Origin of the sequence: Lentzea sokolovensis (genome assembly GCF_033949975.1) — a bacterium.
Taxonomy (GTDB): Bacteria; Actinomycetota; Actinomycetes; order Mycobacteriales; family Pseudonocardiaceae; genus Lentzea; species Lentzea sokolovensis.
The window spans coordinates 169,524-283,872 of the sequence record NZ_JAXAVU010000017.1; the positions used below are offsets into that span (position 1 = coordinate 169,524).

Annotated in this window: 109 protein-coding genes (2 of these 109 only partly in view); 52 read left to right on the plus strand and 57 right to left on the minus strand. The window is 69.3% G+C overall.

All coding sequences use genetic code 11. From position 1 onward, the window contains the following. The 3 genes in view from SK854_RS43740 to SK854_RS43750 are tightly spaced (each overlapping or abutting the next) and all read right to left on the minus strand, a layout consistent with a single transcriptional unit that may run on beyond the window. Positions 1-109: the start of a carbohydrate ABC transporter permease gene (locus SK854_RS43740; RefSeq protein WP_319981082.1), read on the minus strand. It extends 713 nt beyond the left edge of the window; the window shows 109 of its 822 coding nt (coding positions 1-109); the start codon lies at positions 107-109; the stop codon falls past the left edge of the window. Continuing rightward, the gene (locus SK854_RS43745) at positions 106-972 is read right to left on the minus strand and encodes a carbohydrate ABC transporter permease (RefSeq protein WP_319981083.1); all 867 of its coding nucleotides are present in this window, start codon (positions 970-972) and stop codon (positions 106-108) included. The genes SK854_RS43740 and SK854_RS43745 overlap by 4 nt, the downstream gene beginning before the upstream one ends. After that, the gene (locus SK854_RS43750; RefSeq protein WP_319981084.1) at positions 965-2,344 is read right to left on the minus strand and encodes an extracellular solute-binding protein; all 1,380 of its coding nucleotides are present in this window, start codon (positions 2,342-2,344) and stop codon (positions 965-967) included. The genes SK854_RS43745 and SK854_RS43750 overlap by 8 nt, the downstream gene beginning before the upstream one ends. Positions 2,345-2,440: 96 nt before the next feature. Here SK854_RS43750 and SK854_RS43755 point away from each other — a divergent pair, with 96 nt between their 5' ends. The 5 genes from SK854_RS43755 to bla are packed head-to-tail and all read left to right on the plus strand — an operon-like array spanning position 2,441 to position 12,567. Further along, a complete protein-coding gene (locus SK854_RS43755; protein ID WP_319981085.1) occupies positions 2,441-3,556 on the plus strand; it encodes an alpha/beta hydrolase family protein in 1,116 nt (371 codons plus the stop codon). Positions 3,557-3,577: 21 nt separating this feature from the next. Further along, a complete protein-coding gene (locus SK854_RS43760; protein WP_319981086.1) occupies positions 3,578-7,054 on the plus strand; it encodes a BTAD domain-containing putative transcriptional regulator in 3,477 nt (1,158 codons plus the stop codon). Between the two features lie 10 nt (positions 7,055-7,064). Beyond that, entirely contained in the window at positions 7,065-7,712 is a 648-nt protein-coding gene (locus tag SK854_RS43765) for a GntR family transcriptional regulator (RefSeq protein WP_319981087.1), read from the plus strand. A 30-nt stretch (positions 7,713-7,742) separates the two neighbouring features. After that, positions 7,743-11,666, plus strand: coding sequence for an amino acid adenylation domain-containing protein (locus SK854_RS43770; protein ID WP_319981088.1), 3,924 nt, complete (start codon positions 7,743-7,745; stop codon positions 11,664-11,666). A gap of 4 nt (positions 11,667-11,670) precedes the next feature. Beyond that, positions 11,671-12,567: a class A beta-lactamase gene (gene bla, locus SK854_RS43775; protein ID WP_319981089.1), complete on the plus strand. Its 897-nt coding sequence runs from the start codon at positions 11,671-11,673 to the stop codon at positions 12,565-12,567. Here bla and SK854_RS43780 read toward each other — a convergent pair. Both SK854_RS43780 and SK854_RS43785 read right to left on the minus strand, forming a co-directional pair. After that, positions 12,560-12,961: an ATP-binding protein gene (locus tag SK854_RS43780; RefSeq protein ID WP_319981090.1), complete on the minus strand. Its 402-nt coding sequence runs from the start codon at positions 12,959-12,961 to the stop codon at positions 12,560-12,562. The genes bla and SK854_RS43780 overlap by 8 nt on opposite strands. Positions 12,962-13,043: 82 nt before the next feature. Beyond that, complete coding sequence (locus SK854_RS43785) at positions 13,044-13,439, minus strand: ATP-binding protein (RefSeq protein ID WP_319981091.1); 396 nt, start codon at positions 13,437-13,439, stop codon at positions 13,044-13,046. A 121-nt stretch (positions 13,440-13,560) separates the two neighbouring features. Here SK854_RS43785 and SK854_RS43790 point away from each other — a divergent pair, with 121 nt between their 5' ends. After that, on the plus strand, positions 13,561-14,730 hold the full coding sequence (locus tag SK854_RS43790) for an MFS transporter (RefSeq protein ID WP_319981092.1): 1,170 nt from the start codon (positions 13,561-13,563) through the stop codon (positions 14,728-14,730). 31 nt (positions 14,731-14,761) lie between these two features. Next, positions 14,762-15,313, plus strand: coding sequence for a copper resistance CopC family protein (locus tag SK854_RS43795; protein WP_319981093.1), 552 nt, complete (start codon positions 14,762-14,764; stop codon positions 15,311-15,313). Here SK854_RS43795 and SK854_RS43800 read toward each other — a convergent pair. The 5 genes from SK854_RS43800 to SK854_RS43820 all read right to left on the minus strand — a co-directional run bounded on the left by SK854_RS43800 (position 15,263) and on the right by SK854_RS43820 (position 18,762). Then, positions 15,263-16,450 carry an RNA polymerase sigma factor gene (locus SK854_RS43800; protein WP_319981094.1) on the minus strand — a complete coding sequence of 396 codons (1,188 nt, stop codon included), beginning with the start codon at positions 16,448-16,450 and terminating at the stop codon, positions 15,263-15,265. The genes SK854_RS43795 and SK854_RS43800 overlap by 51 nt on opposite strands. After that, on the minus strand, positions 16,450-16,797 hold the full coding sequence (locus tag SK854_RS43805) for a YciI family protein (RefSeq protein WP_319981095.1): 348 nt from the start codon (positions 16,795-16,797) through the stop codon (positions 16,450-16,452). The genes SK854_RS43800 and SK854_RS43805 overlap by 1 nt, the downstream gene beginning before the upstream one ends. Before the next feature lie 140 nt (positions 16,798-16,937). After that, on the minus strand, positions 16,938-17,228 hold the full coding sequence (locus SK854_RS43810; RefSeq protein WP_319981096.1) for an HPF/RaiA family ribosome-associated protein: 291 nt from the start codon (positions 17,226-17,228) through the stop codon (positions 16,938-16,940). Between the two features lie 260 nt (positions 17,229-17,488). After that, positions 17,489-17,962 (minus strand): redoxin domain-containing protein, encoded by a 474-nt coding sequence (locus SK854_RS43815; RefSeq protein WP_319981097.1) that lies wholly within the window; start codon positions 17,960-17,962, stop codon positions 17,489-17,491. Between the two features lie 8 nt (positions 17,963-17,970). Further along, positions 17,971-18,762, minus strand: a complete 792-nt coding sequence (locus SK854_RS43820) for a cytochrome c biogenesis CcdA family protein (RefSeq protein ID WP_319981098.1) — start codon at positions 18,760-18,762, stop codon at positions 17,971-17,973. Positions 18,763-18,785: 23 nt separating this feature from the next. Between SK854_RS43820 and SK854_RS43825 the strand changes: the two genes are divergently transcribed. Beyond that, the gene (locus SK854_RS43825; RefSeq protein WP_319981099.1) at positions 18,786-19,415 is read left to right on the plus strand and encodes a DedA family protein; all 630 of its coding nucleotides are present in this window, start codon (positions 18,786-18,788) and stop codon (positions 19,413-19,415) included. Here the strand turns inward: SK854_RS43825 and SK854_RS43830 are convergent. Together SK854_RS43830 and SK854_RS43835 are read right to left on the minus strand one after the other, a co-directional pair. Continuing rightward, positions 19,402-20,529: a helix-turn-helix transcriptional regulator gene (locus SK854_RS43830; RefSeq protein WP_319981100.1), complete on the minus strand. Its 1,128-nt coding sequence runs from the start codon at positions 20,527-20,529 to the stop codon at positions 19,402-19,404. The two genes, SK854_RS43825 and SK854_RS43830, sit on opposite strands and share 14 nt — an antisense overlap. Positions 20,530-20,532: 3 nt before the next feature. Beyond that, complete coding sequence (locus SK854_RS43835) at positions 20,533-22,557, minus strand: ATP-binding protein (RefSeq protein WP_319981101.1); 2,025 nt, start codon at positions 22,555-22,557, stop codon at positions 20,533-20,535. Between the two features lie 449 nt (positions 22,558-23,006). Here SK854_RS43835 and SK854_RS43840 point away from each other — a divergent pair, with 449 nt between their 5' ends. Then, positions 23,007-23,525 (plus strand): lytic polysaccharide monooxygenase auxiliary activity family 9 protein, encoded by a 519-nt coding sequence (locus SK854_RS43840; RefSeq protein WP_319981102.1) that lies wholly within the window; start codon positions 23,007-23,009, stop codon positions 23,523-23,525. On the opposite strand, the gene SK854_RS43845 is transcribed toward SK854_RS43840, so the two are convergent. The 5 genes from SK854_RS43845 to SK854_RS43865 are packed head-to-tail and all read right to left on the minus strand — an operon-like array spanning position 23,526 to position 28,082. Then, positions 23,526-23,933 (minus strand): DnaJ family domain-containing protein, encoded by a 408-nt coding sequence (locus tag SK854_RS43845; RefSeq protein ID WP_319981103.1) that lies wholly within the window; start codon positions 23,931-23,933, stop codon positions 23,526-23,528. Next, a complete protein-coding gene (gene pip, locus SK854_RS43850; RefSeq protein WP_319981104.1) occupies positions 23,930-24,847 on the minus strand; it encodes a prolyl aminopeptidase in 918 nt (305 codons plus the stop codon). Before pip ends, SK854_RS43845 begins: the two co-directional genes overlap by 4 nt. Positions 24,848-24,865: 18 nt before the next feature. After that, on the minus strand, positions 24,866-25,873 hold the full coding sequence (locus tag SK854_RS43855; RefSeq protein WP_319981105.1) for a hypothetical protein: 1,008 nt from the start codon (positions 25,871-25,873) through the stop codon (positions 24,866-24,868). A gap of 12 nt (positions 25,874-25,885) precedes the next feature. Continuing rightward, positions 25,886-27,085, minus strand: a complete 1,200-nt coding sequence (locus SK854_RS43860; protein WP_319981106.1) for an MFS transporter — start codon at positions 27,083-27,085, stop codon at positions 25,886-25,888. A gap of 4 nt (positions 27,086-27,089) precedes the next feature. Further along, positions 27,090-28,082, minus strand: a complete 993-nt coding sequence (locus SK854_RS43865) for an ABC transporter substrate-binding protein (protein WP_319981107.1) — start codon at positions 28,080-28,082, stop codon at positions 27,090-27,092. Positions 28,083-28,160: 78 nt separating this feature from the next. On the opposite strand from SK854_RS43865, the gene SK854_RS43870 reads away from it, so the two are divergent. The 8 genes from SK854_RS43870 to SK854_RS43905 all read left to right on the plus strand — a co-directional run bounded on the left by SK854_RS43870 (position 28,161) and on the right by SK854_RS43905 (position 34,315). Then, positions 28,161-28,505, plus strand: a complete 345-nt coding sequence (locus tag SK854_RS43870; RefSeq protein ID WP_319981108.1) for a hypothetical protein — start codon at positions 28,161-28,163, stop codon at positions 28,503-28,505. 55 nt (positions 28,506-28,560) lie between these two features. Next, the gene (locus SK854_RS43875; RefSeq protein WP_319981109.1) at positions 28,561-29,604 is read left to right on the plus strand and encodes a PLP-dependent cysteine synthase family protein; all 1,044 of its coding nucleotides are present in this window, start codon (positions 28,561-28,563) and stop codon (positions 29,602-29,604) included. Further along, a complete protein-coding gene (locus tag SK854_RS43880; protein ID WP_319981110.1) occupies positions 29,601-30,782 on the plus strand; it encodes an MFS transporter in 1,182 nt (393 codons plus the stop codon). The genes SK854_RS43875 and SK854_RS43880 overlap by 4 nt, the downstream gene beginning before the upstream one ends. Positions 30,783-30,813: 31 nt before the next feature. Further along, positions 30,814-31,131 (plus strand): hypothetical protein, encoded by a 318-nt coding sequence (locus tag SK854_RS43885; protein ID WP_319981111.1) that lies wholly within the window; start codon positions 30,814-30,816, stop codon positions 31,129-31,131. Positions 31,132-31,180: 49 nt separating this feature from the next. Continuing rightward, positions 31,181-31,333, plus strand: coding sequence for a hypothetical protein (locus tag SK854_RS43890; RefSeq protein WP_319981112.1), 153 nt, complete (start codon positions 31,181-31,183; stop codon positions 31,331-31,333). Positions 31,334-31,396: 63 nt separating this feature from the next. Then, positions 31,397-32,374 carry a C40 family peptidase gene (locus tag SK854_RS43895; protein WP_319981113.1) on the plus strand — a complete coding sequence of 326 codons (978 nt, stop codon included), beginning with the start codon at positions 31,397-31,399 and terminating at the stop codon, positions 32,372-32,374. A 222-nt stretch (positions 32,375-32,596) separates the two neighbouring features. Continuing rightward, a complete protein-coding gene (locus SK854_RS43900) occupies positions 32,597-33,583 on the plus strand; it encodes a C40 family peptidase (RefSeq protein WP_319981114.1) in 987 nt (328 codons plus the stop codon). A 165-nt stretch (positions 33,584-33,748) separates the two neighbouring features. After that, positions 33,749-34,315 (plus strand): LysM peptidoglycan-binding domain-containing protein, encoded by a 567-nt coding sequence (locus SK854_RS43905; protein ID WP_319981115.1) that lies wholly within the window; start codon positions 33,749-33,751, stop codon positions 34,313-34,315. Between the two features lie 113 nt (positions 34,316-34,428). Here SK854_RS43905 and SK854_RS43910 read toward each other — a convergent pair whose 3' ends face one another. Next, positions 34,429-34,731 (minus strand): iron-sulfur cluster biosynthesis protein, encoded by a 303-nt coding sequence (locus tag SK854_RS43910; protein ID WP_319981116.1) that lies wholly within the window; start codon positions 34,729-34,731, stop codon positions 34,429-34,431. A gap of 652 nt (positions 34,732-35,383) precedes the next feature. Further along, positions 35,384-36,028, minus strand: coding sequence for a hypothetical protein (locus SK854_RS43915; RefSeq protein WP_319981117.1), 645 nt, complete (start codon positions 36,026-36,028; stop codon positions 35,384-35,386). Between the two features lie 179 nt (positions 36,029-36,207). Between SK854_RS43915 and SK854_RS43920 the strand changes: the two genes are divergently transcribed. The 4 genes from SK854_RS43920 to SK854_RS43935 are packed head-to-tail and all read left to right on the plus strand — an operon-like array spanning position 36,208 to position 40,144. Then, positions 36,208-36,909, plus strand: a complete 702-nt coding sequence (locus SK854_RS43920; protein ID WP_319981118.1) for a VIT1/CCC1 transporter family protein — start codon at positions 36,208-36,210, stop codon at positions 36,907-36,909. Positions 36,910-36,934: 25 nt separating this feature from the next. Beyond that, positions 36,935-37,147, plus strand: coding sequence for a hypothetical protein (locus SK854_RS43925; RefSeq protein ID WP_319981119.1), 213 nt, complete (start codon positions 36,935-36,937; stop codon positions 37,145-37,147). A 7-nt stretch (positions 37,148-37,154) separates the two neighbouring features. After that, positions 37,155-37,832 (plus strand): HAD family hydrolase, encoded by a 678-nt coding sequence (locus tag SK854_RS43930; RefSeq protein WP_319981120.1) that lies wholly within the window; start codon positions 37,155-37,157, stop codon positions 37,830-37,832. After that, the gene (locus SK854_RS43935; protein ID WP_319981121.1) at positions 37,829-40,144 is read left to right on the plus strand and encodes a glycoside hydrolase family 65 protein; all 2,316 of its coding nucleotides are present in this window, start codon (positions 37,829-37,831) and stop codon (positions 40,142-40,144) included. The genes SK854_RS43930 and SK854_RS43935 overlap by 4 nt, the downstream gene beginning before the upstream one ends. Here SK854_RS43935 and SK854_RS43940 read toward each other — a convergent pair. The 4 genes from SK854_RS43940 to SK854_RS43955 all read right to left on the minus strand — a co-directional run bounded on the left by SK854_RS43940 (position 40,141) and on the right by SK854_RS43955 (position 42,935). Then, positions 40,141-40,797, minus strand: a complete 657-nt coding sequence (locus SK854_RS43940) for a DEAD/DEAH box helicase family protein (RefSeq protein WP_319981122.1) — start codon at positions 40,795-40,797, stop codon at positions 40,141-40,143. The genes SK854_RS43935 and SK854_RS43940 overlap by 4 nt on opposite strands. A gap of 65 nt (positions 40,798-40,862) precedes the next feature. Next, entirely contained in the window at positions 40,863-41,198 is a 336-nt protein-coding gene (locus SK854_RS43945) for an SgcJ/EcaC family oxidoreductase (RefSeq protein ID WP_319981123.1), read from the minus strand. Position 41,199: 1 nt separating this feature from the next. Further along, entirely contained in the window at positions 41,200-41,901 is a 702-nt protein-coding gene (locus SK854_RS43950) for an SDR family NAD(P)-dependent oxidoreductase (protein WP_319981124.1), read from the minus strand. A gap of 107 nt (positions 41,902-42,008) precedes the next feature. Next, entirely contained in the window at positions 42,009-42,935 is a 927-nt protein-coding gene (locus tag SK854_RS43955) for a LysR family transcriptional regulator (RefSeq protein WP_406601899.1), read from the minus strand. Positions 42,936-43,173: 238 nt separating this feature from the next. On the opposite strand from SK854_RS43955, the gene SK854_RS43960 reads away from it, so the two are divergent. Together SK854_RS43960 and SK854_RS43965 are read left to right on the plus strand one after the other, a co-directional pair. Beyond that, entirely contained in the window at positions 43,174-43,464 is a 291-nt protein-coding gene (locus SK854_RS43960; protein ID WP_319981126.1) for a muconolactone Delta-isomerase family protein, read from the plus strand. Then, the gene (locus SK854_RS43965; RefSeq protein WP_319981127.1) at positions 43,461-44,609 is read left to right on the plus strand and encodes a YbfB/YjiJ family MFS transporter; all 1,149 of its coding nucleotides are present in this window, start codon (positions 43,461-43,463) and stop codon (positions 44,607-44,609) included. Before SK854_RS43960 ends, SK854_RS43965 begins: the two co-directional genes overlap by 4 nt. On the opposite strand, the gene SK854_RS43970 is transcribed toward SK854_RS43965, so the two are convergent. After that, positions 44,527-45,498 carry an alcohol dehydrogenase catalytic domain-containing protein gene (locus tag SK854_RS43970; protein ID WP_319981128.1) on the minus strand — a complete coding sequence of 324 codons (972 nt, stop codon included), beginning with the start codon at positions 45,496-45,498 and terminating at the stop codon, positions 44,527-44,529. The genes SK854_RS43965 and SK854_RS43970 overlap by 83 nt on opposite strands. A gap of 98 nt (positions 45,499-45,596) precedes the next feature. On the opposite strand from SK854_RS43970, the gene SK854_RS43975 reads away from it, so the two are divergent. The 4 genes from SK854_RS43975 (at position 45,597) to SK854_RS43990 (ending at position 49,931) form a co-directional block, all read left to right on the plus strand. Continuing rightward, complete coding sequence (locus SK854_RS43975) at positions 45,597-46,766, plus strand: beta-1,3-glucanase family protein (RefSeq protein WP_319981129.1); 1,170 nt, start codon at positions 45,597-45,599, stop codon at positions 46,764-46,766. Between the two features lie 82 nt (positions 46,767-46,848). Then, positions 46,849-47,520: a response regulator transcription factor gene (locus SK854_RS43980; RefSeq protein ID WP_319981130.1), complete on the plus strand. Its 672-nt coding sequence runs from the start codon at positions 46,849-46,851 to the stop codon at positions 47,518-47,520. Next, complete coding sequence (locus SK854_RS43985; RefSeq protein ID WP_319981131.1) at positions 47,517-48,845, plus strand: HAMP domain-containing sensor histidine kinase; 1,329 nt, start codon at positions 47,517-47,519, stop codon at positions 48,843-48,845. The genes SK854_RS43980 and SK854_RS43985 overlap by 4 nt, the downstream gene beginning before the upstream one ends. Before the next feature lie 45 nt (positions 48,846-48,890). Next, positions 48,891-49,931 (plus strand): NAD-dependent epimerase/dehydratase family protein, encoded by a 1,041-nt coding sequence (locus SK854_RS43990; protein ID WP_319981132.1) that lies wholly within the window; start codon positions 48,891-48,893, stop codon positions 49,929-49,931. On the opposite strand, the gene SK854_RS43995 is transcribed toward SK854_RS43990, so the two are convergent. Then, a complete protein-coding gene (locus SK854_RS43995) occupies positions 49,918-51,096 on the minus strand; it encodes a hypothetical protein (RefSeq protein WP_319981133.1) in 1,179 nt (392 codons plus the stop codon). The two genes, SK854_RS43990 and SK854_RS43995, sit on opposite strands and share 14 nt — an antisense overlap. Positions 51,097-51,218: 122 nt before the next feature. Between SK854_RS43995 and SK854_RS44000 the strand changes: the two genes are divergently transcribed. Genes SK854_RS44000 through SK854_RS44015 form a run of 4 tightly spaced genes read left to right on the plus strand, consistent with a single transcriptional unit; the run spans position 51,219 to position 54,179 of the window. Beyond that, a complete protein-coding gene (locus SK854_RS44000) occupies positions 51,219-51,857 on the plus strand; it encodes a glycosyltransferase family 2 protein (RefSeq protein WP_319981134.1) in 639 nt (212 codons plus the stop codon). Beyond that, positions 51,854-52,525, plus strand: a complete 672-nt coding sequence (locus SK854_RS44005) for a TIGR04282 family arsenosugar biosynthesis glycosyltransferase (protein ID WP_319981135.1) — start codon at positions 51,854-51,856, stop codon at positions 52,523-52,525. Before SK854_RS44000 ends, SK854_RS44005 begins: the two co-directional genes overlap by 4 nt. Further along, positions 52,522-53,121: a class I SAM-dependent methyltransferase gene (locus SK854_RS44010; RefSeq protein ID WP_319981136.1), complete on the plus strand. Its 600-nt coding sequence runs from the start codon at positions 52,522-52,524 to the stop codon at positions 53,119-53,121. Before SK854_RS44005 ends, SK854_RS44010 begins: the two co-directional genes overlap by 4 nt. Beyond that, positions 53,118-54,179: a molybdopterin-dependent oxidoreductase gene (locus SK854_RS44015; RefSeq protein ID WP_319981137.1), complete on the plus strand. Its 1,062-nt coding sequence runs from the start codon at positions 53,118-53,120 to the stop codon at positions 54,177-54,179. Before SK854_RS44010 ends, SK854_RS44015 begins: the two co-directional genes overlap by 4 nt. Here the strand turns inward: SK854_RS44015 and SK854_RS44020 are convergent. From SK854_RS44020 to SK854_RS44030, 3 genes are all read right to left on the minus strand, one after another. Continuing rightward, positions 54,154-54,450, minus strand: coding sequence for a hypothetical protein (locus SK854_RS44020; protein ID WP_319981138.1), 297 nt, complete (start codon positions 54,448-54,450; stop codon positions 54,154-54,156). The genes SK854_RS44015 and SK854_RS44020 overlap by 26 nt on opposite strands. A 73-nt stretch (positions 54,451-54,523) precedes the next feature. Further along, positions 54,524-55,339, minus strand: coding sequence for a hypothetical protein (locus SK854_RS44025; RefSeq protein WP_319981139.1), 816 nt, complete (start codon positions 55,337-55,339; stop codon positions 54,524-54,526). Continuing rightward, positions 55,339-56,199, minus strand: a complete 861-nt coding sequence (locus tag SK854_RS44030) for an ABC transporter ATP-binding protein (protein ID WP_319981140.1) — start codon at positions 56,197-56,199, stop codon at positions 55,339-55,341. Before SK854_RS44030 ends, SK854_RS44025 begins: the two co-directional genes overlap by 1 nt. Positions 56,200-56,298: 99 nt before the next feature. Here SK854_RS44030 and SK854_RS44035 point away from each other — a divergent pair, with 99 nt between their 5' ends. Then, on the plus strand, positions 56,299-57,348 hold the full coding sequence (locus SK854_RS44035; RefSeq protein ID WP_319981141.1) for a sensor histidine kinase: 1,050 nt from the start codon (positions 56,299-56,301) through the stop codon (positions 57,346-57,348). Further along, complete coding sequence (locus SK854_RS44040) at positions 57,345-57,989, plus strand: response regulator transcription factor (RefSeq protein ID WP_319981142.1); 645 nt, start codon at positions 57,345-57,347, stop codon at positions 57,987-57,989. Before SK854_RS44035 ends, SK854_RS44040 begins: the two co-directional genes overlap by 4 nt. Here SK854_RS44040 and SK854_RS44045 read toward each other — a convergent pair. From SK854_RS44045 to SK854_RS44055, 3 genes are read right to left on the minus strand one after another with little or no spacing between them, the layout of a single operon-like run. Next, positions 57,982-59,703 (minus strand): MSCRAMM family protein, encoded by a 1,722-nt coding sequence (locus SK854_RS44045; protein ID WP_319981143.1) that lies wholly within the window; start codon positions 59,701-59,703, stop codon positions 57,982-57,984. The genes SK854_RS44040 and SK854_RS44045 overlap by 8 nt on opposite strands. Positions 59,704-59,763: 60 nt before the next feature. Continuing rightward, entirely contained in the window at positions 59,764-60,384 is a 621-nt protein-coding gene (locus SK854_RS44050) for a DJ-1/PfpI family protein (RefSeq protein ID WP_319981144.1), read from the minus strand. Then, positions 60,384-61,346 (minus strand): GlxA family transcriptional regulator, encoded by a 963-nt coding sequence (locus SK854_RS44055; RefSeq protein ID WP_319981145.1) that lies wholly within the window; start codon positions 61,344-61,346, stop codon positions 60,384-60,386. Before SK854_RS44055 ends, SK854_RS44050 begins: the two co-directional genes overlap by 1 nt. Before the next feature lie 81 nt (positions 61,347-61,427). Between SK854_RS44055 and SK854_RS44060 the strand changes: the two genes are divergently transcribed. Next, positions 61,428-62,432 carry a GDSL-type esterase/lipase family protein gene (locus SK854_RS44060; protein ID WP_319981146.1) on the plus strand — a complete coding sequence of 335 codons (1,005 nt, stop codon included), beginning with the start codon at positions 61,428-61,430 and terminating at the stop codon, positions 62,430-62,432. Here the strand turns inward: SK854_RS44060 and SK854_RS44065 are convergent. The 4 genes from SK854_RS44065 to SK854_RS44080 all read right to left on the minus strand — a co-directional run bounded on the left by SK854_RS44065 (position 62,429) and on the right by SK854_RS44080 (position 66,823). After that, positions 62,429-63,217, minus strand: coding sequence for a carboxylesterase family protein (locus tag SK854_RS44065; protein ID WP_319981147.1), 789 nt, complete (start codon positions 63,215-63,217; stop codon positions 62,429-62,431). The genes SK854_RS44060 and SK854_RS44065 overlap by 4 nt on opposite strands. 56 nt (positions 63,218-63,273) lie before the next feature. After that, positions 63,274-65,559 carry a hypothetical protein gene (locus tag SK854_RS44070; protein WP_319981148.1) on the minus strand — a complete coding sequence of 762 codons (2,286 nt, stop codon included), beginning with the start codon at positions 65,557-65,559 and terminating at the stop codon, positions 63,274-63,276. Between the two features lie 221 nt (positions 65,560-65,780). Beyond that, complete coding sequence (locus SK854_RS44075) at positions 65,781-66,458, minus strand: hypothetical protein (RefSeq protein WP_319981149.1); 678 nt, start codon at positions 66,456-66,458, stop codon at positions 65,781-65,783. Continuing rightward, positions 66,455-66,823: a YchJ family protein gene (locus tag SK854_RS44080; RefSeq protein WP_319981150.1), complete on the minus strand. Its 369-nt coding sequence runs from the start codon at positions 66,821-66,823 to the stop codon at positions 66,455-66,457. The genes SK854_RS44075 and SK854_RS44080 overlap by 4 nt, the downstream gene beginning before the upstream one ends. Before the next feature lie 96 nt (positions 66,824-66,919). Here SK854_RS44080 and SK854_RS44085 point away from each other — a divergent pair, with 96 nt between their 5' ends. Together SK854_RS44085 and SK854_RS44090 are read left to right on the plus strand one after the other, a co-directional pair. After that, positions 66,920-67,471: a DivIVA domain-containing protein gene (locus SK854_RS44085; RefSeq protein WP_319981151.1), complete on the plus strand. Its 552-nt coding sequence runs from the start codon at positions 66,920-66,922 to the stop codon at positions 67,469-67,471. Between the two features lie 226 nt (positions 67,472-67,697). Further along, on the plus strand, positions 67,698-68,447 hold the full coding sequence (locus SK854_RS44090) for an SDR family NAD(P)-dependent oxidoreductase (RefSeq protein ID WP_319981152.1): 750 nt from the start codon (positions 67,698-67,700) through the stop codon (positions 68,445-68,447). 8 nt (positions 68,448-68,455) lie between these two features. Here the strand turns inward: SK854_RS44090 and SK854_RS44095 are convergent, their stop codons facing one another. From SK854_RS44095 to SK854_RS44110, 4 genes are read right to left on the minus strand one after another with little or no spacing between them, the layout of a single operon-like run. Beyond that, positions 68,456-69,445 carry a hypothetical protein gene (locus SK854_RS44095; RefSeq protein WP_319981153.1) on the minus strand — a complete coding sequence of 330 codons (990 nt, stop codon included), beginning with the start codon at positions 69,443-69,445 and terminating at the stop codon, positions 68,456-68,458. Between the two features lie 25 nt (positions 69,446-69,470). After that, a complete protein-coding gene (locus SK854_RS44100; RefSeq protein ID WP_319981154.1) occupies positions 69,471-70,361 on the minus strand; it encodes a decaprenyl-phosphate phosphoribosyltransferase in 891 nt (296 codons plus the stop codon). Beyond that, positions 70,358-70,861: a phosphatase PAP2 family protein gene (locus SK854_RS44105; RefSeq protein WP_319981155.1), complete on the minus strand. Its 504-nt coding sequence runs from the start codon at positions 70,859-70,861 to the stop codon at positions 70,358-70,360. Before SK854_RS44105 ends, SK854_RS44100 begins: the two co-directional genes overlap by 4 nt. After that, a complete protein-coding gene (locus SK854_RS44110; protein ID WP_319981156.1) occupies positions 70,858-73,620 on the minus strand; it encodes an arabinosyltransferase domain-containing protein in 2,763 nt (920 codons plus the stop codon). Before SK854_RS44110 ends, SK854_RS44105 begins: the two co-directional genes overlap by 4 nt. Before the next feature lie 170 nt (positions 73,621-73,790). On the opposite strand from SK854_RS44110, the gene SK854_RS44115 reads away from it, so the two are divergent. Both SK854_RS44115 and SK854_RS44120 read left to right on the plus strand, forming a co-directional pair. Next, positions 73,791-74,948, plus strand: coding sequence for a lipopolysaccharide biosynthesis protein (locus SK854_RS44115; RefSeq protein ID WP_319981157.1), 1,158 nt, complete (start codon positions 73,791-73,793; stop codon positions 74,946-74,948). Further along, the gene (locus tag SK854_RS44120) at positions 74,921-76,021 is read left to right on the plus strand and encodes a glycosyltransferase family 4 protein (RefSeq protein ID WP_319981158.1); all 1,101 of its coding nucleotides are present in this window, start codon (positions 74,921-74,923) and stop codon (positions 76,019-76,021) included. The genes SK854_RS44115 and SK854_RS44120 overlap by 28 nt, the downstream gene beginning before the upstream one ends. A gap of 316 nt (positions 76,022-76,337) precedes the next feature. Here the strand turns inward: SK854_RS44120 and SK854_RS44125 are convergent, their stop codons facing one another. Both SK854_RS44125 and SK854_RS44130 read right to left on the minus strand, forming a co-directional pair. Further along, complete coding sequence (locus tag SK854_RS44125) at positions 76,338-80,114, minus strand: DNA topoisomerase (ATP-hydrolyzing) (RefSeq protein ID WP_319981159.1); 3,777 nt, start codon at positions 80,112-80,114, stop codon at positions 76,338-76,340. A gap of 30 nt (positions 80,115-80,144) precedes the next feature. Beyond that, complete coding sequence (locus tag SK854_RS44130) at positions 80,145-82,196, minus strand: DNA gyrase/topoisomerase IV subunit B (protein ID WP_319981160.1); 2,052 nt, start codon at positions 82,194-82,196, stop codon at positions 80,145-80,147. A 455-nt stretch (positions 82,197-82,651) separates the two neighbouring features. On the opposite strand from SK854_RS44130, the gene SK854_RS44135 reads away from it, so the two are divergent. The 4 genes from SK854_RS44135 to SK854_RS44150 are packed head-to-tail and all read left to right on the plus strand — an operon-like array spanning position 82,652 to position 88,185. After that, entirely contained in the window at positions 82,652-83,824 is a 1,173-nt protein-coding gene (locus tag SK854_RS44135; protein ID WP_319981161.1) for a pyridoxal phosphate-dependent aminotransferase, read from the plus strand. Between the two features lie 46 nt (positions 83,825-83,870). After that, positions 83,871-85,469, plus strand: coding sequence for a DUF4331 domain-containing protein (locus SK854_RS44140; RefSeq protein ID WP_319981162.1), 1,599 nt, complete (start codon positions 83,871-83,873; stop codon positions 85,467-85,469). Then, positions 85,466-86,767, plus strand: coding sequence for a tetratricopeptide repeat protein (locus SK854_RS44145; RefSeq protein WP_319981163.1), 1,302 nt, complete (start codon positions 85,466-85,468; stop codon positions 86,765-86,767). Before SK854_RS44140 ends, SK854_RS44145 begins: the two co-directional genes overlap by 4 nt. Next, positions 86,764-88,185, plus strand: a complete 1,422-nt coding sequence (locus SK854_RS44150; RefSeq protein ID WP_319981164.1) for a nickel/cobalt transporter — start codon at positions 86,764-86,766, stop codon at positions 88,183-88,185. The genes SK854_RS44145 and SK854_RS44150 overlap by 4 nt, the downstream gene beginning before the upstream one ends. Before the next feature lie 66 nt (positions 88,186-88,251). Here the strand turns inward: SK854_RS44150 and SK854_RS44155 are convergent, their stop codons facing one another. Together SK854_RS44155 and SK854_RS44160 are read right to left on the minus strand one after the other, a co-directional pair. Next, the gene (locus SK854_RS44155) at positions 88,252-89,013 is read right to left on the minus strand and encodes an anti-sigma factor family protein (protein WP_319981165.1); all 762 of its coding nucleotides are present in this window, start codon (positions 89,011-89,013) and stop codon (positions 88,252-88,254) included. 205 nt (positions 89,014-89,218) lie between these two features. After that, on the minus strand, positions 89,219-89,968 hold the full coding sequence (locus SK854_RS44160; protein WP_319981166.1) for a TetR/AcrR family transcriptional regulator: 750 nt from the start codon (positions 89,966-89,968) through the stop codon (positions 89,219-89,221). A gap of 127 nt (positions 89,969-90,095) precedes the next feature. On the opposite strand from SK854_RS44160, the gene SK854_RS44165 reads away from it, so the two are divergent. After that, positions 90,096-91,004, plus strand: coding sequence for an ATP-binding cassette domain-containing protein (locus tag SK854_RS44165; RefSeq protein ID WP_406601906.1), 909 nt, complete (start codon positions 90,096-90,098; stop codon positions 91,002-91,004). Beyond that, positions 91,001-91,780: an ABC transporter permease gene (locus SK854_RS44170; RefSeq protein ID WP_319981168.1), complete on the plus strand. Its 780-nt coding sequence runs from the start codon at positions 91,001-91,003 to the stop codon at positions 91,778-91,780. Before SK854_RS44165 ends, SK854_RS44170 begins: the two co-directional genes overlap by 4 nt. Here SK854_RS44170 and SK854_RS44175 read toward each other — a convergent pair. Further along, positions 91,697-92,494 (minus strand): lipopolysaccharide kinase InaA family protein, encoded by a 798-nt coding sequence (locus SK854_RS44175; RefSeq protein WP_319981169.1) that lies wholly within the window; start codon positions 92,492-92,494, stop codon positions 91,697-91,699. The genes SK854_RS44170 and SK854_RS44175 overlap by 84 nt on opposite strands. 102 nt (positions 92,495-92,596) lie before the next feature. On the opposite strand from SK854_RS44175, the gene SK854_RS44180 reads away from it, so the two are divergent. Beyond that, complete coding sequence (locus SK854_RS44180) at positions 92,597-94,111, plus strand: M28 family peptidase (RefSeq protein WP_319981170.1); 1,515 nt, start codon at positions 92,597-92,599, stop codon at positions 94,109-94,111. Here the strand turns inward: SK854_RS44180 and SK854_RS44185 are convergent. Together SK854_RS44185 and SK854_RS44190 are read right to left on the minus strand one after the other, a co-directional pair. Next, positions 94,104-95,510, minus strand: coding sequence for a carboxylesterase/lipase family protein (locus tag SK854_RS44185; RefSeq protein WP_319981171.1), 1,407 nt, complete (start codon positions 95,508-95,510; stop codon positions 94,104-94,106). The genes SK854_RS44180 and SK854_RS44185 overlap by 8 nt on opposite strands. Before the next feature lie 33 nt (positions 95,511-95,543). Further along, the gene (locus SK854_RS44190) at positions 95,544-96,398 is read right to left on the minus strand and encodes a bile acid:sodium symporter family protein (protein WP_319981172.1); all 855 of its coding nucleotides are present in this window, start codon (positions 96,396-96,398) and stop codon (positions 95,544-95,546) included. A 147-nt stretch (positions 96,399-96,545) separates the two neighbouring features. Here SK854_RS44190 and SK854_RS44195 point away from each other — a divergent pair, with 147 nt between their 5' ends. Genes SK854_RS44195 through SK854_RS44205 form a run of 3 tightly spaced genes read left to right on the plus strand, consistent with a single transcriptional unit; the run spans position 96,546 to position 98,898 of the window. Then, entirely contained in the window at positions 96,546-97,310 is a 765-nt protein-coding gene (locus SK854_RS44195) for an NmrA family NAD(P)-binding protein (protein WP_319981173.1), read from the plus strand. 5 nt (positions 97,311-97,315) lie between these two features. Further along, positions 97,316-98,014, plus strand: a complete 699-nt coding sequence (locus SK854_RS44200; RefSeq protein ID WP_319981174.1) for an LLM class flavin-dependent oxidoreductase — start codon at positions 97,316-97,318, stop codon at positions 98,012-98,014. Continuing rightward, positions 97,954-98,898 (plus strand): DUF1152 domain-containing protein, encoded by a 945-nt coding sequence (locus SK854_RS44205; protein WP_319981175.1) that lies wholly within the window; start codon positions 97,954-97,956, stop codon positions 98,896-98,898. The genes SK854_RS44200 and SK854_RS44205 overlap by 61 nt, the downstream gene beginning before the upstream one ends. Here the strand turns inward: SK854_RS44205 and SK854_RS44210 are convergent. The 10 genes from SK854_RS44210 to SK854_RS44255 form a co-directional block, all read right to left on the minus strand. Further along, positions 98,892-99,977 (minus strand): MFS transporter, encoded by a 1,086-nt coding sequence (locus SK854_RS44210; protein WP_406601907.1) that lies wholly within the window; start codon positions 99,975-99,977, stop codon positions 98,892-98,894. The two genes, SK854_RS44205 and SK854_RS44210, sit on opposite strands and share 7 nt — an antisense overlap. Positions 99,978-100,065: 88 nt before the next feature. Continuing rightward, complete coding sequence (locus tag SK854_RS44215; protein WP_406601900.1) at positions 100,066-101,409, minus strand: cellulose binding domain-containing protein; 1,344 nt, start codon at positions 101,407-101,409, stop codon at positions 100,066-100,068. A gap of 209 nt (positions 101,410-101,618) precedes the next feature. Next, complete coding sequence (locus tag SK854_RS44220) at positions 101,619-101,897, minus strand: hypothetical protein (protein ID WP_319981177.1); 279 nt, start codon at positions 101,895-101,897, stop codon at positions 101,619-101,621. Between the two features lie 22 nt (positions 101,898-101,919). Next, positions 101,920-102,228: a hypothetical protein gene (locus SK854_RS44225; protein WP_319981178.1), complete on the minus strand. Its 309-nt coding sequence runs from the start codon at positions 102,226-102,228 to the stop codon at positions 101,920-101,922. Further along, a complete protein-coding gene (locus SK854_RS44230; RefSeq protein WP_319981179.1) occupies positions 102,225-103,478 on the minus strand; it encodes a choice-of-anchor P family protein in 1,254 nt (417 codons plus the stop codon). Before SK854_RS44230 ends, SK854_RS44225 begins: the two co-directional genes overlap by 4 nt. Next, positions 103,475-104,128, minus strand: coding sequence for an ABC transporter ATP-binding protein (locus SK854_RS44235; protein WP_319981180.1), 654 nt, complete (start codon positions 104,126-104,128; stop codon positions 103,475-103,477). Before SK854_RS44235 ends, SK854_RS44230 begins: the two co-directional genes overlap by 4 nt. Further along, the gene (locus SK854_RS44240; protein ID WP_319981181.1) at positions 104,125-104,817 is read right to left on the minus strand and encodes an ABC transporter ATP-binding protein; all 693 of its coding nucleotides are present in this window, start codon (positions 104,815-104,817) and stop codon (positions 104,125-104,127) included. The genes SK854_RS44235 and SK854_RS44240 overlap by 4 nt, the downstream gene beginning before the upstream one ends. Beyond that, positions 104,814-106,631, minus strand: coding sequence for an ABC transporter permease (locus SK854_RS44245; protein ID WP_319981182.1), 1,818 nt, complete (start codon positions 106,629-106,631; stop codon positions 104,814-104,816). The genes SK854_RS44240 and SK854_RS44245 overlap by 4 nt, the downstream gene beginning before the upstream one ends. Positions 106,632-106,680: 49 nt before the next feature. Further along, complete coding sequence (locus SK854_RS44250) at positions 106,681-108,075, minus strand: ABC transporter substrate-binding protein (protein ID WP_319981183.1); 1,395 nt, start codon at positions 108,073-108,075, stop codon at positions 106,681-106,683. Positions 108,076-108,217: 142 nt separating this feature from the next. Next, positions 108,218-108,976 carry an SGNH/GDSL hydrolase family protein gene (locus SK854_RS44255; RefSeq protein ID WP_319981184.1) on the minus strand — a complete coding sequence of 253 codons (759 nt, stop codon included), beginning with the start codon at positions 108,974-108,976 and terminating at the stop codon, positions 108,218-108,220. Positions 108,977-109,113: 137 nt separating this feature from the next. Between SK854_RS44255 and SK854_RS44260 the strand changes: the two genes are divergently transcribed. Together SK854_RS44260 and SK854_RS44265 are read left to right on the plus strand one after the other, a co-directional pair. Further along, on the plus strand, positions 109,114-110,016 hold the full coding sequence (locus tag SK854_RS44260) for a DUF4142 domain-containing protein (protein WP_319981185.1): 903 nt from the start codon (positions 109,114-109,116) through the stop codon (positions 110,014-110,016). 93 nt (positions 110,017-110,109) lie between these two features. Beyond that, positions 110,110-111,579: a DUF1996 domain-containing protein gene (locus SK854_RS44265; RefSeq protein ID WP_319981186.1), complete on the plus strand. Its 1,470-nt coding sequence runs from the start codon at positions 110,110-110,112 to the stop codon at positions 111,577-111,579. 84 nt (positions 111,580-111,663) lie between these two features. On the opposite strand, the gene SK854_RS44270 is transcribed toward SK854_RS44265, so the two are convergent. After that, positions 111,664-111,906, minus strand: coding sequence for a DUF6210 family protein (locus SK854_RS44270; protein ID WP_319981187.1), 243 nt, complete (start codon positions 111,904-111,906; stop codon positions 111,664-111,666). Positions 111,907-112,012: 106 nt separating this feature from the next. On the opposite strand from SK854_RS44270, the gene SK854_RS44275 reads away from it, so the two are divergent. Together SK854_RS44275 and ilvD are read left to right on the plus strand one after the other, a co-directional pair. After that, positions 112,013-113,185 (plus strand): alginate lyase family protein, encoded by a 1,173-nt coding sequence (locus tag SK854_RS44275; protein WP_319981188.1) that lies wholly within the window; start codon positions 112,013-112,015, stop codon positions 113,183-113,185. Positions 113,186-113,204: 19 nt separating this feature from the next. Then, positions 113,205-114,349, plus strand: partial view of a dihydroxy-acid dehydratase gene (gene ilvD, locus SK854_RS44280; protein WP_319981189.1) — the 5' portion only. The gene runs 544 nt beyond the window's last position; 1,145 of the gene's 1,689 nt are visible here — the first part of the coding sequence; the start codon lies at positions 113,205-113,207; the stop codon falls past the right edge of the window.

Below are 114,349 nucleotides of genomic sequence, written 5' to 3' on the forward strand. Positions count from 1 at the left end.
CGTCGAACGGCGCGGACGCCAGCCACAGCATCGGCACCGCGAAGAACGCCAGCACCAGCGTGACCAGCACGTAGAAGCCGATCCGCCGGACGATCCACAGAGGACTCACGCCCGCCTCCGCAACAAGCGCAGGTAGACCAGGGCCACGACCAGATTGCCCACCAGGAGCAGCATCGACATCGCGGACGCGTACCCGAGCCGACCACCCTCCAGCGCCTGCCGGTAGATCAGCACCGGCAGCACCTCGGACTGGTGGTTCGGACCGCCCGCGGTCAGCAGGAACGGCGTGAAGTCGTTGGCCGTCCACAGGCTGATCAGCAGGGTGTTCGTCAGCACGTGCCCGCGGATGTGCGGGAACACCACGTCCCGCACGGTCTGCCAGCCGGACGCGCCCATCAGCCGCGCCGTCTCCAGTTGCGACGGCGGCACCGCGGCCAGCGCGGAGGTGTAGAGCAGCATCGAGAACGCCGTGCCGCGCCAGATGTTGAAGATGATCAGGCTCGTCATCGGGTACTGCACCAGCCACGCCGTCTGCGGCGAGCCGAGCAGCAGGCCCAGCGTGCCGGTGTCGCGGCTGAGCACCGCGAACCACAGGTACGCCACCACCGTGCTCGGCAGGATCCACGAGAGCAGCACCAGCCCCTCGACGGTCCGCCGCAGACCTGGCCGCACCGTCCGCAGCAGCCACGCCAGCCCGAACCCGAGCACGTTCTGCCCGATCACCGCCGACCCGAGCACGAACAACGCCGTGAGCCACAGCGAGTTCGTGAACAACGGGTCCCGCACGGCCTCGACGACGTTGTCCAGCCCGACGACCTGCGGGTTGGCCGCCGCGGGCCCGGTGAGCTGGTAGTTCGTGACGCCGATGTAGAGCGTCCACAACGCGGGGAAGACCAGGAAGACCCCGATCAGCACCAGCGCGGGCGTGACGAACCCCAGGGCGCGCCGGACACCCAGCCCGGAGCTATCCAACGTTGGCCTCTCCGACGGCCTTGACCAGTGCGGCGCGGTAGGCGGTGGCCACCTCGTCCGGACTCTTGCCCGCCACCACGTCCGCCGTCGCCTGCTGCAGCGCCGCCGACACCTTGGGGTAGTCGGCGAGCCCCGGCCGGTACCGGGTGATCGGCAGGACCTTCTCCGCGATGAACGTCAGCATCGGGTCGCCCTTGAGCACCTCGTCGTTGACGTCCTGCCGCTGGGTGAGCTGCGCCGTGCCCGCGAGCGACTCCTTCACGGCCTCCGCGGAGTTGAGGAACTGCATGAACTCCCACGCCTGCCTGGGGTACTGGGTGTTCGGGTTGATCACCCGCACACCGCCGCCCGACATGCTGACGAAGTCCTGCCCGCCCACACCGGCCTTCGCCTGCTTGGCGGGCACCAGCGCCCAGCCGACAGCGGTATCGCGGTCGGCCATCTTCGCCACGCCGTTCTTGGGTTCCACGACCGAACGCCAGAAGTAGTCGCTCTCCAGCAGAATGCCGATCTTGTTCTCGCCGAACAGCTGGAACGACCGATCGCGTCCCTTGGCCTCCTGCTGCAGCACGGGATCGCCGAGCCCATCACCGTAGACCTTCTGGTACAGCCCCAGAACGTCCTTCAGCTGGGCCGAATCCCCCTGCCACTTCCCGTTCTCGTAGATGGGCCTGCCGGCGCCGGCCAACGCGGGCAGCACACCCTGCATGGTCGTGGCCTCGCCCATCGCGCTGCCGGCGTTGAGCTGGATCGGCGTCACACCGGGCAGCGCCTTGAGCTTCGCCCCCGCGTCGAGCACGTCCTGCCACGACTTCGGCTGCCAGTCCGCGGGCAGCCCGGCCTGCGCGAAGAGGTTCTTGTTGAAGAACAGCACGCGCCCGTCCGTGCCCATCGGCACGCCGTACCGCTTGCCGTCGAACTCGCCGAGTCCCTGCACGGCCTTGGGAATCTGGTCCCAGCCGTCCCAGTCGGTGTTGCCGACGACGTCGCCGAGGGGCTTGATCTGCCCTGCCTGCGCGAGCTCGCCGAGCCAGATGCCGTCGATCTCGATGATGTCGCCGCCACCGCCGGTCTTGAGGTCCAGCGCGACCTTGGTCTTGAAGTCCTCGTCGCCCGCGCCGTTCTGCTCGAACTTGATCGTCGCGGTGACGCCCTTGGCCTTCTGCAGCTCGGTGAACTTCGGGATCACCCAGTTCTGGAGCCAGTTCGCCCCGCGCGCGTTCTTCCCGCCGACCGCCGAGTTGGCGACGATCGTCAACGTGATCTCCTTGGCGTCGGCGTTGCGCGCCTGATCACCGCTCTGCGTCTGTCCCAGGCAGCCCGCCAGCAGCCCGCACACCGCCACCAGCCCGAACATCTTTGTTCGCCCCATCGGTCCAACATGGCACCCGATCACGGCGGCCACAAGCTCTCAGCACCCTCTCAGTGCGTGGCTGCGAGGCTGGCGCGCGAAGGGGGTAGATCAACGATGCAGCTACTGATGGCGGCCGTCCTGGCCGCATCGACACTGGTGACGCCGCAGCTCAGCGGCCCGTTCGCGGTGGGCACCTTCGACGCTCACCTCACCGATTCCACCCGCGCGGACCCGTGGCAGCCGACGAAGAACCGAGAGCTGATGGTGACCATCAGCTACCCGGCCAGGCGCACCGGGCAGCAGGCGCCGTGGCTCGGCACGACCCTCGCGACGGCGCTGGACCCGATCATCTCCAGCCCGGCCTACCTGGACATCCCCACCGGAACCGTCGACTGGGCCGGCACCAGGCGCCAGGCACGAGACGCCCGGCCGCTGCCGGGCAGGTGGCCGGTCGTGCTGTTCTCGCCGGGCCTGCAGTCGCCGCGCGAGTTCTACGCCGGTGCCGCGGACGACCTGGCCAGCCGCGGATACGTCGTGGTCACGGTGTCGCACACGCACGAGACGGTGGCCGTGGAGTTCCCCGGCAACCGCATCGAGTGGGGCCTGATGCAGGACGCCGGTCAGGCGACGATGAAGAAGGCCATCGACACACGCGTCGCCGACATGCGGTTCGTGCTGAGCGAGCTTCCCAAGCTGCACAACGGGGCGGACACCAGCAGAGTCGGCATCGCCGGGCATTCCTACGGCGGCTACACCGCGGCCGAGACGATGGCGAACGACCGCAGGTTCGACGCGGGCATCAACATCGACGGCGCCATGGAGCACACCGGCGACGACGGCCCCTACGCACCGGGCAAAGCGGTCATCGAAGGGCTCGACCGGCCGTTCCTGCTGTTCGGCGGGGACCTGGGCGAGCGCGAGCTGAGCCACGTCGACACGAGCCTGACCAGGACGTGGGCCGACTTCTGGCCGAACCAGCGCGGGTGGAAGCGGGACGTGCACCTGGACGACGGCGCGCACCTCGGGTTCAGCGACATGCAGTGGTCGGTGCCGCAGATCGGCGCTGTGCCAACGGAACGCCGCGAGAGTCTCATCGGGACGATCGACTCCGCGGCCGCGCTGAAGGCCCAGCACGACTACGTGGCCGCGTTCTTCGACCTGCACCTCAAGCACCGCGGCACCCGGCTGTTCGAACGGGCACGCCACGAAGGGATCCGTCTGGTGCCGTGATCGGCGGTATGGTCCCGGGCGATGTCTGTCGAGTTCGCCGTTCTCGGTCCCCTGCAGGTCCGCGTGGACGGCAGGGAACACCGGGTCGGCGGGTTCACCCGCCGGGCGACGCTGGGTTTCCTGCTGCTCAACGCGGGCCGGGTGGTGTCGATCAGCGAGCTCACCGAGGCGTTGTGGCCGGACGAGCACCCGCCGACGGCGCGCGGGATTCTCCTCAACGTCGTGTCGGCGCTGCGCAAGGCCGGGCTCGACATCGTCACCCGCAAGCCCGGCTACCTGCTGCGCGTGGAACCGGACCGCGTCGACCTGCACCGGTTCCGCGCCGCCCTCACCAGGGCTTCCGCCGCACCAGGCCCCGAACAGGCGGCGAACGCTCTGCGGGACGCGCTGGCGTTGTGGCGCGGGCCGGTGCTGGCGGACCTGGTGGCGGACGGCGTCACGTGGCCGGCGCTGGTGGAGATCACGCACCTGCGCGACGTGGCGCTGGAGGACAGGTTCGACGCCGAACTGGCGTGCGGGCGCCATCGCGAGGTGATCGCGGAGATCGAGGCGCTGGCGAGCGATCAGCCGTTGCGCGAACGGGTGCAGGGGCAGCTGATGCTCGCGCTCTACCGGTCCGGCAGGCAGGCCGACGCGCTCGCGGTCTTCCGCACGGCACGCGCGCGGTTCGCCGCCGAGCTCGGCATCGATCCAGGGCCCGATCTGGTCCGGCTGGAACAGGCGATCCTCACGCAGGACCCGGCGCTCGCGACGAGCCCCGCGCAGGCGCCGACCATGCTGGAACGCAAGAAGGTCAGCGTGCTCGTCGTCCGGCTGGAGCTGGCGGGCGTGGACGAGGCGGCCGACGAGCTGCTCGAAACCTCGGTCGCGAAGGTGCTCCGGCACGTCGAGGACCTCGGTGGAATCACGGTCTCGACGCTCGGTTCGACGGTCTGCGCGGCCTTCGGCGCCCCTGTCAACCGCGAGGACGACGCCGCACGGGCGGTGCGCGCCGCGTTCGAGATCACCGGTGATCATCCGGCGGCCGCCGCGGTGTCCACCGGGCCCGCGCTCGTCACGTCCGGCGATCACGTCGAGGTCAGCGGCACGGTGCTCGACGCCGGCCTGCGGTTGCTCGCCCAGGCCTCACCAGGCGAGGTCAGAACGTGCCCGGTGACCGACAGGGCGCTCACGCCGGCCGAGGACGACGCGCCGTTCGTGGGGCGCTCGGCCGAGATGGCCACCCTCACCGAGACCTACGAGCAGGTCAGAACCACGAACCGACCGAGGGTGATCACGGTGGCCGGCGAGCCCGGCGCGGGCAAGAGCAGGCTCGTCAGGGAGTTCGCCAGGGGCCGCCGGACGCTCACCGGCCGCACTCCCCCGTTCGCTCGCGACGACGTTTTCGCTCCACTGGCCGAGATCGTGCGAAGTCACGCGGGCATCTTCGACACCGACGACGCCGCCGCGGTCACCGCCAAGATCCAGGCGATCAGCGACGATCCGTGGCTCGTCACGCAACTCTCCGCGCTCGTGGGAGTCAGCCCGCAGGGCAGCGACGTGCTGATGGCGTGGCGCAGGCTGGTCGAACACCTCGCCCAGGAACCGCTGGTGGTGATCGTCGAGGACGTGCACTGGGCCGACGACCTGCTGCTCCGCTTCCTGCACGGACTCGCCGACACCGCGGACGACGTGCCGTTGCTGGTGCTCCTCACCACACGGCAGGAGCCACGGGGTGAGGCGATCACGCTCGGCGCACTGTCCGAAGAGGACACGAAGCAGTTGCTCGAAGCGCTGATGGCCCGCCACGACGTGACCGCCGACCTGCCGGTGCTGCTGCACCGCTCGGCCGGCAACCCGCTCTTCGCCGGCGAGTACGTCCGCATGCTCCGCGACGGCGCACCGGACGCCCTCCCCGAGACGGTGCGGAACGTCATCGGCGCGAGGCTCGACTCGTTGCCGCAGAACGAGAGATCGGTGCTGCAGGACGCGGCGGTCATCGGTCCGACGGTCTGGCCCGGCGCGGTCGCGGTGGTCGCGGAACGCGATGTCGCCGAGGTCGCACGCTGCCTGGAGGTGCTGCGGCAGCGGGATTTCCTGAAGCGCCAGAGCACCAGCAACGTCGTGGGCGAGATCGAGTACGCCTTCAGCCACGTGCTGGTCCGCGACGCCGCCTACGACCGGGTTCCGCGCGGCACCAAGGCGATGAAGCACTACCACGCGGCCGAGTGGGTGCAAGCGCTGCCGCTGGAGCACGTTCCCATGCTGGCGTACCACTTCCAGGAAGCGGTGTGGATCGCGGAGGCCTCCGGAAGGCCGTGCGACATCATGGGCCGCAAGGCGAGGGCGGCCCTCACGGACGCAGGTCGCAGAGCGACCGCCCTGGCCGCCAGGGACACCGCGATCCGTTGCTACCGCGCCGCTCTGGCGGTGTGTCCGCCGGGCCACCCCGACCGGGCCGAACTGCTGACGTTGCTGGGATCGAGCCTGGCCATGAGCGGTGCGGGGCTCGACGAACTGGCCGAGGCGGCCGAACTCCACCGCGACGCCGGGAACTTCGCGGGTGCGGCGGCGGCCACCAGAGCCTCCTGGCGCGCCGCCTGGCATCAGGGAGACCACGCGACGGCCGGACGACACCTCGACCGCACGATCGAGTTCCTCGCGCTGACCGAACACGCGTACGGCGTGCGGGCGTACCTCGCGCACTCCCTGACGCTCGCGGACAGGCTGACCGAGGCGATCAGCGCGGCGAAGACGGCGTTGGCGGGCGCCACCGGCGTCGAACGGGCCGTCGCACTGGAAGCCCGAGGCCTCGCGCGGGTCAAGCAGGGCGACCCCGACGGCATCGGTGACATGCGCCAGGCCGTGACCGAACGGACGGCTGCCGGGATTTCGCCCGGCCTGTGCCTGGTCAACCTGAGCACCGCCTACACCGTGCTCGGCGACGCCAAGGCACGTCTCGCGGTGCGAGCGGAGGCACGAGCGGCCGCCCGGCGGCACGGCGACCACGACACGATCGCCTGGCTCGACGCGTCCAGGTACCTGGAGTTGTTCTGGGACGGCAGGTACGCCGAGGCGCTGGCCGCCCTGGACGAGTCGAGCCAGGCTCACGTCCTCGCTCTGCGCGGCCGCGTCCTCCTGCTGACCGGTGATCTCGCCGGTGCGGCCGAATGGGCGGACCGGGCACTCGAAGTCGCCAGGAGCAAAGGAAATCCCGGCGACCTGCAGCACCCGCTGGTCCTCAAGGCCCACCTCGCACTGCTGAGCGGTGAACCGGTGGAGGTCGGCGACCTGCTTCCCTGCCACCAGATCACCGGCACGGTCGGCGTCAGCCTGCCGATCGTCCTCGCCGCCACCAGCCACGGCCCCGAGTGCCTGGCCGAGGCGCCCTGGTCCCGGTGGAAGGACGCCGCCGTCGCGTTCCTGGGCGGCGACCGGCAGGAGGCCCGCCGGATCTACCAGGAGATCGGGTCGAGGCCGGACGCCGACGATGAGTCGCTGGTTATCGGACGGCGCTAGCGTCCGGGCGGTGCCCGCGATCCCCCGCTACTACCAGGCCAAGGCCCGGCTGCTCGACCTGCTGGGCGACCTGCCCGGAAACACCCCGTTCCCACCGGAACGCGAGCTCTCGGACGTGCTCGGCATGTCCCGCACCACGATCCGCAAGGCGATGAACGAACTCGTGCTGGAGGGCAGGCTCATCCGCGGAACGGGCCGCCAGGGCACGACCGTCGCACCACCCAAACAGGTCCACCGCCTCAGCCTCGACGTGTTGGTGCAGGACCTCGCCACCCGCGAGCAGGCGGCCGTGCGGATCACCAGGGACGTGCTCACCGTCGAGTCGGTCCTCGTCCGCGGCGACGAACCGATCGGCGTCCGCTCGACCTGCCTGTGCGCCTCGCGGTTCCCGGGCTTCGCCGAGCGCTACGACGACACCCCGCTGCGGAGATTCCTCTCGACCACCTACCGGGTCCGTTTCGGCGACCTGCGTGCCTGGTGCACCACCACCCTCGCCACACCGCGCCTCGCCAGGCTCCTCGGCGTCCGCCCCGCCACGCCGGTGCTGTCGGTTTCGTGGCTGGACCTGGTCGAACGGTCGTGGGTCGTGCTGAGAGGCGATCGCGCGCACCTCACGATGGCCCAAGTCCAGGGATCCGCCCAGTTCCACGCGAGTTAGCTTCGAAGCCGACTCGCAGCGGGAGGCACCGTGACCGACCACACCCGGCGCCGCATGTGGTTCCTCGACCAGCTCGACCCCGGCAACCCCAGCCACCACGTCACGCTGATCACCACCCCCGCTGCCGTCCGCGTGCCGGACACCCTCCTGGTCCGGTTCGACGACGACGGGCGGCCCGTTCCCGGCGGACCACCCGTCGTCGTGAGGTCGGCGCAGGTCCCCGACGTGCGGGCCGCGGTGCGCGCGGAGCTCACGCAGCCGTTCGACCTGCGCGAAGGCCCGCTGGTGCGCGCCCTGGAGCTCAACTCGTCGCTGCTCGTCCTGACGATGCACGGGATTCTCGGCGACATCCGCGTGCTGGAGACGGTGCTCGGCGGACCGACTCCCCCGGCCGTCCAGGGTTCTCCCGGTTTCTGGCTGGAACAGCTGCACGACCTGCCGGTGCTGGAGCTGCCGACGGACCGCCCGCGGCCGCCCTTGCACCGGCCGGAAGCCGGTGTGGTGCCGTGGTCGGCCGACGTCGACTCCGACGCGTTGCTCGCGGCGCTGCAGGTGGTGCTCGGCCGCTACACGCGATCTGTCGACGTGCCGATCGGTGTCGTCGTCGCGGACGAACTCGTCGTGCTGCGCGGAGATCTGTCCGGCGACCCGACGTTCGGCGAGCTGTGCGGGTTGACGGCCGAGCAGCTGACCACGGCCGCGGCGCAGCTCGTCGGGTTCGACCAGCTCGTGGATCTGCTGGCGCCGGAACGGGATCTGTCGCGGCATCCGCTCGTGCAGGTGCAGGTGGACCTGCGGCCGCGACGGGACCTCTACGACCTCGAGGCCGCGTTCACCAGCTTCGACGTCGAGATCCAGAACGGCCGCGTGCTCTACAACCGCGCGCTGTTCGACCGCCCGCGGATCACCCGGCTGCTGACCCACCTCGCCAAGGTGCTGCAGTCGCCGACCGACGAGCGCCTCTCACGGATCTCGATGATCGACCAGGACGAGGCCGCGCTGCTGGAGAAGTGGAACTCCACGACCGAGTACCTGCCGGACGTCAGCATCCCCGAACTGTTCGCCGAGCAGGTGCTGACCACACCGGACGCCGTCGCCGTCGAGCACGGGTCCGAGTCGCTGACGTACACCGAGCTGGACCGCCGGTCCAACCGGATGGCGAACCTGTTGCGGTCCAGGGGAATCGGGACCGGCGACCTGGTCGGGCTGTGCCTGGACCGGGGCGCCGACCTGATCGTCACGATCCTGGGCGTGCTGAAGGCCGGCGCGGCGTACGTGCCGATCGACCCGGAACACCCGTTGGACCGCATCCAGTTCATGGTCGACGACGCACGGCTGTCCGTGGTGGTGAGCCGGAACCGCGTGCTGTTCCACCGCCCGCTTTCCCCCTCCGAAATGGACTCCCAGCCGGATTCCGCGCCACCTAGGACCACCCCGGACGCCCCGGCCTACATGATCTACACGTCCGGCTCGACCGGACGGCCCAAGGGCGTGCTGATGCCCGGCCGCTGCGTGGTGAACCTCGTGCGCTGGCAGGAGAAGGTGCTCGAACGGGAAGAAGAGAGCCGCACCGCGCAGTTCACCACCGCCACCTTCGACGTGTCGGTGCAGGAGATCTTCTCCGCGCTGCTGTTCGGCGGCACGCTCGTCATCCCGTCCGACGAGGTCCGCCGCGACCCCGCCGCGTTCGCCGCCTGGCTGGACGCCGAACGGATCACGCGGCTGTTCGTGCCGGACTCGGTGCTGCGGGCGTTGCTGGACGAGGAACCGTCGTTCGCCTCGATGCGGCACGTCTCGCAAGCCGGCGAACCGCTGACTCTCGACGTGAAGCTGCGCAACTTCTGCGCTTTGAGGCCGTTGCTGCGCGTGCACAACCACTACGGCCCGGCCGAGTCGCACGTGATCACGTCGTGCTCACTGCCCGCCGACGTGGTGGACTGGCCCGCGATCGCCCCGATCGGCGGGCCGATCGACAACACCCGGATCCACCTGCTCGACGCCTCTCTGCTGCCGATCGGCGTCGGCGTCGCGGGCCAGTTGTGCGTGTCGGGCGCCGGACTCGCGTCGGGCTATCACGGCCGTCCCGAGCTGAGCGAACGGAAGTTCGTCACGAAAGACGGCGAACTGATGTACCTGACAGGCGACCTCGCGTCGTGGAACGACGCCGGCCAGTTGGAGTTCCACGGCCGCGTCGACGACCAGGTGAAGATCCGCGGCGTGCGGGTCGAACCGGGCGAGATCGAAGCCGTGCTCAACACCCATCCGAAGGTGACGCGGGCCGTCGTCGTGTTGCGGGACAAACAACTCATCGCCTACTACACCGGCGAGGCCGACGACCTGCTGGAACACTGCGCCGCGCTGCTACCGGTCCAGCTGGTGCCGTCCGTCTTCCTTCCGGTGACCACGTTCCCGCTGCTGACGAACGGCAAGATCGACCGCCGCGCGCTGCCCGTGCCGTCCCCGCGCTCACCGCACGTCCGGCCGCGCACCACCGAGGAAGCCGCGCTGTGCCAGGTGTTCGCGGACGTGCTCGGCATCGAGGACGTCGGCGCGACCGACGACTTCTTCGCGCTGGGCGGGCATTCCCTGCTCGCCACCCGTGTGATCACCCGCGTCCGCGCGGAACTGGGCGCCGAACTCCCGTTGCCCGCCGTGTTCCACCACCGCACACCCCAACGGCTCGCGCGGATCCTGTCCGGCGAACGGTCGTGGACCAAACCGGTGACGCCACGCGCGCACGACTCGGTGCCGTTGTCGATCGCGCAGAACCAGGGCAACCGGTGGTTCGGCTCGGTGCTGGCCGCGGGCTTCTGGACCGTGCCGCTGGCGTTGCGCCTGCAGGGACCGCTCGACCTCGGCCACCTCCAGTCCGGACTGGACCGGGTGGTCCGCGGGCACGAGGCGTTGCGCACGGCGTTCGTCGAACGCGATGGCGTTGTCCTGCAAGAGGTCCGGTCAGCTCAGGCCGTTCCGCTGAAGGTCGTCGACGTGTCCTCCGTGGAGGAGGCGGCGTTCATCGCCGGTGACGAGATGACCGTGCCGTTCGACCTGGCGAGCGGAATGTTGCTGCGGGCAAGGGTCTTGAGGCTCGCGGACGAGGATCACGTGCTGCTCCTGACGATGCACCACCTCGTCAGCGACGGATGGTCGCAGGCCCTGCTGATCGAGGAGCTGAACGGCGCCGCGGCGGCGCCGAGCGTGCAGTACGCCGACTTCACGTTGTGGGAGCAGGACACGCTGTCCCCCGAGCACGCGAAGTACTGGCAGCAACACCTGGACGGCATGCGCCCGATCGAGCTGCCGACGAAGGCCGACCGGGACGTCAACCCGCTCGGCCCCGGCGAACTGCTGCCGTGGTCGCCTTCGAAAGAACTGCTCTCCCGGGTCTCCGCACTGGCCGGTCAGGAGCAGGCCACGCCGTACGAGGTGCTGCTGGCCGCGTTCAAAGTCCTGCTGTCCCAGCTGACCAGGACCACGGACGTCGTGGTCGGCACGCCGATGGCGAACCGCGTCCGGCCGGAACTGGAGCAGGTGATCGGCCTGTTCGCGAAGGTCGTGGCGCTGCGCACGGATCTGTCCGGCGACCCGGACTTCCGTGAGGTGCTGCGGCGGGTCAAGGAGACCACGACGGCCGCCCACGAGCACCAGGAGGTGCCGTTTCACGAGGTGGTGGAAGGAATTCCGCTGCGACTGACGTTCGCACTCGTGCCTCCAGTGCCCGAACTGCGACTGCCAGGGGTGACTGCCACCGCGTTCGAGGCACGGCAACGCGGCCCGGTCATCGTGAAGTCCGAGGTGACGTTCCACCTGCACGACACCGGCGGGCACGTCGTCTACAACTCGCTGCTGTTCACCCAGCAGCAGGCTGTGGAACTCCTCGCCCGGTTCGCGGACGTCCTGCGGGCCGTCACGGCGGACCCGTCGCTGCGCCTCTCGGAGATCGAAATAGTGTGACCGGGTGATCGATCGACGCACCGCCCTGAAATCCCTCGCCCTGCTCCCGCTCGCCGGCTGCGCCGCCACCCCTGCGGCTCAGACCACCACAACGCCACCGACGACGACCACGAGTGCTGCGCCCGTGCGGCACGACGCGTTGTTCGAGCTGGAGAAGAAGTTCGACGCACGGCTGGGCGTCTACGCGATGAGCGACAACGGCAGCACGATCGAGCATCGGGCGGACGAGCGGTTCGCGTTCTGCTCGACGTTCAAGGGCCTTGCCGCGGCGGCGATCCTGCACCGCAACCCGATGTCGCATCTGGACACCGTCGTCACCTACACCGACGCCGACCTGATGAAGAGCTCGACCATCACGAGGCAGCACGTCCAAACGGGATTGAAGCTGCGCGACCTGTGCGACGCCGCGGTCCGCTACAGCGACGGCACGGCGGGCAACCTGCTGCTGCGCGACGTCGGCGGCCCCGCGGAACTCACGAAGTACCTGCGCGAACTCGGCGACACAGAGACCCGAATGGACCGGATCGAGCCCGACCTCACCTCGGCCACGCCCGGCGACCCGCGTGACACCGCCACCCCGCGCTCGCTCGGCGCGGACTACCAGCGGATCGTGCTGGGCAACGCTCTCGAACCGGAGAAGCGCGACTTCCTGAAGGACCTGCTGGAACGGTCGACCACCGGCGCCAAACGCGTCCGCGCGGGCGTTCCGGAGGGCAGCAGGGTCGCGAACAAGACCGGCACCGGCGAGTACGGCACCGTCAACGACATCGCCGTCGTGTGGCCACCGAACCGGGAGCCGATCCTGATCGCGATCATGTCCAGCAAGTCCGCGGCGGACGCCAGGTACGACGAGGCTCTGGTCGCCGAAGCCGCCGCCTACGTCGTGAAGACCCTCACCTGACGGTGGACACGTCCGCCCACACGGTCTTGGAGTCGGGGAACCGGTTGTGCCCCCACACCTGAGCCAAGCCGTTGACCAGCAACAAACCCCGCTGCCGACGCCCGATGAACCCCATCCGCCCGAGCTGCGGGAAGCGGCCGGGCGTTCCGTCGTCGACCTCGACCCGCACCACCTCTCGCTCCGGCAGGCGAAGAATGCGGGCACGCCTTCCCGGGGCGGCGTGGTGGTAAGCGTTGCTCACGAGTTCGGTGGCCACGACCATCACGTCGACCACGACGTTCTCGTGCATTCCCTTCAGGAGGCGACGCACCTCCGCCCGCACGTCCGCGAGCGGCAGAACACCTTCCGGTAGGACGAGGTCCAGTCGTTCGCTGGACCGTCCTGCGATAGCCATCAGCATCTCCCCGCGCCCTGTTCGTTCAAGGCAGGGGGTTCCATACCCCAGAGCGCGTACATCGAAACCCATCGAACTTCACTCATGACGTCCTCGGCAGATCGGCCCAGACCACGGTGCCGCCGAGAGCTCTGTCCACTCCCCAGCGATCGGACAGCCGGGCCACCAGGACCAGGCCGTACCCGCGCTGCGGACGGGACACCTTGCGCAACGGCGGATGGGCGTTGGCGTTGTGCTCGATCTCGATGCGGATCCTCTGCTTTTCCACGACGACGCGCAAGAACGACGGCTCGGACGTGTACCGGTACGCGTTGCTGACCAGTTCGTTCACCACCAGCAGCACATCGGCGACCGCGTCGGTGTCCTCGCCCATCAGTTCCAGCCGAACCCAGCGCCGGACGGCCGCGAGTGACGGCCGTTGCCTGCCCAAGGGCAGATTGGCCGCCTCGCCCGTCCTCGCTGCCTGGTCGCGCGCCAAACCGCTCCTCGGTCAGTTGATCAGTTGGAACGCGGGTTACCCAGGTGCATCGGCGGCCAAACCAACCGTTCATGTGGTTGAACTACTCTCACGGCTCCGCCGCAACTCCAGGGGGAATCGCGTGCCCAGATCCTTGACGCCCTTGCTGGCCGCAGTGCTGGTCATCTACTCCCTGCACCAGTTGCTGACCTCGGTCGTCGCTCCGCTGGCCCGCGAACTCCCGCTGACCACGACCCAGCTGAGCCTGGTGTTCACGGCCGCGTCCGTGGCGACGACGCTCGCGAGCCCGTTCTGGGGTCTGCTGCTCGACGCCGCCGGCGTGCGTCCCGTGCTGGTCGCCGGGCTCGCCCTGTGCGTGGCCGGGCCGGCCGGTTTCGCGGCCGCGGTGGCGTTCGGCCTCAACGAGACGCTCACGCCCGACCTCGCGTTCGCGATGGTCCTGGTGTTCCGCGGTCTGCTGTTCGGTGCGGGGCTCGCCTCCGTGCTCGTCGCCGCACTCGCCGTCGCGGGCCTCTCGACCCACGGCGTCGTCGAACGCACCCGAGCCATCAGCTTCGTCGGTGCCGCACAGGGACTCGGCATCGTGCTCGGCCCGGTCGCCGTCGGTGTGCTCGCGGTGGCCTCCCTGTGGCTGCCGCTGTACGTGGCGCCCGTGGTCGCGCTGCTGGTCGCGGTTGTGGTGCTGGTGACCGTCAAGCCCGTCGAACGCTCGCAGGAGCCGGTCGAGGTCCGTCCGCTGGAACTGGTGCCGGCCTTCGGCGCCGGATTCCTGCTGTACCTGTCGCTCGCGATCCTGCAGACCGTCGTCGTGTACCTCGCCGCGGATCGGGTGCGGGGCACCTCGGGTGCGCTCGAAGGCCTGCTGTTCGCGTCCGGAATCGGGCTTCTGCTGGCGCAGGGCCTGCTCGTGCCGTTGCTGAAGTGGTCCCCCTCCAAGCTGTCGCGGATCGGGTCACCGATCGCGGTGGCCGGGTGCGCGCTGCTCGCGGTCTCGCCGTCGTCCGCGCTGATGTCGCTCGCGTTCCTGGTGGTGTCGCTGGGAATCGGTCTCGCGATCACCGGGTTCGGCGCGGCGGCCTCACTCGGTGTCGGTTCCGGCCGACAGGGTCTGATGGCGGGACTGGTCACCGCGACGGGCGGGCTGACGTTCATCATCGGGCCGATGCTGAGCGCGCTGCTGTACGAGGTGGAGCCGATCGCGCCGGTGATCGCCGCCGGGCTGGCCGCGCTGCTCGCGACCGGGCTGTCGCTGGTGCCGGCCGCGCGGTACGTCCCGCACTCGGTGGGGTGAGACTGATCGACAGAGCCATTACGCTGCGCACGTGACGCGTTACTTCAGCGCCCTCGTGCTGGCACTGCTCGCCGCGACGGCCGTGGTCGTCCCCGCACAGGCCCACGCCGAGCTCAAGAGCAGCACCCCTGCGGCCGGCGCGGCCCTCGACGCCCCGCCCCGACACGTCGAGCTGGTGTTCAGCGAGACCATCGGCCTGCCGGACGGCGACGCGGTCACCATCACGGGACCGGACGGCGCCAAGGTGCCGGTCACCCAGGTGCACGCCGTCGACAAAACGATCACGGCGACGATCGACGCGTCCGCGGCCAAGGCCGGCGCGCACACGATCGCCTGGGCGGCCAAGTCCGACGACGGCGACACCGTGTCCGGCACGATCGCCTTCACGATGACGGTCGCGGCGCAGCCCTCCTCGTCCGCCGCCCCGCCCTCGTCGGTGACGGCGAGCGCGACGGTGTCGAACGCTCCCCCGTCAACCTCGACCACGGCGGAGTCCGGTGGCGTGCCGATCTGGGTGTGGCTTCTGGTCGGGCTAGTGGGCGTCGTCGGCGTGGTCCTGCTGGTCAGCCGCCGCAAGCAGTAGCCGCCTGCGGAGTAGGTCGCGTTCAGCCGGGTGTTCGGCCCGGTCCAGCGCGGCCTCCAGGGCCGCGGTCGGGTCCTCGCCGAGCCGTTGCAGCAGATCCGCGCGCACGGCGTGGAACAGGTGGTAGCGGTCGAGGTCGAGCACCTCGACTTCCAGCAACGCCGCCGCCGGGCCATGCGTTTCGGCGATCGCCACGGCGCGATGCAGTGCCACGACTGGGCTCGGCGTGATCGCCATCAGCTGGTCGTAGAGCGCGACGACCTGGTGCCAGTCGGTCGGCGGGTCGCTGTGCACGGCGTTGATCGCGGCCTGGATCTGGTAAGGGCCGGGCCGGTTCCAGCGCAGGCAGCGGCCCACGGCGTCCTGGCCCTCCGCCACGAGATCCGCGTTCCACAACGCCCTGTCCTGGTCTTCGAGCAGGACGATCTCGCCGTCGCGCAGCCGTGCCTCCCGGCGTGACGCGACGAGCAGCATCAACGCGAGCAGCCCCCACACCTCGGGCTCGTCCGGCATGAGCTGGGCGAGCACGCGGCCGAGCCGGATCGCCTCGTCCGCCAGTTCGGCCTTGTCGAGCCAGCCCTCGTTGAAGATGAGGTAGACGACGGCGAGCACGGCGGCGAGTCGTTCGGGCAGGTCGGCGTCGCGCGGCACCCGGTACGGGATGCGGGCCGCGCGGATCTTGCCCTTCGCGCGCACGATCCGTTGCGCCATCGTGGGTTCGGGCACCAGGAACGCCCTGGCGATCTCCGCCGTCGTCAGTCCGCCGAGCAGTTTCAGCGTCAGCGCGACCCGGGCCTGCGGCGCCAGCGACGGGTGGCAGCAGGTGAAGATCAGCCGCAGCCGGTCGTCCGCCACGTCCCCTGCCTCCTGGATTTCCGGGTCGTGCTGAAGCCGTGCCGCCTCCGCGTACTTCTCCGAGCCCTTGACCTCGCGCCGCAACCGGTCGATCGCGCGGTTGCGGGCCGTCGTGATGATCCAGCCCGCGGGAGCCGGTGGAACGCCGTCCACCGGCCACCTCAGCACGGCCGTGGCGAAGGCGTCCTGCACCGCCTCCTCGGCGAGGTCGATGTCGCCGAGGACGCGGGTCAGGACGGCCACCGCACGGCCGTACTCGGCCCGGAAGATCTCCTCGATCATCAGAACGCGATCGGCCTGACCTCGATCGACAACGGGCTCAGCACGCCCGCGAGCCGCCGGCCCCAGTCGAGCGCCTCGTCGAGGTCGGCGGCCTGGATGATCGTGAAGCCGCCGATGTGCTCCTTGCCCTCGGCGAACGGCCCGTCCGTCATGAGCACGTCGTCGTCCTTCGCCCTGAGCACGGTCGCGGTCGACGGCGGGTGCAGGCCGACGGCGAACACCCACGCGCCCTTCGCCTGCATCTCCTCGTTGAGCGCGTTCAGGTTCGCCATGATCGGTTCGAGCACCTCGGGCGGAGGGGTCTCACCGTCGGGCTGATAGATGCTGAGCAGGTACTTCTGCGTCATGGTGGTCTCCTTTCACCCCTTGTACGAACGAGGGCGACCCGTTTCGACAACCACGACGACATGATTCCGTCGATCCGCGCGGAAGGCACGGCGAACCCACCACCCGTCCGCCGCCGAGTGGTGGGTTCAGTTCGGTGAGGTCAGTTGTGCGCGGGCACGCCGTGCATCGAGACGAGCTGACGACGCATGCGTTCCCGCACCAGGTCGATCACCTCGGTGACCGTGCCCGCCTCCGCGTACGCCTGCACCTCGACCCACTGCAGGTCGAGCCGGGCGTGCGCGTGGATCACGGACTTGTCCGAGGTCAGGTTGACCCACGCGAAGTCGACCCTGGTCGGCGCGTACTGGTCCAGCGAGCCGATTCGCGCGGACGCGTAGTCCCTGGCCTGCTCGGGAATGGCCTCCGCGAGCGAGACCTGGATGTAGTCCATCGACACCTGCCTCCTCAAGGCCGCGCGGCACCGCCACGAGGCCAGTTCGACGATACGAATCCGATCGCAACGCCGAACCGGGCGTTGGTCCCGACAGCGCAGGGTCTTTCTGCTGAGAGAATGGTGCGGCTGCCGGACCTAGTGGTGTGTCCACAATCCCCGCCAGGTCTGTTTCGCGCCCAGTGGGGCACCTCGCGGCACCCTGGACACGAAACAGGCCGACAAGGCTTGCGGACACACCACTTGTGATGTCACTGGGATCAAGTCTTTGGTACCAAAGCAGAAATGCGCTCGTCGAGCTGCTCCTCGGTGGGCGATCCGGTGAGCAGTTCCACGGAGCCGTCGGTGCCCACGAACGCGAACGTCGGCTGCGCCGTGACGCCGAACCGCTTCCACACCGCGCCGTCCAGATCGGCCAGGTGCGGGAAGCTGGTCATCCGGTGGTCGCTCACGAACTTCTTCATCGCGTCGAGCTGGTCCTCGGCCGCGACGCCGACGAACTGGATCTTGTTGTGCCGCTTGGCCATCGCTTCGACCGTCTCCGCCTCGGCGTTGCAGGACGGGCACCACGGCGTCCAGAACCACAGCACGGCGGGCTGCCCGACGAGCTTGTCGCCGCGGAACTCGGCGCCGTCCAGCGTCTGGGCGGTGAACTGGAACTTCTCCGGCGGCGGCGTCTTCTCCGCGCAGCCGGTGAGCAGAAGGATCCCTAGCAGCAGTCCGAGGATGCGCATTCGGCTCCTCACCTCCTGTCTGGGCGTACGGCCTTGCGCCTCCTCCGGTTCAGCCACCAGGCCCCGGTGATCGCCAGCACGACCACGAACGGCCACGGCCCGAGCGCCGCCACGATCTGCACCAGCGTGTTCTGAAACCGCCCCGCACCGCGCACGACCGGGTCGATCGCGCTGCCGCCGGCCAGGAACAACCGCAGTTCGTAGACGCCGTAGTAAGTCACGTACGCACCGACCGCCACCAGCACCGCACCGCCGATGCGGCCGACGTGGGGCAGCAACTTCCTGATGTGCGGTGCGAGCGCCGAACCCGCGACCGCCAGCACGGTGACGATGAGACCCATGCCGAGCGCGTAGGCGAAGAACGCCGTGACGCCCGTCTGCAGCGATGCGCCCACCAAGGCGAGGAACGGGCCGATCGCGCACGAGAGAGAGGCGATGGCGAACGCGATGCCGTAGCCGTACATGGACCAGAGACTCTTGGGCGCTGCACTCAGTTTGGGCAATCGGACGTAGAGGTCCTTGCCGAGCAGCAGGAGCACGCCGACGACGACCATCACGAGCCCGATCACGACCGTCACGAACGGCAGATAGCGCTTGAGGGTCGCGGCCACCGGACTGACCAGAACACCGAAAGCGCCGAAGAAAGTGACAAATCCGGCTGTCATCACCAAACCGGACATAAAGGCTCGTGCCGGGCTGTCCCGCGCCACCAACGCCAAATAGGCGGGCAGCATCGCGAATCCGCACGGGTTGACCGTGGCGACCATTCCCGCGACGACCGCGAGTGCGAGCTCGTTCACGAGCCTGAGGTTAGAGTTGCCAGGTGCCGATCGAACAGTGGCTCGAAGCCATCCCACCTCTGCTCGTGTACGTGATCGTCGGCCTGGTGATCGGCTTCGAGTCGCTCGGCATCCCGCTGCCAGGCGAGATCGTGCTGGTCACGGCCTCGCTGATGGCCTCGCAGCACGACCACCTGAGCCCGTTGTGGATCGGCGTGTGGGCGAGCGCGGGCGCCATCATCGGCGACAACTTCGGTTACCTCATCGGGCGGCGCGGCGGGCCGCGGTTGTTCGCGTGGATGGGCCGGAAATTCCCCAAGCACTTCGGGGAAACGCAGCTCGAACACGCTCGCAGGGTGTTCCAGAAACGCGGCGCGTGGGCCGTGTTCTTCGGCCGGTTCGTGGCACTGCTGCGCATTCTCGCCGGGCCGCTGGCCGGTTCGATGCACATGAACTACGGCAAGTTCCTGGTGGCGAACGCCTTGGGCGGTGTCGTCTGGGCGGGTGGCACGGCGGCGGCCGTCTACTACCTCGGCGTGGTGGCCGAGAAATGGCTGAAGGGCTTCTCCTACGCGGGCCTGGCGATCGCCGTGGTCTTCGGCGTCGCCGGTGTCTTCATCGTGAAGCGCAAGCTCGCGAAAGCGGCCGAGGAAGAAGAAGTCACGCCTGTGTAGTCCAGGCGGCGATCTGGGCGCGCGATCGCACGCCCAGCACGGACTTGAGGTCGCGCACGTCCGCCTCCACGGTCCGCAGCGACACGTGCAGTCCGTCCGCGATCTGCTTGTTGGTCAACCCTTCCGCGACCATCGCCGCGACGCGCAGCAGCCGTTCGTCGCGCCACGACGGCGCGGCCTGCTCCGGTTCGGCCCGCGGGCGTGGCGTGGTGATCCGCACTCCCGGCAGGGCGAACTGCCGCACCGACTCGAGCATGGTGAAGTCGGCTTCGAGCAGTGACCTCGCCTGAAGTCGTTGCGCCATCGCGGGTTCGACGGTGCCGGGACTCAGCGCGAACGTGTGCAGCGCGATCTTCTCGTCCGAGGTCAGCAACTCGTAGCTGCGGTCGATCGCCGCGTGCAACGAGCGGTGGTGCGCCTGGGCATCACGCGGTCCGGTGGTGAGGACGGCGAACCGGTCGTCCAGCCGTGCCACGATCTCTTCCAGCGTCAGCACGCGCACCAGCCGTGCCGCGAGTTCGAGCGCCAGCGGCAACCGGTCCAGCCGCTCGCACGCGGTTTCCAGCAGCGCGGCGTTCTCGTCGAACTCGCTGTCGAGCGCCGTCGCCCGGTCACTGAACAGCCGCTTCGCGTCGTGCTGACCGAGCGGCTTCAGCCGGTACTCCTGCTCGCCCGGCACGGTCAGCGGTTCACGGCTCGTGGCGAGGACGCGGAGCGCGGGGTGCCTGGCGATGAGGCTCGCGCAGTCGGCCAGCACGGACTCGCAGCCGTCGAGCACCAGCAGACCGGGTTCGGGGGCGTCCGCGAGCAGGTCCGGAACCCTGGTGACGTCCGCGAGCTCGATCACCAGGACGTGCCGCCGGTGCGCGACCGCCTCGTGCACCAGGCGGGACTTGCCGACACCGGGCGGACCGGTGACGGTGACGATCCTGTTGCGTGCCAGCAGTTTGGTGAGCTCGGTCAGTTCCGTGGCGCGGCCGACGAAGGTGTCCAGGCGCGGCGAGGCCGGGACGACGTCGCGGGCGGCGCGGCGGCGGTACGCGCGCTGCCGGCAGGCGCTGGAGCAGTACTTGGCGGAGGTGGTGAGCGCGGCTCCGCAGACCTCACACGTCACGGGTCACCGTGCCCGCGCCGTCCGTGCCGCGAGCTGGGTGCGCGAGCTCAACCCCAGCCGCGACAACATCTGCGTCACGTGCGACCGCACGGTCCCGGTCGAGATCCCCAGCCGCACCGCGATCTCCGGGTTGGTCAGCCCCTCCACCACGAGGTCGGCGATCTGCTGCTGCCGCACGGTCAGCGGTTCGTCCCGCTGCCCCGAGTTGACGTACGCCGTCAGCCCCGCCTGGTCGAGCCTCTCCCCCAGCCGCCACGCCTGCGACGCCCGCCGGGGCCCCGCCGACGACAGGGCGAGTTCGCGGGCGTCCGACACCATGTGGTTCCACGGCTCCTCCTGCCGGGAACCACCGGACCTGCGGGTGGCGGCCGCGGCGGCCATCAGCACCACGGCGCGGTCGGCGTCTCCCCTGCGGGCCGCCACCACGCCCAGTCCTTCCAGCACGCCGGCCTGCGCCAGGGATTCGGGAGCGCCCACCCGCAGGGCGATCGCGAAGTGGTGCTCGGCCTGGTCGACGTCGTCGACCGCCAGCGCGATCACCCCGGCGGTGTGCCGGGAGGCCATCAGGCGGAAGCCGTCCAGGACTCCCAGCGAGAGCGACTCCAGGGCGGCGGCGAGTGCGCCGGGCAGATCGCCCAGTCGCATCAGGAGCCAGGCGTGGTTGTTGAGAAAGGTCATCAGCAGGCACGGATCACCGAGGCTCCGCGCCACCGCCACCGATCGTTCGTTGGCCGCGCGCGCACCCGCGAGATCGGAGTTCGCTCCGCGCGCGTACCCCAGCGTGTTCCACCCGCGCGCCTCCCACACCGGCCGGCTCATGGCGGGGTGCGCCACCAGGGCCTCCGCGAACCGCAGCGCGGCCACCTCGTCGCCGGTGAAGCCCGCCAGCCACGCCGCGCGGAAGAGCAACATCTCCGAGTGCGACGTCAACGGGCCGTGCGCCAAGGCGGCGTGGGCCATCCGCATCGCCTCGCTGTACGAGCCCCGGAGATACCAGACGTGCACAACGCCCGCGACGAGCCACGTGTGGCGCGGATCCGTGCGCGGAACGCGTTCCACGGCGTGCAGCAACTGGTGTTCCTGGCTCGCCAGCCACGTGGTCGTGTTGTTCTCGATCATCGGCGCCGCCGCGATCTCGCCGATCGCCCGGATCAGGTGGTCGACGAGCCGCTCGAACGTCACCGCGGCCTCGCCGTTCTCCTCCAGCCGCGCCAGGCCGAACAGGCGGATCGACTCGAGCATCCGGAACCGCGCGCCCGAGGACGACGGCGTGCGCACCACCAATGACTTGGCGCGCAACGAGGCCATCAGCTGCACGACCTGCTCCGGGTCGCCGCACACCGCGGCGGCCAGGTCGAGGTCGAAGTCGCCGATCAGCGAGGAGAGCCTGCGCAACGCCGACTGCTCGGCCGGTGCCAGCAGGTCGTAGCTCCACCTGATCACGGCGTCGAGCGTGCGGTGACGCGCGGGCACGTCGGTGCGGGCGGCGGCCAGTTCGATCGCCAGCGGCAGGTGGTCGTGCACCGCGCCGGCGAGTTCCGGGGCGCCGCCGCACTCCACGAACATCTGCCGGGCGTCCGCGGGCGACAGCGGACCGATCTCGACGCACATCTCGCCGGCCAGGTCGAGGGGTTCACGGCTCGTCACGAGCACGCGCAGGCGCGGACACCGGGCCAGCAACTCGGCCACCGCCGAGGCGGCCTCGCGGATCAGGTGCTCGCAGTTGTCCAGCACCAGCAACCGATGCCCGGCCAGCGCGCGGACGACGGTCGCGTGCAGAGGCGACCCCGGTTCCTCCCACACGTTCAGCGAGAACGCGATCACGTGCCACAGCAGGTCCGGCCGGTACACGGACTCCAGTTCGACGACGGGGCCGGACGGGCACAGTTCGGCCGCCAGCCGCGACTTCCCCGCTCCACCGGGCCCGGCGAGCGTCACCAGCCGATGCCGACGCAGCAGCCGCCGCACGGTGGTCAGCTCGCGTTCCCGTCCCACCAGACGAGTTCGCGAGTTCACCGACCACCACATGCGCGCGATTCTAAGTGCGAATGCAATCTGAAGAAATGACGGCCGACAATTGCGGTATCGCTCACAAAGCCGCCGTGAACTGCGAGAACGCCCGTCGGCACCGGCACGGACCCCGTCGCGTGCTGAGACGGCGACTTCACGCTCCGTCGAGCCGCCACCGAGATTCCGGTCCACGTCCCGGTCTGCGCCGCGCGGACCGGGAACCCGCACGAGCCCACGGTCGCACGCGCGAAGCGTCCCGGACCGAGCGCGAAGTCCTGCAGAAACCAACGACTTCGCTCATCAATGACCGATATTTCGCAGTTGTACAAAGTTGAGCGGTAATCACTTACCTGACTGATCTATCAGACACACCTTGTGGCACCGCGATTACGCGCGGTATGGTCTAGACCTTCAATCGCCGCCGCGATGTAACGGGAGTACGCACACATCAAGGCAAAGGAAGTCACATGAAGATTGGACGCAGGGTTACTGCTGCCATGGCCGGCGTTCTCGCCGCACCGTTGATCGTCGTGGCTCTCCCCTCCGGCACGGCGTTCGCGCACGGCTACGTGAACTCACCTGCCAGCCGTCAGGCGCAGTGCGCCACCAACGCTGCCCTGAACTGCGGTGCGATCCGCTGGGAACCGCAGTCGGTGGAGGGTCCCAAGGGTCTGCAGAGCTGCCACGCCAACCTGTCGCAGTTCGCGGAGCTCAGCAACGACAACAAGGGCTGGAAGGTCACCAACACCGGCCGTTCGGTGACGTTCAACTGGACGTTCACCGCCCGCCACCGCACGCGTGACTACGACTACTTCGTCGACGGCCGCAAGGTCGCGACCTTCAGCGGCAACAACCAGCAGCCGCCGGCCACCGTGTCGCACACCGTCAACGTCGGCTCGGCCGGCCGCCACAAGGTCCTGGCCGTGTGGAACATCGGCGACACCGCGATGGCGTTCTACTCCTGCATCGACATCAACGCGAGCTGATCACTGACCGCGTGAGGTCCCCTTCCTCTCACGCAACAGTGCGTCGACGTCGAACGGCATCAGGTTCAACGGCGGACCGGACAACGGTTTCCGCAGCGCGTCGAGGATCTCCGCGTTCATCTGCTCGATGATCGAGCGCGCTTCCTCGTCGGTCGTGGCCGCCAGAGCGCGGGCCCTGGCGGTCTCGGCCTGCTTGCGCAGCACGAGGGAAGGGGGCAACCCTGCAGTGCCCTCTTCCTCCCGGACCTTCCTCTTGATCCACCAGTCCTCTTCGAGCGCCTCTCCCGCCCCGGGCAACGGTTTGCCGGCACTCGGCAGGTCGTCGAACTCACCGCGTTCCTGGGCTTCGCGGATCTGCCTGTCGATCCACGACTCGAAGCCCATGCCTGGCGGCTTCCGTTGTGTCATGGGGAAAACCTCCTGACCGCGGACTTGATCGCCTCCGCGAACGCGGGGCTGCCCTTGTGGCCACTGTCGTCCACGAGGGTCAGCTCGGCGTCCGGCCACCCCTGCGCCAGCGCGTAGGCCGTGTCCGCCGGACAGCTCAGGTCACGCCGCCCGTGGATCAGCGCGGCCGGGATGCCGGCGAGCTTGCCGACGTTTCCCAGCAGGTCGTCCACGAAGCCGTGGTTCGCGTAGTAGTGGGCGATGATCCGCACGAGCGCGAGCACCTCGTCCGACGCCCGATCGGCGAACACGTCCGGCTTGCCGAAGTTCTCCAGCGACAGCACGGTGTCCTCCCACCGGCACCACTCGAGCGCGGCCTGCTCCCGCACGGCCGGATCCGGGCTCTCCATCAGGTCCGCGTACGCCCGCACGACGTCCGGCGCGTCACCGGCGTGCGCGCTGAACCTCGCCCAGGCCTCCGGGAAGAACCTGGAAACGCCCTTGTAGAGCCAGTCCACCTCGCGCTGCGACGACATCGTCACCGCGATGAGGATCAGCTCGGAGACGCGCTCGGGATGCCGTTGCGCGTAGGCGACCGCGAGCGTCGTTCCCCAGGAACCGCCGTACAGCAGCCACTTCTCGATGCCGAGGTGCTCGCGGAGCTTCTCCATGTCCGCGAGCAGGTGTTCGGTGGTGTTGACGCTCATGTCCGCCGCAGGGTCGCTGGCGTGCGGCGTGCTCTGGCCACAGCCCCGCTGGTGGAAGATCACGATCCGGAACTTCTCGGCGTCGAGCGACCTCCGCGCGCCCTTCGCCGGTCCGCCCGGTCCGCCGTGGAGGAACACGGCAGGCTTGCCGTCCGGGTTGCCGACGGTCTCCCAGTAGACCTGGTTGCCGTCGCCGACGTCGAGCATGCCGTGTTCGTAGGGCTCCATGATCCCGAGCGTACCGACCTACACCGACAGTGCCTTCCAGGTCAGTCCGGCGTCGTCCGACCGGTAGACCTCGGCGAACTCCTGGCCGGGACCGCCGCGCACCAGCGTGGCGTGCCGCGAGTCCGAGAACGCCAGGTCCTCGAACGGCGGCCCTCCGAGCGTGAGCGGCGTGTCCCACTTCGCGCCGGGACCGCGGTGCACGAACGACCAGTCGCGCCCGGTCGCGGCCACCAGCGCCGCCTCCGGGGACACCGCGAAGCCCGTCGTGATGCCCTCGCGCGGCGGCACGCCAACGGTCTTGAACGGCTCACCGCCCGCGGCCCGGCGCAGTTCCTTCGTCATGTTCCCGAAGCCGGGATCGAAGCTGCACAACGCATAGCGGTCAGCACCGACCGTGCCGAGCCGGGTGGCCGAGAACTCGGTGCAGGGCGCCGGTTCCTCCAGCCAGCCCGCCGGCGACCGGGTCCAGTACCGGCTCTCCACGCCGATCGTCGACAGCGAGACCTGACCGGCGGCGATCTCCCCGCGCGACTGCCCCTTGACCTCGACGCCCGGCACCGGCTTCCACGAGTCGAGCCACAGCTCGCGGTGGAACAGCCTCGACGACGTGCCGTCGTAGATCACCGCGAGGAACCCGGAGCTGTCGAAGCCCAGCGCGCCAACGGTTCCCTTGATGCCGGACGGTTCCCAGCGCGTGCCGCCGTTGCCGGTGACGAACAGCTGCTCGCCGTCGGTCACCATGCCTACAGCGTCGTTCGCGAAGAGCACCCGCAGCCGGTCGGTCTCCGGCACGGACAGCGCCGGGGTCGTCACCCTCGTCCACGACGCGCCGCCGTCGAACGTGCGGACGAGCTGCGGGCAGTTCGCGGTCTGACACAGCGTGTCGAGGCCCAGCACCCAGCCGCGGTCAGCGGCGGGCCACGACGTCGACGCGGGCACGACACCGGTGCCCGCGTGCGCGACGGAAGCGGTCAATCCGGTCAGCAGCACCGAAACAGCAAGAACAGCAATGCGTTTCCCCCACATCGCCTTCTCCCCTCAAGAGGCTGATTCCCACTCAACACCTCTTGCCCGTGAAGCGGCAACCACCCACAACGTCACCAAAACCCCGGCCCCGCCCGCCAGAACGAGAATCAGCTGGGGACCGAGGGTGTCGATGAGCAGACCACCGACGACGTAAGAAATCGCCGCGGCCACACCGATCCCGCCGTAGAAGTTGCCGAACACCCTGCCCGTTCGATCACCGGGCACGAGCCGCTGGATCAGCGTGCTGTGCGCGACGTCCATCGCCGCGATTCCCAGTCCCCGCACCGCCTGCAGCGCGAACGCCGACGCGACGCCCCACGCCAGACCGGTGAACAGGTTGCCGGCGCTGCTGATCAGGAACCCGGTGACGAGCAGCGTGACCATGCTCCACCGCGCCGATCCCCTGGCCAGCAACGCATAGCCCAGAAGCAGACCAATGCCGACCGCGCCGAGGACGACACCGGCCACGCTCTCCGACTCGCCGAACACCCCCATCGTCAGCTGCAGCACCGCGACGTCGTCGATGGCGGTGCACGCGACGACACCGCAGAAGCCCAGGAAGACGATCCGCAACGCCCGGTTGCGCCAGATCTCGCTCACACCGGCCTTCACGTCGGTGAACACCGTCTCCCCCTGCTCGGACGGCACGACGAGTTTCGGCAGGCGCAGCAACAACAACGCCGACAGGCCGAACGAGACCGCGTCCACGAGCAGCACGCCGCGGGTGTCCATGAACTGCAGAAGCACGGCCGCGAGGAACGGCCCGATGACGTCGGCGCTGTTGGATCCCAGGCCCAGCGCGGTGTTCGCCTGCGCGAGGTCCTTCTCCGCGACCAGGCTCGGCACCGCCGCCCGCGACGCCGGGATGAAGATCTGCCCGATCACGGCCCGCACGCCGACCAGGGCGAGCAGGATCGGCAACGGCGGCAGCGTGAACGCGATGACCGCCAGCAGCACGCCCTGCGCGACCTCGCAGACGATCATGACGGTGCGCCGGTCGAACCTGTCGCTGATGACCCCGGTCAGCGGACTGAGCAACGACGGCGCGAAGTCGCCCACGAGCAGCAGCGCCGCCACCGCGATCGCTTTGCCCAGCACGGACTGCACGTGCACCATCAGCGTGACGAGACTGAGTGCGTCCCCCACAACAGAAGCGACCCGTGCGGTGCTGAGCACGCGCAACGGGCCGTTTTCCTTCAGAAGCGTCAGCACATGGCTACTTTGCCAACACCTGGTCGAGCTGGTCAGCCAATTTGTTCATGATCCCGGCGTAGGAGGAGTAGCTCAGCGGGGCGACCGCGTTCCACTCGACGAACCGGCCGGCCTGCACCGCGGGCAGGCCCTGGAAGACCGGGTGGCCCTCCTTCATCTGCTCCGGGTTGAGCACGTGCTGGCGGGTGTCCCACATGATCACGTGCTCTTTGTACGTGCCGGAGTTCTCCCACGACAGCGACTGGAAGTAGCCACCGCCCTCGGCGTCGGGCTTGTCCGGCATGAGCAGCGGCAGGCCCAGTTCCTTGACGTACCAGTCGAGATCCGGGTTGCGGGCCGGGACGGCGACGTAGAAGAGCTTCGGGTCCGCGCCGATGACCTGGATCTTCTGGTTCGCGGCCGTCATCTTCGTGCCGATGGCCTTGAGCCGGTCGGCGGCCTTGGTGAACGCCTCCTCGTCGGCCTTCACCTTCGCCGAGTCGACGTCGGCGCCGAGCGACTGGGCGAGCTCCTTGAAGCGCTTCACGCCGTCGGGCAGCTGGATCTTCGACTGGCCGATGCCGACGGTCGGGGCGATCTTGGAGACCTTCTCCTCGAACTCGGCGGTGAGGTGCCAGAGCCCGGAGACCTCGGGGTAGTAGCCGGCGACGACCAGGTCGGCGTTCAGCGCGGCGAACTTCTCGAAGTCGATCTCGCCGTAGCCGGGGCCGGTGATGTCGGTGACCTGGCTCGGGTCGACGCTGCCGGCCTCCGGGTCGGTCGTGCCGTCCGCGCGCTTGAGCGGGCCGAACGTGCCGACGACGTTGATGCCGTAGTCCTTGAGGGCACCCGCGGCGGACACCTGCGCGACGACGCGTTCCGGACGCTTGGGCGCGGTGACCTCCTTACCGCGATCGTCCTTGAAGGACCATTGGCCACTTCCCTGCTCCGCGGGAGCGTTTCCACCGCACCCGGCCACCAGGCCGAGCAGCAGAACCGCGGCGACTGTCCTGCGCACCTGTCCACCTCCTGATTTAGGCTTGCCTAACCTATCAAGAGAGTTCGGACACCGGGAATTTGCGGTAGGTTGGTCACCGTGCGGAATCAACTGACGACAGGGCGTCGTTTCGCCGTCGTCATCGCACTGATGCTGATCGCGGTGTTCGTGCTCCATCCGGCCTGTCCGCCGGAGCCCACCCACCACGGCGCGTTCACCCCCGGCATCTCCGGCGAGTTCTGCCACCACGGCCAGACCCACCACGCGTCACCCGCGGCGCCCGCGCAGGCCGCCGTCCAGATCAGCCCGCTGTCCTTCACCGTGCCGGACGCGGACGACGAGCACGTCGTGCGGCCCGCCCGCGCAGCGCGGCCGCCGTCGCGCGGCGAGCACGTGACCGCGGGCCGCACACTGCTGCTCGACCTCGGAATCTCGCGGACATAGGCCGGCCCCCGCCCCTTTCACCGGCCTGTCACCACGTTTTTCCGAGGGAACCCCCATGTCTGTACCCGTGCTGGACACGAGCACGCCCGTGCTCTGGATCGACGAACTCTCGCGCACCTCCGACTCCGGTTTCTGGGCGAAGCTGGAGAGCGCCAACCCCGGCGGCGGCATGAAGGACCGCGCCGCCCTGCACATGATCGGCCGCGCCCTGGAGCGTGGTGATCTCCGCCAGGACGGCCACGTCGTGGAGTCCACCAGCGGCACGCTCGGCCTCGGCCTGGCGCTCGCCGGCATCACGCACGGAATCCCGGTCACCCTCGTGACCGACCCCGGCCTGGAACCGATCATCCAGCGGATGCTGCGCGCGTACGGCGCGACCGTGGACGTCGTCGACCGTCCACATCCGACCGGCGGCTGGCAGGAGGCCCGCCGGCAGCGGGTCGCCGAACTGATGACGTCGCTGCCCGGCGCCTACTGCCCCGACCAGTACGGCAACCCCGACAACGTCGCCGCCTACGCTCCGCTGGCCCACGAACTGGCCGCACAGCTGGGACACGTGGACGTGCTCGTGTGCGCCGTGGGCACCGGTGGGCACAGCGCGGGCGTGTCCTCGGTGCTGCGTCAGCACTTCCCGGCGTTACGCCTGGCCGGGGTCGACACGATCGGGTCGACGATCTTCGGCCAGCCCGCCCGGACCCGGCTGATGCGCGGGCTCGGGTCGAGCATCTTCCCGCGCAACGTCGACTACGCCGCGTTCGACCAGGTGCACTGGGTGAACCCCGGCGAGGCCGTGTGGGCGTGCCGGGCACTGGCCTCGCGGCACTACGCGAGCGGCGGCTGGAGCGTCGGCGCGGTCGCCCTCGTGGCCTCCTGGCTGGCGCGGACCTCCCCGCCCGGCACGCGGATCGCCGCCGTGTTCCCGGATGGGCCGCAGCGCTACTTCGACACCGTCTTCAGCGACGAGTACTGCGCCGCTCACGGACTGCTCGGCGTGGTTCCCGCCGTGGATCCCGCCGAGATCTCCTCACTGGGAGAACGCGAAGTGCTGTCGTGGACCATGTGCCGGTCCGTTGTGGACCCCCTGGCGGTGACGGCGTGATCGCGCAGTTCCGCTCGTTCGACCGCAGCGTGCAGTTGTTGCTGCTCAACCAGTTCAGCATCAACGTGGGCTTCTACATGTTGATGCCGTATCTCGCCTCGCACCTGTCGGTGACGCTGGCGCTGGCCGGGTGGGCCGTCGGGCTCGTCCTGGGGGTGCGGAACTTCGCACAGCAGGGCATGTTCCTGATCGGCGGGACGCTGGCGGATCGCCTGGGTTACAAGCCTTTGATCGTGGCGGGTTGTGCGTTGCGGACCGGCGGGTTCGCGTTGCTCGGGCTCGTGGACGGGGTGCCGGCGCTGGTGATCGCCTCGGCGGCCACCGGGTTCGCCGGGGCGTTGTTCAACCCTGCCGTGCGGGCGTACGTGGCCGCTGATGCCGGGCCACGGCGCGTGGAGGCGTTCGCGCTGTTCAACGTCTTCTACCAGACCGGAATCCTGGTGGGGCCGTTGATCGGTCTGGCGTTGACGGCCGTGGACTTCCGGCTGACGTGCCTGGTCGCGGCCTTCGTGTTCCTCGTGCTGACGGTGTTGCAGTGGCGGTCGCTGCCCGCGCGGGCCGGTTCGCCGTCCGGGGACTCGGTGCTCGCGGACTGGCGGCTGGTCTTCTCGAACCGGCGGTTCGTGCTGTTCGCGCTGGCGATGACCGGCTCGTACGTGCTGTCGTTCCAGGTCTACTTGGCGCTGCCGCTGGCTTCGGGGTCGGCGGTGCTGACCGCCGTGTTGTTCGCGGTGTCGGGCGTGCTGGCGGTGGCAGGTCAGCTGCGGGTGACGGCGTGGGCGCGCGCTCGTCTCGGACCTGACCGGTCGCTCGCCGCCGGGATGGCGGTGCTGGGCCTGGCGTTCCTGCCCGCGATCCACGGCGGCCCCGGGCTGGTCCTGTGCGCGGCTCTGCTCGCACTGGGGACGATGGTGGTGTTCCCGTTCGAGATGGACAAGATCGTCTCGTTGTCGGGCGACCGGCTCGTGGCGACGCACTACGGCCTCTACAACACGGTCGTGGGCGTCGGGATCCTGCTCGGCAACCTGCTCACCGGCGTCGGGTTCGACGCTGCCGGGCGTGCTGGTGTGCCGTGGGTGCCGTGGCTCGTTCTCACGGCGCTGGGACTCGGGTGCGCGTGGGCGTTGAAGAAGTTGGCGGCACGTGTCGATTCCGAGGTCGCCGGTTCGACGTCCTAGCAGAAGGAAGGTTCCGGATCGGAGGGTCGCCATGATCGCCACGCTCATCGCCACACTGGTCGAGGAAGACCACGCGGAGGACGACGGCGTCCTGGCGCCCGACGACCGCCTGACCTGCCACGTGCACGGTCGCTGGATCCACCAGTGCGTCTCGTCGCCGGTGCACGTCAACCCGGTCACGCGGCACCGCTGGTGCCGCGGCTGCGACTCGCCGCTGGGCGTCGTGGTCGACGAGCTCGCCGGTGCCGTCGCGATGCGCTGCCCCCGCTGTGGGCACGGGGGCAGCGCCGCCACCGCCCGTCTGCTCGCCGCGTGCCGTGCCTCGATCGAGGCACACCGGGCCGCCTGATCGGGTGACACCGCCCGAATTGTCCCTTTGACACAATATGTTGCTCTTCGTGTCTATCACTTCACGCATCGCGACCGTTCTGGCCACCACCGCCGGGATCGCCCTCGTGAGCGCTTCACCCGCGCTCGCCGACGAACTCGTGGACGTCGAGTTCGACGCACCGGTGCTCGTGGTCGACGGACCGCTCGTCGACCTCGACTGAACCCCTGCGCCCGTTCGGCCGTACGCCTCCTCAGTAGCCGATTCCGACTCCTGAGGAGGCCGCGTGCCCGGCCGTGCTGCAAGGACTACCGCTTTGGCCGCCGTGATCGCCGCGACGGTGGTGTCGATGCCTTCGGCGCACGCGCAACCAGCCGACGACGCGCTCAAGGTCTACAACGACCTGACGCGAGAGGCCGAGACGCTCAGCCAGGACCACCTCAAGGCGCAGAGCGACCTGTCGAGGGCGAACGGGATCGTGGTCGCCGCCACCGAGGCGGAGAAGAAGGCGCTGGCCGAGTCGGAGCAGTTCCGCGGCCAGGTCGACACGCTGACCGAGGCGACGTTCGAGGGCGCCCGGCTCAACGACCTGTCGGCGTTCCTGACCTCGACGTCCCAGCAGGACTTCCTGGAACGCATGCAGGCGATGAACATCATCGCCGCCGACCAGAACGAGGCGGTGTCGCGCATGAGCGCCACGCTGGCCGCGGCCACGAAGGCGCGCACCGACGCCGCCGCGGCAGCCTCGGCGGCGGACAAGCTCGCCGGTGAGGTGTCCACCCGCAAGGTCGCCATGGACCAGCAGGTGACGGTCGCGCGGAACAAGCTCCAGTCGCTGACCGCCCCGCAGCGGCAGACGCTGGCCAATCCCGGCCCGAAGGTGCCCGTGGGCTCCGTGAACGTGCCGGCGGGCGCGGCCGGGGTCGCCCTGAACTTCGCGCTGGGCGAGCAGGGCAAGCCGTACGTGTTCGGCTCGAACGGACCGAACTCGTGGGACTGCTCGTCGCTGATGCAGGCCGCCTACCGCGCCGCGGGCGTGTCCATTCCGCGCGTCACCTACGACCAGGCGAAGGTCGGTCGCGGTGTGGGTCGCGGCGAAGTCGCGCCCGGCGACCTCATCATCTACTACGCAGGTCAGTCGCATGTGGCCATGGCCGTCGACGGCACCCGCGCGGTGCACGCGTCCACCGAGGGCGTGCCGGTGAAGATCGCGAACATCGACTCGATCGGACCCATTTCGGTGATTCGCCGGGTTGTCGGGTGACGGTTCTCTCCCACCCCGCGATAAACCCACGTGGACGACTGTGAGAGCGTGCCTCCAGGTGAACTGCTGAGGACCCGGTGCTAGACGAGGGCAAGGTCATTCCGTAACCTGTCCGAGACCTTCGGCCCAGCAGTTAACCCACTCGGGGCACACGCCAAGGTTGTCGCCTTACGCGGAGTAGTTCTCGCGGGGCGGCTGCCAGGAAAAAGGAGGAACCGCGACGTGGTGTCGCAACCCTCACGCCGCATCGTGCGTGGAGCTCTCGTAGCGACGGCAGCAGTCGTCGCGGCGGCGCTCCCGACGGCGCCGGCCACCGCACAGCCCAACGCCGCGGACGCGCTCAAGAAGTACAACGAGCTGCAGGAGCAGGCGTCCAAGCTCAACCAGGACCACCTGAAGGTCCAGGACGACCTCAAGGCCAAGCAGGGTGAGCTGGACAAGGCCAAGGGTGACCTGGCCAGCGCCCAGAAGGCCGAGGAAGAACTCCGCGGGCAGGTGGACCTCCTCACCGAGGCCACCAACTCGGGCGCGAACTTCAGCCAGATCTCCGCACTGCTGGTGAGCGACTCGCAGCAGGACTTCCTCAACCGCATGTCGGCCATCAACATCCTCGCGGCCGACAACGCCGAGGCGCTGCAGAAGCTGACCGACGCCGTCAACGCCGCGGACAACGCGACGAAGACGGCGACCGAGGCGACCGAGACGTCGAAGAAGCTGCTGGCCGAAATGGACCAGAAGAAGGCTGACCTCGACAAGCAGCTCGCGGACGCCAAGAAGGTCTACGACGGCCTGAGCTCCACGGTCAAGAACCAGATGCTGCAGAACGGCGACATGTCGAACATCTCGGTCCCGGCCGGTGCCGCGGGCCGGGCTCTGCAGTTCGCACTCGACCAGCGCGGCGAGCCCTACGTCTACGGCTCCAACGGCCCGAACTCGTGGGACTGCTCGTCGCTGATCCAGAAGGCGTACGCCTCGGCGGGCGTCTCCATCGGCCGCACCAGCTACGCGCAGGCGGCCGCCGGTCGCTCGGTCAGCCGTAGCGAGGTCAAGGCCGGCGACATCATCGTCTACTACTCGAGCCAGTCCCACGTGGCGATGGCGGTGGACGGCATTCGCGCCGTGCACGCGTCGACCGAGGGTGTGCCGGTGAAGATCGCCGACATCGACTCGATCGGCCCGATCTCGGTCATCCGCCGCATCGAGGGCTGACCTCCAGATCTTGTCGAACGCCCCCTGCCTTCTGGCAGGGGGCGTTTTTCACTCCCTCGGGTGCACGTGCTTTCGTGGCCCTGCGGGACGGGCCCGCCTTGACTAGGTTCCGCTTCGGGCGCCGCCGTTTCGGGCGGCCGCCGTCGTCCGAAGTGGAGCGTTGTAGTGGACACCTTGCAAGCCGGGCAGGAAATCACCCGCGGCCAGCAGTTGACGAGCGTCAACGGGTACATGCTGACCCTGCAGTCCGACGGGAACCTGGTGCTCTCGGAGGACTCCGGCACGGTGTGGGCCAGCGGCACCGACGGCAAGGGCGCGGTGCGGGCCAAGCTGCAGGACGACGGCAACTTCGTGCTCTACACGAGCGACGAGAACGCCGTGTGGTCCACCGGCACCCAGGGCAACGAGGGCTCGCGCCTGGTCCTGCAGGACGACAGGAACCTGGTCGTGTTCGCCGCCGACGGCAGCGCACGGTGGGCCAGCAACACCAACACCGACACGCCGCAGCCCACCCCCGAGGCGGCCGCTCCGGCTCCGGCCCCGGTCGAGGAGGCCTCGGCCGCGCCCGCCGCGCCGGCCGTGCAGACCTACACCGTCGAGGGCGGCGACTCGCTGTGGGCGATCGCCGAGCGCTTCTACGGCGACGGCAACCGCTACGGCGACATCGCGTCCGCCAACGGGATCTCGAACCCGGACCTCATCCACCCCGGTCAGGTGCTGACCATTCCCTGATCCCGGGGGTGTCACGAGACGGGCCGGATCCCCTCACGTCCTGAGGGGTCCGGCCCGTTTCGCACGTCAGGCATGATCAACGCTGATCCCACCTGACCAAGAATTCCTCGCGCTCAGCCAGGCTGGTCCTGGCGCGCGATCGCGAAGGCCGGGTTGCCCTCGTCGTCCTGGCGCACGTCGAGGACCTTGTCCTCCAGGTACTCGGCGGCGGCCGGCTCCAGGATGACCTTCGCCCCTGCGGGCGCCGCCACCACCTCGTCCCCGTCGACGGGCTGGCTCAGCGACAGCTCCAGGGCGGCCTGGCTGTTCTGTTCGGTGGCCAGGGCGAAGCGCAGGCCGGTGTCGTCGGTGGTGCCATCGGACTGGGAGGTCAGCTCGTTGATGACCTCGGCAGCCATCGGCGTCACTTCGAGCATGTCGGCCCCTAACATCGGAAACAAGAAACTCGTTCCGTGTTCCCGGCCTGAACCGTTCTCAATCACCGCACGCCGAAGTCCCAGGTAGAAGGCCCGTTGGGCGGGCCGTGGTGCTCTGCGGGCCCGGTGTCACCGCCTGCGGGCGGGACCGCATCAGTCCGACGCTCGTGGCGAACAGGGACGGCGCCGCCACCCAGGCACCCAGGCGGCGACGCCGCCGACAACCGTGCCGCTCCTGACGCCCACGCCGTCGACACCTGGCGCAGGACTTCTCCCCCAGGTCACCGGGCCCCTGTCACGCGACGCGATGCGCCTGCCGGTGACCACCGGCGCCTGGCCCAGGACCTCTCTCCAGTAACCGGGCGCGTCACGCGACGCGATGCGATGCGATGCGCTGCCAACATCACCAACGTCTGACACAGGACTTCTCTCCGGTGACCGGACGCGCGGCGCGGTGCGCCTGCCGCGACGGCTGGCCCAGGACCTCACTCCAGTAACCGGACGCGTCACGCGATGCGACCCGCCCGCCGGAACACCACCAACGCCTGGACCAGGACCTCACTCCGGTGACCGGACGCGCCACCCGACGCGATGCACCTGCCACGACGCCACCGACGCCCGACACAGAACCTCTCTCCGGTAGCCGAACCCGTCACGCGACGCGGTGCGCCTGCCGCGACACCTCGTTCCGCACGTGCCCGCAGGCCGAGCACACCCGCGGCACCGGCACCAGTTCGGCGACCAGCTTCCAAGAGTCGGCGAACGACGGCACCTCCTGCCCCGGCGTGAGCAGGCTGTCGAGCACCTCCTGGCGGCGCCGCCCCTTCTCGCGGCTGCGCTCCACCGGGTCGCGGCGGTGGGCCAGGGCGCGCGACTCCGCCCGTGCGCGCTCGCCGTCCGACGTGAGGCCGGTCGCGCGGCGTGGGGCGTGCAGGGCGGCGTTGCGGCGGTTCACCCGGTACCACTCGCCGAGCGAGACGCCGGACAACGGTGGCTTGGCTAGGCCCGCGCCGTCCGCCGTCCAGGTGCGCAGGCGGGCGCGCAGGAACTCGTGCGCCACCTGGGCACGCGAGCGAGGGCGGCCCTGGCGGGTGCCGTCCGGCTTCTTGTCGATGGCCACGAGCAGGGCGTCGACGCACCAGCCCGCCGTGAACCACGGTTCGAGCAGGCGCCGGACCCAGCGGCGGTCGGCGTCCGGCCACGAGGCGCGCACGCACAGGGACTCGACGGCGACGTCCACGTCGGCGTCGGTGGACGGCACCACTCGGCCTGGCCAGCGACGGGGTTCGATCTGCATCGGGAACTGACCTCCTCTAGCACGCCTGACGAACACCTGTTCGACAGGATGCCACGGGGGTCTGACAAAAAATGAACCTCCAGGCTCTGACCAGGGGAAACTCACCCGTTCAGCAGAGTCCGACCGGGGTCGCGGCGTGGTCACCGGGCACTCGGGGACCCCAGCGCTAACCTGCGGAAATGACCCACCACGAGCCCCACGACGAGGTCACCGGCGACCGGATGAACTGGCTGCGCGCGGGAGTCCTCGGCGCGAACGACGGCATCGTCTCCACCGCCAGCCTCGTGGTGGGTGTCGCCGGAGCCACCACGGACCGCGCCCAGATCCTCGTCGCGGGTCTCGCCGGCCTCTTCGCGGGCGCGATGTCCATGGCCAGCGGCGAGTACGTGTCCGTCAGCAGCCAGCGCGACGCCGAACGCGCCCTCCTCGCCCAGGAGCGCAGAGAGCTCCGGGACATGCCGGAGCAGGAGCTCGAAGAGCTCAAGGAGATCTACGAGGGCAAGGGCCTCGACGCGGACACCGCCGAGGAGGTCGCCAAGCAGCTCACCGAGCACGACGCCCTGGCCGCCCACGCCGAGGCCGAGCTGCACATCGACCCGGACGAGCTGACGAACCCGTGGGGCGCCGCCATCGCGAGCTTCATCGCGTTCACCATCGGCGCCCTGCTCCCGCTCGCCGCGATCGCGTTCACGAGCACCACCCTGCGCGTGCCGGTCACCGTCGTCGCCGCGATCCTCGCCCTGGCTCTCACCGGCTTCGTCAGCGCCAGGCTCAGCGGCGCGGCCAAGCGGCGTGCCGTCGTCCGCAACGTCGTGGGCGGCCTGATCGCCATGGGCGTCACCTATGCGATCGGTTCGCTCGTCGGCCAAAGCATTGGATGACGCCGAACTGGGTATTGCGGTGGACATGAGCGAAGAACGCGGTGCCTACATCCAGGAGAGCGAAGTCGAGGGTCTCGACGAGGACAACCTCGGCCACGACCCGCTGGAGACCGAGCCGGAGGAAGGCTGGGCCGAGTCCAACCGGTACGGAACGACCGAGTACGAGCAGGCACATCCAAGGCCGCTCGATGAACGCCTCAAAGAAGAACGCAGCGATGTCGGCGAGACGGGTGCATGATCGAACCATGAGCCTCGGCCTCCCGGACAAGATCACAGCACTGCTGTTCGACCTCGACGGCGTGCTCACCAGCACCGCCGTGCTGCACCGGCAGGCCTGGCGGCAGACGTTCGAAGCCATGGGCCAGTCGTTCAGCGAGCAGGACTATCTCGCGTACGTGGACGGAAAGCCGCGCTACGACGGTGTCCGCAGCTTCCTGACCTCGCGCGGACTCACGCCGTCGGAGGACGAGATCCGCCGCATCGGCGACCAGAAGAACGACCTGGTCAACGAGATCATCGACAAAGAGGGCATCACGCCGTACCCCGCGTCGGTCAGCTATCTCAAGGCCGCGCGCGAGGCCGGCCTGCCCATCGGCGTCGTCACGTCCTCGGCCAACGCCATGCGCGTGCTGCGTTCCGGCAACCTGCTCGACTACGTCGACGCGCTGGTGGACGGCAACGTGATCACCGCGTCGAACCTGCGGGGCAAACCGGCGCCGGACTCGTTCGTCGAGGGCGCCAGAAGACTGAAGACGGCACCGGAGAACGCCGCGGTCTTCGAGGACGCGCTCGCGGGCGTGCAGGCGGGGCACGACGGCGGTTTCGGGTTCGTCGTGGGCGTCGACCGCGGCCACCAGCGTGACGCGCTGAAGTCGCACGGCGCCGACGTGGTCGTCGACGAGCTCGACGAGCTGCTCTCATGAGCTACGCCGTCGAACCGTGGCAGCTGCGGTGGCAGGGTCTGTCGGTGGACGACCTGCACCAGACCGAGTCGACGTTCGCACTGGCCAACGGCCACATCGGCCTGCGCGGCACGCTCGACGAGGGCGAGCCGCGCGGACTGCCCGGCACGTACCTCAACGGCTTCTACGAAGAGCACCAGCTGCCGTACGGCGAGGGCGGCTACGGCTACCCGGAGGCGGGCCAGACCGTCGTCAACGTCACCGACGGCAAGATCATCCGGCTGCTGGTCGAGGACGAGCCGCTGGACATGCGCTACGGCAACGCCATCGAGCACGAACGCACGCTCGACTTCCGCTCCGGCACGTTGCGCCGCCGCACGGTCTGGGAGTCGCCGACGGGCAGGCGTGTGACCGTGCGCAGCGAACGGCTGGTGTCGTTCACGCAGCGCGCGGTCGTGGCCATCCGCTACGAGGTCGAGCCGATGGACGACCTGCAGCTCGTCGTGCAGTCCGATCTGCTGGCCAACGAGCCGACCGTGAGCCGCAGCAACGATCCCCGCGTCGCCGCCGCGCTGGACGCCCCGCTGGTCAACGACTTCAAGATGGCCGAGAAGATGCGGGCGGTGCTGTGCCACCGCACCAAGGTGTCCGGTCTGCGCATGGCCGCCGCGATGGACCACGAGGTCGAGGTCGACGGCGTCGACGTCCGCACCGAGATCCGCGCCGAGGACGACCTGGCCCGGTTCACCGCGGCCGTCGACGTACCGGCGGGCGGGTGCCTGAAGCTGACCAAGTACCTGGCCTACGGCTGGTCGGGGCAGCGGTCGACGCCAGCGCTGCGAGCGCAGGTCGAGGCGGCTCTGGCCGGTGCGTGCCAGACCGGCTGGGAGGGGCTCGTCGGGGAGCAGAAGGAGTTCCTGGACGACTTCTGGGAGGTCGCCGACATCGAGATCGACGGCGACGACCAGCTGCAGCAGGCGATCAGGTTCGCGCTGTTCCACATCCTGCAGGCCGGGGCGCGCGGTGAATCCCGTGCCATCCCTGGAAAAGGTCTCACCGGACCGGGCTACGACGGCCACGCGTTCTGGGACACCGAGATGTTCGTGCTCCCGGTGCTCACCTACACGCTGCCCGACGCCGCCCGCGACGCGCTGCGGTGGCGTCACGCCACTTTGGACAAGGCCCGCGACCGCGCGAAAGTGCTGGGGCTCAAGGGCGCCGCGTTCCCGTGGCGTTCGATCAACGGCGCCGAGTGCTCCGCGTACTGGCCCGCGGGCACGGCCGCGTTCCACGTCTCCGGCGACGTCGCCTACGCCACCCAGCAGTACCTGAACGCCACCGGTGACGAGGACTTCGACCGCGACGAAGCCACCGAGATCCTCGTGGAGACCGCACGGCTGTGGTGCTCGCTGGGCCATCACGACCGGCACGACGGGTTCCGCATCGACGGGGTGACGGGCCCGGACGAGTACTCGGCGATCGTCGACAACAACGTCTACACGAACCTGATCGCGCAGCAGAACCTGCGGGCGGCCGCCAACGCCGCCGAACGGAATCCCTGTGACGCGACGGAAGAAGAGATCGCGGCCTGGCGCAGGGCCGCGGACGCGATGGCGATCCCGTACGACGAGATGCTGCAGGTGCATCCGCAGGCGGACAACTTCACCAAGCACGCCGAGTGGGACTTCGAGAACACCCCGGAGGAGAAGTACCCGCTGCTGCTGCACTTCCCGTACTTCGACCTGTACCGCCGCCAGGTTGTGAAGCAGGCGGACCTGGTGCTCGCGATGCACGTGCGCGGCGACGCGTTCACCGAGGACGAGAAGGCCCGCAACTTCGCCTACTACGAGGCCCGCACGGTGCGCGACTCGTCGTTGTCGGCGGGCACGCAGGCGGTGCTGGCGGCCGAGGTCGGGCACCTCGGGCTGGCGTTCGACTACCTCGTCGAGGCCGCGTTCACCGATCTGCACGACCTGCACGGCAACGTCACCAACGGCCTGCACATGGCGTCGCTGGCGGGTGCGTGGACGGCGCTGGTGGCCGGGTTCGGCGGCATGCGCGACCACGGCGGCGAGCTGACGTTCGCGCCGCGGATGCCGGCCGAGCTGACCCGCTTCTCGTTCCGAATGTCGTTCCAGGGCACGAGAATCGCTGTGGACGTGTGCCAGAGCGAGGCCACCTACCGGATCGTGGACGGCACGTCGCTGACCACGAAGCACCACGGCGAGACGATCACGATCACGGCGGACGCCCCGGTGACCATGCCGATCCCGAAGGCTCCCGACCTCGAGCGACCTCCGTCGCCGTTCGGCCGGGAGCCTCGCAGACACTAGTGGTGATCGGCTCGGGCGACTGCCGGATCCGACCAGCCCCGTGAGAGGGGGAGCCGACCGGATCGGAGCGCGTCGCGCTGCTGGGTCACCCATTGCTCGACCTGATCCGCGGATTCCGCGACGGGCCGGTCCGTGGTGTCGACCAGGTGGGTGGACCACCGCTGATCGTCGGCGGTCCACCCGGTCCACCGGTGCCAGGCCATCCGAGGCCAGCTGCCGTCGATGACGGCCTCGGGCAGGTGCCGGGGATTCCTGGCGTGCTCGCGGTGCCAGGCGGCCCAGCCGAGGAAGGCGTCGACCGTCGGCGCGTCCCACCGGCCCGCGTCGCGCGTGGTGAGTCTGCTCCGCCTGACCTCGTCGGACACGTCGACCAGGCACACCGCGATTCCCTCCAGCAGCGGGGCGCTGGGAGCGGCCAGCACCTCTCCCAGCGGGGATTGCCCGGTGAGCAGGAGGTCGACCCCGCGGTCCTGGTACTCCAGCGCGCGACGCACCCACCTCTCGGTCTCGCGGTGACGCCAGTGGCGATCGGCGCTGTCAGGTACGCCGACCTCGTCGAAGTCGTGCACGGCGAGCCGCCCCAGCCGGTCGCCCGCGGAGAAGGCGAGCGTGGTCTTGCCCGAACAGCTGGAGCCGGTCAGCTTGAGCAGCATCGCACCAGGGTGGCAGGCCGGGGTGGTGTCCTCGAAAGGTTTTCCCGGCCTGCGGGGCCGCGCCCCTAGCCCAGTCGGGAGACCTGATAATGCGCGATCAGGTCTCCCTTCACCAGCACGCTCAGGTTGACGGTGATGGTGGGCCGGTCGACGAACGAGAAATCGACGGACAAATAGCCGAGAACCAGATCTTCGGCCAGCCGGCGCGTTTCCAGAATCTTGTACTCGGCCTTCAGGCCGATGGGCTGGGAATCGTAGTAGGCCGCGACAGCCTGCCGTCCGACTCCGTACGGGTGCAGCCCCTGGAAAAGGGCGTCCTCGGTGAAGTTCGACGCCACGCGCTCGGGATCGTGCGCGTCCACGGCGTCCTTCCACCGGTCCATGACGTCTTCGAGGACCATGTCAGTGCCCCGCGCTCTGGCCGCCGTCGACGTGCAGGATCTCGCCCGTCACGAAGCCGGCCTGTTCGAGGAACGTGATCGCGTCCACGACCTCGGAGATCTCGCCGATCCGGCCGACGGGGTGCAGCCCGGCGAGCGTCTCGTGGGTCTCCGGGGCGTGCATCGGCGTCTTGATGATGCCGAGCGCGACGGTGTTGAAGCGGATGTTCCTGGCCGCGTACTCGACGGCGAGGGACTTGGTGACGGCGTTCAGACCGCCCTTGGTCAGCGACGCGAGCGCGGACGGGACCGCGGACAGCGCGTGATCGACCAGGGTCGTGGACACGTTCACGACGTGGCCGCCGTTGTCGCCGATCGCCGCCACGGCGGCACGCGTGATGTCGAAGAACCCGATGAGGTTGGTACCGGTGACGGTCGCGAAGTCCTCGTCGGTGTACTCGGTGAACGGCTTGGCGACGAAGATGCCGGCGTTGTTCACGAGCGAGTCGACGCGGCCGAACCGCGCCAGCGTCTCCTGGACGACCCGTGCGCCCTCGCCCGTCTTGCTGAGGTCGGCGCGAATCGCGAGCACCTCGGGGTCGTCGGAAGCGTCGATGGAACGCGAGACCGCGACAACCGAATAGCCGAGCTTGCGATAGGCGGGAACGAGTGCCGCGCCAATTCCCTGCGACGCTCCCGTGACGATTGCCACCTTGCTGGTCATTTTCCTGCTCGCTTTCGAAGGAGGAGTAGCGGATCTGACAGCCACAACGGCCCGCGAACCGGGTTCATTTCGCGGAATTGCGACCCGTTTCCTCCCTCGTGCGAGGCTCAGCCTCTCAGCGCACGATAGGGGTCGTCCGAGGGCAGCCACGCGCGGTCCAGACCGAGGTCGCCGACGTTCCGCACGATCGCGTCGGCGGCGGCGATGACGTCCGCCCGTTCCTCGTCCTCGCGGCGCACCAGCGACCAGGTCCACACGACCTCGGGATCGACGACGGGCCGTTGCACGAGATCCGGCGGCAACGGCGTCGTCTGCCCCTTCGGCGAGTTGAGCACCGGCGTCGTGCACACCCGCACGTGGTCGAAGAACGCCGGCCCGGTGATGGCGCCGTTGTGGATGCGCCGGACGGCACAGCCGGTGTCCCGCGCGAACTCCTCGGCGTAGTCGTTCCAGGACTGCCACGACGTCACGTCGTCGTCCACCAGCACCGCGATGTCCTTGGCCTGGACGGGACTCGTGTCCGTGCCCACCGCCACCGCGTACAGCCGATCCGCGCCGAGCAGTTGCGCGGTCAGGCCGAGTTGGGCCGCTTCGGACCTGCGGATCCAGCACACGGCCAGGTCGAGGCTGCCGTCCGCCACCCGCGCCGCCTGCTGGTGCGACGGCACGACCCAGGCGTCCACGTAGAGCTGCGCGACCCCGGCCGTGCGGGCGGTCAGGTCCGGCGGCAGCCAGTTCACGTACCCGATCCGCACCGGCCGCGACCCGGACAGCTGTCGCGCGTGCCGTTGCAGCTCATCGGCCCGTTCGAGCAGCGCCCGCACCTCGGGGACCAGCGCGGCACCGGCGGACGTCAGCGCGACGGTGCGGCGGTCACGGGCGAACAGCGGCACGCCGAGGTCCCGTTCGAGCGCCTTGATCTGCTGCGACAACGACGGCCCCGCGATCAGCAGACGCGCCGCCGCCCGGCCGAAGTGCAGTTCTTCGGCGACCGCGAGGAAGTACCGGAGTTGACGCAGTTCCACATCGGGCATCCTAGGTCGCGTCCTGCAGGTCTCGTCCGCGACAGTCGCGGCCGAGGGCCCCGGAGGCGGCACCGCCGGAACGCCCGAATACGCCCGGTATGAGGGCGCTCGGGCGGCACCGCCTCCGGGTCTCTCGCCCGTGACTCTCATCGAACGGACCTGCAGGACACGACCTAGGAGGCTCAGGCTCCCACGCAGGAGAAAGCCGGTCGTGGCGTCCGTCGCCGCGGGGTCGCACGATGAGGTCATGAGAGAGTTCATCGTCGAGATCACCACCACGATCCCGGACGGCACACCCCAGTCCGAAGTGGACTCGCGCCGCGCGGCCGAAGCGGTGCGGGCCAAGGAACTCACCACGAGCGGCAACCTCGTCCGGCTGTGGCGGCCGATCGGCGAGATGCGCAGCATCGGTCTGTGGCGGGCCGACGACGAGGCCGACCTGCACGCTCATGTGCTCGGCACGCTGCCGTTGAGCCCGTGGATGGCGTTCACCGTCACGGCCGTGCAACCTCACCCGAACGACCCCGGCCGGCTGTGAGCGCCCGCCAGGCCGCCGCGGCACTCGCGGCGGCCATGGGAATCGGACGGTTCGTCTACACGCCGATCCTGCCGCTGATGACCGCGCAGGCAGGTCTGTCCGCCGCCTCGGCCGCGTCCCTGGCCACCGCCAACTACCTGGGCTACTTCGTCGGTGCGCTCGCCACGATCGTGCGGGCGCCGTCACGGACCACGAACCGTGTCGCGCTCGTGCTGCTCGTGGCCACCCTCGCCGGGATGCCGCTGGTGCACGGCATGGCCGCGTGGTTCGTGCTGCGGCTGGTGGCCGGGGTGGCGAGCGCGGTGGTGTTCGTGGCGGCGGTGAACGCGCGACCGGGGTGGGGTATGAGCGGCGTCGGGGTGGGGATCGCGTTGTCGGGGCTGCTGGGCTGGAGCGACTGGGGGACGGCCTGGTGGCTGGCGGCCGGCATGGCGGCGGTGCTGACGGCCGTGGCGTGGGGGCTGGAGCCCGGCGCACCGAAACTGTCAGACCTGCCTGAGATGATTGGAGTGGGGGCTCGACGCCCCCTGGGGGCCGGTGAGTCGGGATCGATCCAGCGGCCGCACGAGCCACGCGTGAGCCGTTCCACCCGGCGAGCGTTCGCCACCCTGTTCGCCGCTTACACCCTCGAAGGCGTCGGCTACATCATCGCGGGAACGTTCCTGGTCGCGGCGATCAGCGGCCCTCTCGGCAGCACCTCGTGGATCCTGGTCGGAGTCTCCGCCGCCCTCTCCCCCGTCCTGATGGCCCGGCTCGGCAACGGCCGCCCGGTGCTGGTGGCCGCCCTCGCCGTCCAGGCCGTGGGCATCGCGCTGCCCGCACTCGTCAGCACCACCGCCGCCGCCCTGATCGCGGTCGTCCTGTTCGGCGGCACGTTCATCGGCATCGCCGCCACCGCCCTCAAGCTCGGCACCGACCTCGGCTTCCCGAGAGCCGCGGCCACCCTCACGGCCGGCTACTCGGCGGGCCAGATCATCGGCCCGCTCGTCGCCACCCCGTTGCTGCACAACGGCTACCACCAGGCGTTGCTGCTGGCGGCCGCGATCGTCGCGCTGGCCGCGATCACAGCTCCAGCACCACTTTCACGTCACCGGGACGCGACTCGAACGCCTCCGCGAAGGATTCCAGCGGCACCCGCCGAGTGATCATCGCCGACAGCCAGGCGTCGTCCGCGCGGTCCAGCACCGCCGAGGCCTCCCGGTAGTGCCGCACGTTCGCGTTGACCGTCCCGAACACGATCCCGTTGCGCAGCACCATGTCCCGGTTGATCTGCCCGATGTCGGCCGGGATCACCTCGGTCGACGGCACCCCGGTCAGGCACACCAGGTCGCGCCCGAGCAGCCGCGCGACCAGTGACGGCGCCCCGGTCGCCTCGATCACGACCGGGCAGTCGGGCAGCGTCCGGTGGTAGGTGGCGCCGAGCGACTCGACGAGCGCGGGCTTCGGGCCGTCGGCGGCCAGGTCGAACACGTGCACGTCCAGTCCTCGCTGCACCCCGATCAACGCCGCCAGCAGCCCGATCGGCCCGGCTCCCGTCACCAGCACGCTCTCGAACGGGAACGGCGCCAGCCGGTCCAGCCGCTCCCACGCCTTCACGACCACCGACGCCGGCTCGACCAGAACACCTGTCGGGGAACTGACACCGACGGCATAAGCGGCGGGCACTGTCCACAAAGTCGAGCCGTAGCCGTCGAGGCCCGTGATCCCGCGCTCGGTGTACTGCCCGTTCCGGCACATGTCGAACTCTCCGCGCGCACACGCCACGCACGGCACCGGATCGGGTCTGCGGACCACTCCGGCGACCAGCGACCCCGGCTCGAACCCCGGTCCGCTGATCACCCGTCCGAGCGACTCGTGCCCGATCACGAGAGTTCCGCCGACGCCGAACTCGCCGCGCACGATCTCGCGGTCCGTCCCGCAGATGCCGATCGCCACGCCCTCGACCAGCAGGTCCTCCGGTCCCGGCTCCGGATCGGACAGTTCGGTCAGGGACAGGGACCCGGGCCGTGCAAGATCAACCGTCAGTGCGCGCATGAAGACCATTCTTGACATATCAACAGCGACGCGCTGGTATGAGAGCGCTCTCACCGCCGCTGAAAAGGTCGCTGCCTGTCTCAGTGAGGAGATAGTCGATGCGCAAGCTCCTGCTGCTCGCGACATCGGCCCTGTTAGGGCTGACAACGATGTCCGCACCTGCTGTTCAAGCCGCTCCACCCAACCTGCTCCCGCTCACCGTCACGAACAGCTCGGGCCGCGGCGACGCGACCCACCTGTACGTGTTCGGCGAGATGGGCGGCCGGCTCGGCTACGTGAACGCGAACGGCCAGTTCACGGCCTGGTCCGGAGGCGGAATCCCGCCGACCCCGGCACCGGACGTCTCGATCCCCGGTCCCGGGAACGGCGCCAGCCGGACCCTGCAGATCCCGCTCAACCTCGCCGGCGGCCGGCTCTACATGTCCTTCCGGGACAAGCTGAAGTTCTCCCTGGTCCCGGGCGGCCTGGTGCAGCCCGCGCCGTGGGCCGCGGGCGACCCGAACCGCGACATCCTGTTCGACTGGAGCGAGTTCACCTACAACGGCGGCGGGCTGTGGTTGAACAGCTCGCAGGTGGACATGTTCTCGGTGCCCCACGCGGTCGAGGCGACCTCGCAGAGCGGCGTCACCAAGAAGACCGGCCAGCTGGTCTCCAACGGGCGCAACCGCATCTTCGACCAGCACCAGCAGCTCGGCGGTGACTGGGCGCGGCTGATCCACACCCGCTCGGACGGCACGCGGCTGCGCGTGCTGAACCCGAGCAAGGGTCTCGACGCGGGCGTGTTCTCCGGCTCGTACTTCGCGAACTACGTCAGCAGCGCCTGGTCGACGTACCAGAACACGCCGCTGACCGTCGTGCCGTACCAGAACGAGCCGAACCGCAGGTTCACCGGACGCTTCAGCGGCGGGAACCTCAACTTCACCAACACGGCGGGCCAGCAGGTCGCGTCGTTCCAGCAGCCGTCCACCCGTGACGTCTTCAACTGCGACGGCCGCCTCGCGGCGCCCAACAACGACGTCGGCGCGATCTCGCGTTCGCTGTGCGCCGGGCTCAACCGCTCGACGTTCGGCTTCATCCACACCCAGCCGACCTACAACGCGGCCGACTTCTACACCCGCGCGACCACGAACCACTTCTCGAAGATCGTGCACCAGAACATGGCCGACGGGAAGGCCTACGGCTTCGCGTTCGATGACGTCGGCGCGTTCGAGTCACTTGTTCACGAACCGAACCCGCGTTCGGCGAAAGTCACGCTGACCGGATTTTAAACCGAAGCAATCTTGCTTTTGATCGACTTTCACTCCACTGTGTGAGACGCCGTCGCCGCGGCTCTCACACAGTGGAGTCGTTGTGTGCGTACGGGTCCTGCTGGTCGAAGACGACGAGCGAATCCAGCAGGCGTTGAGCCTTGCTCTGTCCGACGAGGGATTCACCGTTGACGAGGCAGGTTCGGGCGAAGAGGCGTTACAACGTTTGGAGACGGAATCCTTCGACGTGGTGCTGGTCGACCTCACGTTGCCCGGCATGGACGGCCTGGAGGTCGTGCGGGCCCTCCGATCACGCGGTGACCTGCCGATAATCGTGGTGACGGCGCGAACGGACGCCCGTGACGTGATCACCGGACTGGAGGCGGGAGCGGACGACTACGTCACGAAACCGTTGATGGCCGGAGTTCTCGCCGCCCGCATCCGCGCGTTGTTGCGCAGACGCGGGCCGGGCCGTGAAGCCGTTCGGATCGGGGAACTGGAAATCCGTCCGCAGGAAGGGCTCGTGCACCGGGCGGGGGAACGCGTTCATCTCACCAGGACGGAATTCCGGCTGTTGCTGGAACTCGCTGGTGCGAGCGGCCGAATCGTCACCAGGGAACAGTTGCTGCAAAAGGTTTGGGGATATGACTACTTCGGTGACACCCGGCTGCTCGACGTGCACATAAGGAGACTTCGCCGCAAGATCGAGGCCAACCCGGATGATCCCGAGCTGGTGCTCACCGTGCGCGGCACCGGCTATCGGATCCGCTCGTGAGACTCACGCTGCGCTGCCGGGTCACCCTCTCGTTCGGTTTCGGCCTGCTGGTCGTCACGAGCGTGCTGGCGTTCGCGACCTGGAACCTCGCCTCCGGCTACATGCTGCGGCAACGGGAGGCGAGCGCGACCAGGCAGGCCGAGGTCAACGTGCGGCTGGTCGAGCGGTCGCTGGCCTCGCCCGGCTTCGACGAGCTGCTGACCGGCCTCACCACCGGGCCCGACTCGTCGATCCTGGTGATGAGCCCGGAGGGCCTGGTGACGGCGGGCCGCAAGGTCGAGCCGTCGCAGCTGCCTGCCGGACTGGTGGAGCACCCGCCGGGCAAGGAGCGGATCACCGTGGACGGCCTGCCGATGCTCGCCGTCGCACGGCCGGTGGCGGGCAACGCCGTCTACGTCGAACTGTTCGGGCTGCAACAGCTCAACCGGACGTTCGCGTTCCTGAGCGCGGTGCTGATCGCCGGCACGATCGGGTCTGCGCTGCTCGGGGCGGCACTGGGGTCGTGGGCGTCGAAGCGGGCGCTGAAACCGTTGACGGAGCTGAACTGCGCGGCGGGCAGGATCGCCGGCGGTGATCTGCACGCCCGGCTGCCCGACCAGGACGACCCGGATCTCGCGGCGCTGGCGGCGAAGTTCAACTCGACGGCCCAGGCGCTGGAGCAGAGAGCGTTGCGGGACGCCCGGTTCGCGTCGGACGTCTCGCACGAGCTGCGGTCGCCGTTGACGACGATGGTGAACGCGGGCGCAGTGCTGCGCCGGCGTCGCGAGCACCTGCCCGGCACCGCGGGAACGGCGCTGGAACTGCTGACCTCGGAGGTCGACAGGTTCGCGCGGATGGTCGTGGACCTGCTGGAGATCTCCCGGGCGGACCAGACCGACGACCCCGCGCCGGAGGAGATCGCGCTGGACGCGTTGGTGCGCAATGTGATCGCGACCCGCGTGCCCGTGCCGGTTGACCTGGAGCCCGCCGTGGTGCTGGGCGACCGGCGCAGGCTCGACCGGGTGCTGACCAACCTGCTGGACAACGCCGAGCGGCACGCCGGTGGCGCGGTGCTGGTGTCCGTGCGGACCGCCGGTTCTTCCGCGCGGCTGGCGGTGGAGGACGCCGGGCCCGGCGTGCCAGAGGGGTTGCGGGAGGAGATCTTCGAACGGTTCGCGCGCGGGGTGATGGCGGGCAGCCGGGGTGACGACACGGGCAGCGGGCTGGGGCTGGCGCTGGTCCGCGACCACGTCAATCGACTGGGCGGCCGGGTCTGGGTGGAGGACCGTGAGGCGGGCGGCTCGCGGTTCGTCGTCGAAATGGTCTTACGGAGTTCTGACGGCTAGCGCCTGGGGCACGCCGGGGCGTCACGTGAGTCCTACGGTCGGTGCATGCGAGTACTGATCACCGGCGGGGCCGGGTTCATCGGGTCGCACGTCGCGGACGAGCTGACCTCCCAGGGCCACGAATGCGTGGTGCTCGACGCGTTGCTGCCCGAGGCGCACAGCGCTGTTCCTTTGCTGGAACACGAACTTGTCATCGGCGACGTGACCTCTCCCGACGTGCTGCGGCCGTTGTTGTCCACTGTGGACGCGGTGTGCCACCAGGCGGCCATGGTCGGACACGGCGTCGATCCGTTCGACGCGCCCTCCTACGCGCGCCACAACGATCTGGGCACGGCGGTGTTGCTGGCCGAGATGTACCGGGCCAAGGTGTCGCGGCTGGTGCTGGCGTCGTCGATGGTCGTCTACGGCGAGGGGCGCTATCGGTGTCTCTCGCACGGGATCGTGCGAGCCGAACGGACCGCCGCCGATCTCGCCGCGGGCAGGTACGAGCCGCGGTGCTCCTGCGGCGACTTCGTGGTCTCCGAGCTGGTGCCCGAGGACGCTCCGCTGGAGCCTCGCAGCACCTACGCGGCCACGAAGCTGGCGCAGGAGCACCTGGCGGTCGCGTGGGCCCGGCAGACCGGCGGGAGCGTGTGGGCGTTGCGGTACCACAACGTCTACGGCCCGCGGATGCCGCGCGACACCCCGTACGCCGGGGTCGCGTCGATCTTCCGGTCCGCGCTGCAGAACGGCGACGCGCCACGGGTGATGGAGGACGGACGGCAGCGGCGCGACTTCGTGCACGTCACGGACGTCGCGCGCGCCAACGTCCTCGCTCTGTCGTCGCCGCGTCCGGGCTTCGAGGCCGTGAACGTCTGCTCCGGCACCCCGCACACCATCGGCGACCTGGCGTTCGCGCTGGCCGACGCGTGCGACGGGCCGACGCCCGAGATCGTCGGCGGGGCACGGCCGGGCGACGTCCGGCACGTCGTCGCCTCACCCGCGAAAGCCTTGGAGGTGCTGGGTTTCGAGGCTCAGGTCGGGTTCGAGGACGGTGTGCGGGAGTTCGCGTTCGCCTCGCAGCGGGAGTCCGTCACCAGTTCGTGAGCACGAGATGGTTCACCGCCAGGGCCGTGATCGCCTGAGCGGTGAGCCACCTCTTCCGGTGGTCCAGCTTCGCGGTGCCGACCAGGAGCCAGACAGCGAACGGCAGCCAGATCCGTTCGGTCTCGGCCTTGCTCAGCCCGGACAGGTCGGCGGCCAGGATCGAGATGCCGGCCGCGACGACCCACTTGTCCCTGCGCAGTCCCTTGATTCCCGCCGGGCCGATGACCAGCGCGAGTGCCGCGAGGTTCGCCCACACCCAGTACCAGTACGGCCTGGTGGCGCCGATGCCCTGGTAGTAGCGGAGTTTCACGAGCTCGTAGCCGTCGAGCCACCAGAACCCGCTCAGTGCGAACGCTCCCACGACCGCGAGCGCGCCCGCGACGGCCCAGCCGATCCTCCAGCCGGCTTTCCAGCCGACCGCGACGATCGCGAGCGGCGCCAGCAACACCAGTCCGTAGGACAGGAACAGGCACCAGCCCAGCACGACGCCGCCCAGCACCGGCCACCGCGTGAGCAGGTAGAGGCCGACGGCCGCGACGCCCATGAACATGCCGTCCGCCGACGCGCCGACCCACACCGCCCCGGGGAACAGCACCAGGAACGGCAGCACGGCGTTGTTGTCGATGGCCTTGGGAATCGCGACGACCACGAGCGACCCGACGAGGAGGCAGAAGATCGACGCTGCCGCCCCTCCCCCGAGCCCGACGCGGTCGAGCGCGACGAACGTGAGCAACGCGCCCGGCGGGTGACCGGAGACGTGCGTGGTCCACGAGTCGGGCTGGAAGTCGGGGATGCGCGCGGCGAACCCGCGCAGCATCGCCGGGACGTCGGTGATGCCCGGAACCTCGTGCAGGTACTCGTCCTCGGTCGTCAGCCTGGTGACGAACCGGCCCCAGCCGTCGATCATCGCGAGCGAGAAGGTGAACGCCACCGAGGCCGCGTAGGCGATCGGCAGCGCGAACCTGTGCCCGGTGAGCTCGGGACCTTTGGCGACGACGAGGAACGCGATCAGGACCGCGAGCGGCGTGCCGGGGCCGACGTGCGGATCCCAGTTGCCGAAGATCGGTGCCGCCGAGGCGTAGAGGAGGTCCGGGTTGTGGGCGTTGACGACGATCCCGACGATGATGGCGGCAACGACGAGCAGTCCTGCGATGACTAGACGCACCGCGCCCAACCTAGGGGGTGCCGCGGGGGTCTCGCGGACCTCGCAAGACAATCGTAAGAACTCTTTCGTGCGTCATAATTCCGTAAGCACCACAACACTTTCCGATGGTCCAGGGTGGACACATGGATGTCGTGTTGCCCTGCCTGGACGAGGCCGCCGCACTGCCCGCGGTCCTCGCCTCCCTTCCTACCGGATACCGCGCGATCATCGTCGACAACGGCTCTACCGACGGTTCTCCTTCGGTGGCCGCTGCTCACGGCGCGCTGGTCGTGCACGAGCCCAAACGCGGCTACGGCGCCGCCGTGCACACCGGTCTGCTCGCGGCCACCTCCGACCTGGTGGCGTTCGCCGACGCGGACGGTTCGCTGGACCTGGCCGAACTGCCCGCGATGGCCGCCCTGCTGGCCGACGCCGACCTCGTCGTCGGACGACGAAGGCCCGTGCAACCGGGCGTCTGGCCTTGGCACGCGCGGGCCGGCAACGCCGTGATCTCGTCCCTGTTGCGGCGCAGGGGTTTGGACGTGCACGACATCGCGCCCCTGCGGGTGTGCCGGCGCGAAGCGTTGCTGGCGCTGGACCTCCAGGACCGCGCCTTCGGCTACCCGCTGGAACTCCTGGTGCGCGCGGCCGAGGCGGGCTGGCGGGTGCGCGAGGTCGACGTGTCCTACGGCCCGCGAGCGGCCGGCACGCGCTCGAAGGTGTCGGGTTCGGTGCGCGGCACGATGCGGGCGGCGCGGGACATGGCGGGGGTGCTGCGATGAGGTTCTGCCTGCTGATCATGGCCAAGTCGCCGATCCCCGGCCAGGTGAAGACCCGCCTGTGCCCGCCGCTGACCCCCGAGGAGGCCGCCGACGTCGCGGCAGCCGCGTTGCTCGACACGGTGGAGGCCGCGCTGGCCACCCCTGGCGCCGTGCCGGTGGTGGCGCTGGCCGGGGTGGTGCGGCGCGAGGACGTGCGGGACGCGCTGGCGGAGTGCGTGGTCATCCCGCAGCGCGGCCAGACCTTTGCCGACCGCCTGGTGCACGCGCACGCCGACGTGGCGCGGTTCGGGATGCCGGTGTTGCAGATCGGCATGGACACGCCGCAGGTGACGCCCTCGCTGCTGGAGTCGTGTGCGGAGTTCGACGAGGCCGCGCTCGGGTTCGCGCTGGACGGCGGGTGGTGGGCGCTCGGGTTGCGGGATCCGCTGCGGGCCGAGGTGTTGCGGGACGTGCCGATGTCCCGGGCGGACACCGGGGCGCGGACGCTGGAGGCGTTGCAGGGCTGGAAGACGGCGGACGAGCCGTCTCCGCGCGATGGGCTGCGGGTGCGGAACCTGCCGATTCTGTCCGATGTGGACACAATGGTCGACGCGCGCGCCGTGGCGGCTCTGGCACCGCACACCCGGTTCGCCGCGACGCTGACCGAACTGGCGGCGGTGGCGCGATGATGTTCGACCAGGCCCTCCAGGGTCGTCCCAGCTGGCTCGACCTCACCGGCACCGCCCCGCGCGAACTGAGCGTCGCCCGCTGGCAGGCGGACGCGGACGGCGGCGACTCCGTCCTCCTCGACGCCTGCACCGGCCCCACCCTCGACGTCGGCTGCGGACCGGGCCGTCTCGTGGCGGCTCTCCTGGCCCGGCACGTCCAGGCGCTCGGCGTCGACGTGTCACCGGAGGCGATCCGGCGCACCACCGAACGCGGCGGCATCGCGATCCGCCGCGACGTGTTCGACCTGTTGCCCGGCGAGGGTCGCTGGCAGCACGTGCTGCTGGCCGACGGCAACATCGGCATCGGTGGCGACCCGGCCGCGTTGCTCCGGCGCGTCCATCAGCTGCTCAAGCCCAGCGGGACCGTCGTCGTGGAGGTCGAGCAGCCGGGTTCCGGGCTGACCATCGGCCAGGCGCGGGTGCGGACGGAAGGCACCAGGGGCGAGTGGTTCCCGTGGGCCTGGAGCGACGCGGAGTCCCTGACCGCCGACGGGTTCTTCCTGCTGTGGCAGGTCGAACGCGCCGGGCGCTGGTTCGCGTGCTGGGAGCGGCTGTGAAGACCCCCTCGTTCAAGACCCCTGCGTTCAAGTCCCCCGCGCACCACACCGGCGTGACCAGCCGGGTCGGCACGTGGCTCGGCATCACGTTCGGGCTGTGCTTCGTCACCGGGCTGCTGAGTCACGGCGTGCAGCACGACTGGGTGTGGCCGACCCGGCCGGTCGACCTCTACCGCGTCACCCAGGGGGTGCACGTGATCTCCGGGGTGGCGTCGATTCCGTTGCTGCTGGCCAAGTTGTGGAGCGTCTACCCCAAGCTGTTCGAACGGCCGCTGGTCAAGAACGTGCCGCACGCCCTGGAACGCGGCTCGATCTTCGTGCTGATCGCGGCGTCGTTCTTCGAGCTGGTCACCGGGCTGTTCAACGCGGCGCAGAACTACCCGTGGTCGTTCTACTTCCCGACCGCCCACTACGCGGTGGCGTGGATCGTGATCGGCGCGCTGCTCGTGCACATCGCGGTCAAGATCCCGGTCATCAGGCGCACCCTCGAACCCAAGTCCGAAGAGCGGACCATCCTGTCCCGCAGGGCTTTCCTGCGCACGACCGCGTTGACGACGGGTGTCGCGGTCGTCGCGACGGCGGGCGTCACGGTGCCGTGGCTGCGCAAGATCTCCGTGCTGGCCTGGCGTTCGGACGGCGACCTGCCGGTCAACCGGACCGCGCAGGCCGCGAAAGTCGTGGTGCCACAGGACTGGCGGCTCAAAGCGGGCGCGAAGAGCTACTCGCTGGAGGAACTGCAGGCGATGCCGCAGACCACCGTCGACCTGCCGATCGCGTGCGTCGAGGGCTGGAGCCAGGACGCGACCTGGACCGGCGTCCGCGTCTCCGAACTCGTCAACGGCGGCGACGTGCGGGTCGAGTCGCTGGAGAAGGACGGGCTGTACCGGGCGACCACGCTGCCCGAGGCGTTCGCGCAGGACCCGCTGACGTTGCTGGCACTCCAGCTCAACGGCGAGGAACTCAGTCCGGACCACGGATACCCGTGCCGGCTCATCGCCCCGAACCGGCCAGGAGTGCTGCAGACGAAGTGGGTCACGTCGCTGGAGGTCGAGAAGTGAGCACCACGACCGGCATGAGGTTCGCGCTGGGCGCGGCCGGAGTGGGGCTGGGAGCCTGGGGCGCCTGGCTGCTCCTGCCCCAGATCACCATCGAACTGCTGCTCTGGCTGGGCGGCGGCGTGGTGCTGCACGACTTCCTGATCGCCCCGCTCGTCGGCGCCTCCGGGCTCGTGATCAAGCGGCCGTCGATCGGCATCGGCCTGACCGTCTCCGGAGTCATCACGCTGATCGCGATCCCGTTGCTGTGGCGGGAGCACAGCGGGCCGGTCAACCCAGGCCTGCACGACCGCGACTACCCCACCGGAGTCGCGGTCGCACTGGGCGTGACCTGGGCCGCCGTGGCCCTATACGAGGTCGCGGCGCACCTTCAGAAGCGTCGCCGCGCCGACGAAGAACACGACGTACCCGGCGAGGAACAGCGCCGCGGTGGTGCCGCTGAGATCGGTCAGCACACCGGGAGCACCCGATCCGCCGACGGCACCGGCGAGGTTGCCGGCCGAACCACCGGGCAGGACCTTGGTCAGCGATTCGACCGGTCCGAGCAGGGAACCCACGCCCCGCAACAGGTTCTCCGTGACGATCGCCCACATCAGCCCGAGCCCGACGGCCAGCGCGGGCCCCTTGGTGACGACGCCGAGGAACACCCCGAACCCCGTCCACATGGCGGCGATCAGCAGTGACGCGCCCAAAGCCTTGAAGACGCCCAATCCCGGCAGGCTCCAGTCCCAGCCCTCCAGCGACGCGACCGTGATGGACGCGCCGAGGTTCACGACGAACGTCAGCGCCACCAGCAGCACCACGATGATCCCCAGCGCGCCCAGCGTGCCGGCCATCGCCGAGACCCGGCGCGGGCCGGCGGTCAGCGTCGTCTTCCAGGTGCCCCAGCCGTATCCGCTGCCGACCGCGAGCGCCGCCAGCACCAGGATGATCGCCCCGCCGAACATGGGCAGGCCGCGCACCACCGCCGCGCCCACGTTCTCCGGTTGCATCGCGCTGATCAGCTGCTGCTGCGAGAGGTCACGCGTGTTGGTGCCGCCGTTCAGAGCGAGGTAGTTGAACACGTAGCCGAACGTCAGCGTCATCACCAGCCAGACGCCGATCAGCACCCAGGTCGCCGGCCACTTCCACAGCCTCAGCAGCTCCGCCTTCACGCTGCCCATCACGCCGCTCCCGTCATCTCGAAGAAGACCTCTTCCAGGGTCCGGCGCAGTGGCCGGACCTCCTGCACGTCCACGTCGGCGTGCACCAGCGTGCGCACCAACGCACCCGCGTCCGTCTCGCGCACGTGCAGCACGTCGCCGTGCAACGAGCTGCCCTCGATCAGCACGTGCGCCTTCTCGATCGGGTCGGCGCGGATCAGCAGCACGGTGTCACCGCGCAACTGGTCGACCGTGCTCTCGGCGACCAGCCGGCCCTGGGAGATCACCCCGACCCGGTCGCAGATCTCCTCGACCTCACCGAGCAGGTGACTCGACAGCAACACGGTCTGGCCCTGGGCCGCCAACGCCCGCACCAGGTCGCGCATGTCGGCCATGCCCGCCGGGTCGAGGCCGTTGGTCGGCTCGTCGAGGATCAGCAGCTCTGGCTGGCCGAGCAGGGCCGCGGCGACGCCGAGCCGTTGCTTCATGCCGAGCGAGTACCGGCGGAACTTCTCGCCGGCGGCACTCACCAGGTCGACCTGCTCCAGCGCCGCTTCCACGTGCGTCCTGCCGACGCCCCGGCGAGCCGCGTGGACGCGCAGGTTGTCTCGGCCAGACAGGTAGGGGTAGAAACCGGGCCCCTCGATCAGCGACCCGACCTTGAGCAACGCCTTGGGGGTGCCGGGCGCCTCGCCCAGCACCGACGCGGTACCGCTCGTGGGCCTCACGAGCCCCAGCAGCATGCGGATCGTGGTCGTCTTGCCCGCGCCGTTGGGACCGAGGAACCCGTAGACCTCGCCCCGCCGCACGGACAGACTGACCTCGTCCACCACGGCGCGGTCGCCGTAGCGCTTCGTCAGCTTCTCCGTCGTCACGATCATGCCGACAATCGTGTTCCCGTGAGAGCCCCTGGTCGTCCGCTCCGGAGCGTCATGAAGATACGCACATCTGCGTACGTCCCGGGTCGTATGGTCGGCCTCATGCGCTTCAAATGGCAGGACATCGCGCTGACCGCGGCGCTGCTGTTCTTCGGACTCGCCGGGACGCGATTCGCCGCGCGTCTCCAGACCGGGGAGTCACTCGACGTCCTCGCCTACGTGCTCATCGTCGTGGCGGCCTACGGCCTGCTGTTCCGCTCGGTCCGTCCGCTGTGGACGGTGGCCGTCACGACCGTCGCCATCGCCGTCTACCTGGCGCAGGGCTATCCGTTCGGTCCGATCCTGATGAGCGGCGTCGCGGCGATGTACGCAGTGGCCGTGTACGCGCGCATCGAGCTGGCAGCCGCCTGTGCGCTGGTCTACGCGCTGGCGATCCTGCCGTGGTGGAACGACTCGATCACCTCGTGGATCACCTGGTCGGCGGGCTGGATCCTGCTGCCGGTCGCGGCCGGTGTGCTGATGAAGCTGCGCAAGAAGTCCGCTGTGGACGTTCGCGAGCGTGCCGTGATCTCCGAACGGCTGCGGCTCGCCCAGGAGGTCCACGACGTCGTCGGGCACGGCCTGAGCGTGATCGCGATGCAGGCGGGCGTCGCGCTCTACGTGCTGGACAAGGATCCCGCGAAGGCCCGCGCCTCGCTGGAGGCCATCCGCGACACGTCGAAGGAAGCACTGGACGGCCTGCGGTCCGAACTGGACACTCTGCGCGGCTCGGCCCCGCTGACACCGACGATCACCCTCGCCGACATACCCGCGCTGACCGCACGGATGCGCGAGGCAGGACTCGAGGTGTCGGTCGAGGTCGCGGAAGTCGAACTGCCGGACACCTACCAACTCGCCGTGTACCGGATCGTGCAGGAGTCGCTGACCAACGTCCTGCGCCACTCCTCCCCCGGCGTCACCGCGTCCGTACGCGTCTACGTCGTGCGCGGTGAACTTGTCGTGCAAGTGACCGACACCGGCACGTCCGGCACGGTCACCGAAGGCCACGGCATCACCGGCATGCGTTCACGGGCCGAAGCACTGGGTGGCACGCTGGAAACGGACGCATCGCACGGTTTCGCGGTGATCGCACGGATACCGTTGCCCTCATGATTCGCGTGGTGGTGGCCGACGACCAGCCGCTGGTCCGGATGGGACTGCGGACGTTGATCGAGACCGAGGACGGCGTCCAGTTCGCCGGAGAGGCCGCCGACGGACGCGAGGCGTTGTCGCTGATCCAGTCGCTGAAGCCGGACGTGGTGTTCCTCGACATCCGCATGCCGGTGATGGACGGCCTGGAGGTGCTGCGCCGCGTCTCGGCCAACCCCGAACTGGGCGACGTGCGGATCGTCATGCTCACGACGTTCGACCTGGACGAGTACGTGTTCGAGGCGCTGCGCACCGGCGCGTCCGGGTTCCTGGTGAAGGACTCCGACCCGACCGACCTGCTGCGCGCGGTGCACGTGGTGGCCGACGGCGGTTCGCTGCTGTCGCCGTCCGTCACGCGCCGGGTGATCGACCGGTTCGCGTCCGGTGCGTCGGCCAGGCCCGTGCCGCACCTGGACAAGCTGACCGAACGCGAGCGGGAGATCATGCGGCACGTGGCGTCCGGCGCGTCCAACGACGAGATCGCCGCCGTGCTGGTGATCTCGCCCGCGACGGTGCGCACGCACGTGTCGCGGGCGATGGTGAAGCTGGGCGCACGCGATCGCGCCCAGCTCGTCGTGTTCGCCGTTCAGTCAGGCCTCACCTGACCTGCAGATCGACCCCTGAGGTCTCCTGGCCCTCCTGGACGTGGACGAGGTCCGGGTGGATCTGGATCTCGTCCTCGAAGTTGCCGTGGAACTGCAGCTGCACGTCCTGGGTGGCGTAGCCCTTCATCCAGTACTCGTACTTGCTGTTCCGCGACGCCGACGGCCCGGCGTAGTCGCCGGTCACGGGGTTCACCGCGAGCACCGTCGTGTACTCGAACGGCCTGGTGGCGTTCACGAGCTTCCCGCTGATCCTGCCGGGCTTCTTCAGCCGTGCGTCGACCGTGGCGGTGCCGCCGGGTGTGACCTGGACCGGCGTCGCGCCGAAGCGGTCCGCCGCCCCACCCGACCACTGCCAGGCGTGGTCGCCGTACTCCGACGGGAACTGCACCTTCCACGCGTACGGGCCGAGACCGCTGATCTCGTAGCGGCCCTCGGTGTAGGTGCACTTCACGTTGCGGCCCCGGGAAACGTAGTAGTGAGACGGAGTCACCGACGGGCACAGGCCCGAGACCGCGGCACCCGACTCGTCGTCGACGACGGAGCCGCTGATGGTGCCCGCGCCGTCGAACTTCACCTGCACGGGCGTGGTCTGGCCGCTGACGGTGTCGAACCACTGCGCCTGCTCGACGTCACCGGTGCCGCCGTTCGCCCCCACCCACTGGCTGCCGTGCGTGGTGGACGTGCGCGGGAACGCGAAGAGGCGCTGAGTGGCGGGCCACTGGCCGGTCACCCGGAGCTTGCCGGTTCCGTCGGTGCTGCAGGTGCCGGGACCGTTCGGGACGACGTTGCGCTGACGCGGTTCCACCGTGACGTAGCAACCGTCGACGGGAGCGCCCGTGGCGGCGTCGGTGAAGGTCAGCTCGAAGACGGCCTCGTGCTGCAGCGTGCCGGTGGCGACGGCGGTCTCGTCCGCCTTGACCTCGACGTCCTCGATCGTCTCGTAGAGGTAGCCGGTCGGCGGCTGGATCAGGAAGCGCCACTTGCCGGTGAGCAGGTTCTCGAACCGCACCTTGCCCTGCGCGTCGGTGGTCTTGCCGATCCCGCCTCCGTTCGGTCCTTCCTTGTCGACCCGCACGTTCGCCATCGGCTCGCTGGTGGTCCGGTCGCGGATGGTGACCTCGGCGCTGCCCATCGGCCGGGCGACCTGCTCGACGACGGTCTCCTCGCCGTCGCGCACGGTCAGCTGTTCCGACCAGTGGTCGGACCACTCGGGGAAGTAGAAGCGGAGCTTGCGCTCGCCGGTGCGCACGTGGTCGAAGCGGAACGTGCCGTCCGCCGCGGTGGTCGTGCTGTCCTTGACGTCGTTGCCGTTGAGGTCGGTCAGCCGCACGCCGACGTTCGCGATCGGCTCACCGGGCTTGCGCAGGTACGTGCCGCGCACCGAGCCGTACGTGAAGGGCTTCATCGCGATCGAGACGCTGCCGGGAGCGGTCACCGGTTCGCTCAGGTGCTCCTCGTGCTCACTGGCGTGGGCGAAGATCCGGTACTGCCGGCCTGCCGTGAGCGGGATGTCGAACTTGCCGTCGGCGTTGGTGAAGCCATCGCGCACCCAGCCCCCGTCGGGCGTTTTCGCGATGACCTGGATCCCCTTCATCGGCAGCCCGGTCGCCGCGGACGTGACGGTCCCGTCGATCCCCGTCGGGCTGGCCGAGGCCGGCGTGCCTGAGACGAGCAGGCTGAAGACGGCCGCCAGCGCGGCCACTGTTCTGAACATCGTTCCCCCTAGAACGGACGGCTCCCCCTGAGCCGTCCGCTCGACCATAGGGCTTCGAAGTCAGACCTGGATAGCGTCGAAAGCCTGTTTCAGGCCCTGCGCGATCTCCGGCGGGATCGAGTCGTAGGGGCGCGGCGGCTGCGGGTCGTACTCGATGCCGACCTGCACGGCCTGCGCGACCATCTCGCCGAACTCGGCCTCGACCAGCCGCAACGCCATGTCGATGCCCGCGGAGACGCCCGCTCCGCTGACGACCTTGCCGTCGAACACCACCCGGTCCGTCGACACCTCGACGCCGCGCACCTCCAGGTCCTCGCGCGCGGCCCAGTGCGTCGTGGCCTTCGACACCAGCCCGGCTTCGGCGAGCAGTGTCGAGCCCGTGCACACCGACGTCGTCCACTTCGTCGTCGGGTGGACCTCCTGAAGCCACTCGACGACGCCGCCGGAGTCCCTGAGCAGTTCCTTCCAGTGCCCGGAGCCCGGCACGACCACGATGTCCGTCGACTTCAGCGAGTCGAACGTGTCGGTCGGCACGACGCTCAGCCCGTTGTCGGACTTCACCGGGTCGAGCGTGGCGGCGACGAACCGCGCCGTGATGACCGGCACGCTGCCGAGCACCTCGAACGGGCCGACGAAGTCGAGCGCGGTCATGTTCGGGTAGAGCACGAACGTGGCTTCCATCAGGCAACCCCAGTGGTCCGGAAACGGGCGCGGTAGCTGCCCGGCGACACGCCGAGCACGCGCAGGAAGGCCCTTCGCAGGGTCTCGGCGGAGCCGAACCCCGACTGGCGGGCGACGAGGTCGAGCGAGTCTCCGGTGCTGGCCAGCCGGTCGGCGGCGGCCTCGACGCGGGCTCGTTCGACGTACTGCGCGGGCGAGACGCCCACGTTGCGGGAGAAGACGCGCGCGAAGTGCCGCACGCTCATCATGGCCTTGCGCGCCATGACCGGCACCGTCCACTCCCGCGTCGGATCGGCGTGGATGTCGTCGAGCAACGCGCGCAGCGAGCCGTCCCGCACCGGCTTCGCGCGGGTGTGCACGCTGAACTGCGACTGGCCGCCGGAGCGCTGCAGGAAGACGACCAGGTACTGCGCGATCCTGCGCGCCAGTCCGGGCCCGTGGTCCTGCTCGACCATGGCCAGGGCCAGGTCGATGCCCGCCGTCACGCCCGCGGACGTGGCCACCTCGCCGTCGCACACGAAGATCGCGTCCGGCTCCACCTCGACACCGCGGTTCTCCAGCTCGCCGGTGAACGCCCAGTGCGTCGTCGCCTTCTTGCCCTTCAGCAGTCCCGCGCTCGCCAGCACCACGGATCCGGTGCAGACACCGGCGACCCGGCGCGACTTCAGCGCGAGCCGCCGCAGGTTGGTCATGAGCACCGCGTCGGACGCCGCCTCGTCGTAGCCCCAGCCGCCGACCACGATCAACGTGTCGATCGGACGGTCCAGCTCGCGCAGATCGGCGCCCGCCTCGATGCGCACGCCCGCGGTCGCGGTGAACGGTTCTCCCCCGAGCGTGGCGAGCGTGACCTCGTAGCGCGGCTCGCCGTAGTTGGCTGCCTGGAACACCTCTATCGGTCCCGCCAGGTCCAGCAGCGCCGTGCGGTCGTAGCCGACCACGACTATCTCCCTCAGATTCCCCACACCTCCACTTTCCTCACCCCCGCCTGAGGCGGCAACGCCATATCCCCCTCGCATTCGGCCACCCCCGTAAACTGGTGCGCGATGCGCAAAGTGCTCTTCTTCGCGGCGATCGGCCTGCTCACGATCCTGCTGGTCGTGAGCGACCACGTGTTCCCTCCCCCCTCCGAACCCGACCGCGAGACCAGGACCGCGGTCGTGGCGCTCGGCGACAGCACGATGTCCGGCGAGGGCGCCGGCGACTACGAGCCGGGAACCGACGGCGAGGACGGTGGCAACTGGTGCCATCGCTCGCGCGAGTCCGAGATCATGAAGACCGAGTTCCAGGCCGACCAGAAGATCAACCTGGCGTGCTCGGGCGCGAACTCGGACAAGCTGCGCAACGAGCAGTTGCCGAAGCTGCGCGCGATCGCCGGGTCGAACCAGGTCGTCGCGATCGTCGTGGCCATCGGCGCGAACGACGACCCGAGGTTCTCCGAGATCCTCAACAAGTGCTTCGAGGCGTGGGGCAAGCGCAGCGACTGCACGTCGTCCGTGGCACCGGAGTGGACCAAGCGCGTGCGGCGGATGATCCCCAAGGTCGAGAACACGCTCAACGCCATCCGCCAGACCATGCGCGACTCCGGCTACCTCGACTCCTCCTACCAGCTGGTCGTGCAGTCGTACGCGGCGCCGGTGTCGCCGAAGATGCCGCAGTCGCTGCAGAACCTGTCCGGCTGCCCGCTGCGCACCGCCGACCTGGAGTGGGTCGTCGAGGAGGCCGTGCCGGAGCTGTCGAACGGCCTGCGCTCCGCCGCGGCGAAGGTCAACGCCCGCTTCCTCGACCTGGCGCGGGCCGGTGAGGGCCACGAGGCGTGCGTGGGCGGCAACAAACCCGAGACGGAGTGGTTCACGCGGTTGACGGTCGACTTCGACGGTCTGAAGGACCAGAAGCGCGCATCGCACGCGTTGCAGGAGTCGTTCCACCCCAACGCCCGCGGTCACGAGCAGATCGGCCGGTGCCTCACCGAGTTCCTGGCTTCGGACAAGCGCGACGGGGCGTGCGTGCCGCGGCTGAACGGCACGCTCGGTCTCACGACGGAGAGTTAGTCCCAGCGTTTGAGCTCATGCGCGGGCCAGCCGGGATTGCCCGTGCGGGCGAACCTCGCCCACGCCCGCGCGATGTCGCCGCGGAACATGTCCGGGACGTCGGCGCCGTGGTGTGCCGGTGGGCGGGCGTAGACCGAACGGAACGCGCTGCCGTGCTCGTCGGCCAGCCGCGTCGTCGGGCGCTGGAACAGTTCGGCGTCCTCGTCGGCGGTGTGGCAGACCAGCAGGTCCACGTCGTACGGGCCTTCCAGCGGGCTGCGCGGCAGCGTGTCGCCGTCGACGATCGGCTGGTACAGCACGACTTCCGGGTCGGCTTGCCGTTGTGTTCGGACCGCTTCCTCCGGCGTGAAGAACCGTCCGGCGAGGCTGTGCGCGATCGCCCGGTGGAACAGGCCCTGGGCGGAGGGCATGACCATCAGGCTCGCGACCGTCTGCGCGCCGGACGAGTGGCCGGCGACGGTCACGTTGGCAGGATCTCCGCCGTAGCGGGCGATGTTGCGCTGGATCCAGCGCAGTGCCGAGACCACGTCGAGCAGTCCGCGATTGTGCGGAAACCCTTCCAGAGCACCGTATCCGTCGACCGCGAGCCGGTAGTCGCAGCTGACGAACACGATCCCGTTCGACGCGTGGAAGTCGCCCGCGTACTCCGGTTGTGCCGAGGTGCCAACGGTGTTCGCGCCGCCGTGGATCCAGAGGAGCACCGGCGCCGGACCGTCCGTGGTGGACCAGACGTTCAGCGTGTGCCGGTCACCGAAAGCGCCCGCCGGCTCGCCGTCGCAGTCCACCGGTGGGTGGAGGCGCAGCGGGCCGACGGGCGGTTCGGCGTAGCGGATTCCGAGGTTCAGGCCGTCACCTGGTGCGAGACCGGCAGCACGCGCAGGTTCGCGGCCGCCCGTTCCAGCTGGGAGAGCACGCTCGGCCGCATCCCCGCGATCTCCTGTTCCGCGGCCGGCCCGGAGATCTCCTGCAACAGCACCTGCTGCGGGTGATCACCCTCGGCCTCGGCGACCGCGAGCACGCGGAACGGCGTGCCGGGAGCGAAGAGCACGCGTTCCTCGGTGGCCACGGCGACGCGGTCGGTCACCTCGACCACGCGGCCGGTGACCGACCAGATCAGGTACTCGGTGACGCCCTCGATGCGCTGGGACGGGTTCGCGACGGCGTCCAGCAGGCCGTGCTCCACCAGCACCTCGCCGTGGCGGTAGCGCCGCGGACCCGTGGGACCGCTCATGCCCCACACCGCCGCGATGCCGTTGTGCACGGGCAGGCGGTTCAGGCCGGAGACGATGCACGCGACGTACGGGCGCAAGCGGCCCAGACGTCCCATGCGGAGCGTTTCGACGACCATCTCCTCGTCCTGCGACACACACGCCAGCAACGCCGTGAGGTCGGTGACCATGGCCTCGAACGCGGCCGGGTCCTCCTCCGCGTCCGGGCGCTGCGAGAGCAGGCGGACGACCGTCGCCGCGTGCACGCCGTAGCGTTCGCCGAGCGCACGACGGACCGTGTCGCGTTCGGCGTCCGAACTGCTGTGGTCCACGGAGACCGTCTCGCGCTCGCCGTTGTCCTCCGGCGGCACCTCCCACAGGGCCAGCGGCTGCAACGGCAGCGGGCCGTCCACGCGGAACCGCACCGGGGCGGAGTCCGGGTCGTCCGAGGGGAACGCGGCCTCGTCCGGGTCGTCCAGCGCGTGCGACGTCACGGTCGCCATCGCCGGACCGGCGCCGATGCTCGCGTACGCGGACCGCTCCGTCTCGGGCTCGGCCGGCGTGACGGCGGTGAAGAAGCCGACGCCGTTGTCCGACGAGTCACGCGTGGACAACGCGTGTGCCGGCGTCGTCGCGGGAGGCTGAGCGGGCGGTGGCGGCGGTGGCGCGGTCACCTTGGAGTCGCAGAACACCAGCCGCAGGAGCTTGCGCACCTCGGGCTCCAGGCGTTCGACGAGAGCGGCGCCGTGCACCGCGACCGCGCCAGGCGTCGTGCGCCCAGGCGTGCCCACGGTCAGACGTGCCCACTCCGGGTCCAGGGGCTGGGTGCGCACCTCGGCCGCGTTGTAGGGCTCTTCCTGCTCACGCACCCACAGACCGGAGGGCACGACTTCGAGCACGACGCCGTCGCCGAGGGTGAACACACCGGGTGAGACCTCGGACAGGCCCTGCACCGGAGTCCGGTAGCCCGACACGACGGGCACGGACTCGTTCGGCACGCACAGCACCTCGGTGACGAACGGCCGCCACGTCTGCTGCCCGCGCGGGTCGACCGCGATGACCGCGGGCCCGCCGCTGCGCAGGTTGCCCACCGGCAGGCCGGTGAACATGGCGATCGGCTCGCCGATCTGGTCCGCGACCAGGCTTCCGATGCTCGCGTCGATGCCGTACGGGACGAGCCGCACGCGCGACCGGGCCGCCTGGGGCAGCGCGGTGAGCAGGCGGCACACCTCGTCGATCGGGATCGCCGACTGGCCGGGGCCGCCGACGACGACCGTCAGCACGTTGTCGCGGCACGGCAGCGCCACGATCGGCCGTGAGTCCTGGGCGGCCGGTTCGAACGGCGGCTGCTGCGCGCGCAGCCAGAGTCCGCTCGGAATCGGCTCGGAGATGCCGATCTCGCCCGTCGGCCACGGCGAGTTCGGGTCCATCGCCTCCCACTGCGGCACCGGGAAGCGGCGGCCGAACGGCATCGGGGACGCGTTCGGCTGGAACTTCACCCAGCTGCCGTAGCCCTGCGTGCCGACGACGAACGCGGCACCGGGCACCGTGGTCAGCACGCCGTCCGGCGCCACGACCTCGGTCTGGAGCTGCTCGGCGAGCCACTGGGCGGGCGCGGTCGGCCGCATCGTCCCGGCGTGCGACACCGCGAGCCGGAGGGGCCCACGGCCGTGCAGCGCCGTCACGACGTGCGGCCAGAAAGTGCTTTGGTCTCCGCCTGGGAAGTCGACCACGACCACGGTCCGGCCGGTGTCGGCGGGAAGGGCGCGCGCGAGTCCCGTGGCGCCCTGGCTGGGGCCTTCGGGGTTGGAGACGACGAGCGTCGACCCCACCAGGTTCGCCGCGAAGGGCGTCCTCTGGGGTACCGGCTCCGGCGGCGGCGCTGCTGCCGGGGGCTGCTCGACGGGATACAGATCCATGTCCTGCTCGGTGCTCGTAATCGTCTGAACCCCGAAAACGCTCTGGCCAGAACTCTGGGTCTGTGGTTGCTGGTCGCCATGGGCGGCGGCACGTCGGCCCATCAAGCGCCTGATCACCTCCGTGCCATCCCGGTCACTCGCCCTTTCGGCTTAATCGGGCAACGAGCGTGCACGCTATCAAGACGCACCGCACACTTGTCACCCAGTCGGGTTATTTGGCGTCATCCGATCGAGACCCACACGGCGCGTGCTCGTCCGCACACTCCGTCAGGGCCGATGATCGCGGACGCGGAGTAGGCCTTGCGTCCGTCCCGGCCAAGTTCCCACGCCAGGAGCACGTGGTCCACGCCCAGTTTCACCGGCTGCTCGGTGCGGGCCACGAAGGTGCCGAGCACGAACGCCGGTCCCCCGTCCGGTGCGACGGGCTGCGCGGACGGACAGTCGAGCGCGGCCCAGACGATCTCCGGCAGCACGCTGACCCCGTCGTTCGGCAGCACGTCACTCGGCGTCCAGACCCCGGCCCACTCCACGCGGCCGTCCAGCGGGCCGAGCAGCGCGGCGATGCCGTCCTCCCTGCCGGGACCGCATCCGAAGCACGTCGGGAACGGGTGCCTGTCGCGCCACGGGACCTTCGCGGAGGCCTTCAGCGCCTCGTCCAGCGTCGGCGCGGTGGGAACCTCCAGGTCGAGCGTGGCGGGCTCGGCCGACGCGATCACCGTCTCACCGTCGAACAACTGCCCGTTGCGGACCTCCATCTCGCGGTCCAGCGGCACCGGCTTGCGCAGCCGGACGCTCACCGTCTCCGCGTCGACGTGCGCGGCGAGCAGACCGGCCGAGTACCCGCCGTTGCCCATGCCGGGAGGCCCGTTGAACCTGCTCGCGACCGTCACCGTGCTCATTCCAGGCCCTCCGCGTACACCCACTGGCCGTTCTCCCTGATGAACTTGCTCCGCTCGTGCACCACGCCCCCGACGTAGTGCGCACGGAACTCCACCACACCCTCGCTCTGCAGCAGACCACCGTTCTCGGTCGCCAGAATTTCGAGCTTGAGCCAGCGGTCGGTGGAGTCGATTCCGGCACTCTTGGGCCGGTTGCGCGCAGCCCAGGTGCGCAGCAGGTAGTCCTCATCGGACACCGCGAAAGCGCTGTAACGCGAACGCATCAGCTGCTCGGCCGTGGCCGCTTTGCGGGCTCCGGAGTGCAGCGCACCGCAACAGTCCACATAGGACTGACCGGTACCACAGGGGCACAGTTTGTTGTTCACGCCGACATTGTGCCTGGTAAACCCATTAGAACCGATGCCGCACCCCGTACGTACCCCTTGTCAAGACTGACTTCGCGGGAGGCAGAGGAGACGGCAGTGAGTGTCGACAGCAGGACTGAGCTCGTACCGCTGCGAACGTGGTTCGGGCTCCGATGGCGCGGCTACGACCGCGACGAGGTGGACGACTACGTCGCCGAGCTGGAAGCCGAGCTTCGCCTGGTCACAGCCGACCGCGACGCCTCGGAGGCCCGCGCGGAGGCCCTGGCGAGCAGACTGGTCTCGGTCCAGGAGGAGAACGCCGCCCTGCAGGACGGCCTGCACCGCATCTGCCTGACCCCGATCGACCCGAAGGGCCTGCCGGAACGGCTCGCCCGCATGGTCGCCCTGGCCGAGGAAGAACGCCGTGACGTCGTCAGGGACGCGCAGCTCAAGGCGTTGATGATCGTGGGCGAGGCCGAGCAACGAGCCCGCCGCCTGGACGAGGAGGCCGCGGCAAAGCGCGACGGGATCCGCGAGGACTTCCGGCTCGCGATGTCGGCGCGGCGCGCCGAGGCGATGCGCGCCCTGGCCGAACTGCGCAACGTGGCCCGTGACGAGGCCGAGCGGATCGTCGCGGAGGCGAAGGTGCAGAACCTGCACATCACGTAGGTCGCGAGATCTCGCGCAAGGCCCGGCCTGGGACACCCCGAGACTCCCAGGCCGGGCCTTCCCCCGTCGGAGAGCTTGCGCCGGCCGATCCGGGACTGTCCCAGGACACCACCCGCACCGGGAGAATCAGGCAAGAAGACGAGAGCTTCGGTCTCCTGCTCACCCCGTCTTCGCTGGTCTTATTGGTTCATCAGAAACCAAGCAGACCAGAACAGGCGGTAGGAACATGTCAGTCGCAATCGTCACCGGTGGCAGCTCGGGCATCGGCTGGAGCACGGCCGTCGAACTGGCTCGGCGGGGCGCCTCCGTGATCCTCACCTACGGCTCCAACGAGACCGGCGCCAAGCAGGCCGTCTCCGCCATCGAGCAGAACGGCGGCAACGCCGTCGCCCTCCCGCTGGACCTGGGCCGCAGCGACACCTTCCCGGCGTTCCGCGACCAGGTCGCGCAGGTGCTCGGCGGCTGGGGCCGCGACACGTTCGACGTCCTCGTCAACAACGCCGGCTTCGCCCAGACCGCCCTGTTCCCGGACACGACCGAGGAACTGTTCGACAAGTTCTACCGCGTCCTGCTCAAGGGCCCGTTCTTCCTCACCCAGACCCTGCTCCCGCTCCTCGCGGACGGCGGCGCGGTGGTCAACACGACGAGCAGTTCCACTGAACAGGCCGAGCCCGGCTACTCCGGCTACGCGACCATGAAGGGCGCCCTGGTCGTGCTGACGCGCTACCTGGCCAAGGAACTCAGCCCGCGCCGCATCCGCGTCAACTCCGTCTCCCCCGGCGCCACCCGGACCAGGCTGGGCGACGACGCCTTCGAGAAGTTCCCGGAGTTCATCCCGGCCATGGCGGCGAAGACCGCGCTGGGCCGCGTCGGCGAGCCCGACGACGTGGCGGTGGCGATCGCGGCGCTCGCCGGAGAGGACGGCCGCTGGATCACCGCGCAGAACATCGAGGTGTCCGGCGGTTTCGGGCTCTGACCGGTGCGCTACTGCATGTTCGTCACGTGTCCGTGCTCGGGGAACGCGACGCACGTGTAGAGCTGCAAGTGGTAGCCGCGGCCGATCATCAGCATCGTCGGCTCGTGCGGAGCCGGGAACGGCGGGTGCTCCGCCCCGGCGTCCTCGACCGGTTGCCAGCTCGTGTTGCCGTCCCACTCCGAGCTGGCGATGGTGAGCAGCGGTTCGACGTCCGCGCCGCAGTCCGGGCACGACATCGGGTACGGGTCGGAGAAGCTCCACGGCGCGTGCCCGCCGACCTTGCAGCCGGAGGCGACGGACAGCTCGTACTGGTACTTCTGCTCCTCCCGGTCCTCCCACTCCCGCACCTGACCGGCCAGTTCCTCGGACAGGCAGTGCGGAGCCGGGTACTCCACGACCGTCTCCGGGTGCAGCACGCACGGCTGCGGCAGGTAGTTGTCGTCGACCGCGGCCGGCAGTGGCGGGTCTGCCAGCGGTTCCGTCACCTCGGCGGCGACCCGCCACCGCAGCACGGTGCTCGGCACGTAGCCGTCGTCCTCGTGGTCGAACGGGCACCACAGCACCTGCAGCAGGTCGGCACCGTCCGGACGGGGAAGGCCGGGGACGTCGCGCGCGTACAACTGGGCCACCGGCACCATCGGCGCCGGCCCGTCCTGTGCGATCTCAGCGCCATCGTCCACGCGGTCGACGACGGCCTTCTCGTCCTCGGTCAGCAGGTTCGTGCCGCGCTCCCGCGGCCTGGCCCACGCCTGCGTCAGGATCCGCCGCCGCGCCGTCACGTCGGGCACGCTCGCGCCTTCGAGAAACGGGCCGGCGTGCTCGGCGCACGCCGGCCACGGTTCCCGTGCCGGCCACAGCAACGGGCCGCCGATCGAGCTGTCCGCCGCCGTCGGCTCGCCGGGCCGGGGGTGCAGCCGCACCGCGGTGCGGGCCAGCGAGGCGAGGGCGGGCAGGTGCGCCGTCAGGTCGACCGGGCGTGGTGGAGTGGTGCGAACCATGGCGGGATCGTATTGGCAGCGTCGCTCAGAGGTAGATCGCCAGCGCGACGGTCACCACCCAGGCGAGTCCCAGCGACTGCAGGACCCGGTCGGAGCGGGCCAGGTCGTCCGGCGCGCCCGCCTTGCCGCTGTCCACGTCGACGGCGTAGCGGAGAACGGCGATGACGAACGGGACCATGGACAGCGCGGCCCACGGGCTGCCCGTGCGCTGACCGAGCTCGAACGCCCACAGGCCGTAGGTCATGTTCATGACCGCGGCCGACGTGGCCCAGACGAACCGGAGATAGGTCTCCGAGTACCTGGTCAGCGAGTGGCGGATCGCGGCGCCGGTCTCGTGGAAGAGCTTGATCTCGGCGTACCGCTTGCCCGCCACGATGAACAGCGACCCGAACGCCGTGACGAGCAGGAACCACTGGCTGGGCTCGATGTTCGCGCCCATGCCGCCCGCGATGGCGCGCAGCAGGAACCCGGAGGCGACCACGCACAGTTCGAGGACGGGCTGGTGCTTCAGACCGAAGCAGTACCCGAGCTGGACCGCCAGGTAGACGGCCATGAGCACGAGCAGCTTCCAGCCCGCGACCGCGCCGATCGACAGCGACGCGGCCATCAGCACGCCGGCGGTGCCGAACGCGAGAGGCACCGGGACGATGCCCGCCGCGATCGGGCGGAGGCGCTTCTTCGGGTGTGCTCGGTCGGCTTCCGCGTCCTTCGCGTCGTTGACCAGGTACACCGCCGAGGCCGCGCAGCAGAACGCCGCGAACGCCAGCGCCGCCGACCGCAGCACGACGGGTTCGGTGATCCTGCTCGACGCGAAGGGCGCGGCCAGCACCAGGACGTTCTTCACCCACTGGTGCGGCCGGGCGGTCTTGATCAGCCCACGAACGATCGACGGACGTGTCTCGGTCGCCACGGTCATCGACGACCCCACACCACGCGCCGCACGCCGCGTGCCACCATGGCACCCAGCACGGCGCCGGCCAGCACGTCGGTCGGGTAGTGCACGCCCAGCACCAGCCTGCTGACCATCATCGGTGGCACCAGAAGCGGCACCAGTGGCTGGTTCGTCAGCGCGCCGTAGGCGACCGCGGCGGCCGTGGTGGAGGACGCGTGCGACGACGGGAAACTCAGCTTGCTCGGGGTTCCCGCCAGCACCTGCACCTCCGCGTGGTGCGGACGCCGCCGCCGCACCACGCGTTTCACCACGATCGACACGGCGTGCGCGGCGACGACCGAGCCGGTCGCGACCGTCCACTCAGGACGGCGCCGGCGGTCCACCGCGGCGCCGGCGACGCCCAGCAACAGCCATCCCGCACTGTGTTCGCCGAACCACGACAGCAGCCTGGCCACGTGCACCACGGGTGGTCTCGCCAGCGCCGTCTGCACGGCTACCAGCGCCTCCGCTTCACGATCGCTCATCGAACGCCTTCCCAACCCATGCGGGTCTGGGTGTCGCGGGTGGTGGTGTACCGACCGGCCTCGTAGAGCGGGGTGGCCTGGTAGACCTGGATCGGGTACGGGCGGGAGGAGTCCCGCAGCCGTGCCGGCAACGCGGTGACCTCGTGCGTGGTGAGGACGTCCCCGAACAGCGCGCCACGCACGGGTTGCCAGGTCGCGTCGGACAGGCCGAGCGCCTGCGTGTCGCCCCACTGCACGGCGTAGGAGACCGGTTCGATCACGCCGTCCTGGACGCGCGGCTGACGCTGGCAGGGGAACAGGAACGCGATCTGCCACGCCACCGCGACCGCCGGTTCGCGGGGCAGGAACTCCCGCAGCCGCACGTACTTCTGCGCGGCCGGCTGGGTGAACTCGCCCTCGCCGGAGAGCCGCACCTGCGTCGCGCCGGCCGGTGCCGGTGGCAGCAGGAGGGTGCGCCGCCACGTGCTGTCCACGTTGTCGGTGATCTTGCCGGTGGCGAGCACCTTCGCGTCCGAGGTCGCGTACTCGTAGGTGACGGGTACCGGTCTGCCGGTGACGACGGTCGCGATCGGGTCGGTCTGGATCGCGAACCACCTGTCCGGCAACGAGACCAGCGGCTGTGGTGCCGCGACCTCGACCGCGTCCGCCGCGACGCACCGTTCGGCGAGCGGATCCTGGACGTTCGCCGCCCACGGCGACCACGTGCCCAGCGTGTTCACGGTCGCGACGGTGAAACCGCCCACCAGATAAGCGATGTTGGCGACGAAGAACATCACGATCACGACCGGTATCGCGATGACCGGCGCGAGAGAACCCTTGCCCCGCCGGTACAACACGATCGCCACGATCACGATCAGGACGAGCCACCAGTACGGCTTGTCGAACTTGAGAACCGACACGTGCGGCGGAACTCCCGTGGACGGCAGCCCGAGGTGCCACGAGTACGGCCACAGGTTGGCGCCGTGCCCCGCCAGACCCAGCATCGCCACGACGCTGACGATGCCGCCCAGCAGCACCGGAACCGGCATGCGGCGGTCGCTGGTCAGCTCACGCACCAGCGGCACGGAGCACAGCAGCATCAACGCGATGAACACCGAGCCGATCCCCGCGAGGCTGCCGAAGTGGTGCGTCCACTTGCTGGGTGTCAGCCACAGCAGGAAGAACGCGAACAACGTCGACCAGCCCGCCAGCGCGAGCCTTGGTGGCACGTCGATCCGGCGGGCCCGTGCGGCCGTGACGAGCACGACGAACCAGACCAGCGCGACGACGCACACCAGCACCGGCGCGCGTTTGGCGTAGTTCGCCATGGCGTCGCCCTGGTTCAGCAGGAACATCCACCGCGCGAACTCCGTGTACCAGGACTCCGAACCGGCCATCTTCTTGAAGATCTCCTGTGCGTACAGGAAATCGCGCAGGGTTCCGTCGCTGAACGCCATGATCATCGCGATCGCGCCGGGAGAGAGCACGGCGAGCGTCCTCGCCACGATCGTGCGCCAGCCCGCGTCCTTCGTGAGCAGCTTCCACGCGAACGGCAGGCCCGCCAGCAACGGCGCGAGAGTCGTGAAACCCGTGGGGTGCGCGAAGAAACCGATGCCCGCGACGCCCACGGCCACGCCGAGCAACGCCAGACGCCCGCGTTCGACCGCGGCCGTCACCGCCAGCAGCGTGAGCATGCCGCACATGGTCACGACACCCTCCGGCCGCACCCCCATGTCGAGCGGCAGCCACCACGCCAGGAACGCCGCGCCGAGCACGATCCCGCTGAACTTTCCCGACACATAACGACGTGCGGCGAACCACGTCACCAGACCGAACAACAGCGCGGGGATGCGCAGAACCACTGGCGCGAAGCCGAAAACCTGCCACTTGGCCAGGAAGTAGTAGAACCAGGAGAACGGCGTGAAGCCCTGGTTGAGGATCTGGTAGTAGTTCCCGACATAACCCTCGAACGGCACGTTCTTGGCCATCGCGCTGTAGTAGCCGTCGTCGTCGGACATCGGTGCCAGGAACAACCAGAGGATCATGATCGCGGGAACGACCAGGTCGACGAGGCTCAACCGCCACCGGAACCGGGCCGGCTCACGGGACACGCGCCGATCCAGCAGCACGAGACAGGCGAACGCGGTCGCCGCGCACAGCGCGAGAAGCACCATCAGCACGATCTTGAACGGCGACGGGCTGGTGCTGAACTGGTCGTCCACCCTGATCCGCACGGACAGGTCGGCGGTCGTGGTGATCGAGGTCGCCAGCACGTGCACGTCCGGCATGGTCGCGGACCGGCCGATCTCCCTGCCGTCACGCGAGATGCTCAGCCCGTCCCGGTCGCCGCGGATCTCGTACGAGCAGTCACCCGCGGGCACCGCCTCGTCCAGCGTGGCGACACCGCTCACCAGCAGACGATCGTTCTCCGCCTTCACGACGAGACCGCGCGCCGGGGCCGACGGCGTGACGGTCGAGAACACCACGCCCCCACCGGCCTGCGCGGCACGTGCGGTCGCGCAACCGAAACGCGCGTCCATCTCAAATGGACGGTAGGCGCTCAGCGCGAGCATCGTGGACCGCGGCGCCGACGCGTTCTCCGGCCAGCTCACGGTGGGATCGTTGATCGTCACGGGCGCGAGCGGCATCAGCGCCGACAGCAGCACCGTGAGCGCACCGGACACGACGGCGACGGCCAGCAGCCGTCGTCTCCTCCCTGGCCCGGGCCGAGTGGTGATGGCAGGCGTTTCAGGAGCGAGCGAAATCGTTTCTGTCGTCACGCGCCGATGTCCTAAGGGGGTTTCGGATGGGGCGAGGCGTCAGAAGCTAGCGACCGCCCGTTACGCGAAGAGCCCGGCCGGCCCGCGCATTGCTACGTCTGCGTTGCCATACCCCGGAATCGTGTTACGGAGGCGAAAATCGGCACACCGCGGCCGATATGGTCCCGCCCATGGTCCGTGCGCTCGGTTTCGTCGGGGTGTGCATCGTCCTGTCCGGACTGCTGGTCAACGCCTACCTCGCGATCGTCGCGCGCAACGTCTCGCCCGCCGAGTACAGCGACTTCGGCGCGTTCTGGTCGATCGCACTGCTGGTCGGGTTCGGTGCTTTCCTTCCAGTGGAACAGGAACTGGCCCGCCTCGGCCCTCGCGCTCTGCGTTCGGCCGCGGTGGTCGCTGCCTGCATGGCGGTCGTCGAGTGCGCGCTGGCCGTGTTCGTCTCCCCCGCCGTCGTGGTGCTGTGCTTCCTGTCCGCGGCGCAGTTCCTGGTGCGCGGCGCGTTGATCGGCAGCGGGAAGCTGGCGTGGCACGGCGGCCTGCTGGTCGCCGACACCACCCTGCGCGTGGTGTTCGCGCTGCTCGCCGGGTGGCTCGGAGCCACCACGAGCGCACAGTTCGAATGGACGCTCGTGGCGGCGGTCGCGGTGGCGCACCTGCCCGTGCTGGCCGCCATCTGGTGGCAGGGAGAGGGCGAGGTGCCCGTGCGCGAGTTCGCCCGCGCGATCTCCCCGTTGCTCGTCGGCTCCCTGTGCGCGCAACTGCTGCTCAACGGCATCCCCGTGCTGGTGACCGCGATCGCGACGCCGGGCGAACGAGCTCAGGCCGGGGTGTTCCTCGCGGCCTTCCTGCTCGCCAGGGTCCCGCTCTTCGTCGCGGTTCCGTTGCAGACAGCGCTGTTGCCCGTGCTCGCGGGCAAGCGGAAGCGCACCGTCGTGACCCGCCTCGCGGCCGTCCTCGCGGCGGCGGCGATCGCCGGCGTCGCCGTGGCGGTCACGATCGGACCATGGCTGGTGCGGCTGGTGTTCGGTCCTCTCTACGTCGTGTCCGCCACGGACCTGACGCTCATCGCGCTCGGCGTCGTCGCCCACCTCGGGTTGATCGTCACCACCCAGGCCCTGGTCGCGGACGCCCTGCACAGCCGCGTCGCGTGGACCTGGGTCGCGGGCGTCCTGACCGCGGCCGTGACGTTCGCGCTCATCCCCGACCTGTTGCTGCGCGCCGAGATCGCGTTCCTCACCGGATCACTCGCCGGACTGCTCGTCGGGCTCCGGCTGCTCACTTCCCCACGACAGGAGAGCGAACTGTGCTCGACGACCTCGTCATCGCCCTGACCTACTACTCGCCTTACGTGTCAGGGCTGACCAACTTCGCGCGGGACGTCGCGGAGGGGCTCGCCGAGCGCGGCAAACGCGTCCGCGTGGTCACCACCCGCCACGACCCCTCGCTACCGCACGAGGAGACGATCAACGGCGTGCGCGTGAGCCGCGCACCCGTGCTCGCCCGATTCGGCAAGGGAGTGATCAGCCCGGCGTTCGCCACCATGGTGCGCGAGGCGTCGGCGAACGCCCGAGTGCTCAACCTCCACCTGCCCATGCTCGAAGCCGGCCCGGTGGCCGCGCTGGCGAAGTGCCCCGTCGTCGTGACCTACCACTGCGACGTCAGCCTGCCACCCGGCCTGGTGAACACGGTGCAGGGCAAGGTGATCGACGCGTCCAGCCGCCTCGCGATGCGCCGCGCGGCCGCCGTCGCGGTGACGAGCGAGGACTACGCACGGGAAAGCAGGCTGTGGCCGTCCATCCGGCCGCACATGGCCGCCGTACCCCCACCCTGCCGCCCGGTTCCCCCTGGCACACCGCGGTTCCGCGACGGCGACGGCCCGCACGTCGGGTTCCTCGGCCGCATCGTCGAGGAGAAGGGCGTCGAGCACCTGGTCGACGGATTCCGCGCACTGGAAGACCCGACGGCAAGGCTGCTGATCGGCGGCGACTTCGGCAACGTCGCCGGCGGCAGCGTCATCTCCCGAGTCCGCGAGCGCATCGCGGACGACCCGCGGATCAAGCTGCTCGGCTTCGTGCCCGACGAGGACCTCGGCGACTTCTACGCGTCCCTGGACGTGTTCGCCCTGCCGTCGGTGAACGCATTCGAGGCCTTCGGCATCGTGCAGGTCGTCGCGATGCTCGCGGGCGTACCGGTGCTGGCGAGCGACCTTCCCGGCGTGCGCATCCCGGTGCGGGAGACGGGTTTCGGCATCATCGTGCCGCCCGGCGACGCGGCGGCCATCACCGCGGGACTGCGGTCCCTGCGCGACGAACCACCGGTCCCGGACGGAACGGCCGCGGCGAAGTTCAGCGTCCCTGCCGTGCTCGACGCCTTCGAAGCGCTCTTCGAGAAGCACGCCCGATAGCGGGGACCGGTACCGGACGGTTCTGCCAGGCTCAGCGGATGAGTCGACGGAACTTCCAGCGAGGAGACGTCGGTAGCGCTCCCGTGGACCAGGACCTTCGAGTTCCCGGCGGAGAGCGGCAACCATGAGTGGAAGCTCGTCCTGCGGCACGGCGGCGGGACCGTGCTGGCGACCTGCACGGCGAACGGAGAGTTGTTGGCTCAGACCGCCGGCAGCAGTTCGCCTAGCAGCAACAGCTCCGCCCAGCTGTCCGGCAGCATCTCCAAAAGACCCTGGTGAGGACGCGGCTCCTGCCCCCGTCCTCACCAGCTCGGAACTAGTCCCGTTCGATCAGGTGCCCGATGACGTCCGGACCGGGGTGCGCGTGACCGGAGCCGTCCCGGCGCGGGTCCACCTCCGGCAGCTCCACCGGGGTGCCCTTGTCGTCCGCACCCGCCGGCCTGCTGCCGATCCACGCGAGCACCAGGTGGTCCTCGCCCTTGAGGAAGCGCTGCGACCGCACACCGCCCGTCGCACGACCCTTGGCCGGATACTCGCTGAACGGCGTGACCTTGACGCTCTGCCCGGACGACGTGACGACCATCGGTTCGCCGTGCTCGTCGTCGTCCGTGCGAATCGCACCGAAGAACACCACGTACGCGTCGCCACTCAGGTTGATGCCCGCCATGCCGCCGCCCTTGAGACCCTGCGGCCGCACCAGCTTCGCGTCATAGCGCAGCAGTGACGAGTCGGAACTGACGAACGCGATCGTCTCGCTGCCATCCGTGAGCCACGTGCAGCCGACGATCTCGTCGCCGTCCTTGAGCGAGATGACCTCGAACTCGTCCGAACGGACCGGCCACTCCGGCACGCACACCTTCACCGTGCCGAGCTTCGTGCCCAGCGCCATACCGGGTGAGTCCTTCGGGTCGAGCGGCGCGATGCCGACGACCTTCTCGCCCTTCTCCAGCGGCACCAGCTCACTCGCCGCCATGCCGCCCCTGAGACTGACCGTGCCGCTCTGTTCCGGCAGCACGGGTAGCGGGAGCACGTCCGTCTTGAACGCGCGGCCCAGGTTCGTGATCAGGATGACCTGGCCTCGCGCCGTGGAGTGCGCCACGGCCAGCACGGCGTCGTGTTTTACCCGCCCGGCCCGGCGCTTGCCCTCGGACGCCTCCTCCGACTCCGCCGCGGTGCGCGCGACGAGACCAGCGGCACTCAGGATGACCTGGCACGGGTCGTCGGCCACCTCCAGCGGCCCGGCGGGCTTGGACGCCGCCAGCACCTCCTTGAGATCGCCGTCGATGAGACTCGTCCGGCGCTCGCCGCCCAGTTCCTTCGCCACAGCCGCGAGCTCGGTCGACACGAGCTTCTTGAGCACGCCCTCGTCGTCCAGGATCGCTGACAGCTCGGCGATCTCCTGACGGAGCTTGTCCTGCTCGTTCTCGAGCTCGAGCTTGTCGTACCGGGTCAGGCGGCGCAGCGGCGTGTCGAGGATGTAGGTGGCCTGGATCTCCGACAGCTTGAACTGCCTCATCAGGCCGTCCTTGGCGGCAGCCGCGTTCTCACTGCCCCGGATCAGCTTGATGACCTTGTCGATGTCCAGCAGGGCGAGGAGAAGCCCCTCGACCAGGTGCAGCCGTTCCTCACGCTTACGACGACGGAACTTCGTACGCCGCGTGACGACCTCGTAGCGGTGCTTGAGGAAGACCTCCAGCAACTGCTTGAGCCCCAGCGTCTGCGGCTGGCCGTCGACCAGCACCAGGTTGTTGATGCCGAACGACTGCTCCATCGGCGTCAGCCGGTACAGGTCCGCGAGCAGCGCCTGCGGGTTCACGCCGACCTTGCACTCGATGACGAGCCGGATGCCGTTCTCACGGTCCGTGAGGTCCTTGACGTCCGCGATGCCCGTGAGCCGCTTCGACTTGTTGACCTCGTCGGTGATCTTCTCGACGATCCGCTCGGAACCGACGCCGTACGGCAACTCGGTGACCGTGATGGCCTGCCGGCCCCTGGAACCCTCCAGCGGCCCGATCTCGACCTTGGCGCGCATCCTGACCACGCCGCGCCCGGTCTCGTAGGCCTTCCGGACCTCGTCGAGCCCGAGCAGGATGCCGCCGGTCGGCAGGTCAGGGCCGGGAATGAACTCCATGAGCTTGTCGAGACTCGCGTCCGGGTGCGTGATCAGCCACCGCGCCGCACCCACGACCTCGCGCAGGTTGTGCGGAATCATGTTCGTGGCCATGCCGACCGCGATGCCGGACGTGCCGTTGACCAGCAGGTTCGGGAACGCCGCCGGCAGCACGACCGGCTCCTGCAGCGAGCCGTCGTAGTTGGGGCGGAAGTCGACCGTGTCCTCGTTCAGCTCGCCGACGAGCTGCATGGCTACCGGGGACATGCGGCACTCGGTGTATCGGCTCGCGGCCGGGCCATCGTCTGGGGAACCGAAGTTGCCGTGGCCGTCGATGAGCGGCTCGTTGAGGCTGAAGTCCTGAGCGAGGCGGACCAACGCGTCGTAGATCGCCGTGTCGCCGTGAGGATGGTATTTACCCATGCAGTTGTGCACGACCTGGCCGTCAACGACGAACGCGTGCTCTTCCGTCGCGACCTGGATGTCGTACGTCGTGTCCGAAGCAACCGGCTCGACCGACGTCACCTCGAGGAAGCTGAAGCCCGACAACGCTTCCAGACGCGCGGCGAGCGGCGATCCGATTCGGCGCAGCTTCTCGGCCCAGCCGTTCTCGTGGGCTCGCCAGAGCGGGAAGGAACGCTCCGCGAGCGCCTTACCGTGGCGATCCTTGCCATACCGGACGTGCTCGCCCAACGACGCCCGAAACGCCACGCCGTCGGTGTCGCGGAACCAGCCGCCACCCTGGTGAGCGGCGGAGAACTCCGCCATCACCGGTGCGCACGGCAGCCTGTCGTTGCCCTGCTTGCCGCCGTAGCGGTAGCCGATGGACAGCACCTGTCGCAGGCCGTCCTGCTTGTAACCGATCTTCGTCCACGGCAGCAGCGCCAGCGCGAGCGCGGCGGCGTCACGACCCGAGATCGACAACCCCAGCAACGTCTTGTTCCCGGCCGTGCTGACGCGCGACCAGTGGTGGCCGTGGATGCCGGCGTCCGCGAGCATGCCGTGCAATTGGCCGATGAGCCGCCGACTGGTGCTGACCAGCACGATCTCGCGGTTCTGCTTGCGCACGTAGCCATCGCCGTCGAAGAAGCCGGCGATGAACGGCGCCCACGCGGACCGGTCTGCCAGCACGCCCGGCGGCACGGCCTTCTGGTCACTGCGAGGAGTCGCGGCCTCCAGCAACGCCTCGTGGCGCGCGAACGTGAGGATGTGCTGGTCCTTGTGCTTCGGCTTCTTCGCCACGCGCTTGCCGCGCGAGACGTTGACCCCGTTGAGGATCGCCCAGCCGTGTGCGACGTCGAGAGGCTCGGAGTCGACCATGTGGATGCGCACCCGGCCATCGGCGGCACGCTTGCGGTCGACGGCGAACCCTTCGGCGACGATGAGGCCCTGCACGTAGGCGGCGACGTCACCGCCGTCCGACGCGAGGCCAGCCTGCCGATCCGTGCCGTACGCGATCGTCTGCCGCCCGGCCAGGTCCGTCGCCGCGGTCCAGCCGATCGACAGGTCGGACTCGACGGTCCGGAACCGCTGCCCCGGCGTGACCAGCATCGTGCGACCGTTCGACCAGGTGATCCGCACGAGGTCGGAGACCGGGTTCTCGTACACCTCGCTCACCCGCACCGGAATGCCGTGGCCGTCGAGCACGAGATCACCGATCTCGATGTCCTCGATCGGCCGCAGCCCGCCCGGCGTCGACACGAGCGCACCGCGAACGAAGCAGTCGCCTACGACGCGCGACGACTTCACGTACGCGTGGTTCGGCCGGTACCCCTGCTCGTGCATCGAGTAGAGGATGCGGCGGTGCACCGGCTTGAGGCCGTCCCGCGCGTCCGGCAGTGCCCGCGAGTGGATGACCGAGTACGCGTACTCCAGGTACGAGTCCTCGATCTCCGTCTTCAGCGAGTTGTCGAGCACCTTGGCGCCGGCCCGGTCGAACGCGGCTGGGTCGACCTTGGTCGTGGGTCCCTTGCGGCGTGCCATGACTTCGTGACTCCGTCTGTCCGTTGAGGCTTAGAGATCGATGGCCGACTGGTCGACCCGTGCGGCGGACTCGACGAGCCAGTTGCGGCGCGGCTCGACCTTCTCGCCCATCAGGAGTTCGAGGGCTTCCTCGGCGGCTTCGACGTCGTCCATCGTGATGCGCCGGACGGAGCGGGTGGACGGGTTCATCGTGGTCTCCCACAACTCGTCCGCGTCCATCTCGCCCAGGCCCTTGAACCGCGGCACCGGTGTGACCACCTGCTTGCCGGCCTTCTCCAGCCGCGCGACGGTCTGCTCCATCTGGCGCTGGGTGAAGGTGAAGTGCGTTTCGGCGTTGCGGCCGCGCGTCATGACCTTGTGCAACGGGGGCATGGCCGCGTAGAGGCGGCCGTCCTCGATCACCGGGCGCATGTACTTGGCGAACAACGTGATCAGCAACGTCCGGATGTGGCTTCCGTCGACGTCCGCGTCGGCCATCAGGATCACGCGGCCGTACCGCATCTGCGGGAGGTCGAACGTGCGGCCGGTGCCGGCGCCCAGGACCTGGACGATGGAGGCGATCTCGGCGTTGCGCAGCGTGTCGGCGAGCGAGGCCTTCTGGACGTTGAGGATCTTGCCGCGCAAGGGAAGCAGCGCCTGGTACTCGGAGACGCGCGCCATGCGAGCCGAGCCGAGGGCGGAGTCGCCTTCCACGAGAAACAGCTCAGAACGAGCCACCCCGGTGGTGCGGCAGTCGACGAGCTTCGCGGGCATCGCCGCGCCCTCGAGCGCCGTCTTGCGGCGCGCCGCGTCCTTCTGCTGCTTCTGCGTGAGCCGGACGCGGGAGGCGTCGACGACCTTCTGCAGGACGGTCTTGGCTTCCATCTTGGTCTTGCGGTCTTCTGTCCACGCGCGGATCTGCTGGTCGACGATGCCCTGCAGGACCTTGGTGATGCCGGCGGTGGAGAGTTCGTCCTTGGTCTGCGAGGTGAACTGCGGTTCGGGGATGCGGACGTGGATGACGGCCGTCATGCCTTCGAGCACGTCGTCGAGGGTCGGCATCTCCTCCTTGGGCTTCAGGAGCCCTCGGGTCTTGGAGATGGCGTCCTGGATCGACTTCACGACCGCGCGGTCGAAGCCGCGGCGGTGGGTGCCGCCGTGCACGTTGCGGATGGTGTTGGTGAAGCATTCGACGGTGCGTTCGTAGCCGGTGCCCCAGCGGAGGGCGACCTCGATCTCGGCCTGACGCTCCACTTTGGACCGCATCACGCCGTTCTCGTCGGCGGCGTTCTCGAAGTAGGTGCCGGAGCCGGTGATCACCAGCGTGCCGGAGACGGCGCGGTCGCCTGAGGGGGCCAGGAAGTCGACCATGTCCGTCAGGCCGTGAGGGTAGTGGAAGACCTCTTCGGAGATCGTTTCCTCTAGTGCCGACCTCAGCACGTAGGTCACGCCGGGGACGAGGAACGCGGTGTTGCGCAGCTTCGTGCGGACGGTGTCGACGTCCAGCGTGGCGCCGTTCTCGAAGTAACGAGCGTCGTACCAGTAACGGGTCGAGGTGCCGGTCGACTCGTTGCGCTTCATCTTGCCGACGATGCTCAACCCGTTCTGGCGGGTGAACTTGGCCTTGGGGCCGGGGCCGTCGAAGACGCCGGGAACGCCGTGGGCGAACGACATCTCGTGGACCTTGCCGCCGCGCCGCACGGTGACGTCGTAGCGGTGGGAGAGGGCGTTGACGGCGGAGGCGCCGACGCCGTGCAGGCCGCCGGAGGTCTTGTAGCCGGAGCCGCCGAACTTGCCGCCGGCGTGCAGCTTCGTGAGCACCAGTTCCACACCGGACAGACCGGACTTGGCGTGCACGTCGGTGGGGATGCCGCGGCCGTCGTCGTCGACCTGGACGCTGCCGTCCGCGTGCAGGGTGACCACGATCTTCGTCGCGTGCCCCGCGACGCCTTCGTCGGTCGAGTTGTCGACGATCTCGCTGAAGAGGTGGTTGATGCCCCGGCTGTCGGTCGACCCGATGTACATGCCTGGCCGTTTGCGTACGGCCTCCAGACCTTCCAGATGGGTGAGGTCGTCGGCCCCGTACAGGGTCTCTGCGGTCACGGGTACTGCTCCCTGATTGTGTGCGGACTGCCAGCAGGGTATCCGTCCCGACCGACAATTTTTCGCAGGACGCCCGTCACGGAAGTGGAAACCGCCCTGAATGGTGCGTCACACCTGCGCGTCAGGCACCCGCACAGCCCTGCTGACCTGCGGAAGCGTCCGCAACTGTCCCAAACGAGATCGGTCGCGCGAGCGGTTGGCCTACATCACGCGCGCGAGCGGGACTCGAGGCCGGGTACCCGGGCACGTGCGCGGCCAATCCCAGACGCCCGATCAGGTCAGTTCTTCTGTCCTAAGTGGACGCGAGGCCACCGGAGAGGCAGGTCGGCGACGGCACGGACCGAGGTTGCGCGCGAGACCGTTCCGAGACCTTCCCGGAACCGACCCGTGAACCGGGATGAACATCGGCACGTATGCCCCGGTGTCGGAACCGGATCGAAGGACGGAGTGGTCGCGTGCGGCATGGTGTGGACTCGGGTCTCTTCCAGCAGACCGCGCACAGCCCGTCCTATTTCGAGCTGTCGCGGACCGGTGCGGGTGAGCTCGTCGACTTCTGCATCCCGTGCAATCCGTACTTCCCGACGCCGGAGATGTTCGAGGAGCTGTCGAAGAACCTCGAGTCGATCCTCAAGTTCTACCCGAGCGACTCCAGCAAGATCGCGGACCAGCTCTCCAAGGTGCTGGGCCTGAATCCGGCGACGCTCGCGATGTCGAACGGCTCGACCGAGCTCATCACGTGGATGGACCACCTGTGGATCCACGAGAGCGTCGCCATCCCGATCCCCACCTTCGGCCGCTGGACCGACCAGCCGATGGAGAGCAACAAGCGCGTCGACATGTTCCTGCTCCAGGAGAGCAACAACTTCGAGCTCGACATCGACGAGTACATCAAGTTCATCCGCACGCGGGGCAGCAGGGTCGCGGTCATCTGCAACCCGAACAATCCGGACGGCGGCTACCTGCCGCGCCGGGAGATCATCCGGTTCATGGACGAGCTGTCCGACCTCGATCTGATCGTGATCGACGAGTCGTTCATCGACTTCGTCGAGGTCGAGCGCAATCCGTCGGTCGCCGCCGAGGCGTCCATCCGGCCCAACGTGGTCGTGCTGAAGAGCCTCGGCAAGAACTTCGGCCTGCACGGCATCCGGTTCGGCTATCTGGTCGCGAACCCGGGACTGGCCGGGAAGATGCGCAAGGCGCTGCCGAAGTGGAACCTCAATTCTCTCGCGGAAACCGTCGTGTTCATGCTGGCCGAGCACGAGGCGGAGTACGCCGAGAGCCTGCGGCTGCTGAGCCGCGACCGGTACCGCATGGGCATGGAGCTCTCGCGCATCCCGGACCTGACGGTCTACTCGTCGCAGGCGAACTTCCTGTTCGTGAAGCTCGGCGGAGGCATGGACGGCCGCGAACTGCGCGACCACCTGCTGGCCAAGCACCAGGTCTTCATCCGCGAATGCGGCAACAAGCTCGGCATGACCAGCAAGTTCGCCCGTCTGGTCGTCCGACCCGAACAGGACGTGGAACGGCTCGTCGAGGGCATCCGCGACTTCACCCAGGCGAGGTGGACAAGCCACGCCGTTCATTCCAGCCATTCCAGCGAACCGTCGCTGCTCATGCACAGCGCCTGAAAGCAACAGCACACCCTGCTCTCCATCTCCGAAAGGTTGCCCACAAATGTCATCACCGCACGCCCTCAGCGGTCGGCGCGGCCAGGTGGCTGCGGCCGCGCTGGTGGCCGCCACACTGCTGAACGCGGCCATGTTCGGCGGTACGAACGCCACGGCGTCGTCTCACCGCGAGGCTCCGCTCATCGCGGGCGACCCGGCAGTGGACAACACCGACCTGTACGCGTTCGTGAGTCCGGACCACAAGGACACCGTGACGCTGGTCGGCAACTGGTCCGGGTTCCAGGAACCCAACGGTGGCCCCAACTTCTTCCCGTGGGCCGAGGACGCGCAGTACGACTTCAACGTCGACAGCGACGGTGACGCCAAGCCTGACGTCACCCTGCGGTTCACCTTCGAGAACGACGACCGGCGCAAGAACAACACGTTCCTGTACTCCAACGGTGTCGTGGACTCGCTCGACGACGAGAACCTGCTGTTCCGGCAGCGCTACAACCTCGAGGCGATCTACCAGAACGGCCAGAAGGTCAAGCTGGTCAACAACGCCCCGGTGGCGCCGTCCCCGAACGGCCCGGCGTCGATGCCGGACTTCAAGAAGCTGCGCGACCAGGCGATCACCCAGATCGCCGGTGGCGGCAAGGTGTACGTGGGCCCGTCGGAGGACGCGTTCTTCGCCGACCTGCGGGTGTTCGACCTGCTCTACGGCGGCAACCTGAGCGAGGTCGGCCAGGACACGCTGCGCGGCTACAACGTCAACACCATCGCGATCCAGCTGCCCAAGCAGGCGCTGGCGCTCCGCAACGACGCCCATCGCAACCCGAACATCGGCATCTGGAGCACCACGCAGAAGCGGAGCCTGAAGCTCTCGCCGGGCAAGGCGGAGCCGCAGGGCGACTTCGTGCAGGTCTCTCGTCTGGGCAACCCGCTGGTCAACGAGGTCGTGGCCCCCGCGGGCCTCAAGGACGCGTTCAACGGCCTGCGCCCCGACCAGGACGCCGGCGTGAAGGAGCTCGTCGACCGGGTGGTGAACCCGGAGCTGCCGAAGCTCATCGAGGCGATCTACAAGATCCCGGCACCGCAGGGTCAGCGCGACGACCTGGCCGAGATCTTCCTGACCGGCATCACGAAGAAGCTCGGCGCGCAGATCAACGCCGACCTGAACTCGCAGGTCAACAACCAGGACGTGGACGCGCGGAAGTTCCGCCCGTCCGAGATGCTGCGGCTGAACATGATGATCGACCCGAACGCCAACCCGAACCGCCTGGGCCTGCTCGCGGGTGACACGCAGGGCTTCCCGAACGGCCGACGGCTGACCGACGACGTGGTGGACATCGCTGTTCAGGCGATGGAAGGTGCGGCGGCGTCCGGCAAGCTCGTCGACGCGCTCGCCACGGGTGACAAGGTCGACGCGAACGACCAGCCGTTCGAGGCGAACTTCCCGTACGTCGGCCTGCCCCGCAACGGCACCGCCGTCAACGCCTCGGGCACCACGGCCGAGGTCGCGGTCAACCCGGTCGGCAAGATCGGCAACATCGACCCGATGGCCATGACCACCGCGGTGGGCTCGGCGTTCGTGTTCGGCGCCGGTTTCTTCCTGTGGCGCAAGCGCCAGGCATCGATCCGCAAGTACGGGTCGCACTCGAAGTGAAGTACCAGCAACGGCAGGCCGTCGCGGTGGTTCTCCTGGTCACCGCGGCGCTTGCCTACCTCGCCGCCTCCGGTCCTGCCGACAGCAGGGCCGGGGGCGCGCCCCCCGTTCCCCCGGTTCCGGCGGTGGCGCAGCAGAACCAGATGCACCGCGTGGTGCACCAGCTGCAGCAGCGGCTGCACGAGCTTCCGCAGGACAAGGACTCCTGGGCCAAGCTCGGTTCGTCCTATGTGGAACTTGCCCGGGTCACGGCCGATCCGGCGTACTACGCGAAGGCCGAAGGCGCTTTGAAGAACGCGGGTGACACGGGCCTGGCCGCGATCGGCATGGGCACGCTGGCCAACTCCCGCCACGACTTCCACACAGCCCGCGACTGGGCTCAGAAAGCCATCACCGCACTGCCGTCCTCCTCGGAGGCGTACGGCGTGCTGGCGGACGCGTTGACGCAACTGGGCGACGACGCGGGCGCGCAGGACGCGGTGCAGAAGATGCTGGATCTCAAGCCCAACACGGCGTCGTTCGCCCGCGCTTCCTTCCACTTCGAACTCCACGGTGACGTCGACGGCGCCCGCGACGCGATGCAACGCGCGCTGAAGGCCGCCACGACGCCCGAGGAGATCGCGTTCTGCCGTTACCGGCTGGGCGAACTCGCGTTCGACCACAACCGGCTCGACGAAGCCGCTCAGCACTACGCGCAGGGACTGGCGGCGAGAGGAGACGACATGACTCTCACTCAAGGCATGGCCAAGGTCACGGCGGCACGGGGCGAGGTCCCGGTGGCGATCGAGAGCTACCGCAGGCTGGTGGCCCGCGCTCCCCTGCCCCAGTACCTGCAGGAGTACGCGGAACTGCTGGAGGCCAACGGTCGCGGTGACGAGGCCGCGCGGCAGTACGACGTCCTTTCCGAGCAGCAACGGCTGATGGAGTCCCAGGGTGCTTCCGACGATCTGGCCGCGGCCCTCGTCGCCGCTGACCGCGGTGATGGCATGCAGGCGCTGCGCCGTGCGGAAGCCGAGTGGAGCCGCCGGCAGAGCGTTTTCGTGGCCGACGCGATGGCCTGGGCGTTGCACGTGAACGGCAGGGACGCCGAGGCGTTGGGCTACTCCGACCGCGCGGTGGCGCTGGGCTGGCAGAACGCCACGTTCTCCTACCACCGCGGCATGATCCTGGCCGCGCTCGGCCGTGTCGCCGAGGCCCAGGAGGCACTGGTGCAGGCGCTGCGGCTGAACGCGAACTTCTCCCCGTTGCAGGCGCTCAAGGCCGGCCGCAAGCTCGCGGAGCTTCGAGGCGGCCGGTGAGTCTGTCCAACTGGGTGGTGCGGCCCGTCCTGGTGGCGGCGCTGCTGCTCGCCGGCATCTTCTTCATCAACGGCGAGGCGTCCGCCCACCCGTTGGGCAACTTCAGCGTCAACCACTACCACGGGCTGCACCTGCACCCGGACCGGATCGATCTCAGATCCGTGGTCGACGTGGCGGAGATCCCGACGCTGCAGGAGAACCTGAAGACCCGCGACGCGAAGCAGTGGTGCGACGAGGTGTCCCGCACCGATCGCTCCACTGTGGACGGGCGGCAGATCTCCTGGACGCTGGCGAGTTCCACCAAGGAGCACCCGGTCGGCCAGGCCGATCTCAGCACGACCCGGCTGGTCTGCGAGTTCACCGCCAGGGTGGATCTGGACCGGCCGGCCAGGCTCGAGTTCCACGACGAGTCGAACGCCGACCGGGTCGGCTGGCGTGAGATCACCGCCGCCGGCACCGGCATCAGGATCGCGGACTCGCCGGTGCCGACCGAGAGCATCAGCGACGAACTGCGGACGTACCCGGAGGACCTGCTCAGCAGTCCGATGGACGTCCGCTCCGTCGCGTTCAGCGCCGAACCGGGCACCGGGTCCGAGCCGAAGAAGGCCACCGGCTCCCCCGTCCAGTCCTTCAGCGTCACAGCGGCCAAGCTCAACGACATCCTGGGCAGCGACGACCTCACGCCGTGGCTCGGGTTTTTGGCGTTGTTGCTGTCGTTGGTGCTCGGCGCGTCGCACGCGGCGTTGCCCGGTCACGGCAAGACGCTCATCGCGGCCTATCTGGCCGGTCGTCAGGGCACGCCGAAGGACGCGTTCATCGTCGGTGCGTCGGTCACGGCCACGCACACCGGCGGCGTGCTGATCCTCGGCTTGATCATCAGTGCCTCCAGCGCGTTCGCCGGTGAACAGGTGCTGCGCTGGCTCGGGCTGGTCAGCGGCCTGCTGATCGCCGCGATCGGCGTGATGCTGCTGCGTTCGGCCCTGTCGACGACCCGCGAACCCGCGCTCGCCGGAGCCCTGACCGGACACGGGCACGGCCACGGACATGGGCACGGCCACGGACATGGGCACGGTCATGGCCACGGACACGGTCATGGGCACGGCCACGGGTACAGCCGCGCGAGCCTCATCGGCATGGGCGCGGCCAACGGCCTGGTCCCCTCGCCGTCCGCACTGGTGGTCCTCCTGGGCGCGATGGCCCTGGGCCGCACGTGGTTCGGCGTCCTGCTGGTCGTCGGCTACGGAATCGGCATGGCCGGCACGCTCACCGCGGTCGGCCTGCTGCTCGTGAAGGCGCGGGAACGCGTCGAGAGAATCCTGGACGGCCGTGCCACCCGCATGCTGTCCCATTACGCACCTGTCGGCACAGCCGCGATGGTCATCGTCGTCGGCGCCTGGCTGACATTGCAGGCGGTCTAATTACACCAATGCAAGTCGAAGGCCCCGGATTCGTGAAGAATCCGGGGCCTTCGTCCGTTTCCGTCCTTACAGGTTCGCCACCACGAACTGCTTGCCCTCGGTGTTCTCGACCGCGATCGACTGCACCTGGTCCGGCGGGACGCTCACCACGCCTCGCACGGTGGCACCCTCGGCCTTCGCCTTCTCGGACGAGGTCCAGGCGAACGCCTCCGTCTTGGTGCCGTCCTTGCCGATCACGACCAGCTTGCACTTCTGCAAGGCAGGCAGGCCGTTGATCTCGGCCGTGACCATGTACCGGTCCTGAGACGAAGGCGCGATGTTCGCCTTCAGCTCGATGCCGCCGTTCGCCTTGCCCTCGCCCGTGCGAGGTCCGGCGATCGTCGACTGCGGTGCCTGGTTCTGCATGAACACCGCCGCACCCCCGAACGCGACCACCGCGGCGACAGCCGCGGCGACGAGATAGCCCGGCCAGCGCCGTGCCCTGGCGTGCTGCGGTTCGGGGAGGTCCTCCACTGGCAGTGGAGGACTCGCTCTCGGGCGTGGGGCGGACTCCCGCTGCTGCGGAATGACCGACTCCTGCCTGATCTGCCGCAGCGTGCGCTGCAGCAGCAGGTCCGACGGCATGGGCAGGTCGTCCTCGAGCTCGTGCAGAAATGCCTCACGTGGCACGTCGTCAAGTGCTGTGCGGATCCGATGGAAGTCGGCGACCTGCGCACGGCAGGACGGACAGCCCCGAAGGTGCTGCTCCACGCCAAGACTCTCGTGCGCGTCCAGAACGCCGAGCGCGTAGCAGCCAAGGGTGACCGCGTCGTGCGCGCCAGCTGTCATACGACCTCCTCGTCGTCCCGATTTGCCCCCGCGGCGAAACGGTGTCACGAAGGAAAACGGGCAGATAGGAGTGGTCGGTTCAGCTTGCGAACGAGTTCATTCTGATTGCGCATAACAATGGCATTACGTAACCGGCCAACTACGGTTCCGGCCCCGCCTGAGCTGCGCTTTTCACTCGATCGGACGACTCAAGGTGTCTCGAATGCTACAGGCACGTCTGTGGACGAACCAGCGGCCGGTCCTCCGTCTCAATGAACACCGCGAGGCCGTCCAGGACCCTGGCGAGACCGAACTCGAAGTCGTCGAGCATCCGCTCGAAGCCGCCCGAGTTCCAGATGTGCGTCATCATCGGCAGCCGGTCCGGCGTGAAGTGCTCCCAGAGCGCCTCCCTGCCGTTCCACCAGTCCTCCTCGGACACGCCGGTCTCCCGTTCGGCCTGGACGCGGTCCGCCATCGTCCGGCCGACGCCGACGACGAAGTGGGACACCGCCGTCGCCACCGCCACGATCTCCTCGGTCGCCAGCCCCAGCTCGGACACCACGGCGTAGGCGGCGTCCTGGCGCGTCATGGCCTGCGGGCCGGGCATCCGCCGCGACGCCGTCAACTGGAGCATCCACGGGTGCGCGCGGTACATCGCCCACATCTGCCGTGCGAAGAACTCCAGCCCGGCCCGCCACGGGCCCCGCGGCGTGTGCTCGGTCTCGCCCCACACCGCGTCGACCATCAGGTCCAGCAGCTCGGACTTGCCCGGTACGTGCCGGTAGAGCGACATGGTGGTGAAGCCCAGCGTCTCGGCGACCCGGCGCATGGTCAGCGCCTCGACCCCCTCGGCGTCGGCCACCTCGATGGCCGCCTCGACCACCCGCGACTGACTCAGCGCGGCCTTCGGTCCCCTGGTCGGCTCGACCGGCGCCTCCCACAGCAGCCGCACGCTCCGGTCCCGATCGCTCTTCACCCAGCCCCCTTCACAACCTGCTTGCTGTGAATCCTAGAACCGTGTACAACGTACACCCGGTGTACAACGTAAGCAGTTAGGGGGCGAAGGCGTGGGACACGCGGTGCTCGCGGAAGGCCTGCGGAAGATGTTCGACAAGAAGGCCGCGCTCGACGGGTTCGACCTGGCCGTGCCGGCCGGAACGGTCTGCGGGCTGCTCGGCCCGAACGGCGCCGGCAAGACCACGGCGGTGCGCATCCTCGCGACGTTGCTGCGCCTGGACGGCGGCCGCGCCGAGGTCGCGGGCCACGACGTGGCGCGGGAGGCGCCGGCGGTGCGCCGTCAGGTGGCGTTGAACGGCCAGCAGTCCACGGTCGACGACGTGCTGACCGGCAGGGAGAACCTGATCATGTGGGGGCGGCTCTACCACCTGGGCAAGCGCCAGGCCGAGGTGCGGGCGGACGAGTTGCTGGAGCAGTTCGGGCTCACCGATGCGGCCGGCAAGCGGGCCAAGCTGTACTCGGGCGGCATGCGGCGGCGCCTGGACCTGGCGTCGAGCTTCATCACGCGTCCGTCGGTGCTGTTCCTGGACGAACCGACGACCGGCCTCGACCCGCGCAACCGCGGCGAGGTGTGGCGGGAGGTGAAGCGGGTCGTCGCGGAGGGGACGACGGTGCTGCTGACCACGCAGTACCTGGACGAGGCCGACCAGCTCGCCGACCAGATCGTCGTGATGGACACCGGCCGCGTGGCCGCGCAGGGCACGCCGGACCAGCTCAAGTCCAAGCTCGGCGGCGACCGGATCGAGGTCGTGGTCCGCAACGCCGACGAACTGCCGGTCGTGGCGGACGTCCTCGGCCCGGACGCCGAGGTGGACGCCGACACGTTCCGGGTCAGCGCGGCGGTGGCCGACCGGGTGGCGGCGCTGACGCGGGTGACGTCGGCGCTGGCCGCGCACGGTGTGGAGGCCGAGGACATCGCGCTGCGGCGGCCGACGCTGGACGACGTCTTCCTCGCCATCACGGGCCACAAGGCAGTCTCGGAGGTGCGGGCATGAGGTACGCGGCCGTCGACTCGTGGATCGTCGCCAGGCGGGACCTGATCCACTGGGTGCGCGAGCCCGTCAGGGTGTTCGCGAACCTCGCCTACCCGATCATCTCGGTGCTGATCTTCGGGCTGGTGTTCGGCAGCGCGATGAACGTCTTCGGCGGCGGCGACTACATCGAGTTCCTGCTGCCGGGCATGTTCGGCCAGACCATCGCGTTCGGCGTCGCGAGCACGATCATGATGGTGTCGATGGACGCCGATCGCGGCGTCACGGACCGGTTCCGCGCCTCGCCGATGTCGCAGACCGGCGTCGTGGCCGGGCGCAGCATCGCGGACCTGGTGAACTCGTCGCTGGAACTGCTGGTGCTCGCGCTGTGCGGGCTGGTGATCGGCTGGTCGTTCCGCGACGGGCTGCTCAACGCGCTGCTGGCGTTCGCGCTGTTCCTGTGGCTGCGGTTCGCGCTGGTCTGGGTCGGCATCTACCTCGGCCTGCTGGTCAAGCCGGAGGCCGCGCAGGCGTCGTGGATGTTCCTGTTCCCGCTGACGATGTTCGCGAACACGTTCGTCTCCCCGGAGCTGATGCCGGGCTGGCTGCGGGTCGTCGCGGAGTGGAACCCGCTGTCGTCGACGGTGGCGGCGGCGCGGGAGCTGTTCGGCAACCCCGGTGTCGGCGGCGACTCGTGGGCCGCGCAGAACTCGTTGCTACTCGCTGTGCTGTGGCCTGCGGTGTTCGTGGCGATCTTCTGGCCGCTGTCGGTGTTGAAGTACCGCAACCTCAGTCGCTAGTGCGTTGCCCACCAACCCATGCTGGGTGAGTTCGCTGGCCAGACGGGTGCATCGCGCTAGATCGGTCCGGAGCTGGTCGGCGAGCCACTGGGCGAGCAGTCGCCGCCAGTTCCGGACCCTGGCCAGCAACTCGGGCCGGAGCGTCCGGTCGTCCTCCCACTCCTGCCAGTCCTCGCTCGCGAGCCAGCCGATGCAGCCCGCGATCCGGTGCACCCGCAGCAGGGCCGGGTCGGGCCGGCTCCCGTAACCGATCCAGAACGCTTGGGGCAGCACGGTTCCGTGCAGGTAGAGGTGCTCCTCGAACGCCGCGAGCTCGTCGAGCGGGTTGCCCTGGCCGGGGTTGTCCCAGTCGATCAGCGTGGCTTCGCCTTCTCCGACAATGATGTTGTGGAGGTTCACGTCGTTGTGCAGGAGGCCGACGTCGTGGATCTTCCGGAACGCCAGGCCGATGCTGCGCCAGGTCTCTTCGGAGACCGGCAGCGCGTCCGCGAGCGTCCGGCCCTCGACGTACTCGACCAGCACGTCACCGCGTCCGTTGTGCGCGAGGATCTCCGGCGCGCCGGGCACGACGAACTTCGGCAGGTCGCGCGCGACCTTGGGTTGCCGCAGCACGGCTTTGCGCCCGTCGGCCAGCGTGACGAGGTGCAGGACGTTGGTGAGACCTTCGCCTCGCAGCGGTTCGACGCGCAGAGCGGTCTCCAGCAACCGGAACAAACACCCACCTCCCGTAGCAACGGTGTAACACGAGACACATCGGACAGATAAGGATCGTCGGGGGGACGCATTCGGCGGCGATGTACGCATGGAGGCACACCGATGGTCCAACGTCCTCGGCGCATGGCGCTGTTGTCGGTCCTGACACTGGTTCTACCACTGGCAGTGACCGGACAGGCACTCGCTGATCCCAACAACAACTCTCCTGCGAAACTCACCAAAGCCGTGACGCTGAACGGTGTCCTGCGACATCTCGACGCGTTCCAGTCCATCGCGGACACCCACGGCGACCGCGCGGCCGGACGTCCTGGATACCAGGCGTCGGTGAACTACGTGGTCTCACAACTGAACGCGGCCGGCTACTCGCCGAGCGTGCAGTCGTTCGACTTCCCGTACGTGGAGGACAACTCCCGGCTCGACCGCGTCTCGCCGGTGCCGCGGACCTTCCAGCGGGACACCGACTTCAACCGCAACGGGTTCGTCCCGACGGCCGAGGGTGACGTCACGGGCGTCATCCAGCCCGTCGACGTGGTCGTCCCGCCGACCCCGGCGCCGAACGGCAACAGCAGCGGCTGCGAGGCCGCCGACTTCGCCGGGTTCGTTCCCGGCCGCGTCGCGATGCTGCAACGCGGCACCTGCGGGTTCAACGTGAAGGCGCTGAACGCCCAGGCCGCGGGAGCGTCGGCGGCGATCCTGTTCAACGAGGGCCAGCCCGGCCGCACCGGCCTGGTCACGCCGATCGGGGACACGCCGGGTCTCGCGATCCCCGTGGTGTTCGCGACCTACGCCGCCGCCGAGGAGCTCATCGTGCTCACGCCCGGCGCCACGGTCCGGGTGAAGGTCGACTTCACCGAGGAGACCCGGCAGGCGTGGAACGTCTTCGCCGAGACCCGGGACGGCAACCCGGACAACGTCGTGATGTCCGGCGCGCACCTCGACAGCGTCCAGGACGGGCCCGGCATCAACGACAACGGCAGCGGCTCGGCGGCGTTGCTGGAGACGGCGATCCAGATGAGCAAGGTCAAGCCCAACGCGAAGGTCCGCTTCGCCTGGTGGGGCGCCGAGGAGGAGGGCCTGCTCGGGTCCGAGCACTACGTCGCCACGCTGCCGCAGGCCGAGCAGGACAAGATCGCGCTGTACCTGAACTTCGACATGGTCGGCTCGCCGAACCACTTCTACGGCATCTACGACGGTGACGACTCCAGCGGCACCGCGCCCGTGCCGATCCCGCCGGGGTCGGCGCAGATCGAGGACGTCTTCGAGAAGTTCTACGCCGACCGCGGGCTGCCCTCGGAGGACACGGACTTCTCCGGACGGTCGGACTACGGGCCGTTCATCGCGGTCAACATCCCGGCCGGCGGCCTGTTCACCGGAGCGGAGGACGTGAAGACGGCCGAGCAGGCGGCACGGTACGGCGGCACCGCGGGCATCGCGTTCGACCCGTGCTACCACCAGCCGTGCGACGACAGGTCGAACCTGAACCTGACCGCCCTGGACGTCAACGCCGACGCGATCGCCACCGCGGTGATCACGTTCGCGTTCGACACCTCGACGGTGAACGGCGTGCGCGCGCCCGGCAAGTCGCACGGACGCGCGCCACGGGGTTCGACTAGTTAGCCCAGAGGTCGCACCGGTGATCCACCGGTGCGACCTGCTCGGTCGCGAAGAGCCGGACGTCCTGGCGGGCCCAGCCGGGACGTCCGGTCCGCGCGAACCGGGTCCACACCCGCACCATCTCCTCGGAGAGCTTCCGCTGCTTCCCGGCGAGCTCGACGCCGGCGTATCGCATCAGGAACGGCAGCTCCGAGCCGTGGTAGGCGCCGTACGGGAAGTCCGGCATGCCGGGGAAGATCATCGGCGGCTCGGGTTCGGCGAACTCGTAGCCGAACGCGTGCGTCTGCGCGCGCAGTTCGGCGGTGGGGCAGGCCGAGGTCATGGCCGAGAGCGCCGCGGAGAGCGGCACCCGTTCGTCGCCCCCTCGCGGCGGGTAGGCGGCGAGGACTCGCTGTGCCTTGGCGGCGCCGAAGCCCTCGGTCAACGCCTGCTCGTACCCGGCGGCGTCCAGCGGTGGGTAGAACATCGCGGCGAACACCGAGAACTCGTCGCGCGCGGTGCCCGCGAGCACAGGGATCTTGTGGAAGCGGCCTTCACGGAGTGCCGTGATCGGGTTCTCCGGCAGGGCTTCCGTGCCGTACGCGGGCGACGAGAACTGCGGGGTCAGCGCTGTGACCTGCTCGACCGTGAGCCGGCGCAGGCACGCGACGTCCGCACAGCCCGTCGCCTGCGCACCGGCCCGTTCGACGTCCTCGCGCTCGACCCAGGCGTGCTGGATCCGGTTCTCCCCCGCCGGGGTGCCGAACTGGCACGGTCCACTTTGGATGATCGCCCGGCGGAACAGGCCGCGAGCCTTGGGCGAGGTCAGCTGCGCGCACGTCGACAGCCCGCCAGCGGACGCGCCGAAGAGCGTGACGTTGTGCGGGTCACCGCCGAACTGCCGGATGTTGCGCTGGACCCAGCCGAGCGCGGCCTGCTGGTCGCTCAGGCCGAACGCGCCGGAGCCTTCGAGTCCCGGGAAGCCGAAGTACCCGAACGCGCCGAGGCGATAGTTGATCGTGACGACGACAGAACCGTTGCGCGCCAACTGGTCCGCGCCGTAGTCGGAGCCGGCGCCGCTGGTGAAGCCGCCGCCGTGGATCCAGACCATGACCGGGCGGTTCGTGGCTTTCGCAGGCGTCGTGACGTTGAGGTACAGGCAGTCTTCGCCGGTCTCGCACCGAGGACCGGGCTCGTCTGCCTTGAGAACGCCCTGCCAGGGCTGCGCGGGCTGCGGATCGCGCCAGCGGTTCTCGCCGATCGGCGGTGCGGCGAAGGGGATGCCCTGGAACGAGCGCAGGGCTTCAGTGGTGGTTCCTGACACAGATCCGGTGTCAGTGCGGACGATTCCCGCGGCGTGGGCGGGAACAGCGGTTGCGGCAACGAGTACGGCCGCCATCAATGTGGTTGAGGTTGAACGCATGTCACGATCAACCTAACCACCACGGCAACCGCTTTAGACGGCGGTCTTCGTGCGGGACAACAACCGTGCCGCCACCGCCGCCGGCAGGTACATCAGCACCCCGTACACGGCGGGCGGGATCGCCATCGTCTCGTCGTTCAGCACGGTCAGCGCCAGCGTGATTGCGATCGTGGCGTTGTGGATGCCGATCTCCATCGCCGACGCGATCGCCTGCTTGCGCTCGACCTTGAACGCCTTGGGCACGTAGTAGCCGATCAGCAGGCTGAAGATGCTCAGCAGCAACGCCACCGGGCCGAGCGTCCCGATGTTGTCGATCAGCTGCTGGTAGGCCTGCGCGATCGCCGCGATGATGACGAGCACCAGCACCACGACGGACGCGATGCGCACCGGGTCGTTCATCTTCAGAGCCCAGGCCTCGAACTTCCGCCGCACCAGCATGCCGATCGCCACCGGCACCAGCACGATCGCGAACACCTGCACGAACTTCGCCGGCTGCAACCCGACCTCGGCGCTGTCCGCCATGAAGTGCGCCATGCTCAGGCCGACGACCAGCGGCAGCGTGAACACCGCGAGCACCGAGTTGATCGCGGTGAGCGTGATGTTGAGCGCCACGTCCCCGCCGGCGAGGTGGCTGAAGAGGTTCGCCGACGTGCCGCCCGGCGATGCGACGAGCAGCATCATGCCGACCGCGAGCACGCCCTTGAGCCCGAACGCGAGCACCAGCCCGAGGCAGATCGCGGGCAGGATGATCACCTGGCAGGTGAGCGCGATGACCGCGGCCTTGGGGTACTTGGCGACCCTGGCGAAGTCCGCGACCGTCAGGGTGAGACCGAGTCCGAACATCACCAGGCCCAGTGCCAGCGGCAGGAAGATCTGTACGACTAGCACGGTGGCCTCCGCGGATGTCCAGCTTGTGCAGTTTGATCTGTTCGGAAGATCCTGGCGTTACGCCCGGCCCGATGGAATCGGCCAGGTGGCGGCACCACGCCCCAGATCCGTGATAGTCCTGTGGAAAACCTTCTGGGGGCAGAAATGATGGCGGCGGTACTCGGGGCGACCGGTAGACAGGGCGGCGCCGTGGCACGGCACCTCATCGAGGCGGGGTGGGACGTCCGCGCGGTGAGCAGGTTCGAGCAGATCCCCAGCGGCACGGTGGCCGACCAGGACTCGCCGGAGTCGCTCGTGCGGGCCTTCGCGGGCGCCGACGCGGTGTTCAGCGTGCAGCCCGCACCGCACGACCCACGCTCTCCGCGGGGCTACTCCCCCGCCGTGGAGACCCGGTGGGGCCGCAACGTCGCCGACGCCGCACTGGCGGCCGGTGTCCCGCACCTCGTGTGCGCGTCGCTGGTGGCCGCGGCCACCGAGACGGGCGTCGCGTCGTTCGACAGCAAGTGGGAGGTGGAGCGGCACATCGCGGACATCGGCCAGCCCGCGACGGTGCTGCGACCGACGACGTTCATGAACGGGCTGTACGCGCCGAGCCGGCCGAAGCTGAAGCACCTGCTGCATCCGTCGGTCCGCTACCACCTGATCGCGGTGGACGACATCGGCGCGATCGCCGCACGCGTCTTCGCCGATCCCGCGCGGTTCGTCGGCTCGTCGCTGACGCTGGCCGGAGACCTGCTGACACCGGTGGAGATCGCCGGGCTGATGGGCGTCGAGTACGAACAGGTCCAGGTGGACGATCCGGAGTTGCGCAAGGTGTTCAGCGATCGCGCCGAACCGCCCGTCGACATCGAGGCGTTGCGCGCCCTCCACCCTGGTCTGCGTTCGTTCGCCGACTTCGTGCGAGGACGCTGAGGGACGTGCAGATCGGCGTCTTCACCGCGGGCGACCTCCAGCCGTCGGAGATCGTCGCCCTGGCGATCGCGGCCGAGGAGGCAGGTCTCGACGTCTTCGCGGTCGGCGAGCACCACAACCCGCCCTACAACTCGTCCTGTCCCGCCGCGCTCCTCGCCCACATCGCGGCTCGCACGACGCTGCGACTGTCCACGGCCACCACTCTGATCACCACGAACGACCCGGCCCGGCTCGCCGCCGAGTACGCCACGCTCGCCCTCCTCGCCCCCGGCAGGACCGACCTGGTGCTCGGCCGCGGCAACACGGCGAGGGTGTTCGGCTGGTTCGGCAAGGAGATCGAGTACAGCCTGCCGTTGACGATCGAGCACCACCTGGCGCTGAAGGCGCTGTGGCCCGAGCGGCCCTACCTCTGGCACGCCTGCACGCGGTCGCCCGAGATCGCCGATCTGGCGGCGGAGCACGACGACGGGCTGTTCGTGTTCGCCGACCGGACCGAGCACCTCTCCCGGTACCGCGACCAGGCCGCGCATCCTCGGGTCGGAGTGCTGGCAACCGAACTGGACGAGGGTCTGACCTGGGAACCCGATCGCCTGCTCGTGAAAGTCAGCAGCCCCGCGGACGTCGAAAAGCTAGGGTCGGCGGTGTGTTCAGCCTTGCCACACCGCCGCTCTTCGCCAGACTCCACGCCGCACAGAACGTCCTGATCGCCGGGGCGGGCGGCGGCTTCGACGTGTTCGCCGGCATCCCGCTCGGCGTCGCGTTGCGCGGCCAGGGCAAGCGCGTGCACTACGCCAGCCTCAGCTTCAGCGACCTCGAACGCCTCGACCTCGACGCGTGGCTGGAGCGCGGACTTGCCGCCGTCGCACCGGAAACCTCCGGCGAGGACGCGTACTTCCCCGAACGCGAGCTCGCGCGGTTCCTCAACGACACCGTCTACGCGTTCCCGCGCACGGGCGTGCGGCCGTTGCGCAGCGCCTACCGCACGATCATCGAGAAGCACGCCATCGACGCGGTCGTGCTCGTCGACGGCGGCACGGACATCCTGCTGCGCGGCGACGAGCAGCACCTCGGCACGCCCACCGAGGACATGACGAGCCTCGCCGCCGTGACAGGCATCGACGGCATCGTGAAGATCGTGACCAGCCTCGGGTTCGGCATCGACGCGCACCACGGCGTGTGCCACGCGCACGTGCTGGAGAACCTGGCCGCGCTGGACAAGCAGGGCGCCTACCTCGGCGCGTTGTCGATCCCGTCGGACAGCCACGAGGCCCGCGCCTACACGACCGCGGTGCAGCAGGCGCAGGACGCGACGCCGTTGTCGCCGAGCATCGTGAACGGGCAGATCGCGGCCTCGCTGCGCGGCGAGTTCGGGAACGTGCAGTTCACCACCCGCACCGAGGGCAGCGAGCTGTTCGTGAACCCGTTGATGGGCGTGTACTTCAGCGTCGATCTGGATGCGCTGGCCCGTGGCGTGCACTACCTGCCCGCGCTGGAGAAGACGCGGACGGCGTTCGACGTGGCGCTCGCGATCGAGGAGTACCGCGAGGGCGTCGATGACCGACGCCCTCGCCGCGCACTCCCTCACTGACGACGCCAGATCACCAGCGCCACCAGCAAAACCATCACACCGATGGCGACGGCCGAGCCCAGCACCCACAGTCCGTAGACCGCGAACGCCACGAACTCCGAGCCGATCGCGGCCACGGACGTGACCGTCGCGCGGGAATCGGACTCGATCCGGTGCTGGAGCTCGGTTTCCACGTGCACCAGCACGAACCGGTACAGGCCGTAGAACAGTCCCAGCAGGACGATCGCCGGCGGCACCGCCAGCCACGCGGCCACGATCAGCAGCGCGCCCGAGGCGAACAGCACCCAGCCGCGGAACGGCAGTCGCCCGGCCAGTGAGGCACCGGCCGCACCCGTCAGCGGTATGCCGATCGTCGCCAGCGGCACCCACACCGTCGGCACGTCCCAGTCCTGGGCCAGCAGCGTGAAGTACTCCTCGAACGCGTCGAGCGCGTACACCAGAGCCACTGCCAGGACGGCACGCCTGATCGGGATGGCCTCGCGCAGACCGGTTCTCAGCGTCGCGAAGTAGCCGGGCTCGTCGTCCTCGTCGGAGCCGCGTTCAGGTTCGGGGAACCTCAAAGCGATCACCGACGACGCGAGGCACATCGCGACGGACGCCCAGCCGGCGAGTTGGTAGCCACCGAAGGAGAACAGCGCGGTGGCCACGACCGCCACCGGCACCTGGGCGATCAGCTCGATGGTGTCGACACGGGCGTTGAGCCGACCGTACCGGTCCTCGTCGCCGTTGGCCGCCAGCCCGTCGTACAGCAGGGCTTCGAACGCGCCCGACGTCAGCGTTCCGCCGAGACCCCACAGCACGAAACCGGCCGCGAAACCCCAGAAAGACGGGAACAGCACCCAGGACGCGTACCCGGCGGCCTGAAGCACACCGGCGACCACCAGGGAGCCGCGCCGCGAGAACCGGTCGGCGAGAGCGCCGGACGGCACCTCGAAGACCACCGCGGTCAGCGACCAGATGGCGAGCAGCACCGAGATCTGGGCGTCGGACAGCCCGCTGTCGGCGAAGAGCAACGCGTACAGCGCGTAGATGGGGATGAGGTGCGAGCACCACGCATACGCCGTCGCGGTTCGGGTCAGATCAGTTGAAGATCAATGTCGTCGTCGCATGGCACCAGACTAGGCCGCCGGCGCCACCGATTAAATGGCGCTGACGGCCCGTAGTCGCCTAGAAACCCGCGGTGATCTTCGTGAACGCCAGCTCGGTCTGCCCGATGCCCGAGCAACTCGCGGACACCTGGCCGTCGCAGCCGCCGCGGTCGCGGTTGACCGACCAGAAGGCCAGTCGCCCGAGGCCGTTGGACTTCGACCAGTCGCGAATCGCGGTCCAGTCGTCGACCGTGGTCAGCTCGCGCTGGTCCGACAGGCCGTTCATGCCCGAGATGCCGACGTGCTTGAACGCCTCGGCGTCGCTCCAGCCGAAGGCCGACTTGAGCTTGTTCTTCAGCCCCGTGGCCGCGCCGATGGTGTCCGCGCGGACGTTCGAGCTGCCGAAGTCGAACGGCATGATCGTGAACACGTCGATGTTCGCGTTCAGCGCCTTGGCCTGGTCGATCAGCCGGGCGCCGTAGAAGTTCGGGCCCGTGGTGCCGGTGCCGAACGTGACGATCGTCTGGATGCCGGGGTTGTTCTGCTTGACGATCTTCAGGGCCGTGATGATCCGGTCCTGCACCGTCGTGTTCTCGAACTCGTCGGAGTTCTCGATGTCGATGTCGATCGCCTTGAGCCCGTAGGCGTTGATGACCTGCTGGTACGCGCCGGCCAACGCCTCGGGGGTCGAGCAGTTCGGGCCCAGCTTGTTGCCGCTCCAGCCACCGAACGACGGCACGATGTCACCACCGGCCGCGCGGATGGCGTTGATCGTCTGCTGGTCGGCGCCACCGGTCAGCGGACGCTGGCCGTCCCATGCGGGGTTGCAGCCGCCGCTCGACAGCACGAACGCGAGCGTGAACCACTTGACGCCGGTGTCCTTCATGACCTGCGTCGCGTTCTGCGGGTCGCCCCAGCCCAGGTACAGGTAGGGCGCGCCCCGTCCGTTGCCGGGCAACGGCGGGTTCGACGTCGTCGTGGTGGTGGTCGTGGTGGTGGTCGTCGTGGTCGTCGGCGGGTTGCCGGTGCCGTCGCACGAACCGCCGTTGACCGTGCAGTTGGACGGGTTCGCGCCGGAACCCTTCACGGTGAAGCCGAAACTGGTGCTGCCACCGACCGGGACGTTGCCGTTCCAGGTGCTGCGGACGGTGATGTTCTGGCCGTTGGCGGCATAGCTGCCGTCCCACAGCGACGCGATCGACTGCCCGCTGGGCAGCGTGAACTCGACGGTCCACGACGAGAGCGCGGACCCACCGCTGTTGGAGATCGTGTACTTGGCCTCGTAGCCGCTGCCCCAGTCCGACGTCTTGGTGAACGCCGCCGTCACGCCCGACGCGCCACTCGCGGGCGCGGCGACAACGCCTCCGACCACGGTGGCCATAGCCAGGCCGAGGGTCAGGATCTGCCAGCGAAACTTCTTCATGGTGCTCCATTCACGTGCAGGGGGTACGTGATGGCAGGCACGTTAACTGGTCTAAACCACCTGTTCAAGGGGATGAACCGGACATCGTTCGCCCTAGTCAGCGCGTTTCGAGGGAACGCTCTCACGCTCAGTCCACTTGACATGGTTGTCAGTTGACCACTGACGAAAGTCCCTGACGTGGATGAAACCGGTACCGAGACCGGGACGCGTCAGGCGACTCGTTCGAGGTGTTCGCGGGCGGTCGTCCAGACGCGTTCGAACTCGCCGGCGGAGATCTCCTCGACGCCGGGGCAGGCTCGCACTTCCTCCTCGGACGCGGCGCCCTCGGCCAGGACGCCGAACCTCTTCTCGTACGCGATCACCGCCGTCAGCGGGCGCAGATCCGTGCCGCGCAGATCGACCTGCCGGCAGACCCGCCCCTCGTCGTCGACCTCATAATGGAACGAGGCGTCCTCGTCGGCGAAGTAGTGCCGAGACCACCCGATCACGCCGGAATTGTCGCTCAGCCGGCTAGACCCGCTCCGCCCGCTCCCGGTCCCGCTCCTCCAGCAACTGCAGCAGCGCGTAGGTCGTCTGCCGCTGCTCCTCGACGAGCTTCGTGAGCCACGATCCGAAGTAGAGGAACCCGCCGACCCCGATCAGCCCGACCCCGAGGATCCCGCCCGACACGACGTACGGGATCTGCTCGAACGTGTACCCGGTGTGCGCGACGCCCCACCAGGCGAAGAGGATCGCCGCGATGCCCGCCGTCATCAGCATCGTGCCGACGAGGCCGAGTCCGCTGCGCATCCGTGCGCGGCGCCGGTCCTGGATCGTCATGGGCTCACCCGCAGGTCGGGGACACCGGTCGGGTGTCCGGAGGGACAGGGGGCGCCGCCCAGCAGGAAGGTGCCGAACGACTTCATGCCGAACGCTCCCGCCGCGGCGACCCCGAGGCCGGCGAGCACCAGCAGCGCCGGTACGCCGGGGAAGTCGAGCAGTGAGCGCGGCCTGGTGCGGGCCGAGGCGACCGGGGTGACCGACTTCGACGGCGGGGTCACGCCCGCGACCGGAGGTGTGCCCAGGCCGGGAGGTGGCGATGCGTCAGCCAAAGGCGGTGGAGGCACGACCGGTGCCGGTGCGTCCGGTGGGGTCAGGGGTGCGGAGACGGAGGCGTTCGCGACGGCCTCGGTGTCGCCGACGATCACCACCATCTTGCGCAGCGGGTTGAGCAGCGGCGCGAGTTCCTTGGGCAGCAACGGGGCCACGATTCCGTCCAGGATGCCGCCGAGGCCCAGCTTGGTGCGCAACGCCAGCACGTCGACGGTCAGGGTCAGGCCGCGGCTGGAGGACGTCGCCGACGTGGCTTCGAGTTTCGTGGCCGCCGTGGGCCAGGTCAGGGTGATTCCCAGTGGTTCCAACGCTTTCAGGAGGCCGTCCGGTGGCGCGTCCGGGGCCTTGACCGGGAACTTCTGGCCCAGCACGGTGAACTCGGCGACCGAGAACGTGCTGGTGCCGCTGCCCTTGCTGCCGTCGCTGACGGCCACGGACTCGAAGCGGACGCCCGACATCACGACCACGCCGGCCAGCAGCGAGATCGTCTGCGCGGACGTGACGGCCGTGGAACGGGCCTCGGAGGCGCTGACCGTGCTGACGCTGCTCGACGACAGGCCGTCGGCGGTCAGCAGGAACGGCACCTCCTGCTTGGCGCCCGCGTAGGACTCCGCCTTGGCGGCGCCGGCCGCGGCGCGCATGCCCGGCTGCGACTGGTCGGCCGGGCCGCCGGGGTGCGCCGCGTTGGCCTGCACCGGGTAGGCGAAGCCGAGCAGTTGCGGCAGACCGGTGCCCACGGCCGCGCCGGGCCACAGCGAGCTGGCCACCGACCGGCCGATCGGGCCCGCGCCCAGTTCGGTCTGCGTGTAGGAGAGGTGCACCTCGCCCTGCGGTTCGGCCGGCACCGGGATGAGATCGGTGTGCAGCAGCACGGAAACCGGTGCCGCGTGGGCGGACAGCGTGAAGCCGCCGATGTCGGAGGCCCGAGCGGGCGCCGGGGACAGCAGGAGGAGCAGCAGGACGAGCGCGTACCTCATGACGTCCCTCCGAAGTAGACGGTGGCGAGGTCGGAATCGGCGGAGATCTCGCCGTGCGTCATCACGACGACCTGGTCGGCGACGGCGGAGGCGGTCTCGGCGAACTGCTCGACGATCAGCATCGTGACGCCGGAGCGCGCCAACTCCCCCACCACTTCGTACAGCTCGGCGACGATCACCGGTGCGAGTCCCATCGAGAGTTCGTCGATCACCAGCACGGCCGGGTCGGTGATCAGCGCGCGGGAGAACGCGAGCATCTGCTGCTCGCCGCCGGACATCGAACCGGCGAGCTGCCGTTGGCGCGCCTTGAGCTTCGGGAACCGGGCGTAGACCACGTCGGCGTCCCCGCGCATCAGACGAAGGTTCTCCGCGACGGTCAGGTTCGGGAAGATCGCGCGGCCTTCCGGGATCGTGCACAGGCCCACCCGCGCCAGCTCGTCGGGCGCGGCGTCGTTGACGTGCACGCCACCCAGGTGGACGTGGCCGGAGGTCGCCCGCAGCTGTCCACTGAGGACCTTGACCAGCGTCGACTTGCCCGCGCCGTTCGGGCCCAGCAACGCGGTGACGGTCCCGCGCGGCACGTTCAGCGACACCCCGCGCAGCACCTCGATCCGGCCGTAGCCGGCGTGGACGTCCGTCAGGTCGATCATCCGAGGTACGCCTCCCGGACACCCTCATGCGCACGCACGACGTCCGGCGTTCCGGACACCAGCAGCCGCCCCAGGTTCAGCACGTGCACGTGGTCGCAGTAGCCCATCACGAGGTCCATGTCGTGCTCCACCAGCACGACCGAACGGCCCTCGGCGCTCAGTTGCCGCAGCAACTCGCCGAACGCGTCGGTCTCCGCGCGGTCGAGCCCCGACGACGGCTCGTCCAGCAGCAGCAACACCGGGTCGGTGGCCAGCGCGCGAGCCAGTTCCAGCAGTCGCGCGGCGCCGGTCGGAACGGTGTCGGCCTGGTTTCCGGCGAACTCCGCGATCCCGACCCGTTCCAGCAACTCCTGCGCGAGCTTCGCGGGCCGGCGCCGGCTTTCCAGCGCCACCAGCACGTTCTCCGAGACCGTCAGCGACCCGAAGACCTCCAGCCGCTGGAACGTCCGCGCGACACCGAGTCTGGACCGCTGGTGCGGGCCGAGCGAGGTGATGTCCGCGTCGTCCAGCGTGACCCGGCCCGACGACGGCTTCCGCAGGCCGCTGATCACGTCGAACAACGTCGTCTTGCCCGCGCCGTTGGGCCCGATCAGGCCGGTGACGCCGGGTTCGACGACCAGCGACACGTCGTTGACCGCGGTCACCTCGCCGAAGCGGACCGTCACGCCCTCCACCCGCAACGTGCTCATGCGCGCCGCCAGGACCAGGCCCGGAAACCCCAGCTGACCAGTCCGTTCGGATCGCGCGCGAGTCCGGCCGCCGCGACGCCGAGCAGCACGACCGCCACCCCCGCGAACGCGGGGAAACCGCTCTGCAGCACGGGAAGCAGCATCAGCAGCACCCCGCCGAGCAACGCGCCGGACACCGACGTCACGCCCGCGATCACCGCGAACAGCAGCAACGGCAGGTTGTTGAACAGCTGGAAGTCGCTCGCGGCAACGGTTTCCCGCAACTGCGCGAACAACCCGCCCGCCAGCCCCGCGATCGCCGCCGACAGCGAGAACACCCAGACCCGGATCCAGCGCACGTTCAACCCCAGCGTCGCGCACGCCGCCGAGCTGTCCTTGACCGCGATCATCCGCCGCCCGAGCCGTCCCCGCCTGACCGCCAGCACCCCGATCCCGACCAGCACGAACACGCCCGCCGCCAGCAGCAGTTGCCCCGTCGCGGACTCGACCATCCGCGGCACCTGCAGGCTGCCCCGCACGCCGAACGCGACCGGCGACTGCAACACGAGCTTGTCCATGAGCTGCGCGAATCCCAGCGTCGCCAGCGCCAGGTACAACCCGCTGACCCGCAACGCCGTCAACGCGATCAGCGCTCCGACCGCCGCCGCGACCCCCGCCCCGATGAGCAACGAGAGCGGAGAGGCCGATCCGAGCCGTGCCACGGTCACCGCGCCCACGCCGACGAACGTGAACTGCCCCAGCGAGACGACTCCGCCGTACCCGGTGAGCAGCACCATCGACAACAGCACGATCCCGAACACCAGCGCCAGCGCGAGTTGCCCGGCCACCACCGAGTCCACCAGCAACGCGAGCGCGACGACCACACCCGCGAACAACCCGGCGCCCACACCGGTGGTCAGCGCGTTGGGCACCGCCACCCCGCGCGTTCCTCTGACGCCGCCGATGCGCAACGGCGACTGCGGCATCGCGAGCAGCACGACGAACAGCAGCAACGCCGGAATCGCCGCCCGGAACGAGATCCAGAACGGCGACGACGGCAGGTAGGCGACGGCGTAGGACTGCACCAGCCCGAGCCCCAAAGCACCGGCGAACGTCCACGGCAGACTCGTCAACCGCCCGACCAGCGCGGCGGTGTACGCGGTGATCACGAGCAACGTCATCGTCACGTAGTCGAGCTGCACGACCGGCGTCAGGAGGATCCCGCCCAGCGCGGCCAGCGCCGACCCGATCGCCCAGCTCAGCGCCGACAACCGATGCGGCCGCGTCCCGTAGAGCGCGGCCAGTTCCGGCGCGTCGACGCACGCCCGCATCGCGAGCCCGGTCCGCGTCCGGTTCAGCAGCACGTACAAGCCGCCCGCGACGAGCACCGCGCAGGCCAGCGTCACCAGGTCGTGCCCGCTGACGAACGACTGTCCGATGTGGATGCCGAGCTGGTCGAGGAACGGCCGCACCGGCCGCGCCTGCGGCGGCCAGATCACCTGCGCCACCCCGATGAGCCCGACCAGCACGCCGACCCCGGCCACCAGCGTGATCCCGATCGGCGCGCCCGCGAGCCTGCGCATGATGAACCGCTCGATCACCAGCCCGAACAGCGGCGCGCACACCCCCACCACGAGCAGCAACGCGAGCCACTGCGGCAGGCCGCGGTTCTCGGCGAGTTCCCAGTAGAGGAACGCCATGACCATGCCGATCGCGCCGTGACCGACGTTGAACACCTTGGAGGTGCTGTAGGTCAGCACGAGACCGCCGGCCACGACGGCGTACGCGCCACCCGTGACCAGGCCGAAGATGGTGTAGGCGAGGAGTGCCGTCATGCGCCGCTCCCCGTGACCAGGCCGAAGGCCAGGCAGGCACGCTTCCCCGTCATCCGCCCACCCCCGTGTCGATCAACGTCCCGCACGAGTACCCGGACGCCGGCGCGAGTCGCGACCACGCCCCGCCCTTCAGCCGCACCAGCGTCATGCAGGCCGAAGTCCGTTTGCCACCGACGTCCTGCGGCGCGACCATCCCCTCGGCCGTGAAGTCGTGCACCCCGCGCACCGCCTCCAGCATCGCCTTGCGGGTCAACTGAGGCCCGACCTTCGCGGCGGTGGTGACGAACAACCGCGCCGCCGACCAGGCGAACATCCCGAAGTACGAGGGCGCCGCTCCGGGAGCCACCCGGCCGAGCCACTGCTTGTACAGCGCCACCTGGGCGTTCGACTCCTCGAAGAGCGCGCCGTTCGTGTAGACCACGGTGCCGTCGACCGCCGCCCCACCCTGCTTGATGTACTGCGGGTCGTAGGCGGACGGGTCGGTGATGAACGCCTCCGGCGTGTACCCCTGCTGCCGCATGGCCTGCTGCAACCGCACCGCGTACTGCGCGGACCCGATCCAGTAGACGATCTTGGTGCCGGTCTCCTTCAGCTTCGCCACGTACGGCGCGTAGTTGACGTCGGTGATGTCGATGGCCTGCGAGTAGACGAACTTGATCCCGCGCGCCTCCGCCGCCTTCTGCATGCTCTTGGCGTTCTGCGCGCTCGCGTCGGCGTTGAGGTAGAGGTACGCGGCCGCGTTGATGCCGCCGGGGAAGCTCGACTTGACCAGGTCCGGCCCGGCCGACGACACGAGGTTCACGACGTTCGAGGCGACACCGAAGCTCACGGGCGTGCGCTGACGTTGCGCGGTGACCGTCGAGGCACGCAGGTCCGGGATGCCGCACCCGGCCGCCGCCGGTCCGCCGCCCTGGTCGAACGCCGACATCGAGCCGACCAGCGCGAAGGCCTGTTCACAGGCCTGGGAGGTGGCCTGCTGGTCGCCGCCGCTGTCGGTGCGCGAGTCGAACGAGACGAGCTTGAGCTTGCGTCCGCACACCGAGCCCTGGGTGGCGTTGAAGTACTCGACGAACGCCTTGGTCGCCTGCTGCGCCGACTGGAAGATGCCGGGCACCGGGCCGCTGATGTCGGAGATGTTGGCGATCGTGATCTCGCCGGCCGTGACGCCCTTGTCCGTGGCGCCGCCGGTGCCCTGGCAACCGCCCGCGATGCTGCCCGGCGGGTTCGGCTGCTTGTTCGGCTCCTGCGGGTTCGCGGCGCCCGGTTGTTCCGCGGTGCCCTCGGACACGGCGCCGTCCTCACCGGTCACCGCGCCGTCCTGAGTGCCCGCCGTTCCTCCTTGAGGCACGACGAGTGCGGCCCGTTGCTCGTCGGTGAGCCTGCTTCCGCATCCGGCGAGCAACGCGCAGATCGTGAGTGCGATCAGTGCGGTCCTGCGACGCATGCGCACTGACGTTAGGGATCTGCATCCATCCAGACCCAAGCAACTTCTAGAACGCGTTCTATCTGCAAAGAATCGCGGGGAAAGCCGTCACCAAAGCGCGGTCGCCTCGTTAGAAGCGACCGCGCCAAGGAACACGTTCTACTTAAGACGGCGGCAGCAGCTCCGGACGGCGCGCCCGGATCACGTCCCCGGAGGACTCCCCGCGCACCCGTCGCATCACCCACGGCACGACGTGCTCACGAGCCCACTGCCAGTCCTCGGCCCGCCGCACGCGACGGTCGACCAGTGGAGCCACGCCGAGCAGGGCCCGCTCCAGCGCGTGCTCGACCCCCAGGCCCTCCAGAACGGAGATCGCGACCTCGGTGTGCCCGAGCGAGTTGAGGTGCAGCCGGTCCGCGGACCACATGCGGCGGTCGCGCAGCTGCCGCATGTTCCACATGTCACCCAGCACGCAGTCGTGTTCGGCGGCGATCGCGCGCACGTGCTCGTTGTAGATGGCCACGCGACCACGCATCTTGCGGAACACCGGGTCGTCCCCGCCGTCGACGCCCGTGAACAGGATTACGCGTGCGCCCGCGTTGACCAACCGCGCGACGGCCGCGCGATAGCGGCGCATCAACGCGTCGATGTCCACCTTCGGACGCATGAGGTCGTTTCCACCCGCGTAGAGCGAGACGAGGTCCGGCTTCATCGCGAGAGCGCGTTCGAGCTGCTCGCCCAGCACCTGCGGCAGCAGCCGGCCGCGCACGGCCAGGTTGGCGTAGGCGAACTCGGGGTCCGCCGCGCCCAGCACGTCGGCGACGCGGTCCGCCCAGCCCCGCACACCGTTCGGTCGACTGGCGTCGTCATCGCCCACACCCTCGGTGAACGAGTCCCCCAACGCCACAAAACGCTTGCTCATGCTCACGACCCTATGCGGGGCATTGAGCGCAGACCTGGCCGGGGTTGCGGCCTCGGCGATAACGTTTCGATAACGGAGACGTCTCGAACTGAGGCGCTCTCCCATTCCTGGCCGTATCCCCGGTCGTGCGACTCTCCATGGATCTGGCTAAGCCGACGCGACTGATGGTCGCGCTGGCCGGCTGTGCGCTGGCGGTGCTCCTGAACACGGGGAGCGCGATCGGTCAGCCCAGCACGACGCCGTCCACCCCCATCTCCACCCCGCCGCCCGGCAGCGGCGGGACGGGCGACGAGGTCGTCCAGACGCAGTGGGGGCCGCTCGGACCGGCTGACCGGGACTTCATGAACCGGGTCAAGCAGGCCGGGCTGTGGGAGAAGCCCGCAGGCGAGAAGGGCAAGGCCAAGCGCGCCGACCAGCCCAAGATCCAAGAGGCCTGCAAGCACCTCATCGAGGGGCACACGCTCTTGGACAACGTGGTGAACCGGGCGGGCGTTCTGCTCGGCCACACGTTGCCCACGGAGGCCTCGGACGAGCAGAAGGGCTGGCTCGCCGAAATGGACGCGGCGAACGGCGACGAGTTCGACGCCGTGTTCGCCAACCGGCTCCGCGCGGCGCACGGCAAGGTCTACGCCTATGCCGCGCAGATCCGGGCGGGCACCAAGAACGAGCTCATCCGCATCCTTTCCACGCAAGCGATGATCACCGTCTTCGATCACATGAAGGTGCTCGAGGAGACCGGTCGCGTCGACTTCGCCGGACTGGAATCACCGCAACCACTCGCGCCTCCACCGCCCGCGGACAACAGCGGGGCACCGGACGCGACAGGTGACCAGCCCGCCGACCAGTCAGCGAACCCGACCGACGGCGTGATCCCGACCGTGCCGGAGGGCACCAGGTTCACCCGCACCGCCGAGCAAGGCGTGTTCGGGGACAACAACGGCGTCTTCTTCGCCGCCATCGGGGTGCTCGCGCTCGCGCTGGTGGGGATGCGAATGATATCCCGATCGAAGAAATCACGGCGGAAATCTCGCTCGTTTTAAAAACAGCACACCCAGGTTCAATCCCGAAGATAGCGGCCCCATACCGCCGTCAGCTTCACCATGCCGTTTTATCGGACTACCACGAGGTGGCAAATGGCTATTCACCGGAGGAAATCCACGATCTGGCTCACCGCCGCCGCGGCGGCGATGGCCGTGGTCGCGGGCGGTGCCGCGGTGGTGGCCATCAGTTCTTCTGATGGCGCCGCGCTCGCCGACGGTCCGGACAAGAGCTTGTTCGTCGACATCACCAAGGTGAAGCCGAACGTCAAGAAACCAAAGCCGGAGAACGACGCCACCACAGGCACGTTCACCGTCAACTGCGGCCGGAACGAGAACGGGCACTTCAACCCGGACAACTTCATCGCGCAGCCTGGTGTCCGCAACGGTGCCCAGCACCTGCACGACTACGTCGGCAACCTCTCCACGAACGCGGACTCCAACAACCAGTCGCTGCAGGCGGCAGGCACGACCTGCAAGAACGGTGACAAGTCCGCGTACTTCTGGCCCGTCGTGCGCATCGTCGACGAGGAAGCGGAAGAGGCCGCACCGCCGGAGGAGCAGGCTCCGCCGAAGAAGGACGACAAGGCTCAGCAGGACAAGGACAAGGCCGCCAAGGCCGCGCCCGCGCTCGAGTGCCCCGACGTCGCGTCGCTGCTGCCCGAGGACGTGCCGGACGCCGCCCAGGCGGAGATCGACAAGGAACTCGAGAACATCGAGAAGGTGACCGAGGAAGCCGAGAAGAAGGTCGCTTCGGTCAAGGCCCAGGACCGCGACAACATCATCGTCGGCCCGACGCGCGAGAAGCGCGCCGCCATCCTGAACCGCATGATGCTGGCGTTCAGCCGCCAGGGCAAGCAGGCTCCCGACCTGAACCCGGCCGCCGCCTGTGCGGTCAAGGACAAGGCCGCGGGTGAGGAAGGCCTCGACAACGGCGGCGAGAACGCCGACGCCGCCCAGGCCGAGGGCACCGAGGCCAAGAAGAACCAGAACAACCCGGAGGAGAACGCCGAGAACGAGCTCGAGGGCAACGAGGGCGAGATCCAGCGCCCCGCCGTCGTCGACCTGCAGTTCCGCGGCAGCCCGACCGGCAAGGTCGTCGCGATGCCGAAGTTCCTCCGCGTTCTCTACGGTGACGCGAAGGCCGGCCAGAACGGCCCGAAGAACGCCAAGGCGTCGTGGACCTGCTCCGGCTTCGAGGACAAGGTCCTGATGGACAAGTACCCGATCTGCCCGCAGGGCGCGAAGGTCAAGCGCGTCCACGACTTCCCGAGCTGCTGGGACGGCAAGAACATCGACTCGGCCAACCACCGGGACCACATCGTGTTCCCCGACCAGAACGGCAAGTGCAAGCAGGGCTTCAAGGCTGTTCCGCAGCTGCGGATCTCCCTGACCTACAACATCCCGCTGGACGTCCAGAAGGAAGGTCGCTACCTGGTCGACTCCTTCCCGGAGGAGGAGCACAACCCGCTCACCGACCACGACGACTTCGCCAACGTGATGTCGCAGAAGATCATGAACCGCCTCGTCAACTGCGTCAACACCGGCAAGAAGTGCCGCGAGTGACGCTCTGACCCTGCTGGACCCGAAGAGCCCCGGTGCCCCTCCCGCGCACCGGGGCTCTTCGCTGTCCGGCCGCGGTGAACGGTTTCAGTCCGAGTTGCACCACACCAGCAGGCCGGGCCCGTCCGGTGTGATCACCGGGATCCACGCCTCGTCGGCCTCCCGGATCCGGCTCTCGTCCAACCGCAGAACGGTCAGCTCCGTGGTTCCACGTGCCCGCACCGCGGAAGCAACCACTCGTCGCCGGCACCGCCGTCGGGATCGAGGAAGACGAAGCGTCGGGTGCTCATGGACAGCAGCTTCGCGGGCCGCGACAACGGGTTCAAACACATTTCCAACCCCGGCCGCATTGTTCAGTCATGTGAACCGGTTCATCGACGTGAATCTTGTTCCGGAATGATTGACCGCAAAGGTATAGACCACTAACACTGGCCGCATGGTCACCCGCTCCTGCACGGTGCTGATCGCACTGCTGGCATCCCTTCTGGTCCCGGTCACCGGCCCGAGCGCTTCGGCGGCGCCGGCGACGTTCGTCCACCCGGGAGTCGTGGTCTCCCGGCCACAGCTCGACTTCATGCGCACCAAGGTCCAGGCCGGCGCACAGCCGTGGAAGACGGCCTACGACCGCATGATGGCGACGAAGTACGCCGACCTGAACCGCACGCCGAAGCCTCGCGCCGTCGTGGAATGCGGTCCCGTCAGCAATCCCAACAACGGCTGCACCGACGAACGCGAGGACGCGCTCGCCGCCTACACGCTCTCCCTGGCCTGGTACGTCACCCGTGACGCCAGGTACGCGACCAAGGCGATCCAGATCATGGACGCGTGGTCGGCCACGATCCGGGACCACACCAACTCCAACGCCCCGCTGCAGACCGCGTGGTCGGCCAGCAGCTGGCCCAAGGCCGCCGAGATCATCAAGCACGTCTACGGAACCTGGCCCAACAGCGCGAGGTTCGGCACGATGCTGCGCAACGTCTACCTGCCCGAGATCCAGAACGGCCGCGCGAACACCAACGGCAACTGGGAACTCAGCATGATGGAGGCGTCGATCGGCATCGCCGTGTACCTGGAGGACAAGGCCGCCTACGACAAGGCGATCGGCATCTTCCGGACGCGCATCCAGGCGTTCATCTACCTGACCACCGACGGCGCGCTGCCGAGGACGCCGCCGGGCAGTGGCATCGACACCAGGGCCGAGATCATCTCCTACTGGCACAACCAGTCCACGTTCGTCGACGGCCTCACCCAGGAGACCTGCCGCGACTTCGCGCACACGGCGTACGGGCTGAGCGCGGCCTCGCACCTCGCCGAGACCGCGTGGATCCAGGGCCAGGACATCTGGGGCGAGATCAAGGACCGCATGCGCCACGCGTGGGGCCTGCACAGCAAGTACCAGAACGGCGAGCCGATGCCGTCCTGGCTGTGCGGCGGCACGCTCAGTCGTGAGCTCGGGCCGACGCCGGAGGTCAGCTACAACGCGCTGAACACCCGGTTGGGCATCGCGATGGCGAACACCAAGATCTACACGGAGTCGAAGCGTCCACACGGGACCGACAACCTGTTCATCGCCTGGGAGACGCTGACTCACGCAGCCAACCCCAGCTGACACGTACTAGCGTGCGCTCATGACCGAGACACCGGACGTGAAGCCACGCAGCCGCGACGTGACCGACGGCCTGGAGCGCACCGCCGCGCGCGGCATGCTCCGGGCCGTCGGCATGGGTGACGAGGACTGGGAGAAGCCGCAGATCGGCGTAGCCTCGTCGTGGAACGAGATCACGCCGTGCAACCTGTCGCTCGACCGGCTCGCGAAGGCGTCGAAGGACGGCGTGCACGCCGCGGGCGGGTATCCGCTGGAGTTCGGCACGATCTCGGTGTCGGACGGCATCTCGATGGGCCACGAGGGCATGCACTTCTCGCTGGTCTCGCGCGAGGTGATCGCCGACAGCGTCGAGACCGTGATGATGGCCGAGCGGCTGGACGGGTCGGTGCTGCTCGCGGGCTGCGACAAGTCGTTGCCCGGCATGCTGATGGCGGCGGCGCGGCTCGATCTGGCCAGCGTGTTCCTCTACGCCGGGTCGATCCTGCCCGGCCGGGTCACGCTGACCGACGGCACCGAAAAAGAAGTCACGATCATCGACGCGTTCGAGGCCGTCGGGGCCTGCGCGCGCGGGCTGATGAGCCGTGAGGACGTCGACCTGATCGAACGCGCGATCTGCCCCGGCGAGGGCGCGTGCGGTGGCATGTACACGGCGAACACCATGGCCAGCGCGGCCGAGGCCCTCGGCATGTCGTTGCCGGGCAGTGCCGCTCCCCCGGCGACCGACCGCCGCAGGGACGGGTTCGCTCGCCGCTCCGGTCAGGCCGTGGTCGAGATGCTGCGCAAGGGCATCACGGCGCGGCAGATCATGACGCGCGAGGCGTTCGAGAACGCCATCGCCGTCGTGATGGCGTTCGGCGGCTCCACCAACGCGGTGCTGCACCTGCTCGCGATCGCGCACGAGGCCGGCGTCGAGCTGGACCTGGACGACTTCAGCCGCATCGGCTCGCGCGTGCCGCACCTGGCCGACGTGAAGCCGTTCGGACGCCACGTGATGACGGACGTCGACCGCATCGGCGGCGTGCCCGTGGTGATGAAGGCGCTGCTGGACGCCGGTCTGCTGCACGGCGACTGCCTCACCGTCACCGGCCGCACGGTCGCCGAGAACCTCGCCGACATCGACCCGCCCGACCCCGACGGCCTCGTGCTGCGCGCGCTCGACAAGCCCAT

Bases quoted from the DNA above. Each gene is read 5' to 3' on its own strand.
- SK854_RS43750 (WP_319981084.1), bottom strand. From the start codon at position 2,344: ATGGGGCGAACAAAGATGTTCGGGCTGGTGGCGGTGTGCGGGCTGCTG.
- SK854_RS43755 (WP_319981085.1), top strand. From the start codon at position 2,441: ATGCAGCTACTGATGGCGGCCGTCCTGGCCGCATCGACACTGGTGACG.
- SK854_RS43760 (WP_319981086.1), top strand. From the start codon at position 3,578: ATGTCTGTCGAGTTCGCCGTTCTCGGTCCCCTGCAGGTCCGCGTGGAC.
- SK854_RS43780 (WP_319981090.1), bottom strand. From the start codon at position 12,961: ATGGCTATCGCAGGACGGTCCAGCGAACGACTGGACCTCGTCCTACCG.
- SK854_RS43800 (WP_319981094.1), bottom strand. From the start codon at position 16,450: ATGATCGAGGAGATCTTCCGGGCCGAGTACGGCCGTGCGGTGGCCGTC.
- SK854_RS43805 (WP_319981095.1), bottom strand. From the start codon at position 16,797: ATGACGCAGAAGTACCTGCTCAGCATCTATCAGCCCGACGGTGAGACC.
- SK854_RS43810 (WP_319981096.1), bottom strand. From the start codon at position 17,228: ATGGACTACATCCAGGTCTCGCTCGCGGAGGCCATTCCCGAGCAGGCC.
- SK854_RS43815 (WP_319981097.1), bottom strand. From the start codon at position 17,962: ATGCGCATCCTCGGACTGCTGCTAGGGATCCTTCTGCTCACCGGCTGC.
- SK854_RS43835 (WP_319981101.1), bottom strand. From the start codon at position 22,557: ATGTGGTGGTCGGTGAACTCGCGAACTCGTCTGGTGGGACGGGAACGC.
- SK854_RS43840 (WP_319981102.1), top strand. From the start codon at position 23,007: ATGAAGATTGGACGCAGGGTTACTGCTGCCATGGCCGGCGTTCTCGCC.
- SK854_RS43845 (WP_319981103.1), bottom strand. From the start codon at position 23,933: ATGACACAACGGAAGCCGCCAGGCATGGGCTTCGAGTCGTGGATCGAC.
- pip (WP_319981104.1), bottom strand. From the start codon at position 24,847: ATGGAGCCCTACGAACACGGCATGCTCGACGTCGGCGACGGCAACCAG.
- SK854_RS43855 (WP_319981105.1), bottom strand. From the start codon at position 25,873: ATGTGGGGGAAACGCATTGCTGTTCTTGCTGTTTCGGTGCTGCTGACC.
- SK854_RS43875 (WP_319981109.1), top strand. From the start codon at position 28,561: ATGTCTGTACCCGTGCTGGACACGAGCACGCCCGTGCTCTGGATCGAC.
- SK854_RS43885 (WP_319981111.1), top strand. From the start codon at position 30,814: ATGATCGCCACGCTCATCGCCACACTGGTCGAGGAAGACCACGCGGAG.
- SK854_RS43910 (WP_319981116.1), bottom strand. From the start codon at position 34,731: ATGCTCGAAGTGACGCCGATGGCTGCCGAGGTCATCAACGAGCTGACC.
- SK854_RS43915 (WP_319981117.1), bottom strand. From the start codon at position 36,028: ATGCAGATCGAACCCCGTCGCTGGCCAGGCCGAGTGGTGCCGTCCACC.
- SK854_RS43920 (WP_319981118.1), top strand. From the start codon at position 36,208: ATGACCCACCACGAGCCCCACGACGAGGTCACCGGCGACCGGATGAAC.
- SK854_RS43925 (WP_319981119.1), top strand. From the start codon at position 36,935: ATGAGCGAAGAACGCGGTGCCTACATCCAGGAGAGCGAAGTCGAGGGT.
- SK854_RS43930 (WP_319981120.1), top strand. From the start codon at position 37,155: ATGAGCCTCGGCCTCCCGGACAAGATCACAGCACTGCTGTTCGACCTC.
- SK854_RS43935 (WP_319981121.1), top strand. From the start codon at position 37,829: ATGAGCTACGCCGTCGAACCGTGGCAGCTGCGGTGGCAGGGTCTGTCG.
- SK854_RS43940 (WP_319981122.1), bottom strand. From the start codon at position 40,797: ATGCTGCTCAAGCTGACCGGCTCCAGCTGTTCGGGCAAGACCACGCTC.
- SK854_RS43945 (WP_319981123.1), bottom strand. From the start codon at position 41,198: ATGGTCCTCGAAGACGTCATGGACCGGTGGAAGGACGCCGTGGACGCG.
- SK854_RS43950 (WP_319981124.1), bottom strand. From the start codon at position 41,901: ATGACCAGCAAGGTGGCAATCGTCACGGGAGCGTCGCAGGGAATTGGC.
- SK854_RS43955 (WP_406601899.1), bottom strand. From the start codon at position 42,935: ATGCCCGATGTGGAACTGCGTCAACTCCGGTACTTCCTCGCGGTCGCC.
- SK854_RS43960 (WP_319981126.1), top strand. From the start codon at position 43,174: ATGAGAGAGTTCATCGTCGAGATCACCACCACGATCCCGGACGGCACA.
- SK854_RS43970 (WP_319981128.1), bottom strand. From the start codon at position 45,498: ATGCGCGCACTGACGGTTGATCTTGCACGGCCCGGGTCCCTGTCCCTG.
- SK854_RS43975 (WP_319981129.1), top strand. From the start codon at position 45,597: ATGCGCAAGCTCCTGCTGCTCGCGACATCGGCCCTGTTAGGGCTGACA.
- SK854_RS43990 (WP_319981132.1), top strand. From the start codon at position 48,891: ATGCGAGTACTGATCACCGGCGGGGCCGGGTTCATCGGGTCGCACGTC.
- SK854_RS44000 (WP_319981134.1), top strand. From the start codon at position 51,219: ATGGATGTCGTGTTGCCCTGCCTGGACGAGGCCGCCGCACTGCCCGCG.
- SK854_RS44005 (WP_319981135.1), top strand. From the start codon at position 51,854: ATGAGGTTCTGCCTGCTGATCATGGCCAAGTCGCCGATCCCCGGCCAG.
- SK854_RS44010 (WP_319981136.1), top strand. From the start codon at position 52,522: ATGATGTTCGACCAGGCCCTCCAGGGTCGTCCCAGCTGGCTCGACCTC.
- SK854_RS44025 (WP_319981139.1), bottom strand. From the start codon at position 55,339: ATGGGCAGCGTGAAGGCGGAGCTGCTGAGGCTGTGGAAGTGGCCGGCG.
- SK854_RS44030 (WP_319981140.1), bottom strand. From the start codon at position 56,199: ATGATCGTGACGACGGAGAAGCTGACGAAGCGCTACGGCGACCGCGCC.
- SK854_RS44035 (WP_319981141.1), top strand. From the start codon at position 56,299: ATGCGCTTCAAATGGCAGGACATCGCGCTGACCGCGGCGCTGCTGTTC.
- SK854_RS44040 (WP_319981142.1), top strand. From the start codon at position 57,345: ATGATTCGCGTGGTGGTGGCCGACGACCAGCCGCTGGTCCGGATGGGA.
- SK854_RS44045 (WP_319981143.1), bottom strand. From the start codon at position 59,703: ATGTTCAGAACAGTGGCCGCGCTGGCGGCCGTCTTCAGCCTGCTCGTC.
- SK854_RS44050 (WP_319981144.1), bottom strand. From the start codon at position 60,384: ATGGAAGCCACGTTCGTGCTCTACCCGAACATGACCGCGCTCGACTTC.
- SK854_RS44060 (WP_319981146.1), top strand. From the start codon at position 61,428: ATGCGCAAAGTGCTCTTCTTCGCGGCGATCGGCCTGCTCACGATCCTG.
- SK854_RS44070 (WP_319981148.1), bottom strand. From the start codon at position 65,559: ATGGATCTGTATCCCGTCGAGCAGCCCCCGGCAGCAGCGCCGCCGCCG.
- SK854_RS44075 (WP_319981149.1), bottom strand. From the start codon at position 66,458: ATGAGCACGGTGACGGTCGCGAGCAGGTTCAACGGGCCTCCCGGCATG.
- SK854_RS44090 (WP_319981152.1), top strand. From the start codon at position 67,698: ATGTCAGTCGCAATCGTCACCGGTGGCAGCTCGGGCATCGGCTGGAGC.
- SK854_RS44095 (WP_319981153.1), bottom strand. From the start codon at position 69,445: ATGGTTCGCACCACTCCACCACGCCCGGTCGACCTGACGGCGCACCTG.
- SK854_RS44100 (WP_319981154.1), bottom strand. From the start codon at position 70,361: ATGACCGTGGCGACCGAGACACGTCCGTCGATCGTTCGTGGGCTGATC.
- SK854_RS44105 (WP_319981155.1), bottom strand. From the start codon at position 70,861: ATGAGCGATCGTGAAGCGGAGGCGCTGGTAGCCGTGCAGACGGCGCTG.
- SK854_RS44115 (WP_319981157.1), top strand. From the start codon at position 73,791: ATGGTCCGTGCGCTCGGTTTCGTCGGGGTGTGCATCGTCCTGTCCGGA.
- SK854_RS44125 (WP_319981159.1), bottom strand. From the start codon at position 80,114: ATGGCACGCCGCAAGGGACCCACGACCAAGGTCGACCCAGCCGCGTTC.
- SK854_RS44140 (WP_319981162.1), top strand. From the start codon at position 83,871: ATGTCATCACCGCACGCCCTCAGCGGTCGGCGCGGCCAGGTGGCTGCG.
- SK854_RS44155 (WP_319981165.1), bottom strand. From the start codon at position 89,013: ATGACAGCTGGCGCGCACGACGCGGTCACCCTTGGCTGCTACGCGCTC.
- SK854_RS44165 (WP_406601906.1), top strand. From the start codon at position 90,096: ATGTTCGACAAGAAGGCCGCGCTCGACGGGTTCGACCTGGCCGTGCCG.
- SK854_RS44170 (WP_319981168.1), top strand. From the start codon at position 91,001: ATGAGGTACGCGGCCGTCGACTCGTGGATCGTCGCCAGGCGGGACCTG.
- SK854_RS44180 (WP_319981170.1), top strand. From the start codon at position 92,597: ATGGTCCAACGTCCTCGGCGCATGGCGCTGTTGTCGGTCCTGACACTG.
- SK854_RS44185 (WP_319981171.1), bottom strand. From the start codon at position 95,510: ATGCGTTCAACCTCAACCACATTGATGGCGGCCGTACTCGTTGCCGCA.
- SK854_RS44195 (WP_319981173.1), top strand. From the start codon at position 96,546: ATGGCGGCGGTACTCGGGGCGACCGGTAGACAGGGCGGCGCCGTGGCA.
- SK854_RS44215 (WP_406601900.1), bottom strand. From the start codon at position 101,409: ATGAAGAAGTTTCGCTGGCAGATCCTGACCCTCGGCCTGGCTATGGCC.
- SK854_RS44225 (WP_319981178.1), bottom strand. From the start codon at position 102,228: ATGACGATCCAGGACCGGCGCCGCGCACGGATGCGCAGCGGACTCGGC.
- SK854_RS44230 (WP_319981179.1), bottom strand. From the start codon at position 103,478: ATGAGGTACGCGCTCGTCCTGCTGCTCCTCCTGCTGTCCCCGGCGCCC.
- SK854_RS44235 (WP_319981180.1), bottom strand. From the start codon at position 104,128: ATGATCGACCTGACGGACGTCCACGCCGGCTACGGCCGGATCGAGGTG.
- SK854_RS44240 (WP_319981181.1), bottom strand. From the start codon at position 104,817: ATGAGCACGTTGCGGGTGGAGGGCGTGACGGTCCGCTTCGGCGAGGTG.
- SK854_RS44245 (WP_319981182.1), bottom strand. From the start codon at position 106,631: ATGACGGCACTCCTCGCCTACACCATCTTCGGCCTGGTCACGGGTGGC.
- SK854_RS44250 (WP_319981183.1), bottom strand. From the start codon at position 108,075: ATGCGTCGCAGGACCGCACTGATCGCACTCACGATCTGCGCGTTGCTC.
- SK854_RS44255 (WP_319981184.1), bottom strand. From the start codon at position 108,976: ATGAGCAAGCGTTTTGTGGCGTTGGGGGACTCGTTCACCGAGGGTGTG.
- SK854_RS44260 (WP_319981185.1), top strand. From the start codon at position 109,114: ATGGATCTGGCTAAGCCGACGCGACTGATGGTCGCGCTGGCCGGCTGT.
- SK854_RS44265 (WP_319981186.1), top strand. From the start codon at position 110,110: ATGGCTATTCACCGGAGGAAATCCACGATCTGGCTCACCGCCGCCGCG.
- SK854_RS44275 (WP_319981188.1), top strand. From the start codon at position 112,013: ATGGTCACCCGCTCCTGCACGGTGCTGATCGCACTGCTGGCATCCCTT.